The organism is Rhizobium sp. RU36D, assembly GCF_900176345.1.
In the GTDB taxonomy this organism is placed as follows: domain Bacteria; phylum Pseudomonadota; class Alphaproteobacteria; order Rhizobiales; family Rhizobiaceae; genus Allorhizobium.
Genome location: NZ_FWXU01000007.1, coordinates 167,435 through 280,546 on the forward strand (window position 1 = coordinate 167,435; position 113,112 = coordinate 280,546).

The following is a 113,112-nucleotide window of genomic DNA, read 5'->3' on the forward strand; positions in this document are numbered from 1 at the left end:
TAGTCTTCGCATTCGGCCAGCAGCGTTTCCACCTGGCCGTTGAAGAAGTGGTTGGCGCCCGGCACTGTCTTGTGCGTGATCAGGATGCCCTTCTGTGCCTTCAGTTTGTCGACGAGGCCCTGGACATCCTTTTCCGGCGCGACCTTGTCGCTATCGCCGTGGATGATCAGACCCGATGACGGGCAAGGGGCGAGGAACGAGAAGTCGTAGATGTTGGGCTGCGGGGCGATTGACATGAAGCCCTCGATCTCCGGGCGGCGCATCAGGAGCTGCATGCCGATCCACGCGCCGAAAGAGTAGCCGGCGACCCAGCAGCTCTTCGAATCAGGATGAAGGGTCTGCACCCAGTCCAGCGCAGACGCCGCGTCGGACAGCTCACCTGCGCCGTGGTCGAATTCGCCCTGGCTGCGGCCGATGCCGCGGAAATTGAACCTGAGAGTGGTGAAGCCGCGCTTCTGGAACATATAGAACAACTGATAGACGATCTGGTTGTTCATCGTTCCGCCGAACTGCGGATGCGGGTGCAGGATGATGGCGATCGGCGCGCTCTTCTCCTTCGAGGGCTGGTAGCGGCCTTCAAGGCGGCCTGCGGGGCCGTTGAAAATGACTTCGGGCATCGATACTCCGGTCCGGATCTTTTTTCAGTTCCAGTGCATTCAATTCAGCAAGATGACTTGACGTACGAAGTCAGCTTTTCTAAAACGCAGTTTAGAACTATTCGAAACTTTACGGCGTTCCATAAAGCTTGGGACGTGTCATAGGACATGCCAGGCGGAAATTTCAAGGAAAATGCGCCGGGTTTTGTTCCTTTACCCTCAACGTAGCCGAAGACGATGACAAAGCGCATCTATCTCGACTGGAATGCCACGGCTCCGCTGCTTGCAGAAGCGCGGTCGGCGATGCTGTCGATGCTGGATGCGCCGACCAACGCCTCTTCCGTGCATGCGGAGGGTCGGGCGGCACGCATGGCTGTGGAGGGGGCCCGCCGGTCGGTTGCTGCCTTGGTGGGGGCCGAGGCGGCGCATGTGGTGTTTACGAGCGGTGCCACCGAGGCGGCCAACATGGTTTTGACGCCGGCCTTTCGCATGGGACGTGCGCCGCTGGTGGCGAGCCGTCTTTATGTGTCCGCCATAGAGCATCCGGCAGTCAGGCTCGGCGGGCGCTTCCCGGCGGGTTCCGTCAGTGAACTTCCGGTCGAGCAATCCGGTCGACTGGATCTGGCGGTGCTTGAGGCAGCGCTGTCCGCCCATCCGCGCGAGACGGGTCTGCCGCTTGTGGCGGTCATGCTGGTCAATAACGAGACCGGCATTGTTCAACCGGTGGCGGAGGCGGCAGCAATCGTGCATCGCCATGGTGGCCTGCTGGTGGTCGATGCCGTGCAGGCGGCTGGCCGCGTGCCGATCGACATGGCGTCTCTGGATGCTGATTTCCTGTTTCTCTCCGCCCACAAGATCGGGGGTCCGAAGGGGGCAGGCGCGCTGGTGTCTCGCGGCGAGGTGCTGATGCCCGAACCGCTGATCCGCGGCGGTGGTCAGGAAAAGGGGCATCGCGGCGGCACGGAAAACGTGGCCGCGATCGCCGGCTTTGGCGCGGCCGCCCAGGTTGCTCGTGAGCGAATCGATGAACGGACCGCTGCGATTGGCGCGTTGCGCGACCGGTTGGAGCGCGGCATGGCGCAGGTCGCAAAGGATGTCGTGATTTACGGACAGGATGTGCCGCGGGTCTGCAATACCACGTTTTTCAGCCTTCCCGGGCTGAAAGCGGAAACCGGACAGATCGCATTCGATCTGGAGGGTGTCGCAATTTCTGCCGGCGCGGCCTGCTCCTCCGGAAAGGTTGGGCAGAGCCACGTGCTGCGGGCAATGGGGCATGAACCAAGGGTCGGGGGTCTGCGTATTTCTCTCGGAGCTTCCACGACCGAGGCGGACATCGAGAGAGCGCTTGCGGTCTTCGAGCGGGTGGCAGCACGGCGAAAGCCGGCCGGCAAGGCTGCCTGAGACCTAGTAATTAATTGCGGAAAGCCAAATTTCCGCTTGCCAAGAGGGGTGAAAAGCTGCCTCTGGCCACCTAAATAGGGGCGGGTTTCCCGCTTCAAACGTTGACAAGCCGCCGGACCTTGGACCCGGCGAGATTGGAGAACGCCAATGGCTGCCGTACAGGAAACGATCGATCAGGTGCGTCTGATCGATGTAGACCAGTACAAATATGGTTTTGAAACGACGATCGAGGTCGATAAGGCTCCGAAGGGGCTTTCCGAAGAGATCGTGCGGTTTATTTCTGCTAAGAAGAACGAGCCGGACTGGATGCTGCAATGGCGTCTGGACGCTTACAGGCGTTGGCTGACGATGGAAGAGCCCACCTGGGCGCGCGTCGATTATCCCAAGATCGACTTCAACGACATCTACTATTACGCCGCGCCCAAGAGCACGGCCGGACCGACGTCGCTGGACGAGGTCGATCCCGAACTGCTCAAGGTCTATGAGAAGCTCGGCATTCCCTTGAAAGAACAGGAAATGCTGGCGGGCGTGCAGCGTTCGAAGATTGCCGTGGATGCCGTTTTCGATTCGGTCTCTGTCGTGACGACGTTCAAGGAAGAACTGAAGAAGGCCGGCGTGATCTTCATGTCGATCTCCGAGGCCGTGCGCGAGCACCCGGACCTGGTGCAGAAATATCTGGGCTCGGTTGTTCCTGTTACCGACAATTACTATGCCACGCTCAATTGCGCTGTCTTCACGGACGGATCGTTTGTCTTCGTGCCGAAGGGCGTTCGGTGCCCGATGGAACTGTCGACCTATTTCCGCATCAACGAAAAGAACACCGGCCAGTTCGAGCGCACGCTGATCATCGCCGAGGAAGGCGCTTACGTGTCTTATCTCGAAGGCTGCACCGCACCGCAGCGCGACGAGAACCAGCTTCACGCCGCAGTCGTCGAGCTCGTTGCGCTTGATGATGCCGAGATCAAGTATTCCACCGTCCAGAACTGGTATCCGGGCGACAAGGACGGCAAGGGCGGTATCTACAACTTCGTCACCAAGCGTGGCGATTGCCGTGGTGACCGGTCGAAGATTTCCTGGACCCAGGTCGAGACCGGTTCGGCGATCACCTGGAAGTATCCGTCCTGCATCCTGCGCGGTGACGACAGCCGCGGCGAGTTCTACTCGATCGCCGTGTCGAACGGCCACCAGCAGGTGGATAGCGGCACCAAGATGATCCATCTCGGCAAGAACACGTCGAGCCGCATTATCTCCAAGGGTATTTCGGCGGGCTTTTCTCAGAACACCTATCGCGGCCAGGTCTCGATGCATCGCAAGGCGACCAATGCTCGCAACTTCACCAATTGCGACAGCCTTTTGATCGGCGATACCTGCGGCGCTCACACCGTGCCCTATATCGAAGTGAAGAACTCCACCGCCAAAGTCGAGCACGAGGCGACGACGTCGAAGATTTCCGAGGACCAGAAGTTCTACGCGATGCAGCGCGGGATTCCCGAAGAGGAGGCGATTGCGCTCATCGTCAACGGCTTCGTGCGCGACGTTATCCAGGAACTGCCGATGGAATTTGCGGTCGAGGCGCAGAAGCTGATCAATATCTCGCTTGAGGGGTCGGTCGGTTAATCTGGCGCGATTGTCTTGATGGAAGCGGACAGAGGCAAGCAAAAGGAGTGGAACTACCTGAGGGATAGGATGAAACGGCTCTACGACCGTGCCGGATATCTCCTCCTTGCCTTCGGCTTCTTGTTTGTTCTGTTCGTGGCCTTCCACTCGGATGATTGGCTGGTGATGATGTGGCGGGGGCTTTTGATCCTTTTCACAGGCGGGCGAAGCGATCCGGCGGGTTAAATGTCAGAGGTTCTCAGCGTGTCCCGGTTTGATGCCTTCGAATGTGTGCTAGCTGGGATTTTGGGCGTCCGGCCAAGACATGTGGTCAACTGAAGGTTTGAACAGGAATGATTTCACAGTCGGCAAAGCGGAAATTCCTGATTGGCTGGTTTGGCGTCGTGGCCGCAGGCTTTCTTCTGCATGTTGCTGGATTTGAGCTTGGGACATTTTTGCTGGGACTGACGATCTGGGCGCCTATCATCGGATACGTGCTTCTCCACTTTTTGCTTGGGATGTAGTGACAACAGGTCTCGGTCACGAAAATTTGCAATCAAAGCGCCCATAGGCGCTCGATCATCGACAGGCGGCCTTTGAACCGCCCTATGAACAGGAACAAAGACATGCTTGAAATTCGCAATCTGCACGCACGCATCGCCGAGGACGGCACCGAGATCATCAAGGGCCTGAACCTGACCGTGAAGGCGGGGGAAGTGGCTGCTATCATGGGGCCGAACGGGTCTGGCAAGTCGACGCTGTCCTATATTCTCTCGGGTCGCGAAGACTATGAGGTGACCGAGGGTGACATTCTCTATAACGGCGAGAGCATCCTGGAGCTTGATCCGGCCGAGCGCGCCGCCAAGGGCATCTTCCTGGCCTTCCAGTATCCGGTGGAAATCCCCGGTGTCGCGACCATGCAGTTCCTCAAGGTGGCGATGAATTCGCAGCGTAAGGCGCGCGGCGAGGAGGAGCTGAAGACGCCGGATTTCATGCGCCGCGTCAAGGAAGCCGCTGCCGAGCTGAAGATCAACCCTGACATGCTGAAGCGTCCGCTCAATGTCGGCTTCTCGGGTGGCGAGAAGAAGCGTGCCGAAATCCTGCAGATGGCGCTGCTGGAGCCCAAGCTCTGCATCCTCGACGAGACTGATTCGGGTCTCGACATCGACGCCTTGAAGATCGTCGCCGATGGCGTGAATGCGCTGAAGCGTCCTGATCGCGCCACGGTTGTGATCACCCACTACCAGCGCCTGCTCGACTACATCGTGCCGGATACGGTGCATGTTCTCTACAAGGGCCAGATCATCAAGAGCGGCGATAAGGCTCTTGCGCTCGAACTGGAACAGAACGGCTATGCCGATATCACCGGTCAGGCCGCCTGAGGCGTCCGGCAGGAAGGAGTAGCAAGCCATGACATTGCAAGCGGCTAACCGGCTCACCGCAGCCGAGACCCAGCTTATCGAAGCCTATACCCGCGAGATTGGCAGCCTGCCCGGCGACGCCTCCGTGCTCTTGAAGCGTGACGACCTGTTCGATGGGCTGAAGCGCCAGGGCCTGCCGACCCGGCGGGTGGAGAGTTTTCATTATACCGACCTCAAGGCATTGCTGCGTGCTCTGCCGTCAGATCAGGTCGGTGCGATTGGGCAGCCCGTCGCGCCCGTTGTCACCGAAACGAAGGTGCTGTCGGTGCTCCAGGGCGTTGCACAGGATGTCGGCAACCTTCCCGAGGGTGTAAGTGTTTCGCTCTATCGCGATCTGCTGAAAAGCGGTGCCGCGGCCGAAGCCTTGACCGCCCACGGCAATGACGACACGGTTGGCCGGATCAACGGTGCTTTTGTGCGCGATGGTTTCAGCCTTGCGGTTGCCGATGGTGCCGAGGTCGCGGGTCCGATCGAAATCCAATCGGTGCACGCTGCCGGCCATCTGCATCTGCGCTTCCCGGCTTCGTTCGGCAAGGGATCGAAGGCGACCATCATCGAGCGCCATGTCGGCCAGAGCGATGCCGCAGCGCTTGCGACTGTGGTCGCTGACCTGACGCTTGCCGAAGGTGCAGAGATCACCTGGATCATCCTGCAGGGCGAGGGCAATGCCGATAGCCATTTGGGTCAGATCCGGGCCGATCTGGGGCCCGATGCGAAGTTCCGCCTGTTCGTCATCAATGCCGGCGGCAAGCTGGTGCGCCAGGAAGTCCATGTCAAGACGAGCGGCGAGGGCGCTGATTTTACCCTGCGCGGCGTCAACCTACTCGGCGGCGATAGCCATACCGATGTCACCATGACGCTTGGCCACAATGTGCCGAACACGACCTCGACGGAGATCATCCGCAACGTGGTGTTCGACAAGGCCCGTGGCGTGTTCCAGGGCATGATCCGGGTGGCGCCCGATGCCCAGAAGACCGATGCGCGCATGGCCTGCAACACGCTGCTGATGTCCGACGAGGCCGAGTTCTCGGTGAAGCCCGAGCTCGAAATCTTCGCTGATGACGTGCAGTGTGCCCATGGCGCGACCGTCACGGACATCCAGGCGAACCATCTCTACTACCTGATGTCTCGCGGCATTCCGGAAAAGACGGCCCGTGGCCTGCTGATCAACGGCTTCGTCGCCGAGATCGTCGAGGAGCTGGAAGACGAGGCCCTGGTCGAGGCGCTGGAAACCATCATCACGGATTGGCTGGAGCATCATGGCTGACATGATCGGAAATGCAGGCGCTTATGACGTCGAGGCGATCAGGGCGGATTTTCCGATCCTGAGCCGCGAGGTCTATGGCAAGCCGCTGGTCTATCTCGACAACGGGGCCTCGGCGCAGAAGCCAAAGGTCGTGATTGATGCGATCTCCCACGCCTATTCCAACGAATATGCCAATGTGCATCGTGGCCTGCATTTCCTCTCCAATGCCGCAACCGATGCCTATGAGGCGGCGCGCGAAAAGGTGCGCCGGTTCCTCAATGCCGGATCGGTTGACGAGGTGATCTTCACCAAGTCCTCGACCGAGGCGATCAACACGGTTGCTTATGGTTACGGCAGGCAGGAGATCGGCGAGGGTGACGAGATCGTGCTCTCGATCATGGAGCACCATTCCAATATCGTGCCCTGGCATTTCCTGAGGGAGCGCAAGGGCGCCAAGCTGGTCTTCGTGCCTGTCGACGAGGACGGTGCCTTCCACATCGAGGATTTCGAGAAATGCCTGACGGAGCGCACCAAGCTCGTGGCGATCACGCATATGTCCAATGCGCTGGGCACCGTGGTGCCCGTCAAGGAGGTTTGCCGGATCGCCCATGAGCGTGGCATTCCGGTTCTGGTCGATGGGTCGCAAGGGGCCGTGCATATGCCGGTCGATGTGCAGGACATCGATTGCGACTGGTATGCGGTTACCGGTCACAAGCTTTACGGCCCCTCGGGCATCGGCGTTCTCTACGGCAAGATGGATCGTCTGAAGGCCATGCAGCCCTTCATGGGCGGTGGCGAGATGATCATCGAGGTGAGCGAGGATCGCGTCACCTACAACGATCCGCCGCATCGCTTCGAGGCCGGCACGCCGCCGATCGTGCAGGCGATCGGGCTCGGCTATGCGCTGGACTACATGGAAAAGATCGGCCGGGCGGCAATTGCCGCCCATGAGGCCGACCTGACGGCCTATGCGCATGAGCGGCTGACTGCGATCAACTCGCTGAGGATCTTCGGCAATGCGCCGGGCAAGGGCGCGATCTTTTCCTTCGAACTCGCCGGCATCCATGCGCATGATGTGTCGATGCTGATCGATCGGCAGGGCGTCGCGGTTCGTGCGGGAACCCATTGCGCGCAGCCGCTTCTGGCCCGCTTCGGCGTGACCTCCACCTGCCGGGCCTCGTTCGGCATGTATAATACGCGGGCGGAGGTCGACAAGCTTGCCGATGCTCTCGACCACGCGCGCAAATTCTTCGGCTGAGGACACAGTGATGAGCGATACGGAAGACAAAGCCGATGTCCGCAAGGACATCATCAATTCGGCCATCCCGCCGGAAGAACTGGCGCGCCTGTCGGACGACATCGTCGCAGCCCTCAAGACGGTCTACGATCCGGAAATTCCGGCCGATATCTTCGAACTCGGGCTGATCTACAAGATCGATATCGAAGATGACCGAATGGTCAAGATAGACATGACCCTGACCGCCCCGGGTTGCCCGGTGGCCGGCGAAATGCCGGGCTGGGTGGAAAATGCCGTCAGTTCCGTCGAAGGCGTCTCTGGAGTCGAGGTCAAGATGACCTTCGATCCGCCGTGGTCGCCCGACCGCATGTCCGAGGAAGCGCAGGTTGCGCTCGGCTGGTATTGATCGGTTAAGCCTGCACCACTAGATTAATGTCAAATCACCGGTGCTTGGGGGTCAACAAGCAGTCAGAATGCCAATGCTGATTGAGTTTGTCCCGATCCGGTCGAGTTGAGGAGAATGAGATGGGCTTTCAGGTTATGACGCTAAGCGAGGCTGCGGCCCAGCGCGTCAAGACGATCGTGGAGAATTCCGGTCCCGACGCGAAGGGTATACGCGTCGGCATCAAGAAGGGCGGCTGCGCCGGCATGGAATATACGATCGATCTCGTATCCGAGCCGAACCCCAGGGATGACCTGATCCAGCGCGACGGCGCCAGCGTCTGGGTCGATCCGTCGGCCGTTCTCTATCTGCTCGGCACCGAAATGGGCTTTGAGACGACGACGCTGCGGTCCGGCTTTACCTTCCACAATCCCAACCAGACCTCGGCCTGCGGCTGCGGTGAGTCGGTCGAGCTCAAGGCCGCCGATCTTGCGCTGCTGGCTCGGGAGCGCGGGGCCGATGCCGTACGCACCTGAGCGGTACATTCATCGATAACGACAGGGCTCGGAGCGATCCGGGCCTTTTTATGTCTGGCTATGACCGCGCGACCGGTGACGCGCTCCGTTGAAACCGACCAGCACGTTCCGTGGTGAGCGAAACCAGGGCTGCCCGGTGGGCCATGGCCTGGGCATAGTCTTCGAAGGTGGCGAGCGGTACGGGCCGGCCAAAGTGATAGCCCTGGAACTCGTGGCAGCCGATCTCCATCAGGAAATTATGCTGGGCGCTGGTTTCGACGCCTTCGGCCAGCACGACCAGATCCAGTTCGATACCCATCTGCACGATGCTCTTGATCAGCGCGGCGCCTTGGGCACTGGCAAGAGCTTCCTCGACAAAGCTGCGGTCGATCTTCAATTGCCGGATCGGCAGGCTCCTGAGGTAGCTCAGGGAAGAATAGCCGGTGCCGAAATCATCAAGCGCGAACGTGATGCCGGTCGCCCGCAGCACATTCATCCGGGCAACGACCGAGGTCATGCCCGAGACGACCACGCTTTCCGTCAGTTCGAGCTTCAGGCGCGTCGGGTCGATGCCATGGCTATAAACCATCTCCAGGACCGACTGATCGAATTTTTCGACACCGAACTGCACGGCACTGACATTGACGGCCAGCGTCAGCCTGGCGAGCACCGGATCCTTGCTCCATGAAGACAGCGTGCGGCACGCTTCTGCCAGCACCCAGTCGCCCAGCAGCGGCATCAGGCCGCAATCTTCGGCGGCGGTAATGAATTCGCCCGGCGGGATGTAGCCGCGCTGCGGATGCTTCCAGCGCAGTAGTGCCTCGGCGCCGACGACCTGGCCCGCCCGGTTGAGCTGCGGCTGGTAGAAGAGTTCCAGCTCATTGCGGCGTATGGCTCCGCGCAATTGCCGTTCCATGCCCTTATGGCGCTGCAGTTCCCGTTCCATGGCCACCACGCCTCCGCACATCATCAAGACGGCAAGGACGCTGTTGATCCAGGTGCCCATCACCCTGATGTCGTCGGGAATGGGCTCGGCAAAGGAGAAATGCAGGTCGGCACTGGAAAATGTCACGAAGGCAGCAAGGCAGCCCGCTATGACGGCCAGTTGGATGTTTGACTTGCGCCTGAGATAGTTGATGTAGGCGAGGATCGCGAGAACTGGCAAAAACAGATGGGAAACGCGGGGATAGCCGGGGCTGGGCACGTCGAACAGCAGGCAGAAGCCGATGGCGAAGGCCAGCAGCGCCACTTCCGTGCAGACCAGAGCCGCATTCAGGTGACCGGCGCGGATCAGAAGCCAGCTGACGAGGCCAATCGCGGCGAAGACGAGTTCAACCGCCGCCAGCAGCCACCATTGATTGGCGGCAAAGATCGCGCCCCACAACACACCGACAAAGACGACTGCGAGGGCGGCCGCCTTGTAGGCATGGATAAACCGCCGCGATCGCTTGTCGCTGGGTAGGACCTGTTTCGTCGTGGGCTGGGTTGGCGCCAAAAGTCGTCTCACATCGATCGACTGTCTCTAAGGGCAGTCCTTGTTTTTGCAGATGCTAACAAAGCGAATTTAAAAATTCGTCTTTGAACTGGTGAGAATGTCCTAGATTTGCGCGTTTCCCGGGCAAAGCGGGCGCCGTTCCCAGTGCGCGACGTGACCAGAGCTCAATCCCTAACCATCGTCATCAGCACGTCCCACATATCCGCGCCCGTTTCGAACACTGCGGCATTTGCCTTGAAGGTTGTGCTGGTCTCAAGAAGGTCGAACATTTCCTGGCCGAGATCGACCGGGGCTCCCTGGTCCTGAGATACCGATGCGGACACGCCGCCACCTGGCGCGGTCGAGAGATTGACCTGTTGGCGGGCATAGCCAGGGGTCAGGGCATTGGCAACGTTGTTGGCGGTGGCAGCGCTTCGGGTCGCGCCGGCCTGCATGCCCGATACCGCATTGGTCATTGCAATCGAAAGGCTCATTGCAGGCATCTCCGCAGGATCACTGCATGAGCCATACCCCAATCACATTAGCAAAGGCTTGAAAGACAGGGTTGACGGAGTTTTGCGCGCGATGGCGGGGTGTTTCGTAGTGGGACGAGCGGCGGAGCGCCAAAGTACCGGCGTGGTGCGAAGCCTGCCGCAAAACACGCCGCTGTGGTTCAGGCCGCCAAGTCGACGCCCTGATTGGAAGGGAAGGGCCCGCCTCTCGGCGAGCCCCTCGGCCTTCACTCAGCCGCCTCCGCATACTCGCTCATCGGCGGGCAGGTGCAGACGAGGTTGCGGTCGCCATAGACATTGTCGACGCGATTGACCGGGGACCAATACTTGTCCACCCGGAAGGCGCCCGGCGGGTAGCAGGCCTGTTCGCGGCTATAGGGGCGATCCCAATTGCCGACCAAGTCTTCGACCGTATGCGGGGCATTCTTGAGCGGATTGTTGGTCTTGTCCGCGCGGCCCTCCTCGATGGCGCGGGCTTCCTCGCGGATCGCCAGCATGGCCTCGCAGAACCGGTCGATTTCGGCTTTGGTTTCCGATTCGGTCGGCTCGATCATCAAGGTGCCCGCAACCGGCCAGCTCATGGTCGGCGCATGGAAGCCGCAATCGATCAGGCGCTTGGCGACATCGTCCACGGTCACGCCCGCCGAGTCGGCCAGCGGCCGCACATCGATGATGCATTCATGGGCCACGCGTCCGGTGTCGGACTTGTACAGCACCTCATAGGGGCCGGTGAGCCTTGCTGCGATATAGTTGGCGTTGAGGATCGCCACCTTGGTTGCCTGGGTGAGGCCGGCACCACCCATCATCAGGCAATAGGACCAACTAATCGGCAGGATCGAGGCGGAGCCATAGGGTGCCGCAGAGACCGCGCCGGGGCGTCCATCCGTCTCGGGATGACCGGGCAGATAGGGCGCCAGATGGGCCTTCACGCCGATCGGGCCCATGCCCGGACCGCCGCCGCCATGGGGAATGCAGAAGGTCTTGTGCAGGTTAAGATGGGAAACGTCGGAGCCGATATCGCCAGGCCGTGCCAGACCCACCATGGCATTCATGTTGGCGCCGTCGAGATAGACCTGGCCGCCATGCTGGTGGGTGATCTCGCAGATCTCCCGCACCGTCTCCTCGAACACGCCATGCGTCGAGGGATAGGTGATCATGCAGCAGGACAGGTTTTCCCGGTGTTGCTCCGCCTTGGCGCGGAAGTCGTCGAGATCGACGTCGCCGTTGTCGCGGGCTTTCACCGGAACCACCAGCATGCCGGCCATCTGCGCCGAGGCCGGATTGGTGCCATGGGCCGAGGTCGGAATCAGGCAGACATTGCGATGGGCGTCGCCGCGGGCGAGGTGGTAGTTGCGGATGGTCAGTAGACCCGCATATTCACCCTGCGCTCCCGAATTCGGCTGCATCGAGAAGGCATCATAGCCTGTCACGGCGCACAGCTTTTCGGAGAGGTCGTCGATCATTTCCTTGTAGCCCAGCGCCTGGTCTGCCGGAGCGAAAGGATGGATCTCGGAAAATTCCGGCCAGGTGATCGGCAGCATTTCCGCGGTCGCATTGAGTTTCATGGTGCAGGAACCGAGCGGGATCATCGCCCGATCCAGCGCCAGATCGCGATCCGACAGGCGGCGGATATAGCGGGTCATCTCGCTTTCCGCGCGGTTCATGTGGAAGATCGGATGGGTGAGATAGGGGCTCTGCCTCAGGAGATCCTTAGGCAGGCGATAGTCGGGCGTGAAGTCGGCAATTGCAAAAGCCCCACCGAAGGCGCGCCAGACGGCTTCGAGGGCTGCCGGCCGCGTGCGCTCGTCCACCGTGATCCCGATCCGTGAGGTGCCGACCTTGCGCAGATTGACGCCCTCGGCAACGGCTGCCCTGAGGATGAGGCCCTGCATGTGGCCGACATCCACCGTGATGGTGTCGAAGAAGGTGTCGGGCTCGATGGCGTAGCCGAGCTTTTCCAAGCCCTTGGCCAGCAGCACGGCCTTCTGGTGCACCTGCTGGGCGATCGCCTTGATGCCCTCGGGGCCGTGGAATACGGCATACATAGACGCCATGACCGCCAGCAGCACCTGGGCGGTGCAGATGTTGGAGGTCGCCTTTTCGCGGCGGATATGCTGCTCGCGGGTCTGGAGGCTCAGACGATAGGCGCGGTTGCCACGGGCGTCGACCGAGACGCCGACCAAGCGGCCGGGCATGGAGCGCTTATAGGCATCCTTGACCGCCATATAGGCCGCATGCGGGCCGCCATAGCCGACGGGTACGCCGAAGCGCTGGGTGGTGCCGATGGCGATATCGGCGCCCATCTCGCCCGGCGATTTCAAGAGCGCCAGCGCCAGCGGGTCGGCTGCAACCGTTGCAATGGCGCCGGTCTGGTGCAGGCGGGCGATCAGGCCGGTGAAATCCCTTACATGGCCATGGGTGCCGGGATACTGGAAGATGGCACCGAAAACGTCCACCGGATCGAGGTCTGCAAAGGGATCGCCGACGATCACTGTCCAGCCCAGCGGCTCGGCGCGGGTCTGGATCAGGGCGATGGTCTGCGGGTGGCAGTTCTGATCGACGAAGAAAGCCTTGGCCTTGGATTTCGACACGCGCTCGGCCATGGCCATGGCTTCAGCCGCGGCGGTTGCCTCATCAAGAAGCGAGGCGTTGGCGACGTCTAAGCCGGTGAGGTCGCAGACCATTGTCTGGTAGTTCAACAGCGCTTCGAGGCGACCCTGGCTGATCTCGGGCTGGTAGGGCGTATAGGCCGTATACCAGGCCGGGTTTTCCAGGATGGTGCGCTGGATGACCGGCGGCGTGATGGTGCCGTGATAGCCCTGGCCGATCAGCGAGACCATCGGCTTGTTCATGTTGGCCGTCTCGCGCAGCTTGTCGAGCGCCTCACGCTCGGTCATCGGGGCGCTCCAGGTCAGCGGCGCCTTCTGGCGGATCGAGCCGGGAACGGTGGCGTCGATCAGTGCATCCAGCGAGGGAAAGCCGACAACCCCAAGCATCTCGGTCATTTCGGCCGGGGAGGGGCCGATATGCCGGCGATTGGCGAAATCATAGGGCTGGTAATCGGTGAAGGTGAATTCGGTGGGTGTCGTCATCAGGCGATCAGCTCCTTATAGGCCGCTTCATCCAGCAGGCTGTCGGCGTCGCCGGCATTGGCAAGCTTCAGCTTGAAGAACCAGGCCTTGCCCTCGGGGTCCGAATTGACCAGCGAGGGGTCGTCGACGATCGCCTGGTTGACCTCGGTGATCTCACCATCAAGCGGACAATAGACTTCGGATGCTGCCTTGACGGATTCCACCGTGGCCGCATCGTCACCCTTGGAGAAGGTTGAGCCGACTTCGGGCAGTTCGACAAAAACCAGGTCGCCCAGCTGTTCGGCTGCGTGCGTGGTGATCCCCACGGTGGCGACGCCATCCTCAAGCTTCAGCCATTCGTGTTCGGCGGTGTATTTCAGCATGATTTTAGTCCTCTCTGAAGGAAGTTTTGAATTGGTTTGGCTGAGGGAGCACGCGAGCCCCCCCCTCTGGCCTGCCGGCCATCTCCCCCACAGGTGGGGAGATCGGATCGGCGCACCCTTGTCCCCACCAATTGACGCCGACGAAGGGCGAAAGGCCGCAGCCTGCTGATCTCCCCCCTCGTGGGGGAGATGGTCGGCAGACCAGAGGGGGGCTTGGGCTGTCAGCGGCATCATAAAACGTTACCGCTTGTAGGTGGGCTGGATGAAGGGAAGGGCGGTGACGGTGACAGGCAGATATTTGCCGCGCACCTCGGCGAAGATCGCCGTACCGGGACCGGCATATGCGGAGGGTACGTAGCCCATGGCGACGGGTCCGCCGGCGCTGGGGCCGAAGCCGCCGGATGTTACCTCGCCAATCTCGGTTGCGCCTTCGCTATCGGCGAAGAGTTTCGAATGGCCGCGGACGGGCGCCTTGCCTTCCGGCTTCAGACCGACGCGGCGGCGCGTCGTGCCCGCGTCGAGTTCCGGCAGGATGCGAGAAGCGCCGGGAAAGCCGCCTTGACGGGCGCCACCGCTGCGGCGCACCTTCTGGATCGCCCATTCAAGATCGGCCTCGATCGGCGAGGTCGTGGTGTCGATGTCGTTGCCATAGAGGCAGAGGCCTGCTTCCAGACGGAGGGAATCGCGTGCGCCAAGCCCGATCGGCTCGCAATCCGGATGCGCGAGCAGCGCCTTTGCCAGATTCGTCGCCTTGTCGGCCGGCACCGAGATTTCGAAACCGTCCTCGCCGGAATAGCCGGAACGGGAGACGATGCAGGGGCTGTCATGAAGCGAAACCTCACGCACATCCATGAATTTCATCTCGGCAATTTCGGGTGCAAGCTCCGAAAGCACCGCCTGCGAACGCGGCCCCTGAAGCGCCAGCAAAGCCTGGTCCTCGACATAGGTGATGTCGCAGGTTTCCGACAGATGCGCCTGCATATGGGCGATATCGGCGTCCTTGCAGCCGGCATTGACGACGACATAGAGGCGATCACCGAGATTGGTGATCATCAGGTCGTCGAGAATTCCGCCATTGGCGTCCGTGAAGAAGCCGTAGCGCTGGCGCCCAGGCTTCAGGCCGAGAATATCAACTGGCACAAGGCCTTCGAGCGCAAGGGCGGCATCTTCGATCCGGCCAGATTTGGCGCGCAGGATGACCTGGCCCATATGCGAGACATCGAACAGCCCGGCATTCTCGCGGGTGTGAAGGTGCTCCTTCAACACCCCGGCGGGATACTGCACCGGCATGGAGTATCCGGCAAACGGAACCATCTTGGCGCCGAGCGACAGGTGAAGATCGTATAGCGGGGTGGTCTTGAGGTCGGTCTGGTCGTCCAAAGGTGCCTCCGGTCCGGCGCGGTCGCGCCTGCTCAATGGTTGACGCTCCGCGCGTCGGTTCATGAGCCCCCTCTGTCCGTTTGCCTGAGATTGTTATCCCTTCGGCGCACCTCACCTTTCGGCGAGATATCTCTCCAGAGTTTCAGTCGGCACCTTGTGGTCCTTTGGCCTGAGAGTTTCCGGGGCGGTTGCTCCTTCGGCACCGGAGTGAACCGGTTTCTCCCGACAAGGTGGCATCAGCTTTAGCCGCCGGCCCCAAGCTTTGGCAAGGGTGTCACGTCGTTATGAAGCAAATTTTTGTCGCGCGACTGCCAGGCGTGCGCGATAAGGCCTTGTCCTCAGCCTATGGGCTGCGTCCCCTTTCTTATATCCGCCTGCCGTTTGTGATGCCGTGCCGGTTTGTTGCGCCGGATCAAAGACAGGTTCGATCGCTGTGGCAACATGGCGCATATTGTTAGTGGGACTTTGATTTTCGGCAGGAAAGCCGGTACTCAGGTTTCGACTCGGAGGGCCTCATGGCAAAGCGGACGGCAAGAATGGCAACGGTGATGCTGCGCATGATCTGCGCGCTGGCCGTTGTGCTGCTTGCATTTGCCCACAAGCCGCCGGAAACGGTCGCGGCAATCGTGCAGAATGTCACGCTGCAATTGCCCGATGGCAGCTATGCCGATCTTTGCATCGGCGACCACGCCACCGAACATCCGGAAATGGCACGCTATTGCGAAGTCTGCGTGCTTTGCCATTCGATCGCGCTGCCCGGTCCTGATGATCATGCGTGGCTTCTGACGAGCACCGAGGCGGGGGTAGCCGCAACGCTGGTAAAGACCTCTGTTGTGCCAGCCCTCGGCGTCGCTCGGCCGCGCTCGCGGGCGCCGCCTGCAGTCTCCTGATACTCTGACCATCCAATTCCATCCGCTTCACGCCGTTGACGGCATCACGGACGCGCCGCAACGAGCCGCCCGTTCAGGAGAATGACCATGAAGACTATTTTTTCCGCCGCCGCCGCTTTTGCCTGCTTGGGAGCAGGTTCGGCCCATGCCCACGCCACATTTGCCAATACGCCGGTTCAGCCGGAATCGACCGTCGTTGCCGTGCTTCAGGTTCCGCATGGCTGCGATGGGAAAGCGACCACCGAAGTGCAGATGATCCTGCCCGAGGGCTTCATCTCGGCAAAGCCGCAGCCTAAGCCCGGTTGGGAACTGGAGGTCGTGAAGGGCGACTACCAGAAGGCCTATGAGGATCACGGCAAGAAGGTCACCAGCGGGCCCGTCGAGATCCGCTGGAAGAACGGAAATCTTCCTGACGAATTTTATGACACCTTCATCGTTCGGGGCAAGGTTACCGGCGTCGAGCCGGGCGGCGCGCTGCCGTTCAAGGTAACCCAGCTTTGCGGTTCCGATGCCAAGGTTGCCTGGGATGAAATCGCTGGCCCCGGCGTCGATCCGCATTCGCTGAAAGGTCCTGCACCGCTCCTGAAGGTCGCGGGTGGTGACGCCGCCGCCGCCGGACATGACGCTCATGCGGGTCACGATGCCCATGCCGGTCACGGTGCCGGTCATGATGCGCATGCAGGTCACGACATGGACGCCAATGCAGTCGCACCAGCGGGTACAGAGACAGTCAAGCTTGGTGATCTGGAACTGACCGGTGGCTTCACACGGGCCATGCTGCCTGGCCAGCCTGTTGGCGGCGGGTTCATCACCATCAAGAACGCCGGTGGCACGGATGACCGGCTGATCGCTGCGGAATCAAGCGTTGCAGGTGAAGTTGAACTGCACGAAATGGCCGTCGTCAACGACGTTATGAAGATGCGCAAGCTCGCGGACGGCATTCCGGTGCCGTCAGGTCAGACGGTGGAACTGAAGCCCGGCGGTCTGCACCTGATGTTCATGGCCGTAAAGGAGCCCTTCGTCGAGGGCGGCAAGGTCACGGTCAAGCTGACGTTTGAAAAGGCAGGCGCTGTCGACGTCGTGCTGCCCGTGGGCCCGGCCCGGGGCAAATAACGCTTTTTGATTTCTTTCGCCAAACGCCATCGCGCCGGCGCATGCCGGTGCGGTGGTCAGAAGCTCTCGTAGGCCTCAAGCGTTGCCTGCAGCGAGGCGTTTTGCTTCGACTGGTGGCCACCCGTCATGAATTTCAGCGCCGAAGACGTTGAATCGCTCACCGTCGCCGAGATCTGAGCCGTGTAGATGTCTTCGGACGGCGCTTCCTTGTCCACGGACTTGCGCGTTTCCTTCACATGCGTGCTGCGCGACACCTTTGGTGGCGTCTTCATCGCCTCCGCGACATAGGCGGCGGTATGGGCCGATACTGTTACAACCTGTGTCATGTCGTTCACCGTTTTTTCTTATAGGCGTCTATTTTACTCCCCCTGTGTCTCTCCATCTTTGCGAAAAAACCTAAGATTTTATGCACTTCCGCCCTTTGCGGCGCGGCAGATTGGCGCGCGTCTTTGGTCAGGGTTGCCAAGAGGTTAAAATTTGGACAACCTCGGGCCTCTAAGCCAAAAAAAAATTACGGGTTGCCGATGCTGCGGCCCGCGGCAATCGATAATTTGTGGGAGGGGAAGTGTTATGATCGTTCTGGTCGGATATGTCACGATCGAGGGGCAATCGCGAAAGATAGCCGAGTCCGTTGCGGCTGCCGTGGAGAGGACCGGCAATCGCGCCGTGCTGTTCAACGTCATGTCGATGGCGGAATATGCGCTCGAGCGGCCGGAGGCGGCAATCCTCTGCGCGCCGATCCATGGCGGTCGTTATCCCGCTCCCTTTGCCGGCTTTGTCACGCGCGAGCGCGACTTCCTCAACTCCGTGCCGAGCGCCTTTATCTCCGTGTCGCTGTTCATCGCCAGCGAATATGAGGAGGAGCGAGAGGAAGCCCGTCACTTCCCGGATGCGTTGCTGGCCGAAAGCGGCTGGACGCCGCGCCATGTGCATCACGCCGCCGGTGCTCTGCGCTACACCGAGTATGATTTCTTCAAGCGCTGGATGGTGAAGCGGCTGGCCGCACGCGAAGGGGCGCCGACGAACACCGCCAAAGATTTTGAGCTGACGGATTGGGATGCGTTGGAGAGTTTCGTCACCGCTTTTGTTGCGGAGGCCAAGTCCTGATCTGCGCCAAGTCTTTTCATAACGTGGCGCCGATGCCGGTTGTCGCGGCAATAGCCGGAGACGCACAATGCTGAACCTGGTTTTGGTCGGTGTCGGCGGCGCCGTCGGGTCCATCTGCCGCTACCTCGTCGGCATGGGCGCTCTGCGGCTGTTAGGACCGGCATTTCCCTGGGGCACGCTGATCGTCAACCTGTTCGGGTCGTTCCTGATCGGCGTTCTGGTCGAATTGATCGTGGCGCGGTTTGCCGCTTCAAGCGAACTCCGGCTCTTTCTGGTCACCGGCTTCCTGGGCGGCTTCACCACGTTTTCGTCGTTTTCGCTCGATGCATTTGCGCTCTATGAGCGGGGCGAGGTCGTGCCGGCCTTCGCCTATGTTGCGGCGAGCCTGGTGCTGTCGCTTGCCGCCGTCGCAGCCGGTGTCGTTGTAACGCGCTCGATCCTGCAGGCCCTTTGACGGTCTTCCGTCGGGAGAGGGGCGTTTTTGGCTTTCCATCAAGTGTGCAAATGCTCTAAAGCCTCATGCAAAGACGGGCGGCCGGTCACGGCGATCGCGACCCGACAAGAAGGCGAAGGCTAGAATATGGCGGGCATCGAGCACATCACTGTCAACGCGGACGAGGCGGGAATGCGCCTCGATCGCTGGTTCAAGACCCATTATCCGGGGCTTGGCTTCGGGCAGTTGCAGAAACTGCTGCGGTCCGGCCAGGTCAGGGTCGACGGCGGCCGCGTGAAGACGGATGCGCGGGTGCAGCCGGGCCAGGTGGTGCGCGTGCCGCCGCTGGATGTGGATCTCAAGGTCAAGAACGGTCCCATCGGTCAGCATGATCTCAAGCATTCCGAAGACGGCGAGCTACTGTCGCGCATGCTGCTGCATGAAGACGAGAAAGTCTTCGTGCTCAACAAGCCGGCCGGTCTTGCCGTCCAGGGTGGCTCCGGCCTCAATCGCCATATCGACCAGATGCTGGAGGCCTGGACCAGCAAGAAGGGTGAAAAACCGCGGCTGGTGCACCGGCTGGACCGCGATACCTCGGGTGTTCTTGTTGTGGCCCGCACCCGCGGCGCCGCGCAAAAGCTGACGGCAGCGTTTCGCGAGCGCGACACCAAGAAGACCTATTGGGCACTGGTGAAGGGCGTGCCGCGCAAGCGCGAAGACAAGATCTCGACCTGGCTGGTGAAGGAACAGACCATCGATGGCGACCGCATGCGGATCGCCAAGCATGGCGAAGAGGGCGCCGATCACGCCATCTCCTATTACCGGGTGCTTGAAACGGCGGGGCAAAACCTCGCATGGCTTGAGATGGAGCCCTATACCGGGCGTACGCACCAGTTGCGTGTCCATGCGCTGCATCTGGGACATCCGATCCTCGGGGACCCCAAGTATTTCGTTGAAGATCACAATTGGGATTTCCCCGGCGGCATGCAGAAGCGCCTGCATCTCCATGCCCGCCACATCGATATTCCCCACCCCAATGGCGGTCGGCTGAAGGTGACCGCGCCGCTGCCGCCGCACATGGTCCAGAGCTGGAACCTCTTGGGGCTGGACCTGGAGAGCGGCGCCCGCGACGACGACTGACCTTGCCGCGGTCCAGATGACCGCCGGCATTTTCGAAAGCGAACAATCTCATGAAGCTTGTCCTGTTTGATTGCGATGGCACGCTGGTTGACAGCGCGCGGTTGATCCACGAGGTGATGCGGCGCACCTTCGTGCAGTTCGGGCATGCGGAGCCGCAACTGGCGGACACCAAGGCGATCATTGGCCTGACCCTCGACATCGCCATTGCGCGCATGCAGGGCAAGGCCCATGCCGACGACGAGGCCGTGGCGATGATGGGCTACTACAAGTCGATCTTTGCCGAGGTGCGGGCGCTGCCCGGTTATCACGAGCCCCTGTTTGACGGCATTTCCGACCTGATCGGCACGCTGGCCCGCCGAGACGATCTTCTGCTCGGTGCGGTCACCGGCAAGTCACGCCGTGGCCTGAAGATGATCCTTGAGACTCACGGCTTTGCTCCGCATTTCGTCGTTTCGCGCACGGCGGATGACTGCCCGTCCAAACCCCATCCGGCGATGGTCACCGAATGCTGCGACGAGATGGGCATCGATCCGCGCGACACCCTTGTCGTGGGCGATGCCATCTACGATATGATGATGGCAAAATCGGCTGGCGCCACCGCCATCGGCGTGTCCTGGGGGTATGCCTCCACCGCCGACCTTATGGCGTCCGGCGCCGATGCGATCGTCACCCGCGCCGGGGACATCCTTCAACATATCCAGTGAGTTAAGACATGCGCGACCTGTTCGACATCTTCAACATCCAGCAGAGCGACCCGGATCCGGTGCGGCGCGCGCAGTTGCAGATGCATCGGCCGCTGCCCAAACGGTTTTACACCGCAGTCCAGGTCGAGCCGGTCGAGGCTGGCTTTGAAGTGCGGCTCGATGGCAAGACGGTCCGCACCCCGGCGCGCAAGGCGCTTGCGGTGCCGAAGGAGCGGCTTGCACACCTGATTGCCGCGGAATGGGAGGCCCAGGTCGAGGTGATCGATCCCCATTCCATGCCCGTGACCCGTCTGGTCAACACCGCGCTGGACGCGGTTTCGGATCAGGTCGAAGCCGTACTCGAGGATATCGCGCGCTTCTCGCAAAGCGATATGCTGTGCTACCGGGCGGAAGAGCCCGAGGGTCTGGTGGAGCGTCAGGTTCACGGGTGGGATCCGGTGCTGGAATGGGTGGCTGAAACCCATGGCGCGCGATTTTTGCTGGCCGGCGGCATCATTCACCAGGAGCAGCCGGCACAGTCGCTGCAGGCATTTCGCGAGGCATTGCAGGCCTATGCCGAGCCGATCCGGCTGTCGGCCCTGCACACCATTACCACGCTGACCGGCTCGGCAATCCTGGCGCTTGCCGCGGCGGAGGGGAGGTTGTCCCTGGATGAGGCCTGGGCGCTCGCCCATCTCGACGAGGACTGGACCAATGAGCATTGGGGAACGGATGAGGAAGCCGAGGCGAGGCGCGGCAAACGTTTCGTCGACATGCAGGCTGCGATGGCCGTAATCCAGGCGGTCCAGACCTGAATTAACGCTTCGCTAACCATGTTCAAACATCCTGCAGGGCACCGAGAATCATCCCTGTCAGGATCCGTTCCATGCCCTTCCGCTGGCTCCAGGCCGCTTTTGCATTGCTGCTCATCGCTGTCCTGTCTTCCTGCAGCCTGACGGGGCGACAGCCGATCGAACGGCCACTCTATTACGACGTGCGCGATGTCGGTGTGATCGCCGATGCAAGGGTATCGCGGGTGCTGATCGCCGGTGTCGACCGTCGGATTGCCGAGGCGATCGCTGTCACGCGGCGGCCGGTTGCTCTGCCGCGCGTGGTCCTGACCGTTTCGATCCGCGATTACGCGCCGTCGGGTGGATTTGGCGACCGCCGGCCGCGCGCGACCTTCAAGGTCGTGGCGACGTCGGTCGATAACGGCATGGATATCGCGGCCGGCACCTTCACCGTCTACAGCGCCACCGACAACCCCTATATGATCGATGAAAGCCTGGCCGAGGAGGTCAGCGCACGGGTGCGCTTTGCCTTCTCGCTGGCAACCCCGCCTGTGGTGCGCAGAGAACGTCCGCGTCCCTCTTCGACTCGCCTGCAGCCACAGCCAGCGGCCCAGCCGACGACCGCCGAGCCGGTTACGGCTCCAGCCCCGCAGGCACCCGTTCAGCCGACGGAGCCGGCTCCGGCACCGGCGGCTGCACCCAGCGCGCCAGCGGCTGCCCCGGCGGCGCGTCCGATCCCGCCGGTCATTCCGCCCGTGATTCCGCCAGTCGTCCCAGCAGCACCGACGCCGGCTGCGCCGAAGGCTTCTTCCAATACGCCTGAAGCCACCGTTGGGACCAATGTGGAGGAGGGTGCAAAGGGCTCCATCAAGCTCGGTGAGCCCGTCTGCGACCCCAAGGAAGATCCCGAGTGCCAGCAACCGGCGCAGTAACGGTGGCGTGGCGATGAGGTCGATTGACTTCCCCCTGTGGCGGGCCTAATCATCTGGTCATAAGGATGGTTCCTGTCGTCTTGCAAGGGAGGGCGGGAAGCAAAAGGGAATGTGAAAAGGCGGACCCAGACAGGGCGCCTCTATCGCAGCCGACCCCGCGACTGTAGAGCGGCGAGGTATCCCCATCCGATCTGTTGTTTCTGGTGCGACCGGACCGCATGCTGCGGACGGGTATCGGATACGGTAGAGAGGAAAAGCCACTGGCGTGGCATTGTGAGCAACCAGGGCGGACGCCTCCAGATCTACGAATCGTCCGCTCTTTACAATGCCGTGACGCGCCGGGAAGGCGAGGGGACACCGATGGTCCAACCGGACCGAAACCGCGAGCCAGGAGACCTGCCATCCGTGCCGGGCCCCTCGGGAGCCCACGACCTGGGGCATGTTGCCCCGTTGCCAGCACGGAGGTTGTCGTGGCGACAGACAGTATTGGTGGACGAGTCCGGCCACGTGCCGGCATTTCGTGTTTGATGTCCTTCCTGCGCTCCTCCGCGGGGAGGCGCTAGCATGGTTCGACCCTTTCCTTCCCTGATTCTTGGCTTCTGGGTGCTGCTTCTGGCCGCCCTTGCCTTTGCCGTTCTTCCGCTTGTCATGCCAAGGCCGGCACCGCCCGTCTCAGACCCTCCGGATGCTTTGATCGATTCGGCACCTGGGGCAGCGCCTGGGCGCCAGCCGCTGGCAGGCCAATTGGCGGTCCCGGCATCTTCCTTGTTCGCCGATGGCAAGGCTCCGCCCTCTCCAGCAGCCTCTGGTTCTGGAGCGCTGTTTGCCTCTCCGATTCCCCTGACCGGGGTGCGGCCACCCGTGGCTTTTGCCGATCGTCCGGGTGGGCTGTTCGCCGCGCCTGTGGAAGGGCGGTGAAGGCATGTCCAGTCTGATTTCGAGGGCGGTGCTGGTTCTCGGCGGTGCCCGATCCGGCAAGTCCCGCTTTGCCGAGGAGTTGTGCGGCCAGTCCGGGCTTGAGCGCCACTATGTGGCGACCGGCCGCGCCTGGGATGACGAGATGCGCGATCGGATCGCCCAACATCGCCTCGACCGGGGTGATGGCTGGATGACCCATGAGGAGCCGGTGCAACTCGCTGACATCCTGCGGCGGATCGATGCGCCCGACCGGGTCGTGCTGGTGGATTGCCTGACGCTCTGGGTGACGAACCTGATGCTGGACGAGGCGGACATACCGGCGCGCTGCGCCGAGCTGACCGCCTTGCTGCCGACGCTTTCCGCCCGGGTGGTGTTTGTTTCCAATGAAGTCGGTCTTGGGATCGTGCCCGAAAACCGCATGGCGCGGGATTTCCGCGATCATGCCGGGCGACTTCACCAGATGGTCGCAGCTGTTGCGGCCGAAGTCTATTTTGTCGCGGCCGGATTGCCGCTGAAAATGAAGGGTTGAACCATGTTGCAGCAAAAGATTCCGGCAACCGTGATCACGGGTTTCCTCGGCGCCGGCAAGACAACGATCATCCGCAACATGCTGATGAATGCCAATGGCAAGAAGATCGCGCTGATCATCAACGAATTCGGCGATCTCGGCGTGGACGGCGACGTGTTGAAGGGCTGCGGTGCGGAGAATTGCACCGAAGACGACATTATCGAGCTGACCAATGGCTGCATCTGCTGCACGGTTGCCGATGATTTTGTGCCGACGATGCAGAAGCTGCTGGAGCGGGACGTCAAGCCGGACCATATCGTCATTGAAACCTCGGGCCTGGCTTTGCCGCAGCCACTGGTCGCGGCCTTCAACTGGCCCGACATCCGCACCCGCGTGACCGTGGATGGCGTTGTGACCGTGGTGGATAGCGCCGCGGTCGCGGCCGGCCGGTTCGCCGATGACCACGACAAGGTGGATGCGGCACGCGCCGCCGACGAGAGCCTTGATCATGAGAGCCCGATCGAGGAACTGTTTGAGGACCAGCTCACCTGCGCTGACCTGATCGTGCTCAACAAGACCGACCTGCTTGATGCGGAAGGCATCGCTGCCGTGCGTGCCGAGGTCTCCGGCCGGACCGCGCGCAAGCCGGCGCTGGTGGAGGCCAGGAATGGTGAGGTTCCGGCGATCGTCTTGCTCGGTATCGGTGCCGGCACCGAGGACGATATTGCAAACCGCAAGTCGCATCACGAGCTGGAGCACGAGGCGGCCCATGCGGCAGGCGATGATCATGACCATCTGCACCATCACGACCATGACGAATTCGAAAGCTTCGTCCTGAAGCTTGGATCGATTGCCGATCCCGCCGAATTCGTCGAGCGGCTGAAGCCGGTCATCGAGACCCATGACATCCTGCGCCTCAAGGGCTTCATCGATGTGCCCGGCAAGCCGATGCGGCTGGTCATCCAGGCGGTCGGCACCCGCATCGACACCTATTTCGACCGTCCCTGGACCTCGACCGAGAAGCGCGAAACGCGCCTCGTCGTCATCGGCCTGCATGAATGGGATTTCAGCGCCGTCGTCGAGGCCGTGCAGGGCGCCGTGTGAGCGCGGCATGCATCTCCTCCTAGCCCAGAAGGGTTCGATTGCCGACGGCGAGGAGGCGATCGATCTTGGCCAGACACCCGGCGACGTGCTGTTCCTGTCGGCGGCGGATACTGAACTGGCGGCGATTGCCGCTGCCGTGTCCGCGCGGACCGACGGACCGCGCTTCCGGCTGGCCAGCCTGATGAGCCTGAAACACCCGATGTCGGTGGACACCTATGTCGAGCGCAGCGCCCGCCATGCCCGGCTGATCGTGGTGCGGGCGCTGGGAGGCGCCAGCTACTTCCATTATGCACTGGAAGCTTTGCATGCCGCAGCCCGCCGGTCGGGTGCTGGTATCGTGGTCTTGCCGGGCGACGACAAACTGGATCCGGGGCTCGATCGCTTCAACGCATGTTCCAGCGAGGATCGGTCGGCACTCTGGTCCTATCTTGTCGAGGGCGGGGATGCCAATGCGCGGGCCTTTGTCGATTATGCTGCGGCCATGCTGGGCGAGGGCGAGCGACCTGGGCCTGCCGCGCCGCTGCTGAAATCCGGCATCTGGTGGCCCGGCCGCGGGGTTGTCGGTCTTGGAGAATGGCAGGAGCTGGCGCCGCAAAACCGGCCGGTCGCAGCGATCTGCTTCTACCGCGCGCTGGTGCAGAGTGGCGAGATCAGGCCGGTGGAAGCGCTGATCGCGGCGCTTGCCGAGCAGGGCCTCAGCGCCCTGCCGGTCTTCGTCTCGAGCCTCAAGGACTCGGTGTCGGTCGCGACGATCAGGGCGATTTTCGCAGAAGCACCGCCGGCCGTCGTCCTCAACACCACAGGCTTTGCGGTATCGGCCCCTGGCAGTGTCGGCGCCTCGACGGTGCTGGACGAGGGCGGCGCGGTGGTATTGCAGGCACTGTTTTCCAGCTCCAGCCGGGAGGCCTGGGCGAGCTCAGCCCAAGGCCTTTCGGCTCGCGATCTGGCGATGAATGTCGCGCTGCCCGAGGTCGACGGCCGCATCATGACCCGTGCCGTTTCCTTCAAGGCGGCAGCACGTTTTGATGCCCGGGTGGAAACCAATATCGTCAGTCACGATCCCGATTTCGACAGGGCGGCATTCGTAGCACGGCTTGCCGCCAACTGGGCGCGGCTTCGCTCGACGCCCCCGGCTGAGCGTCACGTGGCCCTGATCATGGCCAATTATCCAAACCGCGACGGGCGCCTTGGAAACGGTGTCGGCCTCGATACGCCGGCTGGCACGATGGAAGTGTTGCGGGCGATGCAGGCGGCTGGCTATGACACGGGCAGCCTGCCAACGGACGGCGACGCGCTGATTTCCTATCTCATGGCTGGCCCCACCAATGCCGCCCGAGATGGTCGTGAGATCCGCGAGGTCATTTCCCTACATGATTACATAGAGTTCTTTGAATCTCTTCCTGCTCCTGTGAAGGATGCGGTTTCGTCGAGGTGGGGGGCACCGGAAGGCGATCCGTTTTTCACCGAGGGTGTGTTTGCCTTGCCGATTGCCCGGTTTGGACAGGTGGCGGTCGGCATCCAGCCAGCGCGCGGCTACAATATCGACCCGAAGGAAAGCTATCATTCGCCCGACCTCGTGCCGCCGCATGGCTATCTCGCCTTCTATGCCTATCTCAGGCGGACCTTCGGTGCCCATGCGCTGATCCACATGGGCAAGCACGGCAATCTCGAATGGCTGCCGGGCAAGGCGCTGGCCCTTTCGCCGGCCTGCTTTCCCGAGGCGGTGCTTGGTCCCTTGCCGCATCTCTATCCCTTCATCGTCAACGATCCCGGCGAGGGCACCCAGGCGAAGCGACGGACGTCAGCCGTAATCATCGACCATCTGACGCCGCCGCTGACACGGGCGGAAAGCTATGGACCCCTCAAGGATCTCGAGGCCTTGGTGGACGAGTATTACGAGGCTGCCGGCGGCGATCCCAGGCGCCTCAAGCTGTTGAAAAAGCAGATCCTGGAACTCATCGCCGATATCGGCCTGGACCAGGATGCGGGCATTGCCGCAGGCGAGGCGGAGGACGTGGCACTCCAAAAACTCGACGCCTATCTCTGCGACCTCAAGGAGATGCAGATCCGCGATGGGTTGCATATTTTCGGCCTGGCGCCGGAAGGACGGCTGTTGACGGACCTGACGGTGGCGCTGGCGCGGGTGCCGCGCGGAACGGGTGAGGGCGGCGACCAAAGCCTGCAGCGGGCGATTGCCTGGGATGCGGGACTTTGTGGGGCACGACATTCCGCGCCTGCTTCAGCGACCGGAATACCCCCCTCTGCCTTGCCAGGCATCTCCCCCTCAAGGGGGGAGATCGACCCAGCGATGCCGCCCGCTCAATCGGAAAAGGCTGAGCAAGATCAAGGCGCCAACCCCAAATCGATCTCCCACCTTGAGGGGGAGATGTCCGGCAGGACAGAGGGGGGTACGCCGAAAAGTGACGCTGGCGGCTTAACCCACTTCGACCCGCTCGACTGCAGCATGTCCGCCCATTGGACCGGTCCCCGCCCCGACATCCTGGCCGGCCTCACCGACCAGCCGTGGCGAACCCAAGGTGACACCGTAGAGCGCATCGAACTTCTGGCTTCCGCACTGGTGGCGGGCGAGATCGCCTGTCCTGATCACTGGCATCGGACCAGGACCGTGCTTGAGGAGATCGAATGCCGGTTGAAACCGTCAATCCTGCAATCCGGGCCGGCCGAGATTGCCGGCCTGCTGACGGGGCTCGACGGGCGGTTTGTGGCGCCGGGACCTTCGGGCGCACCGACGCGCGGACGTCCTGACGTGCTGCCGACCGGCCGCAACTTCTATTCCGTCGATAGCCGCTCGGTGCCGACGCCGGCGGCCTATGAGCTCGGCAAAAAATCTGCCGAACTGCTGGTTGCCCGCTATGCCCAGGACAATGGCGAATGGCCGGTTTCCTTCGGCCTCACGGCCTGGGGGACGTCGAACATGCGCACCGGCGGCGATGATATCGCCCAGGCGCTGGCGCTGATCGGCGTTAAGCCGGTCTGGGACATGGCGTCGCGACGCGTGACGGGCTACGAGATCCTTCCGCCAGCGCTGCTGGGCCGACCGCGGGTCGATGTGACACTGCGGATTTCCGGTTTCTTTCGCGACGCCTTTCCCGAGCAGATCGCGCTCTATGACAAGGCGGTCCGGGCTGTGGCCGCGCTTGACGAGGACGAGGCCGACAACCCGATTGCGGCCCGCGTCCGGGCCGAGACCACGTACTTGATGGCCGGCGGGGCCGACGAGACCTCCGCGCGTCGCCGTGCGGGGTATCGGGTCTTCGGTTCCAAGCCGGGTGCCTATGGGGCTGGCCTTCAGGCGCTGATCGATGAAAAAGGCTGGGAGCGTCGGGCCGATCTGGCCGAGGCCTATCTGGTCTGGGGCAGCTACGCCTATGGCGCCGATGTCGAGGGCAAGGCCGAGCGCGGCCTGTTGGAGGAGCGCCTGCGGGGCGTGCAGGCCGTGGTGCAGAACCAGGATAATCGCGAACACGACCTGCTGGACAGCGATGACTATTACCAGTTCGAGGGTGGCATGACGGCCGCCATCGAACACGTCGCCGGGAACAGGCCCCGCGTTTATCACAACGATCATTCTCGCCCGGAGCGGCCCGTCATCCGCTCGCTTGAGGAGGAGATCGGCCGGGTGGTGCGCGCGCGGGTGGTCAATCCCAAGTGGATCGACGGCGTCATGCGCCACGGCTACAAGGGCGCTTTCGAGATCGCGGCGACGGTCGATTACATGTTTGCCTTCTCGGCCACCACGGGTGCGGTGCGCGACCACCATTTCGAGGCCGTGTATCAGGCCTTTGTCCTGGATGATCGGGTGCGCGAGTTCATGGCTGACAAGAATGCGCCTGCTTTGCGGGACCTCGCGGAACGCCTGATCGAGGCGATCGAGCGCGGGCTGTGGACGCCCAAGAGCAATTCGGCCCGGTATGGGCTTGAGGCGCTGGCGCGGGAGGTCGTGTGATATGGCGAGGCTATCAGGTCACTGTCTGTGCGGGAGCGTCCGCTTCACAATATCAGGCGCGGTGCGTGGCGCGCTGCATTGCCATTGCCAAGCGTGCCGCAGGGCGACGTCTTCGCCGTTGACAACCTTCGTGACCGTCGCCCGGTCGGATGCCGAAATATCAGGAGATAGCTATCGGCTGTATGCCTCGTCGCCGGGCGTGAGCCGCGGATTTTGTGGAACTTGCGGTTCGCCGATGTCCTATGTGTCCGACCAACGTCCTGACGAGATTGATTTTTACGTCGCAAGCCTTGACGATGCATCGTCGATCATCATTCGTGAACATGGCTATTGGGGCGAGCGGGTTTCGTGGCTCAACGTGGTCGACGACTTGCCGAAGAATGAAGCATAGGATGGATAGAATGGTCGATATCAGCCTTGTCGATGCGGAAGACGAGGATTTTGCCAAGGGGGTGCTGGACATCCTCGATGCCTCCGCGCGCGATCTGGGCCGTCCCTTCGAGCCCAATACCGTGCAGTTCCGGGCTGGTGATGCCGATGGACATCTTTTCGGCGGGCTGGTCGGGTCTGAGGTTCAGGGCTGGTTCTTCGTCAAGTATCTGGCGGTGACGGCCGAGGTCCGCGGCCAGGGCGTGGGCGCCCGGCTTCTGGCCGCGGCAGAGCAATTGGCAAGGGATCGGGGCTTGGCAGGTGTGTATCTCGACACGTTCGATTTCCAGGCGCCGCGCTTTTACAGTCGCGAGGGCTATGTCGAAATGGGTCGGCTGCCGGCCGCTGGCGGCGCACCGCAGCGCATCTGGTTCGTCAAGGCATTCTAGGAGTTGGAGAGCGTATTATGACCGCGGAAACACTTCCTGACGATGCTGACCTCGTGCGTCACGCCGAGAAGATGGCCAAGAAAAAGGCCGCCCGTGAGAAGATCATGGCCACCAAGACAGGCGAAAAGGGCCTGGTGATCGTCCATACCGGCAAGGGCAAGGGCAAGTCATCGGCCGCCTTCGGCATGATCTTCCGCCATATCGCCCATGGCCGCCAATGCGCCGTCGTGCAATTCATCAAGGGCGCGATGTCGACCGGCGAGCGGGATCTGATCCTCAAGCATTTTTCCGATGTCTGTGCGTTCCACACCATGGGCGAGGGCTTTACCTGGGAAACCCAGGACAAGGCCCGCGACATCGCCATGGCAAAGGCGGCCTGGGAGAAAGCCAAGGAACTTATCCGCGATCCCGCAAACCTCATGGTGCTGCTGGACGAGATCAACATCGCCATTCGCTACGACTATATCGATATTGCGGAGGTCGTGGAGTTTCTCTCCAGCGAGAAGCCCGAGATGACCCATGTGGTGCTGACTGGCCGCAACGCCAAGGAAGAACTGATCGAGATCGCCGATCTGGTCACCGAGATGGAACTGGTGAAGCACCCGTTCCGCTCCGGTATCAAGGCGCAGATCGGCGTCGAGTTTTAAGTTCTGCGAACGACGACTCAGAGGCCGGTCCAGATCCGCAGGGGATTGGAGGGATCGGCCAGCAGCCTCACAGCCATCGCGCAGCAGGAGAGGACCAGCAGCGGCTTGATGATGCGGGCACCGCCGCGCATGGCGAAACGCGAGCCGATCTGCGCACCGAGGAACTGGCCAAGCCCCATGATCAGGCCGATTTTCCAGAGCACCGCGCCGGTGAAGACGAAGACGAGGAAGGCGCCGGCATTCGAGCCGAAGTTCAGCAACTTCGTGTGCGCGGTCGCCTTCAGCATGCCGAAGCCGGCAAGCGAAACGAAGGCCAGCATGAAAAACGATCCCGTGCCTGGGCCGAACACGCCGTCATAGAAGCCAATGAGCGGAACAAATGTGACCCCGAACAGGAATGGTGTCATGCGTCGATGGCTGTCCTGGTCGCTGAGATTTGGCTTCAGCGCGAAATAAAGCGCGATCGACACCAGGAGCACGGGCATGATTGCCCTTAGGACATCGCCGGGCACCATGGCGGCAAATCCCGCGCCGATGATGCCGCCGGCCGCTGCGACGAGCGCCATCGGCAATTGCGCCTTCAGGTCTACATGGCCACGCCGGGCATAGGCAATCGTCGCCGAAGCCGATCCGAACTGCGACTGCAGCTTGTTCGTCCCCAGCGTTTCCAGCGGCGGTATGCCGGCAATCAGCATCGCGGGGAGGGTGATCAGACCGCCGCCGCCGGCAATCGAATCGACGAAGCCGGCAAAGACCGCTGCCAGGAACAGCAGAAACAGGGTGTGAAGCATGATTTCAGGCACGGCAATGACCTTGAATGGTGTGGTGCCTCGGGTTGATCCGGGGGCGCATCGCTATCGCAGAATTGCTTGCGGCCTGAAAGGTCGATTGGCGCCAGTTTCGCCAAATAATCCGCCTCTGATGTTGGTGAGCCCGGCTTTGCGCAGATGGCGGCGAGAATGACGCAAACGGGTTTGACCTGATGCAGGCGACTGGATAAAGCTCTTGCCATGTGCGACGGCGCCTGTTCGACAGGCTGGAAATAGTCCGGTGCGGCCGACCCAAGCAGGGGGCCAATTCCGGAGCTGTCCCAATGGCCATGGAACCGCTTGAGGCGGCTCCGGCGCTTCGTACATGCCGATTTTTGCGAAGCAGGAGGCCCATATGGCGGAAAAACTCGGAATCATGGTCTGCGGACACGGTAGCCGCAATCAGAACGCGGCGCGGGAGTTTGCTGTTATTGCGGAGGCGCTGAAGGCCCGCAATCCCGACATGCCGGTCGAGTATGGCTACCTCGAATTCTGCAACCCCGTCATTGCCGAGGGGCTGGATCGCCTGCGGGCGCAAGGGGTGACGCGCGTTCTCGCCGTGCCGGGCATGCTGTTTGCCGCCGGTCACGCGAAGAACGACATCCCCTCTGTCCTCAATACCTACCAGGCCCAGCATCCCGGCTTCGTGATCAATTATGGCCGCGAACTTGGCATTGATCTGAAGATGATCCGGGCGGCCGGCGATCGAATCCAGGAGGCTGTCGATGCGGTCAATGCCGAGCATGGGTTCGTCGATCGCCACGACACGCTGTTGATGGTGGTCGGGCGTGGCTCGTCCGATCCAGATGCCAATTCCAACGCCACGAAGGTCATGCGCATGCTCTGGGAAGGCATGGGCTTTGGCTGGGGCGAAACCTGCTATTCCGGCGTGACCTTTCCGCTGGTCGAGCCCGGTCTGACCCATGCGGCAAAGCTCGGCTACAAGCGCATCGTCGTTTTCCCGTATTTCCTGTTCACCGGCGTGCTGGTGAAGCGCATCTATTCCTACACGGACGAGGTTGCGGCCCGTCATCCCGAGATCCAGTTCGTCAAGGCGGGTTATCTCAACGATCACCCGCTGGTGCTCGACGCCTTCCAGGACCGCGTGCGCGAGACGCTGGAAGGGCAGGCGGTCATGAACTGCCAGATGTGCAAGTACCGCGAACAGGTGCTGGGTTTCGAGGCGGATATCGGGCGGCCCCAGGAAAGCCATCACCACCATGTCGAGGGGATCGGCGGCGGCTTGGAAAACTGTCCGTGCAAGGGGGATTGCGATGCCTCCTGCCGTGACGAGGATTTCTGTCGCCAGCATGGCCTGCCGTTTACGCCGCTGCATTCCCATGCGGAGCCAAATGCCCTGGAGCCGGTGTTCGATTACGGCGCCTCCGTCACCCTCGGCGGAAAATATGCTCATCTGATGAATGCAGCACCCGATGCCGATCTTCAGGCGGTGATGGATGCGCCGTCGACGGGGAAAGCCCATGGTCACGAGCATGGGCCGGACTGCGGCTGCGGTCACCATCACGATCATGGTCACCATCACCACGACCACGGGCACCACCACGACCATGGGCATGACCGCAATCATGACCACGGGCACCATCACCACGATGACCACGGGCATCATCACGACCATTCGCACGGTCATGCGCATGACCATGCCCATGGTCACGGCCACGGGCACGGGCATGATCATCACCACGCGCCCTATCCCCATGCGGACCATCCGCTGGGACCGAGATCGATGCAGAAGAAGAAGTGATGGCGCTGTTCGACCGCTATCTGATCGTCGACTGGTCCGGGGCCGGTCAACCGGTCACGGGCAAGAACTCGCTCTGGGCGTGCCTCGTCCGGCGCGAGGGCGATGGTCATGCGATCGAGTGGAACGAGAATTTCTCAACGCGCCACGCCTTCATGCAGCGGCTTGCTGCGGTGGTCGGTTCAGCCGTCGCCGAAGGCCATCGTCTGCTTTGTGGCTTCGACTTCGCCTTTGGTTACCCCGAGGGAACCGCCGAGCGGCTGGCGCAGGAGCCCAACTGGCGGTCCCTCTGGCGCAAGATCGCCGACGAAATCGAGGATGCGTCCGACAACCGTAACAACCGCTTCGATCTCGCCTCGCGCTGGAATGCAATTCATTTTTCCGGCGAGCCGCGCTTCTGGGGACGGCCGCATCAGCATGTCTATGCCAATCTCTCCGACAAGAAGCCGCCGGCACCGGCCCAGGCGCCACTTGCCTTTCGCAGATCGGAACAGTTTGCCAAGGGAGCGAAATCCGTCTGGCAATTGAGCTACAACGGCTCCGTGGGCAGCCAGACACTGCTCGGCATTGCCAGGCTGTCGCGCTTTCTGGACGAGAGCGACCACGGGAAAGACGTCGCCGTATGGCCGTTCGAGACCGGCTTTGCTGCGAATTTCGCCAAGCCTGTTGTTTTCGCCGAAATCTATCCGTCGCTGTTCGCTCTGATCGCTCAGGACGAGGTTAGGGACCAGGCGCAGGTCAGGACGGTTGCCGAAGCCTTTGCCCGCTTTGACGCGGACGGGCGGCTTGGCAGGCTACTTGATCGCCCACCGATGCTGTCTGACGCGGAGGTGGCGACATCGCTTTCCGAGGAGGGCTGGGTGCTCGGCATCGGTCACGAAGCCCTAAAGGTGGCCGCCTCTGGCCCCGCCAGCGAAGAGATTGCGTCCGTGAGCGACTATATCCGCGATCCCGCGGAAATCTACCGGCAGTCCTTTGCCACGATCCGGCGAGAAGCGGATTTGTCCCGCTTTTCCAATGGCATGGAAGCCTTGGCTATCAGGCTGATTCATGCTTGCGGCATGATCGATGTGGTCGATGACATTGCTTTTTCCGAGGGGGCCTTCGAGGCGGGTGCGGCAGCCCTTCTGAAAGGAGCGCCTGTCCTCTGCGATGCCGAGATGGTGCGTCACGGGATCATCCGGCGGCTGCTCCCCGATGACAATCCGGTTCTTTGCCTTTTGAACGATGAGCGCGTGCGGCCGCGGGCGGCCGAGATCGGCAATACCAGGTCCGCCGCGCAGGTCGATCTGTGGGACCAGCATCTGGCCGGCGCTGTCGTGGCGATCGGCAATGCGCCGACAGCGCTGTTCCGGCTCCTGGAGCGGGTGGATGCAGGGGCGCCGATGCCGGCGCTTGTGCTCGGTTTTCCCGTCGGTTTCGTCGGCGCCGCCGAAAGCAAGGAGGCTTTGATCTCTAGTCGCAGCGGCATTCCCTATATTGCGGTGCGCGGCCGGCGCGGTGGCTCTGCCATGGCATCGGCGGCCGTCAACGCCATCGCGGGAGGCCTTGGTGCCAATGACTAAGGTGTGGCTGACAGTGATTGGGGTTGGCGACAACGGGCTTGAGAGCCTGACGCCGGAAGCGCAGGCGCTGTTGTGGCAGGCCGAGACCATTGTGCTCGGGGAACGGCTGGAGGGCGTGCTGGCGGGCGGCACGCTGCCGAACCTCAAGCGCGTCCTGAACTGGAGCGCCGGCTTCCGAGATACCCTGCAGGCGCTGTTGAAACTGCGTGGCCAGCCGGTCACGGTCCTTGCCACAGGCGATCCCATGCATTTTGGCATCGGTGCCACCTTGCGTCGCTATGTCGATGCCGAGGAGTTGCGCATCCTGCCAAGCCCATCGGCCTTTTCGCTGGCGGCCGCCCGGTTGGGCTGGCCCTTGCAGCAGGTGGCGCAGATATCACTCCATGGTCGTCCGGTTGAGCATCTCAATCGCCATATCCTGCCGCGGGCGCGCATCATCGCTCTGACGTCGGATCGGGAGACGGCGGGCCAAGTCGCCGAGATGCTGGTTGCCCGGGGTTTTGGCGGCTCGAAACTGGCCATACTTGAACACATGGGCGGTGTGGCCGAGCGACGACTGGACCTGAGCGCCGAGGAGTTCTGCGAGGAACCGCCCGAGATTGCGGATTTCTTTGCGCTGGCGATCGATTGCGCCGGTGGCGGACCGCTGCAGGCGCTGATCCCCGGTCTTCCCGATGATGCCTTCCGGCATGATGGCCAATTGACCAAGCGGGAGGTGAGGGCGGTCACGCTCTCCCTGCTCGCGCCTTTCCCGAATGCCACCCTCTGGGATGTCGGTGCGGGTTGCGGTTCGATCTCCATCGAATGGCTGCGCACGGGCATGGGCACCGAGGCGGTGGCAATCGAGAGCAAGCCGGAACGCGTGGCCATGATCGAGGCGAATGCTGGGAGGCTCGGCGTGCCGGATCTCAGAATCGTCGAGGGATCTGCACCGGATGCCTTGCTCGATCTTGATGATCCCGATGTGATCTTCATCGGCGGCGGTATCACACATGAGGGCGTGTTCGAGGCGTGCTGGACCGCGCTGCAACCTGGGGGACGGTTGGTTGCCAATGCGGTGACCGTTGAGGGAGAAGCGCGGCTTGCCATGCTGCGCCAAGCCCATGGCGGCGAACTCACCCGCATTGCCGTCAGCCGTGCCGCCCCGGTCGGCCGCTATTGCGGCTGGAAGGCGTTGATGCCGGTGACGATCTGGGCCGTGACCAAAGGCGGTGAGACATGAGCGGCAAACTCTACGGGCTGGGTCTCGGGCCCGGTGATCCTGAACTGCTGACCTTGAAGGCGCATCGCATCCTCACATCAGCCCCTGTCATTGCCTATCCGGCGCCTGACACCGGCCCGAGCTTTGCCCGTCGCATCGTGGCGCCCTACCTGCTCGCGAGCCAGATCGAGGTGCCGATCGTCGTGCCGATGCGCATCGAGCGTTTTCCGGCCCAGGACATTTATGATGCGGCCGCGCGCGAGCTGTCGAGCCATCTCGATGCCGGGCGTGATGTCGCTGTTCTCTGCGAGGGCGATCCGTTCTTCTACGGCTCGTTCATGTATCTGTTCGAACGCCTGGCAGAGCGCTATCCGACGGAAGTCGTGCCGGGTGTGTCCTCCGTCATGGCGAGTGCTGCCGCCCTCGGCCGTCCGCTTGCGGCGCGCAATGACGTGCTGTCGGTGGTGCCGGGGCCTCTTGACGATGCGACAATGCGGGCGCGCATCGACGCGGCGCACGCCATTGTCATCATCAAGGTGGGCCGGCATTTTCATCGTCTTCGGGCCTTGATCGATGCCATGGGGCTGACAGCCAAGGCCGCCTATGTCGAACGCGTCAGCCTGGATGAGGAACGGCTGCTGCCGCTGGCTGATGTGCCCGGCGATACCGCGCCCTATTTTTCCCAGATCCTGATCTACAAGGGGTCTGAGAACTGGCACCTCGGGTCATCGGCCAGCGATAGCCGGGAGCCCGGCTGATGACCGGGGAGCCAAGACCCGCTGTGGTGATACTGTCGGAGGCTGCCCGTGAGACCGGCGAACGCATTGCGCGGGCGCTGGGTGGTGAGCTGCATGGGGCAGCCGCGCGGGTCGCGGGCGCCGATGTGTCTTTCACCGAGGCCAAAGCGCATCTCCAATCCCTGTTCCTGGCCGGACGCCCTGTCGTGGCCGTCATGGCCTCGGGCGCGCTGATCCGGATCCTGGCACCCGTTCTTGCCGACAAACACCGGGAGCCGCCGGTGCTTGCGGTGTCTGAGGATGGTTCCTCAGTCGTGCCGCTGCTTGGCGGCCATCACGGTGCCAACGACCTGGCGCGGCAGATTGCCTCTGAACTTGGCGGCCACGCCGCAATCACCACCGCCGGCGACCTGAAGTTCGGCGTGGCACTCGACCAGCCGCCTGCGGGTTATGTGCTCGCCAATCCTGGCAATGCCAAGGCTGTGATGGCAGAGCTTGTGGCGGGTGCGGGGGTGCGGCTGACTCTTGGCGTACCGTGCTCGGATACCCCCCTCTGGCCTGCCGGCCATCTCCCCCTCAAGGGGGGAGATCGGATTGCCGCAGGCGTCTCGACCGTCGCTGTCGGATCTGGGGATGCCGAACGGGACTCCCAGCCGATCTCCCCCCTTGAGGGGGAGATGGCCGGCAGGCCGGAGGGGGGTATGTCCCGCACGACTGGCTCCCGTGAAACCCCAATCGCCGCCTGGCTCCACAATTCAAGACTTCCCTTCGACAAAGAGGCCCGCGTGACGCTGACCGTGACCGATACACAAAAGAAACCTGACGGCCTGGAGCTGGTCTATCACCCCAAGACGCTGGTGCTAGGCATGGGCTGTGAGCGCCATGCGTCGGCTGAAGAAGCGATTGCGCTGGCCGAACAGGCCTTGCAGACGGCCGGATTGGCGCGGGAGAGCCTCGCGGCCGTCGTATCCATCGATCTCAAGGCAGACGAGGCGGCGATCCATGCGGTCGCCCGGCATTTCGGTGTGCCCGCACGCTTCTTCACCGCCGCCCGGCTGGAGCAGGAGGCGCCGCGGCTCAAGAACCCGTCTGACGTGGTTTTTGCAGAGGTTGGCTGCCATGGCGTGGCCGAAGGTGCGGCACTGGCTGCGACCGGCGCGTCTGGCGAGCTCGTCGTTGCCAAGATCAAGTCGAAGGGAGCGACGGCGGCGATTGCCCGTGCAGCCGATCTCGTCGATCCTGACAACATCGGCCGGGCGCGCGGCAAGCTCTTCGTCGTCGGCATCGGGCCGGGCGCCGATCAGTGGCGCTCGCCGGAAGTGTCGCAGATGGTCGCCGCCTCCACCGATCTTGTCGGTTACTCGCTTTATCTAGACCTGCTTGGGCCCCTGGCTGAGGGCAAGGTCCGCCATGATTTCGATCTCGGCAAGGAAGAGGCGCGCGTGGTGCATGCGATGGAACTGGCGGGTGAGGGCAAGGCCGTTTCCCTGGTCTGCTCCGGCGATGCCGGCATCTATGCCATGGCGACCCTGGTGTTCGAACTGTTCGATAAGGGCGGGATCACCGATGCGGCTAGCAGGATAGAGGTGCAGGTCTCGCCGGGAATATCGGCGCTGCAGGCCGCCGCTGCCCGTGTCGGCGCGCCGCTCGGCCATGATTTCTGCACGATTTCGCTCTCCGACCTCCTAACCCCCTGGGAGCATATCCAGCGCCGGGTGAAGGCGGCGGGGGAGGGCGATTTCGTGATCGCCTTCTACAATCCGGTGTCGATGAAGCGTCGCACGCAGCTTGCCTATGCGCGGGACGAACTGGTGAAGCACCGACCGCAGGACACACCTGTTATCCTCGCCACCAATCTCGGTCGCGAGGGGGAACTGGTGCGCGTCGTGCCGCTCGGGGAGTTGAATGTCGATGATGTCGACATGCTGACGGTCGTGGTGGTCGGCTCGTCCGAGAGCCGAACTGTGCGAACCGGCGATGGCAAGACCTGGGTCTACACGCCGCGCGGCTATTCCGGCAAAGCCGGCAGCGGAATGAAGGGAAGCGAAGCATGACCGTCTATTTCATTGGTGCGGGGCCGGGCGCCCCCGATCTCATCACTGTTCGCGGACTGAGGCTGATCGAGCGCTGCCCGGTCTGCCTTTACGCCGGGTCGCTGGTGCCGGAGGAAATCGTCAAGGCGGCTCCGGAAGGTGCCATCGTCAAGGATACGGCGCCGATGCATCTCGATGAGATCGTCGCAGACATTCAAGCGGCCCATGCCCGCGGCGAGGACGTGGCGCGCGTGCATTCGGGCGATCCCTCGATCTATGGCGCCATTGCCGAGCAGATGCGCCGGCTCGACGCGCTTGATATTCCCTATGACGTCGTGCCCGGCGTGCCGGCCTTCGCGGCCACGGCGGCGCGGCTGAAGACAGAACTGACCCTTCCCGAAATCGCCCAGACCGTCATCGTCACCCGCACCGAGATGAAGGCGTCGTCGATGCCGGAGTTCGAGACGCTGGACATCCTGGGCAAGTCCCGCGCGACGCTCGCCATTCACCTTTCGATCCGGAACCTCACCCATATTCGCGACACGCTGACCCCCTATTATGGCGAGGATTGCCCCGTCATCATCGCCTATCGCTCGACCTGGCCGGACGAACTCTTCATCCGCACGACATTGAAGGGCATGGCGGAGGAGGTGCGCAAGGCCAAGATCACCCGCACGGCGCTGATCATGCTCGGCAAGGTTTTTGGGTCGGTCGAGTTTCGCGACAGCGATCTCTATAATGCCGATTTTACCCACGTGCTCAGAAATGCTGGCAAGAAGGCGAAGAAGGCCAAGGCGGCCGGATAGGCGGTTGCGTCCCATGACGCAGGGGCTATTGTGCCTGATGATCGGAGGGGACAGATGAACGACGTTGCGAGCATCCGGGAGGGCGCCTGCCGTTGCGGGCAATTGCGGCTGAAAGCCCATGGCGCACCGCTGATCACCATGGCCTGCCACTGCGAGGGCTGCCGGAAGATGACCGCGAGCGCCTTCTCGCTCAGCGCGCTCTACCCGCAGGATGCCGTGGAGGTCTCCGGCCTGGAGCCCGTGATCGGGGGCATGCATAGCGAGTTGCATCACTATTTCTGTCCCTATTGCCTCAGCTGGGTGTTTACACGCGCCGAGATGATGGGACCCTTCGTCAATGTCAGGGCGACGATGCTTGATGGTGCAGACGATCTGGCGCCGTTCATCGAAACCTGCGTGGCGGAAAAGCTGTCGTGGGTGACGACGCCGGCCGTCCACAGCTTCGAGGTCTTTCCACCGATGGAGCGCTTTCCGGAGCTTATGGCGCAATACGCGACGTCGCGTCAGGCCTGACACGGTGCCTTCGCGGTATTGCCTGCGCCTGTCGTTTCGCGGCTTGAATGGTCCAGTTCGCTGGGATAAGCCGGAGGTCGGCGCGACGGCGCCATCGCGTTTCTCTTAGCACCCTGGCGGCTTCCCATGCACAAAGTCATTTATGATACCGATCCTGGCGTCGACGATGCCATGGCATTGCTCTTTCTGCATCACCATGCAGAGATCGACCTGATCGGCATCACCACCGTTTTCGGCAATGCGCTGATCGAGACGACGACGCGCAATGCGCTGTTCCTGAAGCGGGAATGGAAGATCGATGCGCCTGTCGCGCGGGGTGCGGGGGAAACCTTCATTCCGCACCGCGTTAGCCATGCGCCACCAACCTCGATCCATGGCGATGACGGCCTGGGCAATATCGGCGTGCCGGAGCAGGTTGATGTGCCGCTTGATCCGCGCCCGGCCCATCGCTTCATTGTCGAAGCGATCCGCGCCAATCCGGGCGAGGTGACCCTGGTGGCCGTCGGTCGCATGACGAACCTTGCCAATGCGCTCAAGGAAGACCCCGAGATCGTCAAGCTGGTGAAGCAGGTCGTCATCATGGGCGGTGCGTTCCATACCAGCGGTAATGTCACGCCGGCGGCCGAGGCCAACATCCATGGCGACCCTGAGGCGGCCGACATGGTGTTTACCGCCTCATGGCCCGTCGTGGTGGTCGGCCTCGACGTGACGATGCAGACCGTGATGACCCGCCAAGCGCTGGCCGATATCCGCGACGCGGCCGGCAGCCGCGCCCAGTTGTTGTTCGATCTGTCGCAGTTCTACATCAAATTCTACGAAAGCCGCGTGCCGGATGGCATGGTGATCCATGACAGCTGTGCGGCCGTCTATGTCGTGGCTCCCGAGCTGTTTACGACCCGCAAGGGATCGATCCGCGTTGTGTGCGGCGGCATTGCGGATGGCATGACCGTGCAGAAGCCGGAAGGGCGCGGATTTGGTCCCTCGGATTGGGATGGCCTGCCCTCCCAGACCATCTGCACTGGCATTGACGCCCCCGCTGTTCTGAAGATCATCCACGACACCATCGTCAGTGTTCGAGAAGACTGATGTTCCAATTGAGGTGTAACGGGCCGACACGGTTATCGGCCCGTTAACCATCATCAAAAAATTAGAGATCTATAAAATTCGGTAAGGTCCTATTAAGGCGTAGCCATGTACCCCTGTACCGGGGGTACAACTATAGAGATCTGAAAAACCATGACAATTTCGTGGAAGACTGTACCACCGAGCGAGGCCGTTGAGGCGGTCCGGCGCGTCGTGATCAGTCAAGGCGAGTATTACGTCACGAAAGATCCCAGCGTCATGATCTCGACTGTTCTTGGATCTTGTGTCGCCGCCTGCATCCGCGATCCCAAGGCCGGCGTGGGAGGCATGAACCATTTTGTCCTGCCCACTCCGATGGGACAACGCGCAGAGGCCGGCGACCAATCCCGCTATGGCTGCTTCCTGATGGAGCGGCTGATCGATCAGCTTGTGGCCCGGGGGGCGTCTCCCAAGCGCATGGAAGCCAAGATATTCGGTGGCGCGAGCTCACTGACCTGTCGATCCACCGTGGGGGAGCGAAACATCGAGTTCGCAACCGAATTTCTGACCACCAGGGGCATCACGATAGTCGAGTCCTTCGTCGGTGGGGCCCTGGGCTGCCGGCTGGAATACTGGCCGGTCTCGGGAAAATCGATGGCCACGATCATGAATACCGCAGTTGAGCCGCCGCCGGCGAAATCGGCCTCGGGTCATCGGCGCTGAAGGCATCGCAGCCAGATCCTCCTAACCCATCACCATGTTGCTCCTGATCATATTGAGCGGGGATGCTTGCAGCGCGTCGCCTTTCGCAAGCATGCGCGTAGAAAATCATTCACCCATATGGTTGACTATTGTCGGAACTTTCGATATTCAACCAATAGGGTGAATGAATGGACGACGACGATCTGTCACGTATCTTGAAGGCTGCTGGAGATACGACGCGCCGGCACATCCTGACGCTGCTCGTTCAAGAGGGCGCGTTGAGAGTGACCGCACTCGCCGCACATTTCGACATGTCGCTGAACTCCGTTTCCAAGCATATCAAGGTGCTGGAGGAGGCAGGGCTGGTCACCCGCCGGACTGTGGGGCGCGAGCATTTCATCGCCGCGGAGCTTGAACCACTCAAGCTCACGGAGACCTGGTTCACGCAGCTGAAGTCCATCTGGGAATTGCGCCTGGCGGCGCTCGAACACGTACTCGTGACAGGGGAAAATGAAGATGAGTGAACTGGAACTGACAGTGAGCCGTACCATACCAGCATCGCGCGAGAAGGTCTTCAATGCCTGGCTTTCGCCTGACCTGATGGCGAAGTTCATGCGGCCGCCAAGCGGCGAGAGCGCCGTATCGCGCGTGGCGAACGATCCGGTGAAGGGCGGCCGTTTTTCGATCGTGATGGTCATGCCGGACAAGGAGGTGGCCCATGCCGGAACCTATCTGGCGATCGACCCCCACAGTCATCTGTCGTTCACCTGGGAGTCGCCCTTGTCGCTTGATGATAGCGTCGTGACGATCGATTTCGCAGAGCCGAGAGCTGGCGTGACCGATATCACCCTGAGGCATGTGAAGTTCCGCAGCGAACAGGCCAGGGACGGCCATCGCCGGGGCTGGAGCGCGATCATCGAGAACTGTGCCGGTCTCCTGGAACTGGCTTGACCCTCACGACGGCTGCCGGTTCCGGCAGCCGTCAGCCTGCCCTTTCCACCATGATCACGGGCAGGCCAAGACTTCTGGCTGCGGCGATCTTGCCGTAGCCCGCTGGGCCGCCGGAGTTTCGGCAGACCAGATGGGTAATGGCATGAGCCATGAGGAGGGCGCATTCCTCCTCCTCGTCCGACGGCTTGCCCAGCACCAGTTCGGCGCTGGCGAAGGGTAAGGGGCTGGCCGGCGGATCGATCATGCGGATCACGAAATGGCAATCCGTTCGTCCCGTGAAAGCATCAAGATACTGGCGTCCCAGGGCCAGGAACACCCTCGCGCCCCCTGGCAGCGCCCTCGCGGCCTGCGTCAGATCCTGGACCGACGTCCAGTGGTCATCCCCGCGGGGCTCCCAGCGCGGTCTCTGAAGTGCCTTTAGAGGCACACCAGTGCTATCGCAGGCAAGCTGCGCGTTTTGTGAAATCCGCGAGGCGAACGGGTGCGTCGCGTCAATGACGAGGGATATGTGGTTTTCCAGGAGATAGCGCGCCAGGCCTTCGCTGCCGCCAAAACCGCCGATCCGCACCTCGCCCGGAGGCAGCACGGGCTCGACCGTCCGCCCAGCAAGAGAAGATATGACCTGCTTTCCCTCCGCGATCAGACGGGCCGCCATCGCCGTGGCTTCTGCCGTTCCGCCGAGGATGAGGATTCGCTCGTGGTTCTCACGGGGCATGGGCGATGATCTTTCCCTTGCGGTCCGTGATGATCACGTCGACATCAACAGGCGCGCCGCGCAGCACGGACAGTGCCGTCTGCCGCGCGTTCACGGCGATCTCCGACGCGATGTCGATGGATTCTTCCGTCATGATTTCAAGTACTTCGAGCGCGGTATTGGCATTTTGAATCCGGTCGCGGACGCCAGTGTCCAGCGTTTCGGCGCAAGCCAATGACAGGAAATAGGAATTTTCGATTCGGCTGCGTGACGAATGCAGGTCCATGGCGCCCTGCGCCAGCTTGGTCATCTTGGCGAAGCCGCCGGCAATCGTCAGCCGCGGCACGGGGTGGACGCGCAGATACTTCAAAAGCCCCCCGGCGAAATCGCCCATGTCGAGCAAGGCGCCATCGGGCAGACCGTAAAAGGCTTGGGCAGCTTTTTCGGATGTCGAGCCTGTCGCGCCGAGTACATGGGTGAGGCCTTCAGCCCTGGCCACGTCGATGCCGCGATGAATTGAGTGAATCCAGGCCGAGCAGGAGAAGGGATTGACGATGCCTGTCGTGCCCAGCACCGACAGTCCGCCGACGATGCCGAGACGCGGATTCCAGGTCTGGGTCGCCAGCTGTTGGCCGCCAGGGATCGATATCGTGATCTCGACATCCGGCTCCCGTCCATGCTGTTGGCAGAGCGCCTCGACCTCCGCCGTCATCATGGCGCGGGGCACTGGATTGATCGCCGGTTCGCCTACGCCGATCGGCAGGCCGGCCTTGGTCACCGTGCCCACGCCGTCGCCTGCCACAAAGCGGATGCCGCTGCCGGACGGTAGGAAACGCACCGAGGCGATTACCGTTGCACCATGGGTAACGTCAGGATCATCACCGGCATCCTTGATGATGCCGGCCTCGGCACGGTCTGCCTCAAGGCCCTCGCGGGCGAGCGCAAAGGCCGGTTCCTGGCCGCGCGGCAGGCGGATCGTCACGGGGTCTGGAAAGGTGCCGGTCAAAAGGGCCGTGAGGGCGGCCTTGGTCGCAGCTGTCGCGCAGGCACCGGTTGTCCAGCCGGTGCGCAGCGACGCCGCGTTTTCAGGCACCCTATCGAGGGCGGTTGTCGTTTTGGGCTGGTCTTTTTCTGCGCCGCTCATGGCCCTGTTATAGGCCAGTCCGGCGCGCTGCGGAAGCCGCGCCAACGCCTTCGGCGATTGCAATTCCGCCGTGGGGGGCATAGACAATCGACATGAGTCATCCGATGTTTTCGCAGCTGCCGTCCCTTGAGCCGGGCCATGTCTGGCTTGCCGGTGCTGGTCCCGGAGATCCAGGCCTTTTGACGCTGCTGGCTGCCCGTGCGCTGGGCGAGGCCGATGTGATCGTGCACGACGCCCTGGTCAACGAGGACTGCCTGCGTCTGGCGCGGCTGGATGCCGAGCTGGAATATGCCGGCAAGCGCGGCGGCAAACCGTCTGCCAAACAGCGCGACATCTCCCTGCGCTTGGTGGAATTGGCCCGTGCGGGCAAGCGTGTGCTGCGGCTCAAGGGTGGCGATCCCTTTGTCTTCGGCCGGGGCGGCGAGGAGGCCCTGACGCTGATCGAACACGGCATTCCCTTCCGCATCGTGCCGGGCATCACCGCCGGCATTGGCGGCCTTGCCTATGCCGGTATCCCGGTGACCCATCGGGAGGTCAACCACGCCGTCACCTTCCTGACGGGGCATGATTCCTCGGGCCTGGTGCCCGATCGGATCGACTGGCAGGCCATTGCTCGTGGGTCACCTGTGATCGTCATGTATATGGCGATCAAGCATATGGATCACATCGTGGCCAAGCTGATCGAGGCAGGGCGTAGCGCCGATGAGCCGATGGCCTTTGTCTGCAATGCCGCAACGGCGCAGCAGGTGGTCGTCGAAACCACGCTCGGTGGCGCGGCATCTGCCATGGCGGCCTGCGGCATCGAGCCGCCGGCCATCGTGGTGGTCGGCGAGGTGGTGCGCCTGCGGCCATCGCTCGATTGGCTTGGCGCCCTGGCTGGCCGCAAGCTCGTGCGCGATCCGTTTGCCGATGATCTCCGCAAGGAGACGGCATGAGCGGGCTGATGATCGCAGCGCCCTCGTCGGCTTCGGGCAAGACGACCGTCACGCTCGGGCTGCTCAGGGCTCTCCGGCATGCCGGTCACGCCATCGCGCCGGGAAAGGCAGGGCCCGACTATATCGATCCGGCCTTTCATGCCGCCGCCAGCGGCGAGGTCTGTCTCAACTTCGACCCCTGGGCCATGCGCCGCGAACTGCTGCTTGCCAATGCCCAACTGCATATGTCCGGCGGCAAGGTGCTGGTGATAGAAGCGATGATGGGCCTGTTCGATGGCGCCGCCGATGGCAAGGGCTCTGCTGCGGATCTTGCATCCATCCTTGGCCTGTCCGTGGTGCTGGTCATCGATTGCGCCCGGGCATCCCATTCCATCGCTGCCATCGTCAGCGGGTTTGCCAATTTCCGCGTGGATACGCGCATCGTCGGCGTCATCCTCAATCGTGTCGGCAGCGCGCGACACGAGGCCATGTTGCGCGATGCGCTCATGGCGATCCGCATGCCGGTTTTTGCCGTCATCCGCACAGACAAGGCGCTGACGCTGCCCGAGCGGCATCTGGGCCTTGTCCAGGCGGGGGAACATGGCGAACTCGATGCGTTCATCGAGCGCGCCGCTGCCACCGTTGCCGGCGAATGCGATCTGGATCTTCTGATGCGCACCGCGCGCCATATCCCGGACAGGACGTCAGAGGCCAATATCACAAGGCTTCCGCCCCTGGGCCAGCGCATTGCCGTGGCCCGCGATGTCGCCTTCTCCTTCTCTTACGAGCACATGCTGATGGGATGGCGCCGGCGCGGTGCGGAGATCTCCTTCTTTTCACCGCTTGGCGACGAGGCGCCGGCTGAGGATGCCGATGCGGTCTATCTGCCGGGCGGCTATCCCGAATTGCATGCGGATCGGCTTGCGGCGGCGACGCGGTTCAAGGCCGGCATGCGGCAAGCCGAAGCGCGCGGGGCGCTGATTTTCGGTGAGTGCGGTGGCTACATGACCTTGGGCGAGGGTCTTGTCGATGCCGACGGAAAGCGCCACGAGATGCTGGGCATGCTGCCCGTCGTCACCAGTTTTGCGACGCGCCGCCGCCAGCTTGGTTACCGGCGTGTGACACCCGTCGACGGTTCCGTGTTCGTCGATTCGATGACCGCGCATGAATTTCACTACGCCACCATTGTCTCCGAGGACCTTGGATCGGGTGGTTGCGTCAGGCTGTTCCGGGCCTCAGATGCCCTAGGAGAAGCGCTGGGGGAGGTGGGTCTGAGGCGAGGGCGGGTTGCCGGCTCCTATATCCATCTCATCGACGTGGCCGGCGAGGGCGAATGAGCAATCCCATAGTTCACGGTGGCGGGCTTGCCGCGGCGGCCGCGCGATATGGCGGACGGATCGAGGATTGGCTCGATCTCTCCACGGGTATCAATCCCTGCCCGCCTGACTTGCCGCCCATACCGAGCCGGGCCTGGCATCGATTGCCGGACAAGGAGTTGGAGGCTGATGCGCGGCTTGCGGCGCAGGCATTCTATCGCAGTGGGTCGCGTTTGCCCTTGCCGGTCCCGGGCACCCAGTCCGTAATCCAAATCCTGCCGAGGCTTGTGCCAGCGGATCGGCCGGTTGCCGTCGTGGGACCCACCTACGGCGAATACCAGCGCGTGCTGGCGCTGGCCGGTTTTGAGGTGCGGTCGGTGTCTTCGGTCGGCGAGATCGATGACCGGCATGGACTTGCCGTGGTCGTCAATCCCAACAATCCAGATGGTCGCCGGCATGATCGTGCCGAACTCCTTGCTGCGGCGGAACGGCTCTCGGCGGCCGGTGGCTGGCTCGTGGTGGACGAGGCTTTCGGCGATCTGAAGCCGGCAGCCAGCTTAGCGGGAGATGATGTTGCCAATCTCCTGGTCTTCCGCTCCTTCGGGAAGTTTTTCGGCATGGCGGGGATAAGGCTTGGTTTCGTGATCGCCGCCGAGGATGTGGTCGAGCGGGTAGCCGGGTGGCTGGGGCCATGGGCCGTCTCCGGTCCGGCGCTCTCCTTGGCGGCGCAGTTGTTTCGAAGCGACAGCGCGCCGATCAGCGCCGTGATTGCCGAGCGATCGGGCGCTCTGGCCAGGGTGTTGCAAGGCGCCAATCTTCAGGTCGCGGGTGGGGCCGGCCTGTTCATGCTGGTCGATCATCCAAATGCTGCGACCCTGCATGAGCATCTGTGCCGTGCCCATATCCTGACTCGCCGTTTCGATTATGCACCGACCTGGCTGCGATTCGGCCTCGCGCCGGATGCGGCTGGCGATGGGCGGCTGGCGAATGCGCTCTCCTCCTGGCGCATGGGCGACCAATGATCGCCGAACCGCTGATCCTGATTGTCGCCCTGCTGCTGGACCGGCTGATCGGTGATCCGCCCTGGCTGTGGAACCGCGTTCCGCATCCCGTCGTCCTGTTCGGGACGGCCATCGGCTTCTTGGATCGGCACCTCAACAAACCAAGCCTTTCGAATGCCTCCCGCCGTCTTGCCGGCGTGGCGGCCATCGTCGTGCTTCTCACTCTGAGTTTCCTGATAGGGGACATGCTGAGCGCGCTTTTCCGGCACCTTCACCTCTTGGGATTTGTTGCCGAAATCGTCATCGTCGCCGTGCTTCTGGCGCAAAAGAGCCTGGGAGATCATGTCATGGCGGTGGCGCTGGGGCTGCGTGAGGGCGGTCTTACGGGTGGACGCCAGGCCGTTTCGATGATCGTCGGACGCGATCCGAACACACTGGACGAAAGCGGTGTGTGCCGCGCCGCCATCGAAAGCCTGTCAGAAAACTTCGCAGATGGGGTGGTTGCCCCGGCCTTCTGGTATGCGGTGTTGGGACTGCCGGGTATACTTGCCTACAAGATGCTCAATACTGCCGATTCCATGATCGGCCACAAGTCGGAGAAGTATCTCTATTTCGGCTGGGCCTCGGCGCGTCTCGATGATCTGGCCAATTGGCCGGCTGCCAGACTGTCGGCGGGCCTGATCGCGGTTGCTGCGTGGGGGAGGCTTGGTGCTGCTGCAGGCCGGGCGTCGATGAGCGCGGCCTTGCGTGACAGCGGGCTGCATCGCTCGCCCAATTCGGGCTGGCCGGAGGCTGCGATGGCCGGCGCCATCGATGTGCAGCTGGCCGGCCCGCGCCAATATCGCGGTGAGACGGTCAGCGAATCCATGATGCATGCGCAGGGCAGGGCGCGGGCCGGCGTTGGCGATATAGAGCGCGCCGTGTCGCTGTTTTACGCTGCCTGTTCGGCGCTGACCATTCTTGCTGTCCTATACAGCCTGATGTCGTATTTGCTTTAAAATGTATCAATTCGCGACAGTTGTTTTTACTGTTCCGATTTGAACTCTGTCAGCCTTGCGATTTAGTCTTGTGTAAGCAAAACTCTATTATATTCTCCCTGATCGGGTGCCTTTTTGGCAGTAAAAAAGAGGGGAGAAAATGCGCAAAATTCTTATGGCCGCCTCGGCCTTTCTATGCCTGGCCTTCCAGCCTGTCGTGGCGTCGGCCGGTGATATCGTGGCCCGCATCAATATATCGCAGCAAACCATGACGGTTTCTCAGGATGGTGTGGTGACACATCGCTGGAAGGTCTCCACGGCGCGCAAGGGCTATGTCACGCCCGTCGGCAGCTACAGCGCCAAATGGGCGTCACGGCATCATCGGTCGCGCAAGTATGACAACGCGCCGATGCCCTATGCCATTTTCTTCAAGGGTGGCTATGCCGTTCACGCGACCTTCGATCTGAAGCGGCTCGGTCAACCGGCGTCCCATGGCTGTATTCGGCTGCATCCCGACAATGCGGCGCAATTTTTCGCCATGGCCAACCGCAATGGCCTGAGGAACACCCAGATCGTCATTACGCGCTGAATGAAGCCACCGGCTTCGACACCAAGCAGCGGGCGCTTTCGGGCGCCCGTTTCGTATCAATCGCCGCCGGCGGCGCGGCGCAGGCGCTTGATGTCTGGAATGGTCACATGGCGATTGTTCTCGATGACGATGATGCCTTCCTTGCGCAGCTTCGTCATCTGCCGGCTCACCGTTTCGATCGTCAGTCCGAGGAAATCCGCGATATCGGCCCGTGAAAGCGGCAGGTCGAAGGACTGGGTCGCCTGTTGCTCGGGGTTGATATGGGTCGCGATCAGGTTGAGGAAGCTTGCGACCTTTTCATGGGCGGTCTTCCGACCAAGCGTCAGCATCCAGTCGCGCGCTTCGTCAAGTTCCTTCAGCGATTGATTGTGCAGCTTCCGTTCGAAATCCGGTACCTCGGTGGCGAAGCGGTCGATGATCTGGCGCGGGAAGGTGCAGATTTCCGTCGTTGTCGCCGCTTCCGCCGCGATCGTGCTTTCGCCGAGAAAAGGCCGGCCGAGGAAATCCGGGGCAAATTGCAGGCCGACGATCTGCTGGCGCCCGTCCGACATCATCTTCGACAATTTAACGACACCGCGCAGAATATTCGAGTAGTGCGAGGTTTCCTCGCCCTGGCCGATGACTTCGATGCCCGACTGGATTTCGCGGCGGGAGGAGTGACGATTGAGTTCCACGAGCTGACTGGCCGACAGGGTCGAACAAACACCACCATGGCGCGCATCGCATGACCGGCAGATCGCCGGAGTTTCGCTGTCGCTCGCGGTTTTCTTCTGTGCGTCCATGATGATCTTCTGCTCCGCCATGGCGATGGTCGCATGACCACAGGGCTGGCTTGAGGGTTGGTCGTCGTCCGGGGCTATCCCGTCCAATCTCCAGCCAAAATTACCAGCAAATTGATCGAAGTCAAAGGATTGCGGCGGGTAAGGGCCTATCTCCACACTGCACCTTCGTCTCGATCGGGATTGTGAGAATTTCATGAGCAAGAGCCTTCTGGCCAAATATTCTGGCCCTGTTCCGCGCTACACCAGCTATCCGACCGCGCCGCATTTCCACGAGGGCGTCGGTTGCGGCAATTACGCGCAATGGCTGAAGGCGCTGGGGCCGGGGCAGTCGCTTTCGCTCTATCTGCACATTCCCTATTGTGACCGGCTCTGTTGGTTCTGCGCCTGCCATACCAAGCACACGCTGAGATATGAGCCGATCGCCACCTATCTGGAGGCGCTGCACCGAGAAATCGCCGCGGTCGGTGAGTTGGTCGGCAGTGGTGCGCGCGTCAGCGCCGTGCATTTCGGCGGAGGATCGCCCACCATGCTGCGGCCCGAGGACATGACGGCGCTGATGGCCGCGCTGCGCGCCGCCTTCGATTTCCGGGAGGATGTCGAGATCAGCGTCGAGATGGATCCGAACGACCTGGATGATCCGCGCTATGATGCGCTTGCAGCGGTCGGCATGACGCGGGCCAGCCTCGGTGTGCAGGACTTTCACCCCGATGTGCAGAAGGCGATCAACCGCATCCAGACCTTCGAACAGACCCGCTCGGTTGTTGAGGCTGTTCGTGCACGCGGTGCCCGGTCAGTGAATTGCGACATTCTCTATGGCCTGCCGCATCAGACGGAGGAGACGCTGGCGCGCACGGTGGAACAGATCGTCTCGCTCGATCCCGACCGGGTGGCGCTGTTCGGCTATGCACATGTGCCGTGGATGAAGAAGCATCAGACCATGATTCCGGACGCGTCCTTGCCCGGCATGGAGGCACGTTTCGCGCAGATGAACCTCGCTGCCGACATGCTGGTGGCAGCCGGATATGTTCCCGTCGGTATCGACCATTTCGCCAAGCCGGATGACAGCCTGGCGGTCGCCACGGCTTCCGGGCGGTTGCGGCGGAACTTCCAGGGCTATACCGACGATGCGGCCGATGCCGTCATCGGTCTCGGTGCCTCGTCCATCGGGCAACTGCCGCAGGGCTATGTGCAAAACATCACGGCGACGGCCGATTACCAGCGCATGGCCCACGGACAGGGGCTTGCGGTCACCCGAGGGATTGCCATGACGGAGGAAGACTCCGCCCGTGCGCATGTGATCGAGCGCATCATGTGCGACTTTTCCTTCTCGCTCTGCGAGTTGCGCGCCACCTACCCCTGGATTGCGGAAAGCCTGGTGGAAGAGGCCAAGGCTTTCGCCGAAGCCGACCAGGACGGCCTGTGCATCATCGATGACAAGAGGTTTTCACTGACGCCTGCCGGTCGGCCTTTCGCCCGCACGGTCGCCGCGGTCTTCGACAGCTATCTCGCCAACGGCAAGGGGCGGCACTCCGTGGCAGTCTAGGCGATTGCTGTTTCAGCAACACTGTCACGGCATTTTTCCACAAGTACCATTCTGGCCATTGGCATTCGGGTTCGTTTTGCCTATGTGGGGAACCGAATTGGATTTTTCGTGAGGACTATGAGCGTGACCGCTACATTCGACAAAGTTGCCGACATCATCGCTGAAACGAGCGAAATCGACCGGGCAACGATTACGCCGGAAAGCCATACGATCGACGATCTCGGTATCGACAGCCTCGACTTCCTCGACATCGTGTTCGCGATCGACAAGGAATTCGGCATCAAGATCCCGCTGGAGCAGTGGACCCAGGAAGTCAACGAAGGCAAGGTTTCGACCGAAGAATACTTCGTGCTGAAGAATCTCTGCGCCAAGATCGATGAGCTGAGGGCCGCCAAGGCTTGATGCCTGGCGTCTCGGACCCGGCCAATGCTGCTTGAATACTTCCAGATGATCGACAAGGTGGAGGCGCTCAGCCTGCCCGAGGGCAAGCTTGTGGCGCGCTCCGTCGTGCCGCAGGCAAGCCCTGTCTTTGAAGGTCATTTTCCGGGAATGCCGCTGGTGCCTGGTGTGCTGCTCATCGAGACGATGGCGCAGGCTTCCGGGTTTCTCGTGTTGGCGCACAGCAATTTTGCCGCCATGCCGTTCCTGATGTCGGTCGATGGCGCGAAGATGCGGACCTTTGTCGAGCCGGGCGCCGTTCTCGACATCGAGGCGGTGCTGGAGCATGACGGGTCCGGCTTTGCCGTGACCAAGACGCGCATAACGTCGGCCGGCAAGAAGATCTGCGATGCGCAATTGAAGCTCAGGACTATGCCGTTCAGCGAGGTTCCGCTGGCGGATATCGTTCGAAACCGGGCGGCCGAGGTCGGTCTGACGGACCTGATGGCCCGATCTGCCTGACAGGCGAACCCAAGAGGTTCGAACTCTGATCGCCGTAAAAGCCGCCTCCAATGGCGGTGCGCAAGGCCTCGAAATCAACGGCCGGCCTGCGCCATAGGGGATGTAACATGGACAAGAAGCCGAACGATGTCGTGATAACCGGGGTCGGCATCGTGACCTGTCATGGGACCGGCAAGGCGCCGCATGTGGCGCTTTTGACCGCCAGCTCGCTTTCGCGCCCCCCTGTCGAAACCGAAAAGTTCCAGCCCTACCCACTGCATCCCTTGCCGGAGATCGACTGGAGCGCGCAGATCCCCAAACGCGGCGACCAGCGGCAGATGGAGAACTGGCAACGGCTCGGCGTTTATGCCGCCGGTCTGGCGCTTGACGATGCCGGCCTCAAGGACAATGCCGAGGCCGTCGGGTCGATGGACATGATCGTGGCGGCCGGCGGCGGCGAGCGCGACATCAACGTGGATTCGCTGATCGTCGATGAAGCGCTGAAGCGCAATGATCGCGAGACGCTCCTGAACGAGAAGCTGAGGACCGAACTGCGCCCGACGCTGTTCCTGGCGCAGCTGTCGAACCTGATGGCCGGCAATATCTCGATCGTCCACAAGGTCACAGGCTCTTCGCGCACCTTCATGGGCGAAGAGGCCGCCGGCATTTCTGCCGTTGCCACCGCGTTTGCCCGCATCAAGGCCGGACAATCCACCCACACGCTGGTCGGTGGCGCATTTGTTGCTGAACGCTCTGACATCATCCTGCTGGTCGAAGGCATCAGGGCGCATGCTACGGGGGACTGGAAGCCCTTGTGGTCGCGCAGCTCTGGTGAGGGCGGCGGCATGATGCTTGGCACCGTCGGCGCCTTCCTGATGCTGGAATCGCGCGAGCATGCCGAAGCGCGCGGCGCCCATATCTATGCCGTGCTGGACGATATCATCGGTGATCGTGGTCCGCGAGACGGCCGCTTCGAGGAGCGCCTGGCGGAAATCGGCCGCAGCGTCGCCCCGCAGCCGCCTGCCGACACGGTGATTTTCAGCGGCGCAAGCGGCTTGCATGATCTTTCTGCCCGCGAAAAATCGGTGCTGGAAACCGTGTTTGCTGGCGTGCCGGTGCGGGCCTATGGCGGACAAACGGGCCATGCGCTGGAAGCACAATTCCCGCTTGGCCTGGCGCTTGCGGCTCTGGCTGTCGATGCAGGCGCCACCGTGCCGGCCTTCGATGCGGACCATGAGACACCGGCCAAGGCGCCGGCGCGGCATGCGATCGTGACCACCGTCGGCTATACCCGTGGCGAAGGCATGGCCTTCGTTTCGGCAAATACGTGAGGAGACAGGCGATGACTGAGCAGCGCTTCACGGATCATCTGGGCCGGCCACTGGTGGCGGTCACCGGCATGGGTGTCATCACGTCGTTGGGACAGGGGCTCCAGGATAACTGGAAGGCCCTGACATCGGGCATTTCCGGCATTCATGCGATCAACAGGTTCCCGACGGAGGGGCTTTCGACCAGGATCAGTGGCACGGTGGACTTCATGCCGGTGCCGGCGGAAAACTCGGTCGAGCGGTCCTTTGCCTTTGCGCGCGCGACCACCGAGGAAGCGCTGGCGCAAGCCGGATTGTCGGGCGATTTCAACGGACCGCTGTTTCTCGCCGCTCCCCCGGTCGAACCGGAATGGTCGGATCGTTTTGCGCTTGCCGACCGCGCGCCGCCGGCCACACGGCCGGGCGATGCCTATGAGCGGTTCCTGGCCGCGATGCGCGAGCGGCCGGATCCGGTCTTCATGGAAGCAGCCCAGTTCGGCTCGATCTCCGAGCGCCTGGCCGATACCTTCGGCACCCGTGGCCTGCCGGTGACTTTGTCGACCGCCTGTGCGTCTGGCGCGACCGCCATCCAGCTCGGCGTCGAGGCTATCCGTCAGGGCCGCACGACGAGGGCGCTCACCGTTGCGACCGACGGGTCTGTCAGCGCGGAAGCCTTGATCCGCTTTTCGCTGCTCTCGGCACTCTCGACCCAGAACGATCCGCCGGAAAAGGCATCCAAGCCGTTCAGCAAGGATCGCGATGGTTTCGTCATTGCCGAAGGTGCCGCTACCCTGGTGCTGGAATCCCTGGAAGCGGCGATAGCGCGCGGTGCAAAGGTCCTCGGCATCCTCAAGGGTTGCGGCGAAAAGGCCGACCACTTCCACCGCACTCGGTCCTCGCCGGATGGCGGTCCGGCGATTGCAACCATCCGGGCTGCACTTGCGGATGCGGGCATGGACGAAGGCGGCATCGGCTACATCAATGCCCATGGCACATCGACACCCGAAAACGACAAGATGGAATATGGCGCGATGCTGGCCGTGTTCGGCGAAAGCCTCAAGAGCATCCCGGTCTCGTCCAACAAGTCGATGATCGGGCATACCTTGACGGCAGCCGGTGCGGTGGAAGCGGTATTCTCGTTGCAGACCATGCTGACCGGCACGCTGCCGCCGACCATCAACTACGTCAATCCGGATCCTTCGATCGCGCTCGATGTCGTGCCGAACGTCAAGCGCGATACTCAGGTCTCGGCCGTTCTGTCGAACTCCTTCGGGTTCGGTGGACAAAACGCCAGCCTTGTCATGGCGCGTGAACCGGCGTAACCGGATCACGCGCGTGAACCAGCATAAGCGGTTCGCCACACCACCAATAATCCGAAAACGCCGTCCGGGCGAGGAATAGTCATATGCGCGCTTTGCAACTGGTCGAAGACCGTAAGCTTGAAATCACCGAGCTGCCCGAGCCGGATGCGCCCGGTCCTGGCGAAGTGACGCTGCGCGTCAAGGCCGTCGCGCTCAATCACATCGATGTCTGGGGTTGGCGCGGCATGGCCTTTGCCAAGCGCAAGATGCCGCTGGTCATCGGTGCCGAAGCATCCGGGGTCGTCGAGGCGATCGGTCCGGGCGTGGGCAATATTCTGCCGGGTCAGTTGGCTGCCGTATACGGTGCGCGGACGTGTGGCCTCTGCAAGCCCTGCCGCGAAGGGCGCGACAATCTGTGCGAACATGTCGGCGGCGTTCACGGCTTCCATCTCGATGGATTTGCCCAGGAGAAGATCAATCTTCCCGCTCGCCTGCTCGTGCCGGCCCCTCCGGGTGTCGATGCCGTGGCTGCCGCTTTGGCCCCGGTCACCTTCGGGACCGTCGAGCATATGCTGTTCGACAATGCCAAGCTGGAACCGGGCGAAACGATCCTGGTGCATGCCGGCGGCTCGGGAATCGGCACGGCGGCGATCCAGCTCGCAAAGAAGATCGGCTGCACCGTAATCACGACTGTCGGTTCTGACGACAAGATCGAGCCGGCCAAGGCGCTCGGCGCCGATCACGTCATCAACTACCGCACCGATCGCTTCGAGGGTGTCGTGCGCAAGCTCACCAAGAAGAAGGGCGTCGATGTCGTCTTCGAACATGTTGGCAAGGATACCTGGGCCGGATCCATGCTCTGCATGAAGCGCGGCGGGCGGCTAGTCACCTGCGGCTCGACGTCTGGCGTCTCGACCGACATGAACCTGATGATGCTGTTCCAGCAGCAGTTGCGGTTGATCGGCTCCTTCGGCTGCCGGATGGAAAACATGGCCAATGCCATGCAGAAGATGGCGCGCGGCATCGTTCACCCTGTCATCGATACGGAAGTCACATTCTCAGACATCGATCGTGCGCTGTCGCGCATGGAAGGCCGCCAGGTCTTCGGCAAGATCATCCTGCGCATGGACTGACGCCATTGGAGTTGTTCATCACCCGGATCGTTCTCGCCCTTCGCAAGTTCCAGCAATGGTCCGTGGCGCAGCTCGCTTTCGGGTTCCTGAACCTCCTCAAGATCTTTCCTGCGGATGCAGCGATCAACTTCGCGGATGGGCTGATGCGACGCATCGGCCCGCGCACGCGTCGCCATCGCCTGATGCTCACCAACCTGCGCAATGCCTATCCGGACAAAAGTGATGCCGAGCTTGAGGCCATCGCTTTGGCAAGCTGGGGGCATATGGGGCGGCTCGCCGCCGAATATGTCTTCCTCGATCGCTTGTTCGACTTCGATCCGGCAAAGCCGGGGCAGGGGCGGATCGAGGTCTCGGGCATCCCGATCTTCCTCGACCTGCGCGATAATCCCCGGCCGTTCATCGTCTTCACGGGACATACCGCCAATTTCGAATTGCTGCCTGTCGCCGGCGCGGCATTCGGCCTGATGGTGACGGTGATGTTTCGGCCGCCCAACAATCCCTATATCGCCCGCAAGGTCTATGACTTCAGGGCAGGGCGAATGGGCAAGCTGGTTCCGTCCCATGCCGGTTCATCCTTCGCTTTGGCTCGCCAACTGGAAGCCGGGGGCGGGGTCGGCGTGCTGGTCGACCAGAAGTTCCAGAAGGGCCAGAAGACCACTTTCTTCGACCGCGACGTTCAGACCAATCCGCTGCTGGCCAAGCTCGCCCGGCAATTCGACTGTGAGGTCTACCCCGCCCGTTGCATCCGCCTTCCTGGCAATCGGTTCCGGCTGGAGATCGAGCCAGCGATAGACCTGCCGCGGGATGCAAGTGGCCACCTAGATGTCAAGGCGACAGCGCAAAAGCTCAACGACAAGGTTGAAAGCTGGGTTCGTGAATATCCGGAGCAATGGCTGTGGTATCATGATCGCTGGGACATTAAGCGCAGCCTCTGACCTTTTTTGGATTTCTACATTGTCTGGTGGGCGGATCGCGCCGATTCCGGCTCGTGCGTGTTCGCTGTAGACAGTATTCTCCATGACGCGCCTGGGCGTTATATTCACGCTTTTGCCTGCAAAAGCGCGAGAAATGCTTGCATCGGTTAAAGATATTGAGACGGCCGCCGCTCTGTATTGGCCGCTGCATCCCAAGATGGTGCGGATTGATACCCTAATCTTAGTTGATTGAACATGAAGGCCATTCATGTTAACAGCCGTGTGATGGTCGGAGCAAGGCTACAACACAGTAGTACGGTGCGGCCTGTGTGTAGAAACAGTTGCTGTTTTGCTGCCAAGAGGTCTGGCGCTGTACATGTCTCAGGAATTACATGACGAAATATTGCCGCGGCTTTTTGAAGCGGTTTCGCTGAAAAGCCTGCAATTGCAGCAGGCCATTCGCTCCGGTGATGATCAACTGGTCAGGCTGCTGGACCGGGAGCTTGCCCCGCTGATATCCGAGGTGGTCGAGTACAGGGCCTGCAACAGCCGCGAAATTCACCTGCAATTGCGTTTTGTCAGCAGTCTGATCCGCGAGGATGCTGATGATCGTTCCTGCGTCGTGCGCAACTCGACTATTCTGTCCGTTCTGCTTGATCGATACTTCGGCACCTCGGCGGTATCGGATGTTGCGGGCTTCGGCGTCGGCAATACCTATCAATCCCTCGGTGACGATGGATTGCTGAACGAATCCATTCTGAACGCGCTACCGGACATGGTCGCCGTGGTTACCACGGATTATCGCTACCTCTATTCGAATGCGGCCCATGGCGCTTCGCTGAAATGCTCACCGCTGGAACTGGTCGGACGCCATATCTCCGAATTCATGGAGCAGGGGTTGTTCGAAGACATGGTGCGGGAGCGGCTCGACCGATGCTTCCGTGGCGAATGCGTGGAATATGTCTATCTGCGCCGCGAGGGAGATCGCGGGCTGTTCGTCCGCTGTCGCCTGGCCCCGCTGAAGGGGCATGATGGCCGCGTTGTCGGTGCTGTCTTGACGATGCAGGATTCGGGCGAGTCCCAGAACATGATCGCGGCCTGACCACCCGGCCTTGGCCGACCCTCGCGTTCACCGTGGCGGTGTGTCAAAGGCCGTAAGGCGAGAACGCCAAAGACTTAGGCCAATGCCTGGTCGTCGCCGGGCAGCCGGCTCAGCAGGAATTCCCGTTCGAAGGCGATATGGCGGCGCATGCCCTCGAAAAAGCCCCGGAGCATATAGCCCGTCGCTTCCATGTTGACCCGGGCACCGGAGCCGAGCTTCAGCAAGGCGTCCGTCAGTTCCTCTGCAAAACACTCGTCTTCGCAGTGTTCGAATTTCAGCCGGTCGATGGTTTCAGCGAAATGTCCGCCGGCCGCCGACTGAATCAGCGGAAACAGCACGGTCTCTTCGAAATGATGTACCCCGCGAATCAGGGGCCCCAGGGCCTTGGCGGCATAGATGCATTTCTGCCGGTTTATGCTCGACGGAAGCGAATCGGCGATGTCTTCCAACTCCCCGCACAGCGCCAGTTGCTCCTCATGCGCCTTGCGCAGCCAGGCCAGGGACTGGTGCTGGACGAGGTCCTCGGCCGGTTGCCGGATGGGAGACCCTTTCAGGCTGACCAACTTGTTTTGCATCCACATCCTCCAAGGAACCCGCAAAGCTGAGTACGCGGCCTGCGCAAAGCCATTTGGGTCCGTTTGCGCATGTTTCCCTTGATCAACGTCAGCGACCTTGTGTCGCTGCTGCAATCCTGATTGGGCCCAAGTCTTGGCAGTTCGGCGGATGTCCGCATTGATCTGCATCAAGGAATGCGGACGCCGCAACTGGCATTGATGCAGCATACACCGGGTACATGCCCTGCTGATCGGCAGACATGCCCGTGATGCCATGCAAGCCGTTGGGGGATGCCAACAATGAATTATACCATGGAAACCATGGCAATGGCGGTGCTCGCCTTTGCCGCGCTGCTGGGGGCGGCCTTCGCTCACGACAGCCTCTTTGCCGCTCACATGTGGGTGGCCTTTTTTACGCTCGGCGCCGGCACGCTCGTCATGCTGCGCCGTATCCAGTTCGCGCCCGCCGGCGTCCGTACAGCCGCCCAGACCAAGTCGGAATATTTTGACGAGGTCGTCAAATACGGCGTCATCGCCACCGTTTTCTGGGGTGTCGTCGGCTTCCTGGTCGGCGTGGTGGTTGCGTTGCAACTGGCATTTCCCGATCTCAATATCGAGCCCTACCTGAACTTCGGTCGCCTGCGCCCGCTGCACACCTCGGCGGTCATTTTCGCCTTTGGCGGCAATGCCCTGATCGCGACGTCCTTTTATGTCGTGCAGCGCACCTCGCGTCAGCGCCTGTTCGGCGGATCGCTGGGCTGGTTCGTGTTCTGGGGCTATCAGTTCTTCATCGTCATGGCTGCAACAGGCTATGTGCTGGGGATCACCGCGGGCCGTGAATATGCCGAACCGGAATGGTATGTCGACATCTGGCTGACCGTCGTCTGGGTGGCCTACCTGATCGCCTTCATGGGCACCGTGATGACCCGGAAGGAAAGCCACATCTACGTCGCCAACTGGTTCTACCTGGCTTTCATCGTTACCATTGCCATGCTGCATATCGTCAACAACCTGGCGATGCCGGTGTCGTTCCTCGGTTCGAAGAGCTATTCCGCCTTCTCGGGCGTGCAGGATGCGCTGACTCAGTGGTGGTATGGCCATAACGCCGTGGGCTTCTTCCTGACAGCCGGCTTCCTCGGCATGATGTACTACTTCGTGCCCAAGCAGGCGGGTCGCCCTGTCTATTCCTACCGCTTGTCGATCATCCACTTCTGGGCCCTGATCTTCATGTATATCTGGGCCGGCCCGCACCATCTGCACTATACGGCTCTGCCGGACTGGGCGCAGACGCTTGGCATGGTCTTCTCCATCATGCTGTGGATGCCCTCATGGGGTGGCATGATTAACGGCCTGATGACGCTTTCGGGCGCCTGGGACAAGATCCGTACCGACCCGATCATCCGCATGATGGTCATCGCCATCGCCTTCTATGGCATGTCGACCTTCGAAGGCCCGATGATGTCCATCAAGGCCGTCAACTCGCTCAGCCACTATACCGAATGGACCATCGGTCACGTGCATTCCGGCGCCCTCGGCTGGGTCGGCATGATCAGCTTCGGTGCGATCTACTACCTGACGCCGAAACTGTGGCACCGCAACCGCCTCTACTCGCTGCGCCTGGTCAACTGGCACTTCTGGCTCGCCACCCTCGGCATCGTCGTCTACGCCGCCGTTCTTTGGGTTGCCGGTATCCAGCAGGGTCTGATGTGGCGCGAATACGACGAGCAGGGCTTCCTGGTCTACTCGTTCGCCGAATCGGTCGCCGCCATGTTCCCATACTTCGTGCTGCGTGCACTGGGTGGAGCGCTCTACCTGCTGGGCGGCATCATCATGGCCTACAACGTGCTGATGACCATCCTTGGCTATGAGCGCCAGGAAGCTCCGATCCCGGGCTCTGTTGTCCCCGCTGCCATGCAGCCGGCTGAATGAGAAGGAAGGCTAACAATGTCCATTCTTGATAAACACGTCATATTCGAGAAGAACACGAGCCTGCTCTTCCTCGGTTCGCTGATCGTCGTGACCATCGGTGGCATCGTCGAGATTGCACCGCTGTTCTACCTCGAAAACACCATCGAGAAGGTGGAGGGGATGCGTCCCTATTCGCCTCTCGAACTGGCCGGACGCAACATCTATATCCGTGAGGGTTGCTATGTGTGTCACAGCCAGATGATCCGTCCGTTCCGCGACGAGGTGGAGCGCTACGGCCATTATTCGCTGGCCGCAGAGTCCATGTACGACCACCCGTTCCAGTGGGGTTCCAAGCGTACCGGGCCTGATCTCGCCCGCGTCGGCGACCGCTATTCCAACGAATGGCATGTTCAGCATCTCATGGAACCGCGCGACGTCGTGCCGGAATCGATCATGCCGAGCTACTCCTATCTGAAGGAGACGCCGCTCGAGATCACCGACATCTCGATGGACCTGAAGGCCAACAGGACCGTCGGCGTGCCCTATACGGATGAGATGATCGAAAACGCCAAGGCGGACCTTGCCGCCCAGTCGGATCCCAATGCCGATACCAGCGCGCTGCTTGAGCGTTACCCGAAGGCCAAGGTCGGCAATTTCGATGGCGATCCGACGCGCCTGACGGAAATGGATGCGCTGGTCTCTTACCTGCAGATGCTCGGCACGCTGGTGGACTTCTCCACCTATGACGACGCAACCGGTTATCGCTGAGGAGGGCGCCATGGAAACCTACACCGCCATGCGTCACTTCGCCGACAGTTGGGGCATGCTGGCCATGCTCCTGTTCTTCGTCGGTTCCGTGCTCTTCATATTCAGGCCGGGCGCCAAGAAATTGGCTGACGAGGCCGCAAGCATCCCTCTCAAGGAGGATTGAAAATGGCAGACAAACATATCGACGAGATCAGCGGCGTCGAAACGACTGGGCATGAATGGGACGGGATCCGCGAACTCAACAATCCCATGCCCCGCTGGTGGGTCTATACCTTCTATGCGACGATCGTCTGGGCCATCGGCTACACCATCGCCTATCCGGCCTGGCCGCTGCTGACCGACAGCACCAAGGGCCTGCTCGGCTATTCCAGCCGGGCTGAGGTGGCGCAGGAAATCAGCGCCGCCAAGGCCGATCAGGCCGTCTATCTCGACAAGATCGCCGCCATGCCGCTGGCCGAGATTGCCGCTGATCCGCAGCTGTCGCAGTTTGCCATTGCCGGCGGCGCGGCCGCCTTCAAGGTGAATTGCTCCACATGTCATGGCTCGGGTGCGGCCGGCGGTGCCGGATATCCGAACCTCAACGACGACGACTGGCTGTGGGGCGGTGACCTGGAAGCGATCCACCAGACGATCGCCCACGGCATTCGCTATGACGGCGATCCCGATACCCGCATTTCCGAGATGCCGGCCTATGGCGAGATTCTCGAGCCGGAACAGATCCGGCAGGTGGCCGCCTATGTCGTGAGCCTGACCGGCACGCCGTCCAACGCGGCACTGGTTGAGCCCGGCAAGCAGATCTTCGCGGAGAATTGCGCTGCCTGCCACGGCGAGGATGCCAAGGGTGGACGGGATTTCGGTGCGCCGAACTTGGCAGACGCCATCTGGCTGAAGGTGAGCGACGAAGCGTCGATTGCGGCGCAAGTCGCCCAGCCGAAGCACGGCGCCATGCCCGCTTGGGGAGCGCGCCTGGGTGATACCACCGTCAAGCAGCTGACTCTGTTCGTGCATTCGCTGGGCGGCGGCGAATAATCCCATCGCCTGTTTCAAAAAGATCGGCCCTCGAAGCTTTGCCTCGGGGGCCGATGTCGTTTTGCCCCGCCGTTGGGTCTGCCCTGCGACCAAACGCCCGGTCTTGATATAAGTCAAAGCGACTTTGCAGGGGGCGTGGGACAAGACGAGGGACAGCAAGAGGTTCCAGTCATGAGTCTGCAGGACACCAGCGAAAAATCCGCTCCCGACGAGGTCGAGCGCCTGGAGGCGGAGGCCGTCAATTCGGCCGCCCGCCGTAAACCACTCTACGAAGCCCGCAAGAAGATATTCCCGAAGCGGGCGTCAGGTCGTTTTCGCCAGTTCAAATGGCTTGTCATGGCGATTACGCTCGGCATCTACTATCTGACGCCTTGGCTTCGTTGGGACCGCGGCCCCTACGCACCGGATCAGGCCGTTCTGATCGATCTTGCGCATCGCCGCTTCTATTTCTTCTTCATCGAGATTTGGCCGCAGGAGTTCTTCTTCGTCGCCGGCCTGCTTGTGATGGCCGGTTTTGGACTGTTTCTGGTCACCTCGGCCGTCGGCCGCGCCTGGTGCGGCTATACCTGTCCCCAGACGGTCTGGGTCGATCTTTTTCTGGTGGTCGAGCGCTTTATCGAAGGCGACCGAAATGCGCGGATGAAGCTCGATACCGCGCCGTGGAGCTTTGACAAGCTCTGGAAGCGCGTATCGAAACATGCGATCTGGGTCGCGATCGGTGTTCTGACAGGGGGCGCCTGGATCTTCTATTTCGCCGATGCGCCCGATCTCGCCATGGATTTCATTCACGGCAGGGCCGAGCCCGTCGCCTATATCACGGTCGCGATCCTGACAGCCACGACTTACGTGTTTGGTGGCCTGATGCGGGAGCAGGTCTGCATCTATATGTGCCCCTGGCCGCGCATCCAGGCGGCGATGCTCGACGAGAATTCGCTTGTCGTCACCTATAACGACTGGCGTGGCGAGCCGCGCACCCGTCACGCCAAGAAGGCGATCGCAGCGGGCGGGCCGGTCGGTGACTGCGTCGATTGCAATGCCTGCGTCGCCGTCTGTCCCATGGGCATCGACATCAGGGACGGCCAGCAGCTGGAATGCATCACTTGCGCGCTGTGCATCGACGCCTGCGATGGGGTCATGGATAAGGTGGGCAAGCCGCGCGGTTTGATCGCCTATGCCACGCTTGACGAATACCAATCGAACATGGCGCTGGCGACCAACAACGGATCCTCGCCCATCGTGCCTGCGAACGTCCGCAAGCCGGACGGCAGCTTCAGCGACAAGGTCAGGCATTTCGACTGGCGGATCATCTTCCGGGCGCGCACACTTCTCTACATGGGTGTTTGGAGCGCTGTCGGTATCGGTCTCATCGTGGCGCTTCTCACCCGCGACCGGTTGGAACTCAACGTGTTGCACGACCGCAATCCGCAGTATGTGCTGGAATCGGACGGCTCCATCCGCAACGGCTATTCGCTGCGGGTCCTCAACATGGTGCCGAGGCCGCGCGATATCATCGTGTCGATCGATGGCCTGCCCGATGCGACGATGAAGGTCAACGGCCTGGCCGCGGAGCAGGTCCGCTCCTTCACGATCTCGGCGGCTCCGGATGAAGTGACAACGCTTAAGGTCTTCGTGACGCTGCCGGGCGATCAGGCGGCCTGGCAATCGGAAGAAATCCGCTTCGTCATCAAGGATGCCGGCAGCGACGAACAGGATAGCTACACGGCCGTATTCAATGGCCCGGGGGTGAAGAAATGACTGCTGTGAGGGAAAAGCCAGGCTTTGTATTCACCGGCTGGCACATGCTGGCCGTGATGGTGGCCTTCTTCGGTGTGATCATCAGCGTCAATATGCTGATGGCCTATTACGCGACGTCGACCTGGAGCGGCCTTGTCGTGAAGAACACCTATGTCGCCAGCCAGGAATTCAACGGCAAGGCCGCGGGCATTCGCGCCATGCTGGCCACCGGCATTCGCGGAACGCTGACGGTGGAGAATGGCGAGATCGCCTATGCCCTGACGCTCGAAGATGGCAAGGCCGTGGAGGCCGATGCCGTGACGGCCCATTTCAAGCGGCCTGTCGGCGAGCACCAGGATTTCATCGCACCTCTATTGCCCGCCGCCGATGGCCGATATGCGGCACGTCACGAGGTGCTGCCGGGCGACTGGATCGTCGAGATCATGGCCATGAAGGGTGGCGAGACCATCATGCATGAAGCCAACCGGATATCGGTGCGTGGAGTGGTAAAATGAGCTGCTGTGCTGCGGGAACCGAGAGCGCGCTGGACCTTGAGCGTCTGGACCATGCTCTGCCGACATCGGAAGAGATGCGGCTGTCGAGCCGCGACCTCGGCGAGGGGCTGCGCCAGATCGACCTCAGCGTTCCAGCCGTTCATTGCGGCACCTGCATCACGACGATCGAGCGGGCCTTGCGGCAATTACCCGAGGTCGAGCGGGCGAGGGTCAACCTCTCAACCAAACGCGTCTCCGTCGTCTGGAAGGACAAGGTCGGCGAGGTGGAGACGGATCCGGTGTCGCTCGCGCGTGCGATCGCCGCGACGGGCTACGAATCCCATCTGTTCACTTCGGCGGAGGAGGGGTCGGACGCGCTACGCAACCAGTTGATCCGCGCCGTGGCGGTATCTGGATTTGCGGCCACCAACATCATGCTGTTGTCGGTGTCGATCTGGTCCGGCGCAGATGCCTCGACGCGCGATCTCTTCCACTGGATTTCTGCGCTGATCGCGGCTCCGGCGCTGATCTATGCCGGGCGCTTCTTCTATCAATCCGCATGGAATGCGCTCCGGCACGGCCGCACGAACATGGACGTGCCGATCGCGCTGGCAATCACGCTCTCCTACTTCGTGTCGCTGTGGGAGACGATCCATCACGGCCACCATGCCTGGTTCGACGCGACAGTCTCGCTGCTGTTCTTCCTGCTGATCGGCCGCACGCTCGACCATATCATGCGCGACAGGGCGCGTTCGGCCATCTCGGGCCTGGCACGGCTCAGCCCCCGCGGCGCCATGGTGGTTGGCGCAGATGGTTCGCGCGACTATCGACCCGTCGAGGACATTCGCATCGGCGACCGGGTGGCGGTTTCCGCAGGCGATCGGATCCCCGTCGATGGCCTGGTTGCTTCTGGCGCCAGCGATGTCGATATGTCGATCGTTAACGGGGAGAGTGCGCCCAATGCTGTCTCGACCGGCGAGCGGGTGCAGGCCGGCACGCTCAATCTCACGGGGTCGCTGATCATCGAAGCGACGGCTACCGCGAAAAACTCCTTCCTGGCTGAGATCATCGGGCTGATGGAAGCGGCTGAAGGGGGCAGGGCACGGTACCGGCGTATCGCCGACCGGGCCGCCCAGTATTATTCGCCCGCGGTTCATCTGCTGGCGCTCACATCCTTCATCTTCTGGGGCCTCTACGACGGCGACTGGAAGCATGCCATGCTGGTCGCGATCGCCGTGCTGATCATCACCTGCCCTTGCGCGCTCGGGCTGGCGGTGCCGGTCGTGCAGGTGGTGGCCGCCGGCCGACTTTATCGCAACGGCATCATGGTCAAGGACGGATCGGCCATGGAGCGGCTGGCCGAAATCGACGCGGTGGCCTTCGACAAGACCGGCACGCTGACCCTGGGCCGTCCGCGCCTGGTCGGAGCAGACGAGATCAGCCGCGATGCGATGGCGCTGGGCGCAGGTCTTGCCGCTCATTCGCGCCATCCCCTGTCTCGGGCGCTGTGGTCGTCCGCCAGTGGTCCCGTCAGGCAGTTCGAGGGTGTGCGGGAGATACCGGGCGCCGGCATCGAAGCGGAAACTACCGAGGGTCTCTACAGGCTCGGTAGCCGGCGGTTTGCCGTTACAGAGGCCCGTAACGGCGATCATGCAGATCGCGACGACAGGGCGCTTTCCGAGGTGGTCTTGTCACGCGACGGACAGGAGCTTGCCGCCTTCCGCTTTGAGGATACCTTGCGTCCCGGCGGCGAGGAGGCGATTGCCCGCCTGAAGGCTGAAGGGCTTTCGGTCGGCATATTGTCGGGCGACCGTGCCGGTGTTGTTTCAGCACTGGCCGCACGCCTGCACATGGATCATTGGAAGGCCGAATTGTCACCGCGGGAAAAGGCCGAGTTCTGTGCCTCGGCCCAGGCTGATGGCCACAGGCTGCTGATGGTCGGTGATGGCATCAACGATGCTCCCGCGCTTGCCGCGGCTCATGTCTCGATTGCGCCGGCGACGGCCGCGGATGTCGGACGCCAGGCCGCCGACTTCGTCTTCATGCGGCCGGGCCTGGAGGCCGTACCGCTTGCCATCGAAACATCGCGCCGCGCCGGTCGGCTGATTCGCGAGAATTTCGCGCTTGCCATCGGCTACAACATCATCGCCGTTCCGATCGCGCTTGCGGGGCTTGCAACGCCGCTGATCGCCTCGATTGCGATGTCGACCTCCTCCATCATCGTGGTGGTCAACGCGCTGCGCCTCAACCGTGCCACCAAGGCGGAACGTGCGGCGCTGCGGGCGGCGGCGGTCGAATACCCATCTGCCGGTACGAGGTTAGCCTCATGAATATGTTGATCTTTCTCATTCCGATCGCGCTGCTGCTTGGCGCGCTCGGACTGTTCGCGTTTCTCTGGTCGCTGAAATCCGGGCAATATGAGGACCTGGAAGGCGCGGCCTGGCGGGCGCTCGAGGATGACGACGACAGGCCGGCCGCCTGACGCCGGAAGTCTGTCGCACGCTCACGATTCCGCCTTGCCGCCTGCCCGGTAGAATGCGAGAAAGCCTCCCTAATCGATTTGCATGCGGAGGTCTTTGTCGTGCAGCAGGCTGAAATCGGACTGATCGGTCTTGGGGTCATGGGCTCCAATCTTGCCCTTAACATCGCGGAAAAAGGTAACCGCATCGCGGTCTTCAACCGGACCGTCGCCCGCACCGAGGAGTTTCTCGGTGAGGCTGGCGATCTTGCCGGCCAGGTCATCGGCTGCAAGACGATGGAGGAATTTGTTGCCGCCATCCGCCCGCCGCGGCCGATCATCATCATGATCAAGGCGGGCGATGCGGTGGATCAGCAGATGGCGGCGCTGGCGCCGCTGCTGGCCAAGGGCGACATCATGATCGATGCCGGCAATGCCAATTTCCGCGACACCGTCGCCCGCTTTGACCGCCTCAAGGACACCGGCCTGACCTTCATCGGCATGGGTGTGTCTGGTGGCGAAGAAGGCGCGCGTCACGGACCTTCGATCATGGTCGGCGGTACCGAAGAAAGCTGGAAGCGGGTCGAGAAGGTGCTGACCTCCATCGCCGCCAAGTTCAACGACGAGCCTTGCGTCGCCTGGCTCGGCAATGACGGCGCCGGACATTTCGTCAAGACGATCCATAACGGCATCGAATATGCCGACATGCAGATGATCGCCGAAATCTACGGCATCCTGCGCGATGGTCTCGGCAAGAGCGCAGCCGAAATCGGCTCGATCTTCGGTGACTGGAACAAGGGCCGACTGAACTCCTACCTCATTGAGATCTCCGAAAAGGTGCTCGCGGCAACCGATCCGATTTCCGGCGGTGCCATGGTCGATATGATCCTCGACAAGGCCGGCCAGAAGGGCACCGGCAAATGGTCGGCGATCGAAGCGCAGAACATGGGCGTGCCGGCCACCGCGATCGAAGCGGCCGTTGCTGCGCGCAGCCTTTCCTCGCTCAAGGGCGAGCGCGAGGCTGCTGAGAAGATCTTCGGCAAGCCGGAATACAAGTTCCCGGTCGCCTATGGCGACGACCTGAAGAAGGACCTGGAGCTCGCCTTGTTCGCTGCCAAGATCGGCGCCTATGCGCAAGGTTTCGCTGTCATGGCGGAGGCCTCGCGCGAATATGGCTGGAACCTGCCGATGCCGACGATTGCCCGCATTTGGCGCGCCGGCTGCATCATTCGCTCGCAGTTCCTTGACGAGATCACCACCGCCTTCACCAAGGCGCCTGATGTCGCCAATCTGATCGTCACGCCGGCCTTCGCCGACATGGTCAAGGAATCGCTGCCGGCCCTGCGCCGCGTGGTGGCGGCTTCCGTGTCCGCCGGTCTCCCGGTTCCGGCGCTTACATCGGCACTCACCTACTTCGACGCCTACCGCCAGGGCCGCGGCACCGCCAACCTGATCCAGGCGCAGCGCGACTTCTTCGGCGCCCATGGCTTCGATCGTCTCGACGGCAAGGACTTCCATCACGGCCCGTGGGGCTCGGGTGCGGCGACGTTCTGAGGCACGTCGACAAGCCAGACATGCGACGGCGGCCAAGAGGCCGCCGTTTTCTTTTGCGGCACAAGGCGGGCAATCAGGGTATGGCCAATTGAAATGCTGATTTCGCCATGCAATGAAATACCGTGTCCCGAAACGGAAGGCGGTTTGTTGCATGTTCAAGAAGCTGATGGCGTATACGCATTCGGGAAATACCTTGCTTGGCGACGTTGTTACAACGTCCGCCAGCGAAAAAGGCATGCTCTCGTCTTCGCATTTCGAATGGCGTGTTAAACGTACTCTTGATGGCGGCGACTACCTTATCGGGATCAAGATGAAACCCGACGGTTCCGTCGGAGCAGAAGGCTCGGCCTGGAACTATATCAATTTCGATCTGGAAACAGCCATCAGAATTCGCGACCGTCTCAATGACTGCATTACGACGATTGAACAAGCTCGCGACAAAAAGTAAGCCGGGCGCTTTCCCCGCTATTCCTTTCAAAACAGGATGTTAAGCGTCACTCCGGCCACATCGGCTGGCTGACGCTCTGCAACGCCTCGGGCGGCGCGCCGTCGATGCTGGCGATGACGGCGCTGGCGAGCGAGCGGCCCGCCTGGCGCACGTCTTCAAAGGCTGTGATGATTTCCGGGCGGATCCACTTGAGGATGGGGACCGCCTGCTTGGATACGAGATCAACATCGGTGCCAAGGCGCTTGTCGGCGGCTTCGATGGCGGCGTTGACGGCAATGGCTGCGCTGCTGGATGAGCAGATTATGCCGTCAGGGGCGTCCGGCCCCCGCATCAGGGCCTCCAGGTCATCGCGAATACCGGAAAGCGGCGTGTCGATATTCACCTTTGTCTGCACTTCCTCGGCGCCGAAATCATGGAGCGCTGCCTGAAACCCGTTGCGGGTGTGCAGGTAGTAAGTCAGCGTGCTCGGCGGGTAGAGCAGGGCGATCCGTCGCCGCTTGCGCTCCTTTACCAGACGCTCGACGGCGCCGTAGGCAAAGGCCTCGTTGTCGAAGTCGTGATAGGGATGAATGATCTCGCTATCGGTGCGGCCATGGGTGGCGAACGGCATGTTGTGCTCGCTCAGCAGCCGGATCCTCGGGTCGTTCGGCTCCGTGCGCGAGATGATCACGCCGTCGGCCGAGCCTGTATCGAGAATGTAGCGCACTGGCAGCATGGGGTCCTTGCTGTGGGAGTGCGGCGTGACGACGATGTGATAGGGCGTGCCGCTCAGCACTTCCGAAATGCCGAACACCATCTGGCTGGAGAAACCCATGATCTCCTCGTCGATGGACAGAACCAGCGCGATGACATTGGTCTTGCCGGTCCGCAGACGCACCCCGGCGCGGTTGGGCTGATAGCCGAGTTGGCGTGCCACCATGCGCACGCGCTCCTTGGTGTCGGCGCCGATATCCGGCGCATCCTTCAAGGCGCGTGAAACCGTGGTGATACCGAGGCCTGTCATGAAGGCGATGGTCTTGAGCGTCGGGCGCACGGGTGCCAACCCCGCGGCCGCCTGTGCCGCGCTTCTAGTGTCTTGTACCATGGGGCCCCCGTCGATGCATTGGCCATTCTTATACTGCTTATTGTCAGCGGCTGTAAACGAACGCGTTTTGCCTCGCGCGGCCACCACTAGCGTTAATAACTGTAACGATACAGGTCTATTGTCGAGCGGTTTTTGCAGGCAAAACTTTTGCGCGAATAATCTGCAGTTGTTGGTGCTGCGCGAAAGCCTATCTTCGCATCCGCAAAACTGCGTAACGGAAGGCGTTGTGCTAAAATTGACGAAAATGACCCGCAAATGCTCGGATATACAACGATAATTCGGGTTGGTTGCGTTGCGAGAGATGCAAAATTGATCATTTAATCGACTCCAATATAGCGCTTATCTCAGGTTGAAATTCATCACGAAAGAAAAAATTTTGATGCTGCGGTTGCGTCTTTAAATCGTTTCGAATAGGTTTTTCCGGCAACGTTTCAGTGAGGGAGGAGAACTCATGAATTTTCGTAGCGTAGCGGCAGCTCTCGCCGCCAGCGTAGTATTGCCGTTCACTGCTGCCCAGGCAGCTGATCTCGAAGTCACCCATTGGTGGACCTCGGGTGGTGAAGCCGCCGCCGTGGCCGAACTGGCAAAGGCCTTCGATGCCACCGGCAACAAATGGGTCGACGGCGCTATCGCCGGTTCCGGCGGCACCGCTCGCCCGATCATGATCAGCCGCATCACCGGCGGCGACCCGATGGGTGCCACCCAGTTCAACCACGGCCGTCAGGCTGAGGAACTGGCGCAGTCCGGCCTGATGCGCGATCTCACCGCTCTGGCTGAGAAGGAAAAATGGCGCGAGATCATCAAGCCGGTCAGCCTGCTGGATAGCTGCACGATCGACGGCAAGATCTATTGCGCGCCGGTCAACATCCACTCTTGGCAGTGGCTGTGGCTGTCGAATGGTGCATTTGAGAAGGCCGGCGTTCCGGTTCCGAAGAACTGGGATGAGTTCGTGGCCGCAGGCCCGGCGCTGCAGAAGGCCGGCATTCAGCCGCTCGCCATCGGTGGTCAGCCCTGGCAGGCAAACGGCGCCTTCGGCGTTCTCATGATCGCCATTGCCGGCAAGGACACGTATCTCAAGGTCTTCCAGGACAAGGACGAGGAAGTAGCCGCGGGCCCAGATATCGCCAAGGTCTTCAAGGCTGCCGACGATGCGCGCCGCCTGTCGAAGGGCAGCAACGTGCAGGATTGGAACCAGGCAACCAACCTCGTGATCACCGGCAAGGCCGGCGGTCAGATCATGGGTGACTGGGCGCAGGGCGAATTCCAGCTCGCCGGCCAGGTTGCTGGCAAGGACTATACCTGCCTTCCGGGTCTCGGCGTCAACGAGATCATCACGACGGGTGGCGACGCCTTCTACTTCCCGCTGCTGAAGGACGAAGAAAAGTCCAAGGCGCAGGAAGCCTTGGCATCGACGCTGGTCAACCCGAAGACGCAGGTTGCCTTCAACCTGAAGAAGGGCTCCCTGCCGATCCGCGGCGACGTTGATCTGGCTGCTGCCAACGACTGCATGAAGAAGGGACTTGAGATCCTGGCCAAGGGCAATGTGCTCGTCAGCACCGACCAGCTGATGTCGGCCGATAGCCAGAAGCAGACCGAAGACCTGTTCTCCGAGTTCTTCGCCAACGAGTCGATCACGCCTGAAGCTGCCCAGAAGCGCTTCGCCGAGATCATCGCATCTGCCGACTGATCGCATCTCCGACAACGGACCGGCTTCGCTCAGGTGAAGCCGGTCCTTCACAATCCCGAGCTCTCAGAGGCCGGTCTTCGGTGCTTTTTCGCGCCGCTGGATGGGGAGCCTGGGACGTGAGCGGACAACCGTCTTGTCGGGCGGTGTCTCGCGGATGAATGCGCTTATTCAGGAGGTACAGTCCATGACGGGCCATGCGCGCTCCGGCCGCCCCAACCAGTTGTTTCGCAATCTCAATTCAAAGATTGCCTCGATTCCGATGATCCTGACCGCGGTCGTCATCTTCCTCGGCGGCACGATCTGGACGATCGTCTATTCGTTCACCAATTCCAAGCTTCTGCCGCGCCTGAACTTTGTCGGCTTCGACCAGTATGAGCGCCTTTGGGATGCTCCGCGCTGGGTGATGTCCATCAGCAACCTCGCGATCTACGGCGCCTTGTCGCTGATCTTCAGCCTGCTGATCGGCTTCGTGCTCGCGGCCCTGATGGACCAGAAAATCCGGTTCGAGAACACGTTCCGCACCATCTTTCTCTATCCCTTCGCGCTGTCCTTCATCGTCACCGGGCTCGTGTGGCAATGGGTGCTGAACCCGGATTTCGGCGTGCAGTCCGTGGTCCGGTCGCTTGGTTGGGAAAGCTTCACCTTCAATCCGCTCTATGACCAGCAGATCGTCATCTACGGCATCCTGATCGCAGCGCTGTGGCAGGGAACCGGGCTCGTGATGTGCCTGATGCTCGCCGGCCTGCGCGGTATCGACGAGGATATCTGGAAGGCCGCGCGCGTCGACGGCATCCCGATGTGGAAGACCTATGTGATGATCATCATTCCGATGATGCGCCCGGTCTTCGTCACGACGCTTGTCATCATCGCCAGCGGCATCGTGCGCGTCTACGACCTCGTCGTGGCGCAGACCTCGGGCGGCCCCGGCATCGCCTCGGAAGTCCCGGCAAAATATGTCTACGACTATATGTTCCAGGCCCAGAACCTCGGCCAGGGATTTGCCGCCTCGACCATGATGCTGATCACCGTTGCTATCATCATCGTGCCATGGGCCTATCTCGAATTCGGAGGCAAGAAGCGTGGCTAATCCGGCAAGTCTCAACACCACCGCCGCAGGCTTCGACGCCGTATCCGGCCGGCTTGGCTCCGGTCCGCGTGGCCGCAAGCCGCGGCGCCTGCTGTCTCCCCGCAATATCATCGTCTATGGCGCGCTGACCTTTGCCGCCATCTACTATCTGCTGCCACTCTACGTGATGATCGTCACGTCGCTGAAGGGCATGCCGGAAATTCGCTTGGGCAACATCTTTTCGCCCCCGGTCGAGATCGTGTTCGAGCCCTGGGTGAAGGCCTGGAGCCAGGCGTGCACCGGTTTGAACTGCGATGGCCTGTCGCGCGGCTTCTGGAACTCGGTCCGGATCACCATTCCCTCGACGATCGTGTCGATCGCGATTGCCTCGGTCAATGGCTATGCACTGGCCAACTGGCGGTTCAAGGGCTCCGAAGTCTTCTTCACCATCCTGATCATCGGTGCCTTCATTCCCTACCAGGTCATGATCTATCCGATCGTCATCGTGCTGCGTGAAATGGGCATTTACGGCACGCTTACGGGCCTGATCATCGTGCATACGATCTTCGGCATGCCGATCCTGACGCTGCTGTTCCGCAATTACTTCGTGTCGCTGCCGGAAGAACTGTTCAAGGCGGCTCGCATCGATGGCGCCGGCTTCTGGCAGATCTTCTTCCAGATCATGCTGCCGATGTCGTTGCCGATCTTCGTCGTTGCCATGATCCTGCAGATCACCGGCATCTGGAACGACTTCCTGTTCGGCGTGGTCTTCACCCGGCCGGAATACTATCCGATGACCGTTCAGCTCAACAATATCGTCAATTCGGTGCAGGGCGTGAAGGAATACAACGTCAACATGGCGGCTACGCTGTTGACGGGCCTGGTTCCGCTCATCGTCTACTTCGTCTCAGGACGGCTTTTCGTCCGGGGCATCGCCGCCGGCGCAGTCAAGGGTTAAGTGTCCATGTCCATCAGCGTTTCGATCAAGGATCTGTCGCTCGACTTCGGCGCCGTCAGCGTGCTGAAAAACCTCAATCTCGATATCAAGGACGGGGAGTTCCTCGTCCTGCTCGGCTCGTCCGGCTGCGGCAAGTCGACCTTGCTCAACTGCATCGCCGGCCTGCTGGAGCCGACGGACGGACAGATTTTCATCAAGGACAAGAATGTCACCTGGGAAGAGCCCAAGGACCGCGGCATTGGCATGGTGTTCCAGTCCTATGCGCTTTATCCGCAGATGACGGTGGAAAAGAACCTGTCCTTCGGGTTGCGCGTGGCCAAGACGCCGCCGGAAAAGATCAAGGAGAAGGTGGCGCGTGCCGCCGAAATCCTGCAGATCGAGCCCCTGCTTAAGCGCAAGCCGGCCGAGCTCTCGGGCGGCCAGCGCCAGCGCGTGGCGATTGGGCGTGCCCTTGTGCGGGATGTCGATGTCTTCCTGTTCGACGAGCCGCTCTCCAACCTCGACGCCAAGCTGCGCTCTGAACTGCGCGTCGAGATCAAGCGCCTGCACCATGCGCTGAAGAACACCATGATCTACGTGACGCATGACCAGATCGAGGCGCTGACGCTGGCTGATCGCATCGCCATCATGAAAAGCGGCGTGATCCAGCAGCTCGATGATCCCATGGTGATCTATAACAGGCCCAAGAACCTGTTCGTCGCAGGCTTCATCGGCTCGCCGTCGATGAACTTCCTGCATGGGGAGCTTGCGCTGCGTGACGGAACGCCTGTCTTCGTGACCAATGGCGTGGCATTTTCCCTGGCTGGCTATCGCTCCGAAAAGCCGTTGCTGCCAGGCACGAAAGTAGTGCTGGGCGTCCGACCGGAACATATAGCCGTCGACGAGGATATCGAGCCGGGTGCAGAAATGCATGAGGCGGTTGTCGATATCGAGGAGCCGATGGGCGCAGACAACCTGCTGTGGCTCAAGCATGCCGGACATGTGCTGTCGGTGCGCATTGGCGGTACCCGGCGCTTTTCTCCCGGAAACCAGGTGCGCCTTGGCTTCGACATGTCGGTTGCCTCGCTTTTCGATGCGACGAGCGAGGAGCGCCTCTGATATCAAGAGGCTGAGCCGCCCTGCGCGTCGCGGGGCGGCATGCATGCGCAATGGGATGTTCCGCAATGGCAATAGAGGCCAAATCCACCACCGATCACGATCTCGCCGGCTCCTGGCAATTGTCCAGCAGCGATGGTCAGCACACAGCGCCTATCGCTCTTCCGGGCGATGTGCATTCGGCTCTCGCCGATGCCGGCCTCATTCCGGAACCCTATCGCGGTCGCAATGAGGAACTGGTGCAATGGGTGGCGGAGCGTGACTGGCAGGTTGAGCGCAGCGTCATCATCGACGATCCCGATGGCAATTGGTATCTCGACATCGACTATCTCGATACGGTTGCCATTGTCTTCGTCAACGACATCCCGGTGCTGACGGCCGACAATTGCTTTCGGCGCTACCGTCCCGATGTCGGGCACGCGTTGCAGCCAGGCGAAAACCGCATTCGCATCCTGTTTCATTCCAGCATCGCAGCGGGCGCCGACCGGCAGGCGCGCCAGCCCTTCTACATTCCCTATCATCCGGGAAACTCGCCGATCCCCAATGGCAACATGCTGCGCAAGCCGCAATGCCATTTCGGCTGGGACTGGAACATTGCTCTGGCGCCGCTCGGGCTTTACGGCACGATTGCGCTCAGGCGGCAGGATCCGGCCCGCATCGAGCATCTGGTGACGCATCAGGTCCACAATGCCGATGGAAGCGTCAATCTGCATGTCACATTGACCCTCCATGCGCGCGAACCGTCGGTTTTGCCGGTTCATCTGGAATTCAACGGCGAGCGCGTCCGGTTGGATTGTGGGATCGCCGCGGGCGAGACGCAGATCCGGCATGTCTTCCACGTGGAGAGCGCGCGGCTCTGGTGGCCCGTCGGCAGCGGGGATCAGGCACTGTACGAGCTCAGCGTCGATGTTCCCGGCGATCGGGTGACGCGCCAGATCGGCCTTCGCACCGTCGAATTGCTGACGGACAAGGACGAAGCCGGCAGCCGTTTTGCCTTCCGCATCAACGGGCGGGAAATCTTCTGCCGCGGCGCCAACTGGATTCCGGCCGATGCGCTGTTTTCCCGCACATCAAGGGAAAAGACCGAAGACCTGCTGCAGTCGGCCCGCGATGCCCATATGAACATGATCCGCGTCTGGGGCGGCGGCTTCTATGAACATGACTGGTTCTACGACCTCTGCGACCGGCTGGGCCTGATGGTCTGGCAGGACTTCATGTTCGCCTGCAACCTCTATCCCTGCTCGACAGATTTCCTCGACAATGTCGCAGAAGAGGTTGACTATCAGGTCAAGCGCCTGTCGTCGCATGCCTCGATCGTGCTGTGGTGCGGCGATAACGAATTGGTCGGCGCGCTGACCTGGTTCAAGGAATCCATCGAGAACCGCGACCGCTATCTCGTCGCCTATGACCGGCTCAATCGCACGATCGAAGTGGCCCTGCGCAAGGCCGCGCCGGATGCGCTGTGGTGGCCGTCCAGCCCGGCCTCCGGCTATCTCGATTATGGCGATGCCTGGCATGCCGACGGCTCGGGCGACATGCATTACTGGTCGGTCTGGCACGAGAACAAGAGCTTCGACAATTATCGTTCGGTCAGGCCGCGCTTCTGCTCGGAATTCGGCTTCCAGTCCTACACCTCCCTTCCGGTGATCGAGAGCTTTGCCGAGCCGAAGGACATGAACATTGCCTCACCGGTCATCGAGCTTCACCAGAAGAATGCCGGTGGCAACGAGCGTATTGCCGGCACCATGTTCCGCTATTTCCGTTTTCCGCGGGATTTTGCCAATTTCGTCTATCTGAGCCAGATCCAGCAGGGCCTGGCGATCCGGACGGCGGTGGACTACTGGCGATCGCTGAAGCCTCATTGCATGGGGACGCTGTACTGGCAGCTCAACGACACATGGCCCGTCGCTTCCTGGGCGAGCCTCAATCATGGCGGCAGCTGGAAGGCCTTGCACTACATGGCCCGGCGCTTCTTCCAGCCCGTCAGCGTGGCGGCGATCCCGTCAGAGGATGGGCGGTCGATCAATTTCTCTATGGTCAATGACACGGCGGAGGCCGTCGGCATCGACATGAATCTGTTTGCGGTGACGCTCGAGGGCGAGCGCATTCCGCTGAAAACCGCCTATGGCACCTGCGAGCCGGACCGGGCGGGCACGTTGTTGACCGTCGATGTGGCCGAAGTGCCTGACAATTGCCTCTTGGCCTGGAGCTTCATTGCTTCGAGCGGCATGAGCGGTTCAGGCCATCATGTGCTCGGCACCTACAAGGCGCTGGACCTCAAGCCATCAGGCCTCACCACCACATGGAAATGGCTGGGCGATGGAACCGCCGAAATCACGGTCGAGGCGTCGGGTCTGGCGCTTTTCGTCATGATCGAGAACGACCGTGCCGGACGATATTCCGACAATGCCTTCGACCTTGCAGCCGGCGAGAGCCGCGCGATCATCTTCACCCCGGACGCGCCCATGGCAGCCGCCGACCTTCCGGATTTCCGCATCTACGATCTCTATTCCTGCCAGGCGGTGGGCTAGACAAAACATCAGAACAGGCCGGCCGCCCAGGGCCGGCCATAGGGGGCGACCCCACAAAGGAGGAAAGACATGACGAAACTCGGATTTCAGCTCTACAGCGCGCGCAATTTCCAGCCGTTCTCCGATATTTTTCCGCGGCTGGCGAAGGCCGGCTACACCGAGGTCGAGGGTTATGGCGCACTCTATGCCGCCGTCGATGAAGCCGGCTTGAAGTCGCTGAAGGAGGAGTTTGCGGCCAACGGGCTTTCCATGGCAACCGGCCATTTCGGCTTGGACATGCTGGAAAAGGAACAGGGCAAGGTGCTGGAGATCAGCCGCACCCTCGGCCTTGACGGCATCTATTGCCCCTATCTCATGCCGGACCAGCGTCCCAATGACGCCAAGGGCTGGTTTGCCTTCGGCCAGCGCCTGCAGGAAGCCGGCAAGCCGTATGTCGATGCCGGATTTGACTTCGGCTGGCACAATCACGATTTCGAATTCAAGGCGCTGGAGGATGGCTCCACCCCGCAGGAGCAGATTTTCGCCGGCGGTCCAGAGCTTTCCTGGGAAGCCGACATCGCCTGGGTCATCAGAGGCGGCGCCGATCCCTTCGCCTGGATCGAAAGCTACGGCAAGAAGATCAAGGCCGTGCATGTCAAGGATATCGCTCCGGCCGGCGAGAATGCCGACGAGGATGGCTGGGCCGATGTCGGTCATGGCACCGTGGACTGGAAGGGCCTTGTCGCTGCGCTCAAGCCTTACGGGGTCAAGCACTACGTCGTCGAGCATGACAATCCCAAGGATATCGACCGGCTGATCACGCGCTCGATCGCTTCCTTCAACAGCTACTGACACAAACTTCCAGGACTAGACCATGGCACGCGAACTCGGCGTCGGCATCATCGGATGCGGCAATATCTCGACCACGTATTTTTCTCTCGCCCCCCTTTTCAAGGGACTTAAGGTGCTGGCCTGCACCGATCTCAACATGAATGCCGCGGAACTGCGCGCGGAAGAATTCGGCGTCAAGGCGCAGCCGATCGACGAGCTTCTCGCCAATGACGAGCTCGACATCATCGTCAACCTGACGATCCCGGACGCGCATTTTGCCGTTTCCAAGCAGATCCTCGAAGCCGGCAAGCACGTCTATTCGGAGAAGCCGCTGGTGCTGTCGCTCGAGCAGGGCGAGGAACTGCGTCGCATCGCCCGCGAAAAGGGTCTGTCGGTCGGCTGCGCGCCCGACACCTTCCTCGGCGGTTCGCACCAGCTGGCGCGCGCTTACATCGACAAGGGCGGCATCGGTCGTGTCACCTCGGGCACCTGCCATGTGCTGAGCCCGGGCATGGAGATGTGGCATCCCAACCCCGACTTCTTCTTCCTGCCCGGCGGCGGTCCGGTGCTCGATCTCGGCCCCTATTACATCGCCAACCTGATCAACCTGATCGGCCCGGTGAAGCGTGTGGCCGCGCTGACCTCGATGGCCTCGGAGACCCGCACCATTACCAGCCAGCCGCGCAATGGCGAGGTGATCCCGGTCAAGACGCCGACCAATATCCATGCGCTCTTGGAGTTCCAGAACGGTGCGACGATCACGCTCTCGGCCAGCTGGGATGTCTGGTCGCATCGCCACGCCAATATGGAACTCTACGGTACCGAAGGCTCGCTCTATGTGCCCGACCCGAACTATTTCGGTGGCGTGGTCGAGGCCAGCGGCCGGAACAAGGACATCCAGCCGCTCGAAGCCTGGGAGCATCCCTTCGGGATCAACAATCAGGACACGCCGCATGGACCGCGCGCAAACTATCGCACGGCTGGTCTGGCCGACATGGCTGTGTCCATTCTCGAAGGCCGCGACGCCCGTTGCTCGCTCGATCGCGTGCTGCACGGCGTCGATGTGATGGTATCGATCCTGAAGTCCGGCGAGACCGGAGAGTTCGTGACCCTGTCGACAACCTGCACCCAACCGGCAGCACTCGGCATCGACGAGGCCCGCGCACTCTTGAAGTGAGCGACCAAGTGGCTAAGGTCCGGGCGACCTAGAGCGGGACGATTTTAGGTCGAATCGACCAAAAATCGTCCCGCTCTAGAAACAAATAAGTAGAGCATGATGTCGACCGAAAACCGCATACACTTTTCGGCATCAGGCTCTAGCCGCCCGGATCTCATATCGCAGGAGCAGACCCATGACGTGGCAACCGTCCGACGACCGCTACACCAAAATGAAATACAACCGTGTCGGGCGCAGCGGCCTGAAGCTGCCGGCAATTTCGCTCGGCCTATGGCACAATTTCGGCAACGACACGCCGCATCAGCTGAAGCAGTCGCTGTGCCGTGCGGCCTTCGATCACGGGATCACCCATTTCGATCTCGCCAATAATTACGGCCCGCCCGGTGGCACGGCAGAAACCGCTTTCGGCCAGATCCTGCGCGAGGATTTCGCCGGCTACCGCGATCAGCTGATCATCTCGTCCAAGGCCGGATACGAGATGTGGCCGGGCCCTTACGGCGAATGGGGCAGCCGAAAGTATCTGATCGCGTCCTGCGACCAGAGCCTCAAGCGGATGGGGCTCGACTATGTCGACATCTTCTATTCGCACCGTTTCGATCCCGATACGCCGCTTGAGGAAACCTGCGGCGCGCTTGACCATATCGTGCGGTCGGGCAGGGCGCTTTACGTCGGCATTTCCTCCTATAATTCCAAGCGCACCCGCGAGGCTGCGGCGATCCTGAAAAGCCTGGGCACGCCGGTGCTGATCCACCAGCCGAGCTATTCCATCATCAACCGCTGGATCGAAGAGGATGGTCTCATCGATACGCTCGAAGAACTCGGCATCGGCTCGATCGTCTTCTCGCCGCTGGCGCAGGGCATGCTGACCGCAAAGTATCTGAAGGGCATTCCAGAGGGCAGCCGCGCCACCAAGGGCAAGTCGCTGCGGCAGGAGTTCCTGTCGGACGAGAATATCGAGAACATCAAAGGCCTGAACGCCATCGCCGAGCGGCGCGGCCAGACGCTGGCACAAATGGCGCTCGCCTGGGTGCTCCGCGGTGGGCGCATCACCTCGGCACTGATCGGCGCCTCGCGGCCGGAGCAGATCACCGATTGCGTGAAGGCGCTGGAAAAGCCTGACTTTTCGGCCGAGGAACTGTCCGAGATCGAGCGTTTCGCCGGCGACGGCAACATCAATCTCTGGGCGGCATCGGCCGAACGCAAGGGGCCGGCCAGGAAGTAGGCAAGACGTTTCCTTCGTCATGCTCGGGCTTGACCCGAGCATCCACCGAGGTCGAACGCGGTGCCAAGGTCAGTGGATCCTCGGGTCAAGCCCGAGGATGACGTTGGTGGGTGAGGCCGGCGCTGGCGCAAATCTAAAACAATAAATGCATTTCAGGGGAGGAGACCCGACATGATTAAGAACCCCATCCTGCCGGGCTTCAATCCGGACCCGTCGATCTGCCGCGTGGGCGAGGATTACTACATCGCCACGTCCACGTTCGAATGGTATCCGGGGGTGCAGATCCATCATTCCCGGGACCTCGTGAACTGGACGCTGATCCGCCGGCCCCTGGAGCGCAAGGCGCAGCTCGACATGCGCGGCAATCCCGACAGCTGCGGGATCTGGGCGCCGTGCCTGTCTTATGCTGACGGAAAGTTCTGGCTCGCCTATACCGACGTCAAGCGGCTCGACGGCAATTTCAAGGATGCGCATAACTACATCGTCACGGCAGAGCGCATCGAGGACGAATGGTCCGATCCTATCTACGTCAACTCCTCCGGCTTCGATCCCTCGCTGTTCCATGATGATGACGGCCGCAAGTGGTTCGTCAACATGCAGTGGAACCATCGCTCGGAAAGCTATGGTGGTTCACCGAAACATCCGGCCTTCGACGGTATCCTGCTGCAGGAATGGGATCCGGGCGAGGAAAAGCTCGTGGGGCCGATCAAGAATATCTTTGCCGGCAGCCCGCTTGGGCTGGTCGAGGGGCCACATCTGTTCAAGCGGAACGGCTGGTACTACCTGACCACGGCCGAGGGCGGCACCGGCTACGGCCATGCCGTCACCATGGCGCGGTCGCGGCAGATCGACGGCCCCTATGAGATGCATCCACAGACCCATTTGATCACGTCCAAGGATGACCCGTCGGCACCGCTGCAGCGTGCGGGCCACGGGCAGTATGTCGAAACGCCTGATGGAGAGGTCTATCACACCCATCTCTGCGGCCGGCCCCTGCCGCCGAAGAATCGCTGCACGCTGGGCCGCGAAACCGGCCTGCAGAAATGCGTGTGGAAGGATGACGACTGGCTCTATCTCGCCAGCGGAGGCGTTGTGCCGCAGGTGGATGTCGAGGCCCCCGCGGGAGCCCCTGAACCTCATGTGGCTTCCCCACTGGTGCGCCGCTTCGACGGCAGCACTTTGCCTGACGAATTCCAGTGGCTGAGGACGCCAGAGCCGGAGCGTATCTTCAGCCTTGCAGCGCGTCCCGGCCATCTGCGCCTCTTCGGACGGGAAAGCCTCGGGTCCTGGTTCGAGCAGTCGCTCGTCGCCCGGCGGCAGGAGCATCACCGTTTCCGCGCCGAGACCACGGTTGATTTCACGCCCGATACCTATCAGCAGGCAGCGGGCCTGACCCACTACTACAACCGCCACAAGCTGTATGCGCTCGCCGTTACCCAGCATGAAAAGCTTGGCCGTGTCGTGACGATCCTGAGTTGCCCAGGCGACTGGCCGGATGCGCGCATCATCTTCCCGGCCGGCCACGGCGTCAGCATTCCCGATGGCCCGGTGGATCTGTCGATGGATGTGACCGATAACGACCTGCAATTCTCGTGGAAGCCTGCTGGATCCAACGAATGGCAGCCGATCGGCCCCGTGCTGGACGCCGGCGTCATCTCCGACGAAGGCGGGCGAGGGGAGCACGGCTCGTTCACCGGCGCCTTCACCGGCATGTTCGCGTTCGATACCAGCGGCCGCGGCCGGCCGGCGGATTTTGAAGGGTTCGGGTATTTTCCGAGGTGAGTTGGGAAACTAGGTAGGCGGCTGGAAGATGAAGGTCACTGACACGGACTGGGTCGCGCCGGTGATTTCTTTTCTTTCAGCCAATATGCCTCGCACAACGGTTGGCTGGGATCACGACTTTATGACAGCCTACCAGATTGGATGCGAGGCTCTCGTCGCACTGGGCGAGGCGACCGAGACTATTGAAGGTGCTATTCGCCGTAAGGTTCCGGAGCGCCCTCAAAAACTCCCGCGGTGGGACGACATCTGCATCGCAATTCTCAGTTTGGCCAATCAGCAAAACAAATTATCTTATTGTGTGATGGAAGGATCCAAAGCGCCTCAAGATCGGCATGTTCGGGCTATTGACGCGCCGCCTCCGTCTCCGCCCAATATTCTGCCTGCCCACGGGCTTGGGCCGGCGCGGGCAGGCGAGGAGGTGTTGTCTGTCTTGACAGCCCTTGGGCTGATTGGCGCCGACGGCCATTGGACCGAGCAGGCGGAACTTGTCCTTTGGCGGGATCAACCGCTTGAGTGGAGCATGGATGTCACCTCCGATCACCGTTTTCTTAGAGCGGTGCAGAACGCCTTTGGCGGCATTCCAACCGACTTGCGCAAAAAGATTGATCGGCTGGTTAGTATCACAAAGGAAGATGTCGAAGCGGACATTCGACGTCATGATGCTGGTATCGAAGCAGAAAGGGCGAAGTATGGCCCAGGAGTGCAAATAGCGGCGCCAATGACAACAGAGCGTGCTGAGGAAAGTCTACGCTTCCGGCGCCGCGACCAACTCGATTGGATATTCTTCCGCCGTTGGCGACTGCGCGAGGGATGGCTGACGACTGGACAGGCAGCGCATGCATTGGAGATATTTCACGACCCGCTAGCCACGCAGATGCGGCGAGCCGTTCTCAGTCGACTACACCCGAAGCTCCCATACTTTGCGGAGTAGTACCCTCAAACACCTTCGACAATCCTGATATCGCGGACGGCCCCCTCACCCAGCAGCGCCATGGCCTCCTGATATTCAGGGCTGTCATGGGCGGCGCGGGCCTGGTCGACGCTGTCGAACTCGATCAGCACGGTCCGTTGCTCAAGGCCTGCCTCGTAGGTCAGGGCCGGAAGGCCGCGGGCGAGGATACGTCCGCCCGCTGCCGTTATTGCGGGACCGCTCAGCTTGGCATAGGCGGCGAGCGCGTCCGGATTTGATATCGAACGATAGGTGGCAACCCAGTAGACCTTGGCCATTGCAGTTCCTTTTGTTTCAATTCGCCCGCTAATTTCGGGTGCTACCCCAGCCGCTCCGCATGCCACCTCAAGTGATCGTCCATGAATGTCGATACAAAATAATAGGAGTGGTCATACCGCTCCTGCATCCGGAGCGTCAGTCCGATATCGGTGCCCTTGACGGCTTCCTCGAACAGCCAGGGGCGCAGGCCTTCGTCGAGGAACTGGTCGGCCTTGCCCTGGTCGATGAGGAATTCCGGGAATCGGGCGCCGTCTTTCACCAGTGCGCAGGCATCGTATTGACGCCAGACGGCTTGGTCGCTCCCTAAGTATTTTTCGAAGGCCTGGGAGGTCCATTCGGCGGTCGAGGGTTCGACGATGGGTGCGAAGGCGGAGCAGCTCTTGAAGCGATCGGGGTTTTTAAGCGCGATGGTCATGGCGCCGTGGCCGCCCATGGAATGGCCAAAAATGCCCTGTCTCTCCATATCGACCTTGAAGTGTTGGGAGATCAGATCCGGCAATTCCCGAGTGATGTAGCTATACATCTGGTAGTGTTCGGCCCAGGGCATCTCGGTGGCATCGAGATACATGCCGGCGCCCTTGCCCATCTTCCAGTTGGTCAATTCGTCCGGCACGTCATTGCCGCGCGGGCTTGTGTCGGGGCAGACGATGATGAGGCCGAGTTCGGAGGCCATGCGGCGATACTCGCCCTTTTCCATGACATTGGCATGGGTGCAGGTGAGGCCGGAGAGATACCAGAGCACCGGCCGCTTTTCCTTGATTGCTGCCGGCGGCACGTAGACGGCAAAGGTCATGTCCGTCTTGCAGGTTTCCGAGGCGTGGGAAAATACGCCCTGCATGCCGCCAAACGCGGTGTTCTGGGATAGGATGTTCATCTGCACTCCTTGCATGGGATATCAGCCGGCCAGCGTCACGGCCGCATTGACGACCGCCGCGACCAGCACGGTGTTGAAAAAGAAGGAACCGACGGCATGCAACAAATTCAGCTGCCGCATCGGTGTCGAGGTGATCTGGACATCAGAGGTCTGAGCCGTCATGCCGATCACGAAGGCAAAATAGAGAAAGTCCATGCCACAGGCCTGGCGGCCGCCGGGAAATTCCAGCCCGCCATGGGGCGCGCGCACCGTGCGCATGGTCACATCAGGCCGCCAGTAGAGGTGGGCATAGTGGATCGCGGCCATGGTGTGGATGGTCATCCAGCCTGATATCACCGAGGCAAACAGCAGGATCAGTTCGACTGTCTTCGTTTCTCCGCCGCCGTTCAGCGCCGAGAACAGGGACACGAAGCACACGACGACCGCAAGGGCCGCAACCGCGATGATCACGGCTGCCGGCTCGTCCGCCGTTTCGGCATTCTGCCGCAGGTAGACGGTGGTCAGTTGCGGGATGCGACATGCCATCAGGATGAGATAAATGCAGAAGAATGCGACCGCGGCTGCCTCGAATACCAGGTCTGCGCGCCAGAACGCCGTTCCGGCCGCCGTGGCCAGCGAGACCAGGATGGCGGCGAGGAACGGTCCGTGGCGATGGCCGATCAGACTGTTGAAGCTTTCTTTCATCCGTGATCGGCCGCCAGTTGAAGCATTCAGGAATCGTGTGACTATTTCTTCACACGCCTGCAGAGCCTGTCAAAGGTTTCCAGAAAGGCGGAGCGATCCCGGGGAGAAAAGGCGGCATTGTAGCCCTTGCTTTCGCCGGTTTCCCTGAGATGAGCGCCGAGGTCCCGCATGGCAGTGGCCATGCCGATATTGGCGGTGTCGAAGATTCGGCCGGTTGGGCCGGTCACCAGCGCGCCCGCCGCAACACAGCGACCCGCCAGCGGCACGTCGGCGGTCACCACCACATCGCCTTCGCGGGCCCGTTCCGCGATCCAGTTATCAGCCGCGTCGAAACCATTCGACACGATGACCATCTTCACCATGGGATCGCGGGAGGGCCGCAGGCCCGAATTGGCAACGAAGGTCACCTCCATGGCGTGGCGTTCGGCCACCTTCAGGATTTCGGCCTTCACCGGGCAGGCATCGGCATCGACATAGATCACGCGTTCAGACCTCATAAGCGCTACTTTGCCTCTCGGCATGGACCGCTCTATAGGCAGAACAAGGACCGGCGTCGATGCCATGATCGGTGTCGATCACGCGTTCACTGACGCGTCCAGACCTCGCCGGTCACCTGCTTCGAGCCATTATAGGTCCACACGCCCGCCCAGGTGCCGTCAGCCTGCTCGAAGAACATGGCGATGCCGAAGGTGTCGCCCAGCTTGTAGCCCACTGAGATGCCCGTGTCCTCCGGTGTCGCTGGTCCCATGGTGATATGGTCTTCCAGGAGACGGGCACCAATGCCGGTTCCGACCGATTCACTGCCGCCGATGTTCCAAACCACGGCATAGGTGTCGCCCGTCCGCGTCACGGTTACAGTGCCGGTATAGTCCTTGCCGGAATCCGGGTTCTTGCCGACGAGGGAATAGGCACCCACCGGATCGGCATCCGCCGTAAAGGGCACTGCCACAAGCATGCATGCCGCCAGAACAACTGTCTTGAACATTTGGATCCTCCCTTGAAGACGCGCGTCGTTTCAAAGCAGGGTAGCAGACTTGCGCGGCTTTTAGCCGGGGTCCGGGACCGCCCGAAGCGGCTTATTTTCGGGGGGATTCCCGCAGCATGTCCACATGCGGAATGCCATCTTCAAGATACTCCTCCGAGACCGGGACGAACCCGAGGGCGCGGTAGAAGCGTTCGAGATGGCTCTGAGCGGAGAGCGCGATCGGCCTGCCGGGATACAGCCGTTCTGCTTCCCGGATCGCCTCCTGCATGACCCTGTCGCCCAGCCGTTTGCCGCGATGGGTGGGGGAGACGACGACGCGGCCGATCTTGACGGGTTTTTCAGGCCCCTCGGGTTTGAGGATGCGGGCGGCGGCCAGTAGCGCGCCGTCCGCCAAGAGCCGCAGATGCAGCGCATCCACGTCCTTGCCATCGAGTTCGGGATAGGGGCAGGCCTGTTCGACGACGAAGACGTCGACGCGCAGCTTCATCAGCGCGTAGAGGTCGCGTGAGGGCAGGTCGTCCAAAGCCCGCACATCGATCTGATAGGCGATGCTCGTCATCAGTAGACGACGACGCCGCGGATCGACTCACCCTTGTGCATCAGCTCGAAGCCCTTGTTGATGTCGTCGAGCGGCATGGTGTGGGTGATCATCGGATCGATCTGGATCTTGCCCTGCATGTACCAGTCGACGATCTTCGGAACATCGGTGCGTCCACGCGCGCCGCCAAAGGCGGTGCCCATCCAGTTGCGGCCGGTGACCAGCTGGAAGGGACGCGTCGAGATTTCCTGGCCGGCACCTGCAACACCGATGATGACGGACTTACCCCAGCCGCGATGGGAGGATTCCAGCGCCTGGCGCATGACCTTGGTATTGCCGGTGCAGTCGAAGGTATAGTCCGCGCCGCCGATCAGGTCGCCGTTGCGCTTGGTCATGTTGACGAGATACGGCACGATGTCATCGCCGACTTCCTTCGGGTTGACGAAGTGGGTCATGCCGAATTTCTCTCCCCAGGCCTTACGATCCGGATTGATGTCGACGCCGATGATCATGTCGGCGCCAGCCAGCCGCAGGCCCTGCAGCACGTTCAAGCCGATGCCGCCCAGGCCGAAGACGATCGCGGTGGAGCCGATCTCCACCTTGGCGGTGTTGATGACGGCGCCGATGCCGGTCGTCACGCCGCAGCCGATATAGCATATCTTGTCGAAGGGCGCGTCGGGATTGACCTTGGCGACGGCGATTTCCGGCAGCACCGTATAGTTCGCGAAAGTCGAGCAGCCCATGTAATGGTGGATCTTGTCCTTGCCGATCGAGAATCGGCTCGTGCTATCGGGCATCAGGCCCAGGCCCTGGGTCGAGCGGATCGCGGTGCAGAGATTGGTCTTGCGCGACAGGCAGGAATAGCATTCCCGGCATTCCGGCGTGTAGAGCGGAATGACATGGTCGCCCTTTTTCACAGAGGTCACGCCCGGGCCGACATCCACGACGATACCGGCGCCTTCGTGTCCGAGAATGGCCGGAAACAGGCCTTCGGGATCGGCGCCGGACAGGGTGAAGTCATCGGTATGGCAGATGCCGGTGGCCTTGACTTCGATCAGGACTTCACCGGCCCGTGGGCCATCCAGCTGAACGGTCATCACTTCGAGCGGCTTGCCAGCCTGAACGGCGACGGCGGCGCGTACATCCATGGTGTCTTCTCCCTGATTCTTTCAAGAAATATGGTTTCGGCCGAACCTTTGCACAGTGAGCAAGTCCGGCTCAACCCACAAACGACGCCGGCATTCGCAAACCGGCGTGACCGATCATGGCTCGATCAGGGGCACATGGCGGGCTGCCTCTTTCGGCATCAGGCCCGCCAGCCGGGGATCGTCCACCACTTCCACGAGGGTGGCATAGGGCGTGAAGCCCGAGCGGCAATAGAAGGGCAGTGCTGCCTGCGAGTCATGGGTGCAGGTGTGAACCCAGAACCGCCGGATCGGTCGGCTCCAGGCGATGTCGATCGCCCGGTCCATCATGAACCGACCGGCGCCCTTGCCGATGGCGTCCGCGACCAGCCCGAAAAAGCTCAGTTCGCATTCACCTTCATCGCGGAAGCTGAGTTCCAGCAGGCCGATGGCCCGCTCGCCATCCATAAGGCGGTAGATCTCGACCTTGGGATCTGCCAGGATCGCCGACAGCTTTTCGTCCGCCATCACCAGCCGCGACATCCACATCCAGTCCTGGCCCACGGCGCGGAAGAGTGACCGGTAGTCGGCAAGCGAAGGCGACGTCCATCGCTCAAGGCTTAAGGATGGATCGACAGGCGGCAAAGGCTTGGCGGCCGGCCGGGCCAGCATTTCCAGGCGGGTTTCGACATTGGCAATCTTGCCGGGAGGTACCGGGGAATAGCCTGACTTGAGCGGGGGATTAAGCGTGTCCATGACCGATCTTGAAACGTCCGGCGGTTCCGTTGTCAAGCGCGGCCGGCTGTATGCTCAACCGAATAGCCGGTCGCAGGCGTAGATCACGGCATAGCCATGGATCGAGATCGCCGCGAAAAGTCCGAAGCCGACCAGCAGACGTTCCGCCGGGGTGAGATCAGCCAGTTCATCGCGCGGTCTTGGACCCGCCGATCCTATCAGGCTCATCAGCGTGAAAACGGCCAATGCCGCCATCAGGCCCATGGGCGGCACGCCGATTCGCCAGCCGATCCAGAGAATGACGCCGGTCAACAGCATGCTGGCGGCCATCTGCGAGCCTCGCCCGCGAAACACCTGCCGAAGCACCTGGCCGCCGTCGAATCGGTGCATCGGCAACAGGTTCAGCAGGTTGAAGGCGCCGAGAATCAGCAGGAAGGCCATCAAGGGGCCTGAAATGTCGCCAAAGAGCCGCAAGGCCCGTGCCGACTGGTCGGCCGCGGTCAGCGCCGGAACCAGGAAGGCCGACATGCCGCTTCCCATCAGGGCGCAGGTCGCCACCTCGAACCTGTTGGCATAGGGGCGGCTGCCAATCGCGATCCCGCCCAACAGCGGAATGAACATCAGCCGCACATGGGTATGGCCGAAAGCCCTGTAGGCGGCCATGTGGCCGAATTCATGCAGCAGGATCACGATGGTGAGCAAGGCCGAGATCATCAACCCGCGCTCGCTCAGGCCGAAGAACGGCCACAGCATCAGCGTGGAGAGAATGGCCAGCAGGGTCTGGATCGCCGGATAGGTGAGGGGATGGCGCCTTAAGCTCGGTTGGCCGGCGATGTATCGCGCGAGGCTCGACATCTCGGCCCGCAGGCACATATAGCGATAGATCAACAGGGCGGCACCCCGATAGCGATCCGTCTGGCTGACCGTGACCAAGGCGCCGCCATCCACCGGCCGCACCGCCCGGCATTCGCGAAAATCCTTCCAGTGGCCGATGTCGAGGGCGCTGTCGTCGGTGACCGATGTCTCGATCGAGCGTTCAAGCCTGTCTTCGGCTTCGAACACTTCGGTGCGAAAACCCCGGACCGTCGGGCGTCCATGTCGATCCGGGTGTTTGTAGCTCAGTTCAAGCCTCGACGGATCGCCGCCGGACCATCGGCTTGCCAGCACGTCGCTATTCCATTGTTCGAACCGGGCACCGGGGCCGAGCAGGCTCCATGCCCTCGGGGCATCGGTCGCGATTCGCTTTTGGATCTTGATGGTGCGGTTGCCGAGCGGGGCCGCCATCAGCAGCCAGATCAGGCCAAGATTGACCGCTGACAGCACAAGTGCCGTCATGAGCGTCGTCATCTCATCCTCCCTGCCTCGTGATCCGCCAGGATCTACTCTAGACCTGAGGCCTTAGCCTATCCTTTCGGGAAAGGCTAAAATTCCAGCGATTGCATTACGTTGCTGAAATGCGGGCGCGCTTCTGTTCGCGCCAGAGGATGAACAGGCCCGAGAGAACGATGATCGCAATCCCGATCCATTTGGAAAATGTCGGGAAGTCGCCGAACAGGGCATAGCCGAGGACGGTCGCGGCGATGATCTCGAAATACTGGAACGGCGCCAGCACCGAAAGTGGCGCCATGCGAAACGCCCGGACGACCAGCAGGTGGATATAGCCCGAGATCGAGCCGAGTAGCACCAGCAGGACGAGCCCGAGCCACGAGGTCGGCAGGGATATGGCGAAATCGGCATCGCCGATACCGGCACCTGCCAGGAGAGCCACGCCCATGAACAGCGTGCCGCCGAAGCCGGCCATGGTCTGCATGGTCATCGGGCTGTCGGCATCACCGATGGCGCGGTTGAGGAACATATAGAGCGCAAACAGAAAAGCGCAGGCGATCGGCAGGAGTGAGGTGAGCCCGAAGACCTCCCAACTTGGCTGAATGACGATCATGGCGCCGCCAAAGCCGATGATGATCGCCAGCCATCGCCGCCATCCCACCCGATCCCCGAGAAAGGCGGCCGACATGGCCGTCAGGATGAAGGGTTCGACAAAATAGATGGCGAAGACATCGGCGAGCGGCATGTATTTGACGGCGATGAAAAACATCAGGCTCGCCGCGCCATGCAGAGCGCCCCTCAGCAGGTTGAGTCCGGGACGTCGTGCCTTGATCGCCGAAAGGCCATTCAGTGCCAGGAGAATCGGCAGCGTGCAGGCCAGTTGGAAGAAGAATCGGTAGAAGGTGATCTGACCGGGCGACATGCCCTCATAGACGGCCATGTACTTGGCGATGGCGTCCATCAGCGGCAAGACCAGCATGCAGCCCGCCATCAGCGCCATGCCTGCCGGGATGTTCTGGCCTGCCGGTCCTGGCACCGGAGTAGTCGAGCTCACCTGATCGGATTGCATTATGCGAAGCTCTTTCGTTCCCGGTTTGTTTCGTGATGTTTAGTCCGGCCAAAGCGACATCGCAAGCTGCCAGAGCGCATGGCGGAGAAAAGGGCATAAAAAAACCCGGCCGAAGCCGGGTTGTTTTGGTGCGGTCGAGAAGACTCGAACTTCCACGTCTTGCGACACAGCGACCTCAACGCTGCGCGTCTACCAATTCCGCCACGACCGCATCGTGGTAGCGCCGAATTGCTCCGGCGGGGGTGCATGTAGCAAAAGCCCTCAGACTGCACAAGGCCGCCATGACAGTTTTTTGATAAAAGCTGAGGACACCCCAAATATGCCTTGTGCATATCCGCAATAGCCCGCGGCTTGCGGCCCGAGCGCTTATTTGCCAAACAGGGAAAAACAGGTCTGAGACGATGCAACGCACGGAAATTCAAAGTGAAATGTTTGCGGCGCCGGGAAGTCCGCCCGTGCGCTGGCGCATATCGGAAAATCTCGTGCCCTACGCAGAGGCGGTGGCGGAGATGGAGCGCGAGGTTGCTGCCATTGCCGACGGCACGGCCTCGGAACTCGTCTGGCTGCTGGAGCATCCGCCGCTCTATACCGCCGGCACAAGCGCCCGCCAGGCCGATCTATTGTCACCGGACCGCTTTCCGGTCTTCGCCACCGGACGGGGCGGCGAATACACCTATCACGGGCCCGGACAGCGGGTTGCCTATGTGATGCTGGATCTCAAGCGCCGTCGGCCTGATGTGCGCGCCTTCGTAGCCGCGCTGGAACAGGTTGTCATCGGCACGCTCGACCTGATGAACGTGAAGGGCGAGCGGCGCGAGGATCGGGTTGGTGTGTGGGTGCGGCGACCGGAGCGTCCGCTGCTGCCGGATGGCTCCATGGCGGAGGATAAGGTCGCTGCTCTCGGCATCCGCTTGCGTCGCTGGGTGAGCTTCCACGGGCTGTCGATCAATGTCGACCCCGACCTGGACCATTTTTCCGGCATCGTGCCCTGTGGCATCTCGGCCTATGGCGTCACCAGCCTCGTCGATCTCGGCCTGCCCGTGATGATGAGCGATGTGGATATCCTGTTGCGGCAGGCCTTCGAAAGCGTTTTCGGTGAGACGATCGATGAGGGGCTAAGTGTGCGGCCGGTGGCCCTGTAAGGAGAGATGTGCATGGTCAAGCTGAATGTCAGGACAAGAGAGGTGGGCGCTGTTGCCACGGCCGCGACAAGCGGTTCCGTGACGGTAACTACGCCTACGGGAGGTTCGCTTGATGTGGTCACGCCACCAGCGGCTCCGGGCTTCAGTCCGCTCGACCTGATTTATGCCTCGCTCGCCTCCTGTCTGGTCATCAGCACCAAGATGGCCGCTGTGCGCCAGGGTGTTCAGGATCGGCTCGGCGATGTCAGGGTGCAAGTCACCGGCGAGAAGGCCCATGAAGGACCGTCGCGCATCGAGCGATTCGACATTGTCTTTGATATTTCCGGTGACCTGACGAGCGATGAAAAGCAGGCGCTCATGCACGCGGCAGAGGGAGAGATCTGCACCGTCAGCAACACATTGCAAGGTGCACCGGTGCTCACGGCCCGCCATGTCTGAAACGATTTCTGGCTTTTGCGCTTTAACAACAGTGGCTTATCGCGAAATGCTCAGAAAATGAGTCCGGACTGTTGGGCTACTCTGGCTCCCAGCCGCCATCGGGCCGGAGTCGCAGCCTTGGTGTTGCAAAACATCCGGTGACAAGATCAGGCCAATCCGGATCGGCGTCGGCGAGCGCACCCCGCCAGCGTTGCGATTGCAGCATTGCAGCGCCGACGACAACCGGACGGATGCCCGATGTCTTCAACAGGCTCAGGCCTGCGATGATGGAGGTTCCGCTGGAAATCACGTCATCGACCAGCGCCACGCGCTGATTCTCGATCAGCGGCAGCATGCGCGGATCGATATAGAGCCGCTTTTGTTGCGCCGTTGTGATGGAGGACATCGGCACCGATAATTCGTCCGAATACCAGAATTTTCTGGAGGTACCGAGCGGCACGTAGCGATGATGGCCGAGCTTCTGCGCCACCGCGGCAGCGAGCGTCAGCCCCAAGGTTGGCAGTCCGACGACCACCTCGGGGCGAAAGGGCCGGAGCTTCTCGGCCAGATCGTCGGCGAGAGCATCGAGGACCGCAAAGCTCGCCTGGTTTATGATCAGGGAGGCGAGGGCGTGCTCGCCATCGGCGAGCTTGCGGATCGGCAATCGCAGCTGTCTGCCATTATCAAGGGCTACCGGATAAAAATCCCAGTGCGGCGCATCGAGCTCGAATGTGCCGGGATCGTGAATGTCCTGCCAGAAGTCGTGAGGCTGCATCGTCTTTTGTCCCTTTGGCGGAAAAGCGCGGCTTACCTGCGCAAATTCCACGTGAGCGGTTCATATCGCCCGACAGTCCGTCTATAGCAAGGGAGTGCCCGGCAACGGGCAGAGTTTCACAGCGCGGCCCGTACTGGCCGGCGACGACAAGCGGAAGACCATGCAGATCGCCTACGAGATTGCCTCCGACCTCGAATTTCTCACCGATCTTCGCCGAGACCTGCACCAGCATCCGGAGCTGGGTTTCGAGGAAGAGCGCACCAGCGCCATCGTTGCGAGGCTGCTGGAAGAGGCGGGCATCCCGGTTCATCGCGGGCTCGGCGGCACTGGCGTGGTCGGCACGCTGCAGGTCGGCAATGGCACCCGTGTCATCGGCCTGCGCGCCGACATGGATGCGCTTGCCATGCCGGAGACTGCCGACCGCCCTTATAAATCCCTGGTGCCCGGCAAGATGCATGCCTGCGGCCATGACGGGCACACGGTGCTGTTGTTGGGTGCTGCCCGATATCTGGCCCGGACCCGCAATTTCTCCGGCACCGTGCATTTCATCTTCCAGCCGGCTGAGGAAGGGCGGGGCGGGGCGAAGCGCATGGTAGAGGAGGGGTTGTTCGATCGCTTTCCCTGCGACGCCGTCTACGGGCTTCACAATATGCCGGGCCTCGATCCGGACGAGATCGCGGTGGTCGAGGGGCCGCAGCTGGCGTCGTCCGACAGTTGGTACGTAACGTTTCGCGGCATCGGCACCCATGGCGCCAAGCCGCATCTCGGCAAGGATCCGGTGACCGCCATGGCGACCTTCCTGTCCGCCCTACAAACGATTGTCGGCCGCGTGGTCGATCCGCTGCAGCCGGCCGTCGTCAGCGCCTGCTCGGTCCAGGCCGGCAACCCGCAGGCGCTCAATGTGATCCCCGATTTCGTCGAGATCGGTGGGACCGCCAGGGCCTATACGCCTGAAGTGCGCGACCAGTTGGACACGGAAATCGGCAGACTGGCGCGGGGCACCGCCGAAATGTTCGGCATATCAGCCGATTATCGCTTCGAGCGGCGTATCCCGCCCGTCGTCAACCATGCCGATGCCACCGCGCGAGCGCTTTCCGTGGCGCGCGAGGTGTTTGGCGCCAAGGTGCGCACCGCGTTTCCGCCGTCCACCGCCGGCGATGACTTCGCCTATTTCGGCCAGCAGGCACCGGGCTGCTATGTCTGGCTCGGCAATGGACCGGCCGTCGATGGCGCGCTGCACCACAACACGGCTTACGATTTCAACGACGCTGCAATCGGGCCGGGCGTTACATTCTGGTCGCGGCTTGTGGAGCGGGAACTCAGCGCCGTTTGAGATCGACGCTTTGGCATCAAGCCGGTCCAAGAACAGGACTGGTGAGCACGGTGCCGGTCAGGACATCTGCAATGCCGCGATCGGTCTGGTGCGGCCCGGCATTGCAGGCCAGCGTGGCGCCGAAACAGGCCTTGAACACGAGATAAGGCGGCTGCCAATCGACCACCTTATCCATGGCGGTGCGCAGGTCGCGAAAATCCTGCGCCACCTCGGCAAGCGGTGCCTCCGAGACGAGACCTGAAATCGGCAGCGGCAGCAGGGCCTCGATCTTGCCCTGCGACGCCACGGCCATGCCGCCGCCCGCGGCAATCACCGCATTGGCGGCGACTGCCATGTCGTCGACATTGCCGCCAAAGACCGTGAGGTTGTGGCTGTCATGCGATATCGTCGTGGCAAAGGCGCCTTGCCATTGGCCCCAGCCGGTCAGGAATCCGACCCTTGGCCTGCTGTCAGCCATGCCGTGGCGGTGGGCGACCGCAATCATGGTGGTGCCGTCAGGGGGCACGACGAAGCCGTCACGGATGTCTGCCTCCGTTTCTCCCCATTGGGTGAAACGCGGACGGTCAATGGTGGCGAGCCGCACTCTGGTTCCCTCTGCACGAACACGGAAATCCTCGGCGGTCAGCGGCGCGATCTTCATCGAGTGGCGCAGCTCTGCCGTAGATATGGTTGCGGGTGCCTCCAGCATGCGCGATTGCTCGGCGACCACGACGCCGCTTGCGAGCACCGTTTGCGCCCTGAAGTCGCTCAGGTCATCGAAGATGACGATATCGGCGCGGCGTCCCGCAGCGATAAGGCCGAGGTCTGATCGGCTGAGCCGTTGAGCGGCGTTGAGGGTTGCTGCGCGCAGCGCCCAGACGGGTGGCAGGCCATAGCGCACCAGTCGGCGCACGACGTCGTCTAGGCCGCCGCCGGTCTCGAGGTCGTCGGGAAAGACGTCGTCTGTGCAAAGCGTTACCGTCTGCGGCAGGTGGCCGAGACGATTGAGTTCGGCGACGAAGTCCGGCAGCAGATGATCGTGGGAGCCGCGCAGCTCGATCGTCAGGCCGGCACGCAACTTGGCCATGAGATCCTCGCCCGCCACCAGTTCATGGTCGGAACTGACGCCGGTGGCCATGAAGGCAGCGAGATCGGAGCCCTGCAAACCGCGCGCATGGCCGCAGACCAGCTTGCCCGAGGTTAGACCGGCCTGGACGATGGCACTCATGCGCGGATCGCGGTCGATCACGCCGCGCATATTCATCACCTCGGCTATGCCGCCCACTTCAGGCCAGCCCAGCATATCGGCAATCTTGCCGGCATCGAAGTCTGCGCCGGCAAGCTCCAGTCCCGGTGCCGAGGGCACGCAGGAAGGAGCAAGCAGAATATAGCGAAGCGGCGTGGCGGCAGCAGCCTGGGCTGCGAAACGCACACCCTCGAGCCCATGCACATTACCGAATTCATGTGGGTCCCACACGACCGTCGTCACTCCGCGTGGCAAGACGGCGGCAGCATAGGTGGCAGGCGTCACCATCGAGCTTTCCACATGCATGTGGGTGTCGATCAGGCCTGGGGTCACGAAGCGACCGGTAGCGTCGATGATCTGGGCCGAATCGCCGCGCGCTGCTGGTGCATGCACGCTTGCGATCAGCGACCCGACGATGCCGATATCCGCTGCCCGAAGCTCGCCAGTGACCATGTCGACCAGCGTGCCACCTGTGATGAGATAGTCGAAGGCCGCGTCGCCGCGGGCCGCTGCGACAGCCCGGCTGCGCAGGTCGGCATCATTGATGTCTTGAGGTTCTGCCATGGTCCCATGCCTCACTTGCCCGCCTCCCACGCCAGCGCGTCGAGCACGATTGCCTTCAGAGCTGCCGCATCGCAGTCGGCGGCGAATTCGCCGTTGAACGCCCCATGGGTGGCTCTTGTTTCCACAACCGTGCGGCCGCGGGTCAGGCTGCCCGCCAATTCCATGTCGATGCGGGCCGGTTGAAAGGTCACCAGATCTCCGCGCACAAAGGCGGCGGCTGCTGCCGGATCGTAAAGCGCCATGGCGGGCCGGCCGCGCGAGATGGCGGTGTCGATGAAACCGGCCAGCATATCGGCAATCAGCGCCGCATTCTTTCCACCTGCCCGTCGGATCGGATCGACATCGGCGGGAGATGCCTCGATCTTCCGACAGAAATCCAGGTCCACCATTCGCAGCTTCACCCGATGTGCCAGGACGATCGCCACCGCTTCGGGGTCTGCCAGCGCGTTGAACTCGGCAGATGCCGTGTGATTGCCACGGGTCAGCCCGCCGCCCATCCACATCAGTTCGTCGATGCAGCAGGCAAGGTCGGGGCGGGCGAGCACAATGGCGGCGATGTTGGTGAGCGGCCCGAGCGCCAGGATGCGTCGGGGTTTGCCATTACTCTCCAGCCAGCGACACAGGGCCGGGAAGGCATCGCTGCCTTGGATCGGTGGCATGGCCGGGAGACTTTCGCCCTTGGTCGGGATTCCGGTTTCGCCGAGGATAGCCTGTGCCGTCTCCAGATGCGCCAGCACGGGCTGGTCACGGCCAATATGAAGGGGAAAGCGCCAGCCAAAGGCACTGACGGCCCCCGCCGCGTTGCGTCTCACCTGTTCCATCGGCGTGTTGCCGAAGACAAGCGAGACGCCATCGATCTCCAACCCGGCATGGGCCACGGTCATGATCGCCGCAATGTCATCAAAGCCCATATCCGTATCGATCCAGATACCCATGGCTGTCACCCAAAATGCTGGAGGGAATTCGCCGTCGCCACCGGCATATTGTCCGGCAGTCGACAGCCCTTGTCAGTCCGGATCTGGCACGCGCAGGAGAGATGCGCGTACCAGATCCTGGCCAGCCGACCTGGAAGGTCAGCCAGCCCTTGCCCTGGGAGGCATTCATTATCGACCGTCAGGCCGATTTCGGGAGTTCCGTTGGAAACCCGGGGGTGAGGGAACGAAAGGTGGCCGATCAGGCCCTGTCTCAGTCTCAGGAGGTGATCTGCAATCGCTGGCCCAGGGCGGGCTGTTCGGGGCAGGCGACTCATGGTCCGACGGCCTCCGTCGCGCTACCTGTGCCAATGCTCGGCCGCGCAGCAGCCGATGTCTGGCGGATCAGCAGCGCCATCGGCACTTTTGCGGGTGTTGCAGCCGCCACATTGTGGGTTCGCTTGGTGTCCGCGATGACACGCACCAATGCCTCGATTGCAAGCGCGGCGATGGACGCCATGTCCATTTTCACGGTCGTGAGGCTCGGGGTCACGACCGAGGACCAGATCAGGTCATCGAAGCCAGTGACGCTGACATCCTCGGGCACGCGGATCCCGGCTCGGTTGAGTTCCGTCAATGCCCGTAGCGCATGCAGGTCCGAGACGGCAGCAATGGCGGTGACACCGGCTGCGACCTTGTCCGCCAGTCCGAGCGGGCTGCCATGGCCATGGCGCTTGTCGTGGGTTTCAATCCAGAAGATTTCGGCCTGCGCACCGGCCGGCATCCTGCTTTTCATGCCGCCGATCCGATCGGTCTGCACATTCGAGCTGGGATTGTTGCCGATCAGCAGGAGGTTTTGATGGCCGAGAGTGATGAGGTGATCGATGACCAGTTCGCCGCCCTGCCAGTGGTCGGCCGAAACCGTATTGCCAGGGGTCGATAGGCTGTCGATCACGGCAACGGGGCAGCCGATATCGGCAATGCGCGTGCCGCGCCGCGGAATGATCAGGATACCGTCCACATCGCGTTCGATAAGGCGTGCGATGGCGGCGGTCTGTGTCGCAACGTCATCGCGCGAATCGGCGATCAGCAGACCGTAACCGGCCTGGCTCGCCGCATATTCGATGGCCTGGGCGATCTGGGGAAACAGGGGATGGCTGATGTCGGGGAGAACCAATCCCAGCACTCTCGTGCGACCGGTACGTAGCGCGCGGCCCGCCTGGCTCGGGACATAGCCAAGCTCGGCGGCCTTGGCCCTGACGCGCTCGACAAGCTCCGCCGAGACGCGCCCCTTGCCGGAGAGCGCGTTGGACACGGTCGCCACGGAGACGCCGAGCGCGGAGGCTATGTCGCCGAGATTGGATCCGGGCCGGACGAGGGCCATAATCAAGCCTTTTGCTGATTAAACGATTAATCAGCGTTAAACCCTGGACTTGCCAGAGTCAAATTTTACTCAGGCTGAAATGTCCTGGCCGGACGTCAGCAGCAGGCAATATCTGACCCTGCCGTCAGTCCGCGTCGGGGATGTGGCTATCGACACCTGCCGTGCGGATCCGATTGCGGACTTCAGAGACACCGCGCGTGGCAAGCACGACTTGCTCGATCTGATGCCGTTCGGTCGGCGCATCCACAACACCGTCCAACGTCACGACATGCCCGTCGACATGGACGTCGATACCATCGATCACCACGCCATCGATGCTTTCGATGTGTTCCGTGATATCGGCCTCAAGCTGGTCACTGTTCTCGCGATGATCGGTTTCCGGGAGGACGGGAGAGACAAGGTCGGGCTCGCCGCCATCGGCATCCACGGTCTTGGTCCGGAACCCTGCATTGGCCGCCTCGTCAAAGTTTCCGTCGCCCTCGCCATAGGCGCCGTTGCCGGCGGGACCGGCAGCACCGTCGGCATAGGGCCAGCCGCCATCGATGTTGCGCTCCTCGTAGTCCCGGAAATCTTCTTCGCGGGACAGGTCCTTGCCATCGATTGTTACAGACATCGCGTTCTTCCTTCGCTTGGAGATGTGCAGCAAGAACGCGGCAGACGGGTTTTGGTTCAGCGGGGCAGGCCGTTTGACAGGCCCGTCACCTCTGCTCCTTCTGCCATTTCTTTATCAGCCGCTCCCGCTTCAGCCTGGAGAGGCGCTGCAGCCAGAAAATCCCGTCCAACTGGTCGATTTCGTGCTGCATGCAGATGGCCGGAAAGCCGCTCATGTCGACCTCGTGCGGCATGCCCTCAAGATCCTGGTACGAAAGCCGGATCGCGGCGGGCCGGGTGACGATGTCAACGGCTCCCGGCATGGAGACGCTGCCTTCCTGATGGCTCATCATCTCCGATGACTGGGACAGAATCTGGGGGTTGACGAAATCGCGCCGCCCACCAAGCTCCGGCAGGTCCAGCACGACGAGGCGTAGGAAGTGGCCCACATGGGCGGCCGTTATGCCCACACCCGGTGCCGCACGCATCGCTGCATAGAGCTGATCGGCGAATTCGCGCAGCTTGGGACCGAAATCGGTGACCGGCGCGCAGGTCCTTGTCAGGCCGGGATCGGGATAGCGGAGGATGGTCAATGTCATGGATGGTCCAGGCCTTTTTGCTGCGGCCTTAATAATTCCTGCATTCGGTGGTGGCAACGTGGATGAGGTCGAATCGGCGTCCGGGAGATTCGTTCCCCGGTCCGGTCGCGGGCAATTGGGTAGGGCAAAGGCGGACGTGCTATCCGGTTGTTGACAATAGGTTTTTTGGCGCCATTCTCGCGGCCGGACGGGAATCTCCGCCGCAGATCATAACAAAGCCGGGGGCGGACGATGACGGACACGGGAACGGACTACCGCCAGCGTTCCCAAGTGGACGAGGGAAGCGACGACATCTATTCCGAGGACGGCTCGATCCGCTCGGATTTTCTCGCGCTGGTCGGTGCGGCGATTGCCGACCGCGACGTGCTGTTCCTGCGCCAGCATGTGGCGCGACTGCATGAATCGGAACTCGGCGACCTGATCGAGGCCATCCAGCCCGACCAGCGCATCGGACTGGTGCGGCTGCTGGGAGACGATTTCGACCTGACGGTCTTGACCGAGGTCGATGAAGGCATCCGCCTGCAGATCGTCGAGCAGATGCCGAATTCGCAGATCGCCGCCGCGATCGGCGATCTGGATTCGGACGACGCCGTCTACATTCTTGAAGACCTCGACCAGGAAGACCGGGACGAGATTCTTGCGCAGATGCCCTTCACCGAGCGGGTCCGGCTGAAGCGGGCTCTAGATTATCCGGAAAGCTCGGCCGGCCGGCGCATGCAGACGGAATTCGTTGCCGTGCCGCCGTTCTGGACGGTCGGGCAAACGATCGACTACATGCGCGACGAGGAGGACCTGCCGGAAAGCTTCACGCAGATCTTCGTCATCGATCCGACCTTCAAGCTGCTCGGCGCCGTCGATCTCGACCGCATCCTGCGCACCAAGCGGGGAACCAAGATCGAGACGATCATGCGCGAGACCAATCACCCGATCCCGGCCGAAATGGACCAGGAAGAGGCCGCGCAACTCTTTGAGCAATACGACCTTTTGTCGGCCGCCGTGGTTGACGAGAACGAGCGTCTTGTCGGCGTTCTGACCATCGACGACGTCGTCGACGTGATCCAGGAAGAGGCAGAGGAAGACCTGATGCGCCTCGGCGGCGTCGGCGATGAGGAACTGTCCGATACCATCGCCGAGACCTCCCGCTCGCGCGTGCCGTGGCTTGCGGTCAACCTCTTGACCGCCTTCCTGGCAGCGTCGGTGATTTCCCTGTTCGAGGCGACCATCGAGCAGATCGTCGCGCTTGCCGTGTTGATGCCGATCGTCGCCGGCATGGGCGGCAATGCCGGCTCGCAGACCATGACCGTCACTGTGCGGGCATTGGCGACCCGCAATCTCGACATTCACAATGCCTGGCGCGTGGTGCGCCGCGAGGCCGGGGTCGGCCTGCTCAACGGCATGGTCTTCGGTCTGCTGATCGGCCTTGTTGCTGGGTTCTGGTTCCAGGATCCCAATATCGGCGGGATCATCGCCGCGGCGATGCTGATCAACATGCTGGCTGCGGCGATTGCCGGCATTCTCATTCCGCTGCTGCTCGATCGTGTGGGGGCAGACCCTGCCGTGTCGTCGGCCGTCTTCGTCACCACGGTCACGGATATCACAGGCTTTTTTGCCTTTTTGGGACTGGCGACCTGGTGGTTCCGGATCAGCGCCGGCGGGTAAAATTGACTTTTACGTAATAGTCAATATGATGTCAGTTCCCAATGAATTGGAACCGACGTGAAGAAGCATTATAGCATAACGGAACTGACCCGTGAATTCGGTGTCTCGACGCGGACCCTGCGCTTCTATGAAGACGAGGGACTGCTGCATCCCGAGCGCCGCGGTCGCACCCGTCTCTATCGTGCTGCCGACCGCCGCCTGCTGCAGGAAATCCTGCGTGGTCGCCGCATTGGTTTCACCGTCGCGGAAATCCGCGAAATCGTGCATGTCTACAAGGAACCGCCGGGCGAAATCGGTCAGCTGAAGCTGATGATGAAGAAGATCGATGAGAAGCGCGACGAGCTAAGGCAGAAGCGCAAGGATATCGACGAGACCCTGGCCGAACTCGACAATGCCGAGGAGGCCTGCCTCACCCGCCTGGTTGAGATCGGTGTCGGGACCTGACGGGCTTCCTCGCTCCGAAAATCAGATCCAGCGGCGGGTGCGCTGGCAATAGCGTTCGAAATCGATGCCGAAGCGGGCAAGCAGATGCATTTCCTCGCAGCGGATCGCAAAAACCGTGGTGCAGATTGCGGCGACAAGCGCTGTAACGAAGAACCAGGCATTGCCGGTCAGAAGCCCGAATGCCACCGTCATCAGCGTGTAGCCGAGATAGATGGGATTGCGGGAGAAGCGAAACGGCCCGCCGGTCACGAGGCGGCTGGCGCAGCGATGGGGCATTGCCGTGGTGTGGCTCGCCCAGAGGGTGATGAGCGCCCAGAGATCGAGGCCAACTGCCAGCAGGATGAGCAGGCCGCCTGAAATCCACAAGAGCGGTTCTCCCGCGGTGGAGGGCAGCACGCCGACGAAATGGTCAAGCAGCAAGGCGGAGGCGATGGCGCTGCCGTAAAGCAGCGGTGGCCAGGGGAAGTTCAGCGGCTTCAGGCGATAGGCGTTCATGATCATGTCCTGTCAATGGCTGACTGCTGTACATTCACGCGCGAGTTCCAATATCCTTGCATCTTCGCTCGGTTGTATTGCGCCAGACTGGAGCGGCGTAAACAGGCCTTGCTCCATGAGCTTGTCCAGGGTGCATCCACAAAACCTCGTGCAGATGGGCGCGCTTTCGCCTTGGGTGACGCAACTGGCTTCACAGCTGCTGATGTATCCCGCGACCGGATCGGCCGGCGCCGGCGGCGCGATGAGGCTCGCCAGATAGACCACGCTTATCAGCACCGGCTGATGCAGGAGATAGAAGGCGAGACTGTGGCGGCCGGCGAAGTTCAACAGGCGAGGTCCCGAAGGCAGCCTGGCCAGCGACGGGAGCCATTCCCTTGCGACAGCCAGTTTGCCGGCCGCAATCCCAAACAGTACCGCGGAAATCCAGGGGAGCAGCGGAACGAAATCGTTGGAGCGGGGCGGGGACTGGAACAGGCCGATCCAGGCGAGCCATGACGGATCGAAAAGCTCTGAGCGATAAAACTGTGGAAGTGCAATTGCCCCCAGGGCGACCAGCACCGTTATCGGCGCAGGAACACTGAGGAAGGCCAGGCCGATCAGGCTTCCCAGCGCAATCGCGTGGAGAATGCCGAAGAAGATCCATCCATCGGGCACGAACCAGTAGGTTGCCGCGCTGATGGCAAGAGCCGCTGCCGCGATCATCGCAAACCGGCGGCCAAAGGACTGCCAGCGAATGCCTCTGCCATGGGCCAGAACGAGGCCGAAGCCCGCCAGGAACAGGAAACTGCTGGCGATTGCCCTGGCGTAAAGCCGGAAGAAGCCTTGCGTTGAGGTCCCCGGATCGAGATAACCGAAAAACTCGAGATCCCAGGTGAAGTGGTAGGTGGCCATGGCCACCAGCGCCGCGCCACGGAGGCTGTCCACAATGCCGATGCGCCCCGGGACGGTGATCTTGCTGCCGATGTCGTTCGTCAAGAACGTTCCTGCCTTGATGGTCTTGTTTCCGGGTAGGGCCTCGCCAGATCGTCAAATCGCGGCGTTTTCATGACGGCCAATCCCCAAGGATGGCCTCGCGAGCCTCGGAGAAATACTGCCGGCGCAGCAGGATCACAAAAATGAACACTGATGACGCGATGAAGACATAGGGGCTGATGAACCAGCCGAGATAGCCGATTGACAGGAAAATCGCCCTCAATCCGGCATTGAAATGCTTGGCGGCAATGATGTTCATGCGCACCACCCGTTCCGCTGCCACCTGGGCCTTGTGGGGATGGGCCTGCGATTCGGCCATCATCGGCAAGGCGCCGAAGAGGATCGTGCAGTAGTTGAACAGTCGATAGGACCAGCCGAACTTGAAGAAGGAATAACCGAACAAGATCGTCAGTCCGCAGACCTTCATTTCGAAGGCCGGACGCCCACCCTGGATCGCGATCGGCAGGTCGCGGAATACCGCATCCACCTGTTCGGTGGCGCCCAGAAGTGCGAAGCAGCCGCCGATGGCAAGGATCGAGGTCGAGGCGAAGAAGGCCGTGCCGTTCTGCAGACCCGCAAGGATAGAGGTGTCGATCATCTTCAGGTCGCGGGTAATCGAATTCATGATCCATTCGCGGCGCCGCTCTGCCATCAACTGGGTCAGGCTTCGACGGCCGAAGATGCTGGACTTGGCGGTGACCCAGGCAAAGGCGAACCACATGGCGCCGAACAGCGCGAGAGCAACATAATCGAGGGTGGTCATGTGAGGATTCCCGGGGACGAGTCGGGATATTTAGGCGCCGTGGCCGTCTTCCCGCAAGACTCTTTAATTCGCGGCAAGACCTGTGACGAAAATATGCATTGCTGATATTCGTTAAAGTCGTAACCGGATCGTTAACGCCATGATTTGCATTTGCATTTTCTCCCGGCCGCTTCGAGGTCCACAGGACGCGCCACTTTTCTGCCGTTTTTGCGGTTGCGAACAGGCCGGAGTTTTAATACATGCATGTTACAGAAAGCGTCGGGGGACGGCTTTCGGACACTGACTGACCCAATTGGAGTAAGTATGGAAAACAGCATCCAGAAGTCTTGCTGGGGTGTTACCGTTCGTGCGTTGATCGGATTTGCAGGAATTCTCGCAGTCGCCTACCTCATCGGCAACTTCTGATCCCTATCGGTATTGTCTTCTTGCTGAACAGCGCGGCCGTCCCAGCCGCGCTGTTTTCGTTTCAAGGCTGCGCTACGGCGATGAGCATGTCGCGCCCATGCCAGCCGATGTCGATGCATCGCCTTGTTGCCGCCCTGTGATAGCATAGCCTCTCGGCACGGTTCGGCAGGCAAGGGGTGCGGCGATGTTTCTCTCGGTTTTCGATGTCTTCAAGATCGGCGTCGGTCCGTCCAGCTCCCATACCATGGGGCCAATGACGGCGGCACGCCGGTTCCTTGATCTCATCCTCTCAAACGACTGGCCCCGCCCGGCCGGCGCGCAGGTAACCGCCCTGAAGGCGAGCCTGCACGGATCGCTTGCCTATACCGGCATCGGTCATGGTACCGGCAATGCCGTCATCATAGGCTTGATGGGGGAAGCGCCTGATACCGTCGATCCGGACCGGATGGAGGACATCATCGCGGATGTGGAGCGGACGGGCCGCGTCACGCCGCCAGGACATCCCGGCTATCGGTTCCTGCCGAGGGAAGACCTGGTCTATGACAAGAAGACGCCGCTTCCCGGCCATGCCAATGCGATGCGTCTGTCCGCCTTCGACAAGGACGGACGCCTGCTGTTGACGCAAGTCTATTTCTCCATCGGCGGCGGCTTCGTCGTGACGGAGACAGAGCTTGCAGCGATGCAGAGGAACAAGAAGGCGGCTGCGACCCGCAACGTTCCTTATCCCTTCGCCTCGGCGCGCGAGATGCTCGACATGGCCCGTGCATCGGGCCTCACCATCGCGCAGATGAAGAGGGCAAACGAAGAAGCGGTGATGTCGCGCGACGACCTCGATGCCGGTCTCGATCGCATCTGGGACGCGATGAGCGGCTGTATCGATCGTGGTCTGCGGCAGGACGGTCGCCTGCCGGGCGGGCTGAATGTGCGGCGCCGGGCCAAGTCTATCCATGACAAACTGCAGGAGGAATGGCGCTCCAACCGGCTGAACCCGGTCCTCGCCAATGACTGGCTGTCCGTCTATGCCATGGCGGTGAACGAGGAAAATGCGGCCAGCGGGCGTGTCGTCACCTCGCCGACCAATGGTGCTGCCGGTGTGGTGCCGGCGACGATCCGCTACTACCTGCATTTCCACCCCGAGGCCGACCAGGAGGGGATTCGCGACTATCTTCTGACGGCGGCGGCGATCGGCGGGATCATCAAGCACAATGCCTCGATCTCCGGCGCGGAAGTCGGCTGTCAGGGTGAGGTGGGTTCGGCCTCGGCCATGGCGGCGGCCGGACTCGCGGCCGTGATGGGCGGATCGCCAGAGCAGATCGAAAACGCGGCAGAAATCGCTCTCGAACATCACCTGGGCATGACCTGCGACCCGGTGGCGGGCCTGGTGCAGGTGCCCTGCATCGAACGCAACGCCTTGGGGGCAGTCAAGGCCGTCACCGCGGCTTCGCTGGCGCTGAAGGGCGACGGCGAACATTTCGTGCCGCTGGACGCCTGCATCGAGACGATGCGCCAGACCGGCAACGACATGAACGAGAAATACAAGGAAACATCGCTGGGCGGGCTCGCCGTCAATGTCGTGGAATGTTGACGGCTGCGACGATCCGCGCCTGTGGATGCCGGTGAGGCGAGGGTGCCGCAGGCTTGACGCTGCGGCACAAAACTCTATCACCACCGCATGGCGCTTCATTTGATCAAGCTCTGTGTGGGTGCAGACAGTCTCGATGACCTCAAGGAATGGGTCGCCGAGCGCGCCTTGATGTCGGTCGCGATCGGCAAGCCGCCGCAGTCCGGCCATGTGACCCGCATGGTGCCCAAGCGCATCGACGAACTGCTCGACGGCGGATCGCTCTACTGGATCATCAAGGGCCAAGTGGCCGCCCGCCAGAAACTCCTCGATATCCGGCCCTTCACCGGCGATGACGGCATCACCCGTTGTGAACTGGTGCTCGGCCCGGAGGTGATCGAGACGCAACCGGCGCCCCGCCGGCCATTCCAGGGCTGGCGCTATCTGGATGCCGACTCGGCACCGCGCGACCTCGGCGCATCGGGGGCCGATCTTGAGTCCATGCCCGAAGACCTCAAGCGGGAACTCGCCGAGCTGGGATTGCTGTAAAGCGCCGGCCGCTCAGGGATAGATATCCCGGACGGGCTATGGGCGAGTGCCTTGGGCCGGTGACATCACGCCTGGCGCCGCCGCCGTTCCTCCATGGCAGCGAGGGCCGCTCCGGCCAGCACCAGTGGCAGGGCCGAGATAAAAGCGTAAGATAGCGGCGCCTTGAACAGCAGCAGGTCCGCCAGCACGGGCCAGAGGATAACCAGATACTCGAATGGCGCCAGCAGGGAAGCTTCGGCGTGACGGAAGGCGAGCGTCATGGAGATATGGGCGAGACCGCCGAGCAAGCCTGCCAGGACGAGCAAGAACAAGCCTTCCGCATCCGTCATGACCCAGCCGAATGGCAGCGTCAGGATGCCGCCGATCATCGAGGCGATGACGAAATAGAAGGCGATCGCGCCCGGGCTTTCCGTGCGGCTGAGATTGCGGACCATGATCAGGGCGAAGGCGGTAAGCATGCCCATCAGAAGCCCGAAAATGTAGCCCCACATGCGCACTTCGTCCATGTCGCCATGGCCGACCTCCGGCCAGACCAGCACCATGACCCCGGCCATGCCAACGAGAACGCCGCCAACTCGCCACACCGTGACGCGCTCCGATAAAAGCATCACGCCGGCTACGCTGGTGAAACCGGGGGACAGATAGCTGAGCAAGGTGGCCTCCGCCAGCGGCAGCCGGGCGATCGAGGCAAAGGAGGCGAACATGGCCGCTGCCCCGAGGCTTGATCTCAGTAGATGGCCGAAGGGTCGTTTCGTCGCCAGCCCGCCCGGAAACTCCCCGCGCAGCCACAGGAAGATCACAAGCGGAATAAGGGCAAAGGCCGATCGGAAGAACACGATCTGCCCGACCGGCACATGCTCCGACAACGCCTTGACGCAGATGCCCATGCACGCAAACAGGAATCCGGATAGGATGCGCAGGGCTATTCCGACCCTGGGATTTTCTGTGACTGCCACCACCGAATGCCTTCATTGCTGCCTGAGCCGCGTTCCGCCGGCATAGGCCAGGCGCGCGTCTTCGGCAGAGGCCAATAGGCAGTTTCAGGCACCATCGCAAGCGCGCGACCGGCAAGGTCGGCGAAAAACAGTCGTGGTCCTGGACAAGGCTCCCCGATCAGTGGCGGCCCGCGAAAGCGCCTGGCGTTATTCCCACATGGCGGGAGAAGGCCACATTGAAGGCGCTGGCGGAGGCATAGCCGACGCTCTCGGCGATCTCGGCCAGGGACGCGTCCCTTTGCTGCAGCATCTGCTTGGCGAGCGCCATGCGCCAGCCCGTCACATATTCCATGGGTGCCACGCCCATCTGACGCCGGAAGCGATCGAAGAAACTGGATCGCGACATCGCCGCTGCTTCCGCCAGGCCTTCGACGGTGATCTCGGCTCCCGGCTCCGCGTGGATGCGTCGGATGGCCGGGGCGAGCCTGCCATCCGACAACCCTCGCAACAGCCCAGGTGATGTCGTGTTGCCGCCTGCGCTTCTCAGCGCGTCGATCAGCAGCACCTCCAGAAGCCGGCTCAGGATCATGTCCCGCGCTGCCAGTCCGCCCACGGTTTCGGCATGTATCATCCGCACGAGATCCATGAACCGGTCCTGACCTTGCACATGGATGACATCCGGCAGAAGCGAGACCAGCAATCGCCTGTCGCCCGACTGGAAGGCGCAGTGTCCGACCATGGCCGTCAACTCAACGGGACCGGCCGGATCGCCCAGCCGAAAGACACCCGGGCTCGTTTCCAGCCGTTGCGGCAGCGTTCCCCGCGGTGGCAGTTGAAGGCTGCTCAACGTCAATTGGTGGACGTCCGGCACGAGAACGAAATCGCCAGGACCCAAGGGAACTGGCGCTCGGTCTGGGATGGTGAGCAGACAATGACCGTCCACGACAGCGCAATAAAACGGCGTGCCGAGTTCGCGTCGCTCCACGAGCCATGTTCCACCCGCCGTGACCAGCTTGGCAATGGAGGGAACCGGCTTCAGCAGCGTGACGATTTCGGCCAGTGGATCAGACATGTCAGGACTTTCGCGAAACATAAGCAGACTTCTGATCATAGATCATCCGAAACGCGGCGTCTATCTTCCAGATCGTCAAACAGGAGACCAGATATGCCAAGGATACTGATAACGGGTTGCTCCAGCGGTTTCGGCCATGCCATCGCCAATCGATTTGCCGGCGAGGGCTGGGATGTCGTTGCGACCATGCGTGTACCCCAGCCCGATCTCTTCGCTGGACATGACCGCATTGAGGTGCTGCCACTCGATGTCACGGATGCCGCGAGCATTGCCCATGCCGTGGCGCAGGCCGGGCCGCTTGACGCCCTCTTGAACAATGCGGGTGTCGGCCTGCTCAATGCGCTTGAGGGAACCGACATGGACAAGGCGCGTGACGTTTTCGAAACCAATGTGCTCGGCGCTATCGCCATGGCCAAGGCCGTCATGCCGCAGTTTCGCGCCCGCGGGGCAGGTGTGATCGTCAATGTCAGTTCGAGCGTGACGCTCAGGCCACTGCCGGCGCTCTCCGTCTACACCGCCAGCAAGGCCGCCCTCAACGGCTTCTCGGAAAGCTTCGCCGTGGAAGCCGCCCAGTTTGGAGTGACCGTGCGTCTCGTCCTGCCTGGCTCGGCACCGGCCACCTCGTTCGGCAAGAACGCGGTCGCCCGCATGGGCTTCGATATTCCCGAAGCCTATGCCGATTTCGTTCATGGCTATCTGACAGACCTGCGCAGCTCGCCGCTATCGACCACGCCAGCCGACGTCGCCGATTCCGTCTGGCAGGCGGTGACGCAGCCCGACGCACCGGCTTGGATTGCCGCCGGAGCCGATGCGGAAGCCTGGATGCGGGATGCGATGCCGGTTGGTGGCTGAAGGCTGACCCGCTCCGATCTGCTCGCGCGGACTTCAGACCGCTTCTAGGATCTGCCGTTGCAGTTCCACGGCGCGGGCGTCGGCCAGTTCGCGGCGGGGCCTTTCTAGGTCAATGGAGATGTCCAGTGCGATGAACCCTTCGCGCAGCACAATGACGCGGTCGGCCAGTGCGACGGCCTCGGCGACATCATGCGTGATCAGCAGCGTGGTAAAACCGCGCCTGCGCCAGATGCCGTCCAGGAGCTTGTGCATCTCGATCCGGGTCAGCGCGTCAAGCGCGCCGAAGGGCTCGTCCAGCAGAAGAAGGGATGGCTTGCTGACCAGAGCGCGGGCCAATGCGACGCGCTGTTTCTGGCCGCCTGAAAGCACCGAGGGCCAATCGTTTTCGCGTCCTTCCAGTCCGACATCGCTCAAGGTGGCGAGCGCGTCCTGGCGCCAGTTGTGGCCGCGGGCAATGCCCACATTTTCCACGACCCGCTGCCATGGCACCAGCCGCGCCTCCTGGAACAGCAGGCGCACATGCGGATTGAGGCCTTCAACCGGCTTCTGGTCGACCAGAACCTGTCCCGCGGTCGGTCGGTCCAGTCCGGCGATCAGCCGAAGCAGGGTCGACTTGCCGCCGCCCGACCGGCCAACCACCGCAACGAACTGACCCGGCTTTATGGTCAGATTGAAATGCTTGAGCACCGTGAGGCGGCTGAAGGACTTTTCGACGCCGGCTAGGCTTATCGGCAGGCCGCCGGTGCTTGTCGCCGACGCAGGCGGGCTGTCGATGGATACGGATTGAACGGCTGCCATCACCGCGCCTCCCCGTCGCCCTGGTAGGCCGGATGCCAGGAAAGGACCCGCTTCTCGATGAGGAGCGTGAGACTGTCGGCAGCCTTGCCGAGCAGCGCATAGATGATTATGCCGAGAAGCACGACATCCGTCAGGAAGAATTCGCGCGCATTCATCGTCATGTAGCCGATCCCGCTATTGGCCGAGATCGTTTCGGCGACAATCAAAGTCAGCCACATGAAGCCGAGCGCATAGCGCAGTCCGACCAGGATGGAGGGCAGGGCACCGGGCAGGATGATGCGCGTGACAAGCGCCTTGCGGTCGAGGCCGTAGATCTTGGCCATCTCGATGACCTGCGGATCGACGGTGCGCACACCATGAAAGGTGTTGATATAGATCGGAAAGAAAACGCCGATCGAGACCAGGAAGATCTTGGCGGTTTCATCGATGCCGAACCACAGGATGACGAGCGGGATCAGCGCCAGATGCGGCACGTTGCGCACCATCTGCAGCGTGCTGTCGAGCAGTGTTGCGGCTGGCTTCCAAAGGCCGTTGACGATGCCCAGGGCAAAACCCAGTCCGCCGCCGATGGCAAGGCCGATCAGGGCGCGCTTGGTCGATACCAGCGTGTGATAGATCAGGCTGCCATCCAGAAGCGCAGTCCAGCCGGCAACGGCCACGGTGCTTGGCGCCGGCATCAGCCGGGCGGTGACGAAGCCGCTTCGCGCCGCGATCTCCCAGATCACCAGCAGCCCCACGGGCAAGGCCCATGGCGCGAAGGCCCGCCATAGCGAGAGCCGTAAGGGAGGTGTCGCCACCTCCCTACGCTGGGCATATCCTGTCAGCGCCGTCTCCGCCATCAGGCGCCGCCTTTCCGAACCACATCGGCAATGCTGAGCTTCTTGGGAATGAGGCCGAGGTCAAAGAAGGTGTCGGCAATCGCCTGCTGCTGCTTCATGACCGTTTCGTCGAGCGGCCGCACGCCGTAGGACTGGCGGTCGAGCGCCTTGATCAGCACCGGCTCGGGAATGCCGACGGAGGGAGCCAGTTCTGCCGCGGCCGCAGCGGTATTCGCCTTGGTCCAGACATCGATCTCGCTGTTCGCCTCGATCAGCACGTCAACCGCTTGCGCATGCGCTTCAACAAAGGGCTTTGCGCCGAGATAGAACTGGTGGTTGGGCACGATGCCCTCGCCATTGCGCAGTTCGCGTGCCTCGATCGCCACTTCGGCGGCGGCCTGGAAGGGGTCCCAGATTACCCAGGCATCGACCGCGCCCCGCTCGAAGGCGGCACGACCATCGGCCGGCGGCAGGAACGAGACCTTGATGTCGCTATAGGCAAGCCCCGCTTCCTCAAGTGCCTTCACCAGGAGATAGTGAACGTTGGAGCCCTTGTTGAGCGCGACGGTCTTGCCCTTGAGGTCTGCCACCGATTTGATCGGACTGTCCTTTTGCACCAGAACGGCTTCGCCGCGGGGCGCGGGCGGCTCATGAGCGACATAGACCAGCGGCGCACCAGCGGCCTGAGCGAAAATCGGAGGCGTCTCACCGGTCGAGCCGAAATCGACCGCGCCGACATTCAGCGCTTCCAGAAGCTGAGGTCCGGCCGGGAACTCGGTCCATTGCGCCGTGTAACCGATCTTTTCCAGCTTCTTTTCGAGCAGGCCCTTGCCCTTCAGCAGGACGAGTGTGCCATATTTCTGATAGCCGATGCGGACAACCTTGTCGGCTGCTATTGCGGGCGCACCGCCGATGAGCGGCAGGGCAACGGAGCCCGCCAGCAGTCCCGTGAAATTTCGCCTGGAAATACGCATCAAGAAAGCTCCCGTTTGTTTCTGTTCGCCAGCCGACCTCCGGCAGCACAATCAAAAAATCACATAAAATACGTAGATTTTATAGCAATAATCGACCCCGCCGGGCGGCAGCTGTGGGAAAATTTAACTGCGCTGGCGCGGGTTCGCGTGAAACGGCTTTGCAAACGGGCGCGGCGGATCCCTTTTCCCGCATGTCAGGATGGCTCCGTCCGCGAACGAGACCGCGCTCGAAGGTTTGTGTCAATCGCAAGATAAATTTGGCGCCTTGGCCGCAAACGGGAAATTTTTGTTCTCGTTTTTGATCTTGATGTGATCGCTTTAGTTTTATTTTCCTCTTGCTGCGTGATCCCGGTTGCGAAATCCGGAAAATAATCTACTATTTAAGTAGAAAACATACAGGAGTTCACATGGTCACCTCGTCAGTTGCTTTCGTTTCCAGCAGCCTCATCGCATCTGGCGTCCAGGGTTTCATGTGTTGCTCTTCCATGGATGGTTCCCCGATGGCCAGCAAAAGCGCCATCACCCTTCTGGAAGATCAACATCCCCATGAGAGGCAGGCCCATGCAACGGCAAACAGTTGAATTTGGCGGCATACCTGTTGGTATCGTCGTCCCGCAAAACGACAAGCTGCGTTTCATCGCGGTGAAATTTCACGTCATCGACCTCGACAACCGGCTTTTTGCCAGTGTCACAGAGCTCAAGCGCGCGATCGGCGAGCATCTGATCGAAGCGAAACCCATGGCCGCGTGATGAGCGGTTGCCGCCGCCAGGCGCACGAGCCCGGGCGGCCTGCCGGTGAATGGCTCTAAGACAGATCCGAAGATTGGCCTTGCCGCATCTGGTTTGCAGCCGCGATCTCACCGCTGGGCTGTCGAACAGTGTGATCTGCTCATTTTGAGCATCCTCATTGCATGAGCGGCAGAAGCGTTTTTCCCTGGCGCTCGAGTTCTTCC

Annotated in this window: 114 protein-coding genes, 1 tRNA gene and 2 riboswitches (2 of these 117 only partly in view); of the genes, 76 read left to right on the forward strand and 39 right to left on the reverse strand. The window is 61.8% G+C overall.

The window, feature by feature from the left end; genetic code table 11:
- Positions 1-617, reverse strand: the 5' portion of a protein-coding gene (locus B9A97_RS11265) for an alpha/beta hydrolase (protein ID WP_084365418.1). The gene continues 61 nt to the left of window position 1, outside the view; 617 of the gene's 678 nt are visible here — the first part of the coding sequence; the start codon lies at positions 615-617; its stop codon lies beyond the left edge, outside the window.
- Positions 618-833: 216 nt separating this feature from the next.
- Here B9A97_RS11265 and B9A97_RS11270 point away from each other — a divergent pair, with 216 nt between their 5' ends.
- From B9A97_RS11270 to sufA, 8 genes are all read left to right on the forward strand, one after another.
- Positions 834-1,997: a cysteine desulfurase family protein gene (locus tag B9A97_RS11270; protein ID WP_084365419.1), complete on the forward strand. Its 1,164-nt coding sequence runs from the start codon at positions 834-836 to the stop codon at positions 1,995-1,997.
- A 147-nt stretch (positions 1,998-2,144) separates the two neighbouring features.
- Positions 2,145-3,614, forward strand: coding sequence for a Fe-S cluster assembly protein SufB (sufB, locus tag B9A97_RS11275; RefSeq protein WP_084365420.1), 1,470 nt, complete (start codon positions 2,145-2,147; stop codon positions 3,612-3,614).
- Between the two features lie 69 nt (positions 3,615-3,683).
- Complete coding sequence (locus tag B9A97_RS29775; protein ID WP_179145271.1) at positions 3,684-3,839, forward strand: hypothetical protein; 156 nt, start codon at positions 3,684-3,686, stop codon at positions 3,837-3,839.
- A 380-nt stretch (positions 3,840-4,219) separates the two neighbouring features.
- Entirely contained in the window at positions 4,220-4,975 is a 756-nt protein-coding gene (gene sufC, locus B9A97_RS11285; protein ID WP_084365422.1) for a Fe-S cluster assembly ATPase SufC, read from the forward strand.
- A 28-nt stretch (positions 4,976-5,003) separates the two neighbouring features.
- Positions 5,004-6,281 carry a Fe-S cluster assembly protein SufD gene (gene sufD, locus B9A97_RS11290; protein WP_084365423.1) on the forward strand — a complete coding sequence of 426 codons (1,278 nt, stop codon included), beginning with the start codon at positions 5,004-5,006 and terminating at the stop codon, positions 6,279-6,281.
- Positions 6,274-7,518: a cysteine desulfurase gene (locus tag B9A97_RS11295; RefSeq protein ID WP_084365424.1), complete on the forward strand. Its 1,245-nt coding sequence runs from the start codon at positions 6,274-6,276 to the stop codon at positions 7,516-7,518. Before sufD ends, B9A97_RS11295 begins: the two co-directional genes overlap by 8 nt.
- Before the next feature lie 10 nt (positions 7,519-7,528).
- A complete protein-coding gene (locus tag B9A97_RS11300; RefSeq protein WP_084365425.1) occupies positions 7,529-7,903 on the forward strand; it encodes an SUF system Fe-S cluster assembly protein in 375 nt (124 codons plus the stop codon).
- Positions 7,904-8,022: 119 nt separating this feature from the next.
- The gene (gene sufA / locus B9A97_RS11305) at positions 8,023-8,415 is read left to right on the forward strand and encodes a Fe-S cluster assembly scaffold SufA (protein ID WP_084365426.1); all 393 of its coding nucleotides are present in this window, start codon (positions 8,023-8,025) and stop codon (positions 8,413-8,415) included.
- 58 nt (positions 8,416-8,473) lie between these two features.
- Here sufA and B9A97_RS11310 read toward each other — a convergent pair whose 3' ends face one another.
- From B9A97_RS11310 to gcvT, 5 genes are all read right to left on the reverse strand, one after another.
- Entirely contained in the window at positions 8,474-9,889 is a 1,416-nt protein-coding gene (locus B9A97_RS11310) for a putative bifunctional diguanylate cyclase/phosphodiesterase (RefSeq protein ID WP_084365427.1), read from the reverse strand.
- 164 nt (positions 9,890-10,053) lie between these two features.
- Positions 10,054-10,362 carry a flagellar basal body protein gene (locus B9A97_RS11315; RefSeq protein ID WP_084365428.1) on the reverse strand — a complete coding sequence of 103 codons (309 nt, stop codon included), beginning with the start codon at positions 10,360-10,362 and terminating at the stop codon, positions 10,054-10,056.
- Between the two features lie 245 nt (positions 10,363-10,607).
- A complete protein-coding gene (gcvP, locus tag B9A97_RS11320; RefSeq protein ID WP_084365429.1) occupies positions 10,608-13,472 on the reverse strand; it encodes an aminomethyl-transferring glycine dehydrogenase in 2,865 nt (954 codons plus the stop codon).
- Positions 13,472-13,834 (reverse strand): glycine cleavage system protein GcvH, encoded by a 363-nt coding sequence (gcvH, locus tag B9A97_RS11325; RefSeq protein WP_084365430.1) that lies wholly within the window; start codon positions 13,832-13,834, stop codon positions 13,472-13,474. Before gcvH ends, gcvP begins: the two co-directional genes overlap by 1 nt.
- 240 nt (positions 13,835-14,074) lie before the next feature.
- Positions 14,075-15,214, reverse strand: a complete 1,140-nt coding sequence (gcvT, locus tag B9A97_RS11330) for a glycine cleavage system aminomethyltransferase GcvT (protein WP_084365431.1) — start codon at positions 15,212-15,214, stop codon at positions 14,075-14,077.
- Between the two features lie 147 nt (positions 15,215-15,361).
- Positions 15,362-15,450, reverse strand: a riboswitch (glycine riboswitch).
- Between the two features lie 279 nt (positions 15,451-15,729).
- Here gcvT and B9A97_RS11335 point away from each other — a divergent pair.
- Together B9A97_RS11335 and B9A97_RS11340 are read left to right on the forward strand one after the other, a co-directional pair.
- On the forward strand, positions 15,730-16,104 hold the full coding sequence (locus B9A97_RS11335; RefSeq protein WP_084365432.1) for a hypothetical protein: 375 nt from the start codon (positions 15,730-15,732) through the stop codon (positions 16,102-16,104).
- A gap of 87 nt (positions 16,105-16,191) precedes the next feature.
- Positions 16,192-17,217, forward strand: coding sequence for a DUF1775 domain-containing protein (locus tag B9A97_RS11340; protein WP_084365433.1), 1,026 nt, complete (start codon positions 16,192-16,194; stop codon positions 17,215-17,217).
- Positions 17,218-17,273: 56 nt separating this feature from the next.
- Here the strand turns inward: B9A97_RS11340 and B9A97_RS11345 are convergent, their stop codons facing one another.
- Positions 17,274-17,543, reverse strand: coding sequence for a hypothetical protein (locus tag B9A97_RS11345; protein WP_143530414.1), 270 nt, complete (start codon positions 17,541-17,543; stop codon positions 17,274-17,276).
- 244 nt (positions 17,544-17,787) lie between these two features.
- Between B9A97_RS11345 and B9A97_RS11350 the strand changes: the two genes are divergently transcribed.
- The 13 genes from B9A97_RS11350 to cobO all read left to right on the forward strand — a co-directional run bounded on the left by B9A97_RS11350 (position 17,788) and on the right by cobO (position 30,265).
- Entirely contained in the window at positions 17,788-18,324 is a 537-nt protein-coding gene (locus tag B9A97_RS11350) for a flavodoxin domain-containing protein (protein ID WP_084365435.1), read from the forward strand.
- Between the two features lie 67 nt (positions 18,325-18,391).
- Positions 18,392-18,778 carry a fluoride efflux transporter CrcB gene (gene crcB, locus B9A97_RS11355; RefSeq protein ID WP_084365436.1) on the forward strand — a complete coding sequence of 129 codons (387 nt, stop codon included), beginning with the start codon at positions 18,392-18,394 and terminating at the stop codon, positions 18,776-18,778.
- A gap of 126 nt (positions 18,779-18,904) precedes the next feature.
- Positions 18,905-19,897, forward strand: coding sequence for an RluA family pseudouridine synthase (locus B9A97_RS11360; protein ID WP_084365437.1), 993 nt, complete (start codon positions 18,905-18,907; stop codon positions 19,895-19,897).
- A 50-nt stretch (positions 19,898-19,947) separates the two neighbouring features.
- Positions 19,948-20,601 carry an HAD-IA family hydrolase gene (locus tag B9A97_RS11365; RefSeq protein WP_084365438.1) on the forward strand — a complete coding sequence of 218 codons (654 nt, stop codon included), beginning with the start codon at positions 19,948-19,950 and terminating at the stop codon, positions 20,599-20,601.
- Between the two features lie 8 nt (positions 20,602-20,609).
- Positions 20,610-21,395 carry an ATP12 family chaperone protein gene (locus B9A97_RS11370; protein WP_084365439.1) on the forward strand — a complete coding sequence of 262 codons (786 nt, stop codon included), beginning with the start codon at positions 20,610-20,612 and terminating at the stop codon, positions 21,393-21,395.
- A 71-nt stretch (positions 21,396-21,466) separates the two neighbouring features.
- Positions 21,467-22,303: a hypothetical protein gene (locus tag B9A97_RS11375; RefSeq protein ID WP_084365440.1), complete on the forward strand. Its 837-nt coding sequence runs from the start codon at positions 21,467-21,469 to the stop codon at positions 22,301-22,303.
- 49 nt (positions 22,304-22,352) lie between these two features.
- Positions 22,353-22,722: riboswitch (cobalamin riboswitch) on the forward strand.
- Positions 22,723-22,867: 145 nt separating this feature from the next.
- A complete protein-coding gene (locus B9A97_RS11380; RefSeq protein ID WP_084365441.1) occupies positions 22,868-23,221 on the forward strand; it encodes a hypothetical protein in 354 nt (117 codons plus the stop codon).
- 4 nt (positions 23,222-23,225) lie between these two features.
- Entirely contained in the window at positions 23,226-23,750 is a 525-nt protein-coding gene (cobU, locus tag B9A97_RS11385) for a bifunctional adenosylcobinamide kinase/adenosylcobinamide-phosphate guanylyltransferase (protein ID WP_084365442.1), read from the forward strand.
- A gap of 3 nt (positions 23,751-23,753) precedes the next feature.
- Positions 23,754-24,833 carry a cobalamin biosynthesis protein CobW gene (cobW, locus tag B9A97_RS11390; protein WP_084365443.1) on the forward strand — a complete coding sequence of 360 codons (1,080 nt, stop codon included), beginning with the start codon at positions 23,754-23,756 and terminating at the stop codon, positions 24,831-24,833.
- Positions 24,834-24,840: 7 nt separating this feature from the next.
- The gene (gene cobN, locus B9A97_RS11395; protein WP_084365444.1) at positions 24,841-28,800 is read left to right on the forward strand and encodes a cobaltochelatase subunit CobN; all 3,960 of its coding nucleotides are present in this window, start codon (positions 24,841-24,843) and stop codon (positions 28,798-28,800) included.
- A 1-nt stretch (position 28,801) separates the two neighbouring features.
- Positions 28,802-29,191, forward strand: a complete 390-nt coding sequence (locus tag B9A97_RS11400; protein WP_280164080.1) for a GFA family protein — start codon at positions 28,802-28,804, stop codon at positions 29,189-29,191.
- A gap of 10 nt (positions 29,192-29,201) precedes the next feature.
- A complete protein-coding gene (locus tag B9A97_RS11405; RefSeq protein ID WP_244564188.1) occupies positions 29,202-29,618 on the forward strand; it encodes a GNAT family N-acetyltransferase in 417 nt (138 codons plus the stop codon).
- Between the two features lie 17 nt (positions 29,619-29,635).
- The gene (gene cobO, locus B9A97_RS11410; protein ID WP_084365447.1) at positions 29,636-30,265 is read left to right on the forward strand and encodes a cob(I)yrinic acid a,c-diamide adenosyltransferase; all 630 of its coding nucleotides are present in this window, start codon (positions 29,636-29,638) and stop codon (positions 30,263-30,265) included.
- Positions 30,266-30,282: 17 nt separating this feature from the next.
- On the opposite strand, the gene B9A97_RS11415 is transcribed toward cobO, so the two are convergent.
- Positions 30,283-31,068: a TSUP family transporter gene (locus B9A97_RS11415; protein WP_084365448.1), complete on the reverse strand. Its 786-nt coding sequence runs from the start codon at positions 31,066-31,068 to the stop codon at positions 30,283-30,285.
- 361 nt (positions 31,069-31,429) lie between these two features.
- On the opposite strand from B9A97_RS11415, the gene B9A97_RS11420 reads away from it, so the two are divergent.
- The 11 genes from B9A97_RS11420 to B9A97_RS11470 all read left to right on the forward strand — a co-directional run bounded on the left by B9A97_RS11420 (position 31,430) and on the right by B9A97_RS11470 (position 42,403).
- A complete protein-coding gene (locus B9A97_RS11420) occupies positions 31,430-32,836 on the forward strand; it encodes a sirohydrochlorin chelatase (protein WP_084365544.1) in 1,407 nt (468 codons plus the stop codon).
- Positions 32,837-33,762: 926 nt separating this feature from the next.
- Entirely contained in the window at positions 33,763-34,398 is a 636-nt protein-coding gene (locus B9A97_RS30005) for a precorrin-8X methylmutase (RefSeq protein WP_210189697.1), read from the forward strand.
- A complete protein-coding gene (gene cbiE / locus B9A97_RS11430; protein WP_084365450.1) occupies positions 34,391-35,620 on the forward strand; it encodes a precorrin-6y C5,15-methyltransferase (decarboxylating) subunit CbiE in 1,230 nt (409 codons plus the stop codon). Before B9A97_RS30005 ends, cbiE begins: the two co-directional genes overlap by 8 nt.
- Positions 35,617-36,357 carry a precorrin-2 C(20)-methyltransferase gene (gene cobI / locus B9A97_RS11435; RefSeq protein ID WP_084365451.1) on the forward strand — a complete coding sequence of 247 codons (741 nt, stop codon included), beginning with the start codon at positions 35,617-35,619 and terminating at the stop codon, positions 36,355-36,357. Before cbiE ends, cobI begins: the two co-directional genes overlap by 4 nt.
- Positions 36,357-38,390: a precorrin-3B C(17)-methyltransferase gene (gene cobJ, locus B9A97_RS11440; RefSeq protein ID WP_143530415.1), complete on the forward strand. Its 2,034-nt coding sequence runs from the start codon at positions 36,357-36,359 to the stop codon at positions 38,388-38,390. The genes cobI and cobJ overlap by 1 nt, the downstream gene beginning before the upstream one ends.
- Positions 38,387-39,175 (forward strand): precorrin-4 C(11)-methyltransferase, encoded by a 789-nt coding sequence (gene cobM, locus B9A97_RS11445; RefSeq protein ID WP_084365452.1) that lies wholly within the window; start codon positions 38,387-38,389, stop codon positions 39,173-39,175. Before cobJ ends, cobM begins: the two co-directional genes overlap by 4 nt.
- A 54-nt stretch (positions 39,176-39,229) precedes the next feature.
- Positions 39,230-39,688, forward strand: coding sequence for a GFA family protein (locus B9A97_RS11450; protein ID WP_084365453.1), 459 nt, complete (start codon positions 39,230-39,232; stop codon positions 39,686-39,688).
- Positions 39,689-39,814: 126 nt separating this feature from the next.
- Positions 39,815-40,774, forward strand: a complete 960-nt coding sequence (locus B9A97_RS11455; protein WP_084365454.1) for a nucleoside hydrolase — start codon at positions 39,815-39,817, stop codon at positions 40,772-40,774.
- A 150-nt stretch (positions 40,775-40,924) separates the two neighbouring features.
- The gene (locus tag B9A97_RS11460) at positions 40,925-41,473 is read left to right on the forward strand and encodes a chemotaxis protein CheD (protein ID WP_084365455.1); all 549 of its coding nucleotides are present in this window, start codon (positions 40,925-40,927) and stop codon (positions 41,471-41,473) included.
- 167 nt (positions 41,474-41,640) lie between these two features.
- Entirely contained in the window at positions 41,641-41,976 is a 336-nt protein-coding gene (locus tag B9A97_RS11465; RefSeq protein ID WP_084365456.1) for an ArsR/SmtB family transcription factor, read from the forward strand.
- Positions 41,969-42,403, forward strand: a complete 435-nt coding sequence (locus B9A97_RS11470; protein WP_084365457.1) for an SRPBCC family protein — start codon at positions 41,969-41,971, stop codon at positions 42,401-42,403. The genes B9A97_RS11465 and B9A97_RS11470 overlap by 8 nt, the downstream gene beginning before the upstream one ends.
- Before the next feature lie 31 nt (positions 42,404-42,434).
- On the opposite strand, the gene B9A97_RS11475 is transcribed toward B9A97_RS11470, so the two are convergent.
- Together B9A97_RS11475 and B9A97_RS11480 are read right to left on the reverse strand one after the other, a co-directional pair.
- Entirely contained in the window at positions 42,435-43,118 is a 684-nt protein-coding gene (locus tag B9A97_RS11475) for a cobalt-precorrin-6A reductase (RefSeq protein WP_084365458.1), read from the reverse strand.
- Positions 43,108-44,241, reverse strand: a complete 1,134-nt coding sequence (locus B9A97_RS11480; protein ID WP_084365546.1) for a cobalt-precorrin-5B (C(1))-methyltransferase — start codon at positions 44,239-44,241, stop codon at positions 43,108-43,110. The genes B9A97_RS11475 and B9A97_RS11480 overlap by 11 nt, the downstream gene beginning before the upstream one ends.
- 92 nt (positions 44,242-44,333) lie before the next feature.
- On the opposite strand from B9A97_RS11480, the gene cobA reads away from it, so the two are divergent.
- From cobA to B9A97_RS11505, 5 genes are all read left to right on the forward strand, one after another.
- Positions 44,334-45,176, forward strand: coding sequence for a uroporphyrinogen-III C-methyltransferase (gene cobA / locus B9A97_RS11485; protein WP_084365459.1), 843 nt, complete (start codon positions 44,334-44,336; stop codon positions 45,174-45,176).
- Complete coding sequence (locus B9A97_RS11490) at positions 45,173-46,492, forward strand: cobyrinate a,c-diamide synthase (RefSeq protein ID WP_084365460.1); 1,320 nt, start codon at positions 45,173-45,175, stop codon at positions 46,490-46,492. Before cobA ends, B9A97_RS11490 begins: the two co-directional genes overlap by 4 nt.
- Positions 46,489-47,493 (forward strand): threonine-phosphate decarboxylase CobD, encoded by a 1,005-nt coding sequence (gene cobD / locus B9A97_RS11495; protein WP_084365461.1) that lies wholly within the window; start codon positions 46,489-46,491, stop codon positions 47,491-47,493. Before B9A97_RS11490 ends, cobD begins: the two co-directional genes overlap by 4 nt.
- On the forward strand, positions 47,490-48,470 hold the full coding sequence (gene cbiB, locus B9A97_RS11500) for an adenosylcobinamide-phosphate synthase CbiB (RefSeq protein WP_084365462.1): 981 nt from the start codon (positions 47,490-47,492) through the stop codon (positions 48,468-48,470). Before cobD ends, cbiB begins: the two co-directional genes overlap by 4 nt.
- 139 nt (positions 48,471-48,609) lie before the next feature.
- Positions 48,610-49,038: a L,D-transpeptidase gene (locus B9A97_RS11505; protein WP_084365463.1), complete on the forward strand. Its 429-nt coding sequence runs from the start codon at positions 48,610-48,612 to the stop codon at positions 49,036-49,038.
- Positions 49,039-49,094: 56 nt separating this feature from the next.
- Here the strand turns inward: B9A97_RS11505 and B9A97_RS11510 are convergent, their stop codons facing one another.
- Positions 49,095-49,820 (reverse strand): Crp/Fnr family transcriptional regulator, encoded by a 726-nt coding sequence (locus B9A97_RS11510; protein ID WP_084365547.1) that lies wholly within the window; start codon positions 49,818-49,820, stop codon positions 49,095-49,097.
- A 193-nt stretch (positions 49,821-50,013) separates the two neighbouring features.
- Between B9A97_RS11510 and hemN the strand changes: the two genes are divergently transcribed.
- The 8 genes from hemN to B9A97_RS11550 all read left to right on the forward strand — a co-directional run bounded on the left by hemN (position 50,014) and on the right by B9A97_RS11550 (position 57,999).
- A complete protein-coding gene (gene hemN / locus B9A97_RS11515; RefSeq protein ID WP_084365464.1) occupies positions 50,014-51,363 on the forward strand; it encodes an oxygen-independent coproporphyrinogen III oxidase in 1,350 nt (449 codons plus the stop codon).
- Positions 51,364-51,480: 117 nt separating this feature from the next.
- Positions 51,481-51,765, forward strand: coding sequence for an acyl carrier protein (locus B9A97_RS11520; RefSeq protein WP_143530416.1), 285 nt, complete (start codon positions 51,481-51,483; stop codon positions 51,763-51,765).
- A gap of 24 nt (positions 51,766-51,789) precedes the next feature.
- A complete protein-coding gene (locus B9A97_RS11525) occupies positions 51,790-52,263 on the forward strand; it encodes a 3-hydroxyacyl-ACP dehydratase FabZ family protein (RefSeq protein ID WP_084365465.1) in 474 nt (157 codons plus the stop codon).
- 107 nt (positions 52,264-52,370) lie between these two features.
- A complete protein-coding gene (locus tag B9A97_RS11530; protein WP_084365466.1) occupies positions 52,371-53,573 on the forward strand; it encodes a beta-ketoacyl-ACP synthase in 1,203 nt (400 codons plus the stop codon).
- An 11-nt stretch (positions 53,574-53,584) separates the two neighbouring features.
- Complete coding sequence (locus B9A97_RS11535; RefSeq protein WP_084365467.1) at positions 53,585-54,871, forward strand: beta-ketoacyl-ACP synthase; 1,287 nt, start codon at positions 53,585-53,587, stop codon at positions 54,869-54,871.
- Between the two features lie 83 nt (positions 54,872-54,954).
- Positions 54,955-55,983, forward strand: a complete 1,029-nt coding sequence (locus B9A97_RS11540; RefSeq protein WP_084365468.1) for a zinc-binding dehydrogenase — start codon at positions 54,955-54,957, stop codon at positions 55,981-55,983.
- A 5-nt stretch (positions 55,984-55,988) separates the two neighbouring features.
- Complete coding sequence (locus B9A97_RS11545; RefSeq protein ID WP_084365469.1) at positions 55,989-56,918, forward strand: lipid A biosynthesis lauroyl acyltransferase; 930 nt, start codon at positions 55,989-55,991, stop codon at positions 56,916-56,918.
- A 355-nt stretch (positions 56,919-57,273) separates the two neighbouring features.
- Positions 57,274-57,999, forward strand: coding sequence for a PAS domain-containing protein (locus B9A97_RS11550; protein ID WP_084365470.1), 726 nt, complete (start codon positions 57,274-57,276; stop codon positions 57,997-57,999).
- Positions 58,000-58,073: 74 nt separating this feature from the next.
- Here B9A97_RS11550 and B9A97_RS11555 read toward each other — a convergent pair whose 3' ends face one another.
- Entirely contained in the window at positions 58,074-58,574 is a 501-nt protein-coding gene (locus tag B9A97_RS11555; protein ID WP_084365471.1) for a hemerythrin domain-containing protein, read from the reverse strand.
- A gap of 279 nt (positions 58,575-58,853) precedes the next feature.
- Here B9A97_RS11555 and ccoN point away from each other — a divergent pair, with 279 nt between their 5' ends.
- The 10 genes from ccoN to B9A97_RS11605 all read left to right on the forward strand — a co-directional run bounded on the left by ccoN (position 58,854) and on the right by B9A97_RS11605 (position 68,946).
- Entirely contained in the window at positions 58,854-60,482 is a 1,629-nt protein-coding gene (gene ccoN, locus B9A97_RS11560; RefSeq protein ID WP_084365472.1) for a cytochrome-c oxidase, cbb3-type subunit I, read from the forward strand.
- 15 nt (positions 60,483-60,497) lie between these two features.
- A complete protein-coding gene (ccoO, locus tag B9A97_RS11565) occupies positions 60,498-61,229 on the forward strand; it encodes a cytochrome-c oxidase, cbb3-type subunit II (protein WP_084365473.1) in 732 nt (243 codons plus the stop codon).
- A gap of 10 nt (positions 61,230-61,239) precedes the next feature.
- Positions 61,240-61,392 (forward strand): cbb3-type cytochrome c oxidase subunit 3, encoded by a 153-nt coding sequence (locus B9A97_RS11570; RefSeq protein ID WP_084365474.1) that lies wholly within the window; start codon positions 61,240-61,242, stop codon positions 61,390-61,392.
- Positions 61,393-61,394: 2 nt separating this feature from the next.
- On the forward strand, positions 61,395-62,258 hold the full coding sequence (gene ccoP, locus B9A97_RS11575) for a cytochrome-c oxidase, cbb3-type subunit III (protein ID WP_084365475.1): 864 nt from the start codon (positions 61,395-61,397) through the stop codon (positions 62,256-62,258).
- A gap of 171 nt (positions 62,259-62,429) precedes the next feature.
- Positions 62,430-64,013: a cytochrome c oxidase accessory protein CcoG gene (gene ccoG, locus B9A97_RS11580; RefSeq protein WP_084365476.1), complete on the forward strand. Its 1,584-nt coding sequence runs from the start codon at positions 62,430-62,432 to the stop codon at positions 64,011-64,013.
- Positions 64,010-64,507: a FixH family protein gene (locus B9A97_RS11585; protein ID WP_084365477.1), complete on the forward strand. Its 498-nt coding sequence runs from the start codon at positions 64,010-64,012 to the stop codon at positions 64,505-64,507. Before ccoG ends, B9A97_RS11585 begins: the two co-directional genes overlap by 4 nt.
- Entirely contained in the window at positions 64,504-66,816 is a 2,313-nt protein-coding gene (locus B9A97_RS11590) for a cation-translocating P-type ATPase (RefSeq protein ID WP_084365478.1), read from the forward strand. Before B9A97_RS11585 ends, B9A97_RS11590 begins: the two co-directional genes overlap by 4 nt.
- Positions 66,813-66,968 carry a cbb3-type cytochrome oxidase assembly protein CcoS gene (ccoS, locus tag B9A97_RS11595; protein ID WP_084365479.1) on the forward strand — a complete coding sequence of 52 codons (156 nt, stop codon included), beginning with the start codon at positions 66,813-66,815 and terminating at the stop codon, positions 66,966-66,968. The genes B9A97_RS11590 and ccoS overlap by 4 nt, the downstream gene beginning before the upstream one ends.
- 99 nt (positions 66,969-67,067) lie before the next feature.
- Positions 67,068-68,498, forward strand: a complete 1,431-nt coding sequence (gene gndA / locus B9A97_RS11600) for an NADP-dependent phosphogluconate dehydrogenase (protein ID WP_084365549.1) — start codon at positions 67,068-67,070, stop codon at positions 68,496-68,498.
- A 151-nt stretch (positions 68,499-68,649) separates the two neighbouring features.
- Complete coding sequence (locus B9A97_RS11605; RefSeq protein WP_084365480.1) at positions 68,650-68,946, forward strand: hypothetical protein; 297 nt, start codon at positions 68,650-68,652, stop codon at positions 68,944-68,946.
- 46 nt (positions 68,947-68,992) lie between these two features.
- Here B9A97_RS11605 and B9A97_RS11610 read toward each other — a convergent pair whose 3' ends face one another.
- Positions 68,993-70,030: a LacI family transcriptional regulator gene (locus B9A97_RS11610; protein ID WP_084365481.1), complete on the reverse strand. Its 1,038-nt coding sequence runs from the start codon at positions 70,028-70,030 to the stop codon at positions 68,993-68,995.
- Between the two features lie 451 nt (positions 70,031-70,481).
- Here B9A97_RS11610 and B9A97_RS11615 point away from each other — a divergent pair, with 451 nt between their 5' ends.
- The 10 genes from B9A97_RS11615 (at position 70,482) to B9A97_RS11660 (ending at position 83,289) form a co-directional block, all read left to right on the forward strand.
- Positions 70,482-71,717, forward strand: coding sequence for an ABC transporter substrate-binding protein (locus tag B9A97_RS11615; RefSeq protein ID WP_084365482.1), 1,236 nt, complete (start codon positions 70,482-70,484; stop codon positions 71,715-71,717).
- A gap of 184 nt (positions 71,718-71,901) precedes the next feature.
- Entirely contained in the window at positions 71,902-72,804 is a 903-nt protein-coding gene (locus B9A97_RS11620; protein ID WP_084365483.1) for a carbohydrate ABC transporter permease, read from the forward strand.
- Positions 72,797-73,741, forward strand: coding sequence for a carbohydrate ABC transporter permease (locus tag B9A97_RS11625; RefSeq protein WP_084365484.1), 945 nt, complete (start codon positions 72,797-72,799; stop codon positions 73,739-73,741). Before B9A97_RS11620 ends, B9A97_RS11625 begins: the two co-directional genes overlap by 8 nt.
- Positions 73,742-73,747: 6 nt before the next feature.
- On the forward strand, positions 73,748-74,839 hold the full coding sequence (locus B9A97_RS11630) for an ABC transporter ATP-binding protein (RefSeq protein ID WP_084365550.1): 1,092 nt from the start codon (positions 73,748-73,750) through the stop codon (positions 74,837-74,839).
- A 65-nt stretch (positions 74,840-74,904) separates the two neighbouring features.
- A complete protein-coding gene (locus B9A97_RS11635; RefSeq protein ID WP_084365485.1) occupies positions 74,905-77,367 on the forward strand; it encodes a beta-mannosidase in 2,463 nt (820 codons plus the stop codon).
- A 69-nt stretch (positions 77,368-77,436) separates the two neighbouring features.
- A complete protein-coding gene (locus B9A97_RS11640) occupies positions 77,437-78,198 on the forward strand; it encodes a sugar phosphate isomerase/epimerase family protein (RefSeq protein ID WP_084365486.1) in 762 nt (253 codons plus the stop codon).
- Positions 78,199-78,220: 22 nt separating this feature from the next.
- Complete coding sequence (locus tag B9A97_RS11645) at positions 78,221-79,354, forward strand: Gfo/Idh/MocA family protein (protein ID WP_084365487.1); 1,134 nt, start codon at positions 78,221-78,223, stop codon at positions 79,352-79,354.
- 175 nt (positions 79,355-79,529) lie between these two features.
- Positions 79,530-80,576 (forward strand): L-glyceraldehyde 3-phosphate reductase, encoded by a 1,047-nt coding sequence (gene mgrA / locus B9A97_RS11650; protein ID WP_084365488.1) that lies wholly within the window; start codon positions 79,530-79,532, stop codon positions 80,574-80,576.
- A 171-nt stretch (positions 80,577-80,747) separates the two neighbouring features.
- Complete coding sequence (locus B9A97_RS11655) at positions 80,748-82,358, forward strand: glycoside hydrolase family 43 protein (protein ID WP_084365489.1); 1,611 nt, start codon at positions 80,748-80,750, stop codon at positions 82,356-82,358.
- Between the two features lie 28 nt (positions 82,359-82,386).
- Positions 82,387-83,289: a VHS/ENTH/ANTH domain-containing protein gene (locus B9A97_RS11660; RefSeq protein ID WP_084365490.1), complete on the forward strand. Its 903-nt coding sequence runs from the start codon at positions 82,387-82,389 to the stop codon at positions 83,287-83,289.
- 5 nt (positions 83,290-83,294) lie between these two features.
- On the opposite strand, the gene B9A97_RS11665 is transcribed toward B9A97_RS11660, so the two are convergent.
- The 11 genes from B9A97_RS11665 to B9A97_RS11715 form a co-directional block, all read right to left on the reverse strand.
- Positions 83,295-83,585, reverse strand: coding sequence for a DUF1330 domain-containing protein (locus B9A97_RS11665; protein ID WP_084365491.1), 291 nt, complete (start codon positions 83,583-83,585; stop codon positions 83,295-83,297).
- Positions 83,586-83,626: 41 nt separating this feature from the next.
- The gene (fghA, locus tag B9A97_RS11670) at positions 83,627-84,460 is read right to left on the reverse strand and encodes an S-formylglutathione hydrolase (protein WP_084365492.1); all 834 of its coding nucleotides are present in this window, start codon (positions 84,458-84,460) and stop codon (positions 83,627-83,629) included.
- 21 nt (positions 84,461-84,481) lie between these two features.
- Positions 84,482-85,144: a DUF1345 domain-containing protein gene (locus B9A97_RS11675; RefSeq protein WP_084365493.1), complete on the reverse strand. Its 663-nt coding sequence runs from the start codon at positions 85,142-85,144 to the stop codon at positions 84,482-84,484.
- A gap of 41 nt (positions 85,145-85,185) precedes the next feature.
- Positions 85,186-85,626 (reverse strand): YaiI/YqxD family protein, encoded by a 441-nt coding sequence (locus B9A97_RS11680; protein ID WP_179145274.1) that lies wholly within the window; start codon positions 85,624-85,626, stop codon positions 85,186-85,188.
- 101 nt (positions 85,627-85,727) lie between these two features.
- Positions 85,728-86,129: a hypothetical protein gene (locus B9A97_RS11685; RefSeq protein ID WP_084365495.1), complete on the reverse strand. Its 402-nt coding sequence runs from the start codon at positions 86,127-86,129 to the stop codon at positions 85,728-85,730.
- 91 nt (positions 86,130-86,220) lie between these two features.
- On the reverse strand, positions 86,221-86,688 hold the full coding sequence (locus B9A97_RS11690; protein WP_084365496.1) for a GNAT family N-acetyltransferase: 468 nt from the start codon (positions 86,686-86,688) through the stop codon (positions 86,221-86,223).
- Positions 86,688-87,815: an S-(hydroxymethyl)glutathione dehydrogenase/class III alcohol dehydrogenase gene (locus B9A97_RS11695; RefSeq protein WP_084365497.1), complete on the reverse strand. Its 1,128-nt coding sequence runs from the start codon at positions 87,813-87,815 to the stop codon at positions 86,688-86,690. Before B9A97_RS11695 ends, B9A97_RS11690 begins: the two co-directional genes overlap by 1 nt.
- A gap of 114 nt (positions 87,816-87,929) precedes the next feature.
- Positions 87,930-88,547 (reverse strand): GNAT family N-acetyltransferase, encoded by a 618-nt coding sequence (locus B9A97_RS11700; protein ID WP_084365498.1) that lies wholly within the window; start codon positions 88,545-88,547, stop codon positions 87,930-87,932.
- A 54-nt stretch (positions 88,548-88,601) separates the two neighbouring features.
- Positions 88,602-89,873: a zinc metalloprotease gene (locus B9A97_RS11705; protein ID WP_084365499.1), complete on the reverse strand. Its 1,272-nt coding sequence runs from the start codon at positions 89,871-89,873 to the stop codon at positions 88,602-88,604.
- 94 nt (positions 89,874-89,967) lie between these two features.
- The gene (locus tag B9A97_RS11710; RefSeq protein ID WP_143530424.1) at positions 89,968-90,852 is read right to left on the reverse strand and encodes a DMT family transporter; all 885 of its coding nucleotides are present in this window, start codon (positions 90,850-90,852) and stop codon (positions 89,968-89,970) included.
- Between the two features lie 195 nt (positions 90,853-91,047).
- Positions 91,048-91,132: transfer RNA gene (locus B9A97_RS11715), tRNA-Leu, on the reverse strand.
- 190 nt (positions 91,133-91,322) lie between these two features.
- Between B9A97_RS11715 and lipB the strand changes: the two genes are divergently transcribed.
- Entirely contained in the window at positions 91,323-92,063 is a 741-nt protein-coding gene (lipB, locus tag B9A97_RS11720; RefSeq protein WP_084365501.1) for a lipoyl(octanoyl) transferase LipB, read from the forward strand.
- A 12-nt stretch (positions 92,064-92,075) separates the two neighbouring features.
- Positions 92,076-92,501: an OsmC family protein gene (locus tag B9A97_RS11725; protein ID WP_084365502.1), complete on the forward strand. Its 426-nt coding sequence runs from the start codon at positions 92,076-92,078 to the stop codon at positions 92,499-92,501.
- Positions 92,502-92,577: 76 nt separating this feature from the next.
- On the opposite strand, the gene B9A97_RS11730 is transcribed toward B9A97_RS11725, so the two are convergent.
- Positions 92,578-93,255, reverse strand: a complete 678-nt coding sequence (locus B9A97_RS11730; protein ID WP_084365551.1) for a phosphoribosyltransferase — start codon at positions 93,253-93,255, stop codon at positions 92,578-92,580.
- 160 nt (positions 93,256-93,415) lie between these two features.
- Between B9A97_RS11730 and B9A97_RS11735 the strand changes: the two genes are divergently transcribed.
- The gene (locus B9A97_RS11735) at positions 93,416-94,588 is read left to right on the forward strand and encodes a M20 aminoacylase family protein (RefSeq protein ID WP_084365552.1); all 1,173 of its coding nucleotides are present in this window, start codon (positions 93,416-93,418) and stop codon (positions 94,586-94,588) included.
- Positions 94,589-94,604: 16 nt separating this feature from the next.
- On the opposite strand, the gene B9A97_RS11740 is transcribed toward B9A97_RS11735, so the two are convergent.
- The 5 genes from B9A97_RS11740 to B9A97_RS11760 all read right to left on the reverse strand — a co-directional run bounded on the left by B9A97_RS11740 (position 94,605) and on the right by B9A97_RS11760 (position 99,862).
- Complete coding sequence (locus B9A97_RS11740) at positions 94,605-96,377, reverse strand: adenine deaminase (protein WP_084365503.1); 1,773 nt, start codon at positions 96,375-96,377, stop codon at positions 94,605-94,607.
- 11 nt (positions 96,378-96,388) lie between these two features.
- A complete protein-coding gene (locus B9A97_RS11745; RefSeq protein WP_084365504.1) occupies positions 96,389-97,312 on the reverse strand; it encodes a nucleoside hydrolase in 924 nt (307 codons plus the stop codon).
- 310 nt (positions 97,313-97,622) lie between these two features.
- A complete protein-coding gene (locus tag B9A97_RS11750) occupies positions 97,623-98,672 on the reverse strand; it encodes a LacI family DNA-binding transcriptional regulator (protein ID WP_084365505.1) in 1,050 nt (349 codons plus the stop codon).
- A gap of 124 nt (positions 98,673-98,796) precedes the next feature.
- Positions 98,797-99,285 carry a BON domain-containing protein gene (locus tag B9A97_RS11755; RefSeq protein ID WP_084365506.1) on the reverse strand — a complete coding sequence of 163 codons (489 nt, stop codon included), beginning with the start codon at positions 99,283-99,285 and terminating at the stop codon, positions 98,797-98,799.
- A gap of 85 nt (positions 99,286-99,370) precedes the next feature.
- Positions 99,371-99,862 carry a peptide deformylase gene (locus B9A97_RS11760; RefSeq protein WP_084365507.1) on the reverse strand — a complete coding sequence of 164 codons (492 nt, stop codon included), beginning with the start codon at positions 99,860-99,862 and terminating at the stop codon, positions 99,371-99,373.
- Positions 99,863-100,093: 231 nt separating this feature from the next.
- Here B9A97_RS11760 and mgtE point away from each other — a divergent pair, with 231 nt between their 5' ends.
- Together mgtE and B9A97_RS11770 are read left to right on the forward strand one after the other, a co-directional pair.
- Complete coding sequence (mgtE, locus tag B9A97_RS11765; protein ID WP_084365508.1) at positions 100,094-101,521, forward strand: magnesium transporter; 1,428 nt, start codon at positions 100,094-100,096, stop codon at positions 101,519-101,521.
- Positions 101,522-101,578: 57 nt separating this feature from the next.
- Positions 101,579-101,965: a MerR family transcriptional regulator gene (locus tag B9A97_RS11770; protein ID WP_084365509.1), complete on the forward strand. Its 387-nt coding sequence runs from the start codon at positions 101,579-101,581 to the stop codon at positions 101,963-101,965.
- A gap of 21 nt (positions 101,966-101,986) precedes the next feature.
- Here B9A97_RS11770 and B9A97_RS11775 read toward each other — a convergent pair whose 3' ends face one another.
- The 3 genes from B9A97_RS11775 to B9A97_RS11785 form a co-directional block, all read right to left on the reverse strand.
- The gene (locus B9A97_RS11775; RefSeq protein WP_084365553.1) at positions 101,987-102,460 is read right to left on the reverse strand and encodes a methyltransferase family protein; all 474 of its coding nucleotides are present in this window, start codon (positions 102,458-102,460) and stop codon (positions 101,987-101,989) included.
- 12 nt (positions 102,461-102,472) lie between these two features.
- Positions 102,473-103,435 carry a DUF1624 domain-containing protein gene (locus B9A97_RS11780; RefSeq protein ID WP_244564189.1) on the reverse strand — a complete coding sequence of 321 codons (963 nt, stop codon included), beginning with the start codon at positions 103,433-103,435 and terminating at the stop codon, positions 102,473-102,475.
- Between the two features lie 67 nt (positions 103,436-103,502).
- Positions 103,503-104,195: a DUF599 domain-containing protein gene (locus B9A97_RS11785; RefSeq protein ID WP_084365511.1), complete on the reverse strand. Its 693-nt coding sequence runs from the start codon at positions 104,193-104,195 to the stop codon at positions 103,503-103,505.
- A 589-nt stretch (positions 104,196-104,784) separates the two neighbouring features.
- Here B9A97_RS11785 and B9A97_RS11790 point away from each other — a divergent pair.
- The gene (locus tag B9A97_RS11790; protein WP_084365512.1) at positions 104,785-106,185 is read left to right on the forward strand and encodes an L-serine ammonia-lyase; all 1,401 of its coding nucleotides are present in this window, start codon (positions 104,785-104,787) and stop codon (positions 106,183-106,185) included.
- Positions 106,186-106,272: 87 nt separating this feature from the next.
- The gene (locus B9A97_RS11795) at positions 106,273-106,710 is read left to right on the forward strand and encodes a DUF1489 family protein (RefSeq protein ID WP_084365513.1); all 438 of its coding nucleotides are present in this window, start codon (positions 106,273-106,275) and stop codon (positions 106,708-106,710) included.
- Positions 106,711-106,775: 65 nt separating this feature from the next.
- Here B9A97_RS11795 and B9A97_RS11800 read toward each other — a convergent pair whose 3' ends face one another.
- Positions 106,776-107,666, reverse strand: coding sequence for a DMT family transporter (locus B9A97_RS11800; RefSeq protein ID WP_244564190.1), 891 nt, complete (start codon positions 107,664-107,666; stop codon positions 106,776-106,778).
- A 157-nt stretch (positions 107,667-107,823) separates the two neighbouring features.
- On the reverse strand, positions 107,824-108,717 hold the full coding sequence (locus B9A97_RS11805) for an AraC family transcriptional regulator (RefSeq protein WP_084365554.1): 894 nt from the start codon (positions 108,715-108,717) through the stop codon (positions 107,824-107,826).
- A 93-nt stretch (positions 108,718-108,810) separates the two neighbouring features.
- On the opposite strand from B9A97_RS11805, the gene B9A97_RS11810 reads away from it, so the two are divergent.
- The gene (locus B9A97_RS11810) at positions 108,811-109,569 is read left to right on the forward strand and encodes an SDR family oxidoreductase (protein WP_084365515.1); all 759 of its coding nucleotides are present in this window, start codon (positions 108,811-108,813) and stop codon (positions 109,567-109,569) included.
- Between the two features lie 33 nt (positions 109,570-109,602).
- On the opposite strand, the gene B9A97_RS11815 is transcribed toward B9A97_RS11810, so the two are convergent.
- From B9A97_RS11815 to B9A97_RS11825, 3 genes are read right to left on the reverse strand one after another with little or no spacing between them, the layout of a single operon-like run.
- Positions 109,603-110,367, reverse strand: coding sequence for an ATP-binding cassette domain-containing protein (locus B9A97_RS11815; protein ID WP_084365516.1), 765 nt, complete (start codon positions 110,365-110,367; stop codon positions 109,603-109,605).
- On the reverse strand, positions 110,367-111,206 hold the full coding sequence (locus tag B9A97_RS11820) for an ABC transporter permease subunit (protein WP_084365517.1): 840 nt from the start codon (positions 111,204-111,206) through the stop codon (positions 110,367-110,369). The genes B9A97_RS11815 and B9A97_RS11820 overlap by 1 nt, the downstream gene beginning before the upstream one ends.
- Positions 111,206-112,159 (reverse strand): sulfonate ABC transporter substrate-binding protein, encoded by a 954-nt coding sequence (locus B9A97_RS11825; RefSeq protein ID WP_084365518.1) that lies wholly within the window; start codon positions 112,157-112,159, stop codon positions 111,206-111,208. The genes B9A97_RS11820 and B9A97_RS11825 overlap by 1 nt, the downstream gene beginning before the upstream one ends.
- A 561-nt stretch (positions 112,160-112,720) precedes the next feature.
- On the opposite strand from B9A97_RS11825, the gene B9A97_RS11830 reads away from it, so the two are divergent.
- Entirely contained in the window at positions 112,721-112,909 is a 189-nt protein-coding gene (locus B9A97_RS11830) for a hypothetical protein (protein ID WP_084365519.1), read from the forward strand.
- 154 nt (positions 112,910-113,063) lie between these two features.
- Here B9A97_RS11830 and B9A97_RS11835 read toward each other — a convergent pair whose 3' ends face one another.
- On the reverse strand, positions 113,064-113,112 hold the end of the coding sequence (locus B9A97_RS11835) for an LLM class flavin-dependent oxidoreductase (protein WP_084365520.1). Its footprint extends 1,016 nt past the window's final position; 49 of the gene's 1,065 nt are visible here — the last part of the coding sequence; its start codon lies off the right edge, out of view — the gene reads right to left on this strand; the stop codon is at positions 113,064-113,066.

Bases quoted from the DNA above. Each gene is read 5' to 3' on its own strand.
- B9A97_RS11270 (WP_084365419.1), top strand. From the start codon at position 834: ATGACAAAGCGCATCTATCTCGACTGGAATGCCACGGCTCCGCTGCTT.
- sufB (WP_084365420.1), top strand. From the start codon at position 2,145: ATGGCTGCCGTACAGGAAACGATCGATCAGGTGCGTCTGATCGATGTA.
- B9A97_RS29775 (WP_179145271.1), top strand. From the start codon at position 3,684: ATGAAACGGCTCTACGACCGTGCCGGATATCTCCTCCTTGCCTTCGGC.
- sufC (WP_084365422.1), top strand. From the start codon at position 4,220: ATGCTTGAAATTCGCAATCTGCACGCACGCATCGCCGAGGACGGCACC.
- sufD (WP_084365423.1), top strand. From the start codon at position 5,004: ATGACATTGCAAGCGGCTAACCGGCTCACCGCAGCCGAGACCCAGCTT.
- B9A97_RS11295 (WP_084365424.1), top strand. From the start codon at position 6,274: ATGGCTGACATGATCGGAAATGCAGGCGCTTATGACGTCGAGGCGATC.
- B9A97_RS11300 (WP_084365425.1), top strand. From the start codon at position 7,529: ATGAGCGATACGGAAGACAAAGCCGATGTCCGCAAGGACATCATCAAT.
- sufA (WP_084365426.1), top strand. From the start codon at position 8,023: ATGGGCTTTCAGGTTATGACGCTAAGCGAGGCTGCGGCCCAGCGCGTC.
- B9A97_RS11315 (WP_084365428.1), bottom strand. From the start codon at position 10,362: ATGAGCCTTTCGATTGCAATGACCAATGCGGTATCGGGCATGCAGGCC.
- gcvP (WP_084365429.1), bottom strand. From the start codon at position 13,472: ATGACGACACCCACCGAATTCACCTTCACCGATTACCAGCCCTATGAT.
- gcvH (WP_084365430.1), bottom strand. From the start codon at position 13,834: ATGCTGAAATACACCGCCGAACACGAATGGCTGAAGCTTGAGGATGGC.
- B9A97_RS11335 (WP_084365432.1), top strand. From the start codon at position 15,730: ATGGCAAAGCGGACGGCAAGAATGGCAACGGTGATGCTGCGCATGATC.
- B9A97_RS11340 (WP_084365433.1), top strand. From the start codon at position 16,192: ATGAAGACTATTTTTTCCGCCGCCGCCGCTTTTGCCTGCTTGGGAGCA.
- B9A97_RS11345 (WP_143530414.1), bottom strand. From the start codon at position 17,543: ATGACACAGGTTGTAACAGTATCGGCCCATACCGCCGCCTATGTCGCG.
- B9A97_RS11350 (WP_084365435.1), top strand. From the start codon at position 17,788: ATGATCGTTCTGGTCGGATATGTCACGATCGAGGGGCAATCGCGAAAG.
- crcB (WP_084365436.1), top strand. From the start codon at position 18,392: ATGCTGAACCTGGTTTTGGTCGGTGTCGGCGGCGCCGTCGGGTCCATC.
- B9A97_RS11360 (WP_084365437.1), top strand. From the start codon at position 18,905: ATGGCGGGCATCGAGCACATCACTGTCAACGCGGACGAGGCGGGAATG.
- B9A97_RS11365 (WP_084365438.1), top strand. From the start codon at position 19,948: ATGAAGCTTGTCCTGTTTGATTGCGATGGCACGCTGGTTGACAGCGCG.
- B9A97_RS11370 (WP_084365439.1), top strand. From the start codon at position 20,610: ATGCGCGACCTGTTCGACATCTTCAACATCCAGCAGAGCGACCCGGAT.
- B9A97_RS11375 (WP_084365440.1), top strand. From the start codon at position 21,467: ATGCCCTTCCGCTGGCTCCAGGCCGCTTTTGCATTGCTGCTCATCGCT.
- B9A97_RS11380 (WP_084365441.1), top strand. From the start codon at position 22,868: ATGGTTCGACCCTTTCCTTCCCTGATTCTTGGCTTCTGGGTGCTGCTT.
- cobU (WP_084365442.1), top strand. From the start codon at position 23,226: ATGTCCAGTCTGATTTCGAGGGCGGTGCTGGTTCTCGGCGGTGCCCGA.
- cobW (WP_084365443.1), top strand. From the start codon at position 23,754: ATGTTGCAGCAAAAGATTCCGGCAACCGTGATCACGGGTTTCCTCGGC.
- cobN (WP_084365444.1), top strand. From the start codon at position 24,841: ATGCATCTCCTCCTAGCCCAGAAGGGTTCGATTGCCGACGGCGAGGAG.
- B9A97_RS11400 (WP_280164080.1), top strand. From the start codon at position 28,802: ATGGCGAGGCTATCAGGTCACTGTCTGTGCGGGAGCGTCCGCTTCACA.
- B9A97_RS11405 (WP_244564188.1), top strand. From the start codon at position 29,202: ATGGTCGATATCAGCCTTGTCGATGCGGAAGACGAGGATTTTGCCAAG.
- cobO (WP_084365447.1), top strand. From the start codon at position 29,636: ATGACCGCGGAAACACTTCCTGACGATGCTGACCTCGTGCGTCACGCC.
- B9A97_RS11420 (WP_084365544.1), top strand. From the start codon at position 31,430: ATGGCGGAAAAACTCGGAATCATGGTCTGCGGACACGGTAGCCGCAAT.
- cbiE (WP_084365450.1), top strand. From the start codon at position 34,391: ATGACTAAGGTGTGGCTGACAGTGATTGGGGTTGGCGACAACGGGCTT.
- cobI (WP_084365451.1), top strand. From the start codon at position 35,617: ATGAGCGGCAAACTCTACGGGCTGGGTCTCGGGCCCGGTGATCCTGAA.
- cobJ (WP_143530415.1), top strand. From the start codon at position 36,357: ATGACCGGGGAGCCAAGACCCGCTGTGGTGATACTGTCGGAGGCTGCC.
- cobM (WP_084365452.1), top strand. From the start codon at position 38,387: ATGACCGTCTATTTCATTGGTGCGGGGCCGGGCGCCCCCGATCTCATC.
- B9A97_RS11450 (WP_084365453.1), top strand. From the start codon at position 39,230: ATGAACGACGTTGCGAGCATCCGGGAGGGCGCCTGCCGTTGCGGGCAA.
- B9A97_RS11455 (WP_084365454.1), top strand. From the start codon at position 39,815: ATGCACAAAGTCATTTATGATACCGATCCTGGCGTCGACGATGCCATG.
- B9A97_RS11460 (WP_084365455.1), top strand. From the start codon at position 40,925: ATGACAATTTCGTGGAAGACTGTACCACCGAGCGAGGCCGTTGAGGCG.
- B9A97_RS11465 (WP_084365456.1), top strand. From the start codon at position 41,641: ATGGACGACGACGATCTGTCACGTATCTTGAAGGCTGCTGGAGATACG.
- B9A97_RS11470 (WP_084365457.1), top strand. From the start codon at position 41,969: ATGAGTGAACTGGAACTGACAGTGAGCCGTACCATACCAGCATCGCGC.
- B9A97_RS11475 (WP_084365458.1), bottom strand. From the start codon at position 43,118: ATGCCCCGTGAGAACCACGAGCGAATCCTCATCCTCGGCGGAACGGCA.
- B9A97_RS11480 (WP_084365546.1), bottom strand. From the start codon at position 44,241: ATGAGCGGCGCAGAAAAAGACCAGCCCAAAACGACAACCGCCCTCGAT.
- cobA (WP_084365459.1), top strand. From the start codon at position 44,334: ATGAGTCATCCGATGTTTTCGCAGCTGCCGTCCCTTGAGCCGGGCCAT.
- B9A97_RS11490 (WP_084365460.1), top strand. From the start codon at position 45,173: ATGAGCGGGCTGATGATCGCAGCGCCCTCGTCGGCTTCGGGCAAGACG.
- cobD (WP_084365461.1), top strand. From the start codon at position 46,489: ATGAGCAATCCCATAGTTCACGGTGGCGGGCTTGCCGCGGCGGCCGCG.
- cbiB (WP_084365462.1), top strand. From the start codon at position 47,490: ATGATCGCCGAACCGCTGATCCTGATTGTCGCCCTGCTGCTGGACCGG.
- B9A97_RS11505 (WP_084365463.1), top strand. From the start codon at position 48,610: ATGCGCAAAATTCTTATGGCCGCCTCGGCCTTTCTATGCCTGGCCTTC.
- B9A97_RS11510 (WP_084365547.1), bottom strand. From the start codon at position 49,820: ATGGACGCACAGAAGAAAACCGCGAGCGACAGCGAAACTCCGGCGATC.
- hemN (WP_084365464.1), top strand. From the start codon at position 50,014: ATGAGCAAGAGCCTTCTGGCCAAATATTCTGGCCCTGTTCCGCGCTAC.
- B9A97_RS11520 (WP_143530416.1), top strand. From the start codon at position 51,481: ATGAGCGTGACCGCTACATTCGACAAAGTTGCCGACATCATCGCTGAA.
- B9A97_RS11525 (WP_084365465.1), top strand. From the start codon at position 51,790: ATGCTGCTTGAATACTTCCAGATGATCGACAAGGTGGAGGCGCTCAGC.
- B9A97_RS11530 (WP_084365466.1), top strand. From the start codon at position 52,371: ATGGACAAGAAGCCGAACGATGTCGTGATAACCGGGGTCGGCATCGTG.
- B9A97_RS11535 (WP_084365467.1), top strand. From the start codon at position 53,585: ATGACTGAGCAGCGCTTCACGGATCATCTGGGCCGGCCACTGGTGGCG.
- B9A97_RS11540 (WP_084365468.1), top strand. From the start codon at position 54,955: ATGCGCGCTTTGCAACTGGTCGAAGACCGTAAGCTTGAAATCACCGAG.
- B9A97_RS11550 (WP_084365470.1), top strand. From the start codon at position 57,274: ATGTCTCAGGAATTACATGACGAAATATTGCCGCGGCTTTTTGAAGCG.
- B9A97_RS11555 (WP_084365471.1), bottom strand. From the start codon at position 58,574: ATGCAAAACAAGTTGGTCAGCCTGAAAGGGTCTCCCATCCGGCAACCG.
- ccoN (WP_084365472.1), top strand. From the start codon at position 58,854: ATGAATTATACCATGGAAACCATGGCAATGGCGGTGCTCGCCTTTGCC.
- ccoO (WP_084365473.1), top strand. From the start codon at position 60,498: ATGTCCATTCTTGATAAACACGTCATATTCGAGAAGAACACGAGCCTG.
- B9A97_RS11570 (WP_084365474.1), top strand. From the start codon at position 61,240: ATGGAAACCTACACCGCCATGCGTCACTTCGCCGACAGTTGGGGCATG.
- ccoP (WP_084365475.1), top strand. From the start codon at position 61,395: ATGGCAGACAAACATATCGACGAGATCAGCGGCGTCGAAACGACTGGG.
- ccoG (WP_084365476.1), top strand. From the start codon at position 62,430: ATGAGTCTGCAGGACACCAGCGAAAAATCCGCTCCCGACGAGGTCGAG.
- B9A97_RS11585 (WP_084365477.1), top strand. From the start codon at position 64,010: ATGACTGCTGTGAGGGAAAAGCCAGGCTTTGTATTCACCGGCTGGCAC.
- B9A97_RS11590 (WP_084365478.1), top strand. From the start codon at position 64,504: ATGAGCTGCTGTGCTGCGGGAACCGAGAGCGCGCTGGACCTTGAGCGT.
- ccoS (WP_084365479.1), top strand. From the start codon at position 66,813: ATGAATATGTTGATCTTTCTCATTCCGATCGCGCTGCTGCTTGGCGCG.
- B9A97_RS11605 (WP_084365480.1), top strand. From the start codon at position 68,650: ATGTTCAAGAAGCTGATGGCGTATACGCATTCGGGAAATACCTTGCTT.
- B9A97_RS11610 (WP_084365481.1), bottom strand. From the start codon at position 70,030: ATGGTACAAGACACTAGAAGCGCGGCACAGGCGGCCGCGGGGTTGGCA.
- B9A97_RS11615 (WP_084365482.1), top strand. From the start codon at position 70,482: ATGAATTTTCGTAGCGTAGCGGCAGCTCTCGCCGCCAGCGTAGTATTG.
- B9A97_RS11620 (WP_084365483.1), top strand. From the start codon at position 71,902: ATGACGGGCCATGCGCGCTCCGGCCGCCCCAACCAGTTGTTTCGCAAT.
- B9A97_RS11630 (WP_084365550.1), top strand. From the start codon at position 73,748: ATGTCCATCAGCGTTTCGATCAAGGATCTGTCGCTCGACTTCGGCGCC.
- B9A97_RS11635 (WP_084365485.1), top strand. From the start codon at position 74,905: ATGGCAATAGAGGCCAAATCCACCACCGATCACGATCTCGCCGGCTCC.
- B9A97_RS11640 (WP_084365486.1), top strand. From the start codon at position 77,437: ATGACGAAACTCGGATTTCAGCTCTACAGCGCGCGCAATTTCCAGCCG.
- B9A97_RS11645 (WP_084365487.1), top strand. From the start codon at position 78,221: ATGGCACGCGAACTCGGCGTCGGCATCATCGGATGCGGCAATATCTCG.
- mgrA (WP_084365488.1), top strand. From the start codon at position 79,530: ATGACGTGGCAACCGTCCGACGACCGCTACACCAAAATGAAATACAAC.
- B9A97_RS11655 (WP_084365489.1), top strand. From the start codon at position 80,748: ATGATTAAGAACCCCATCCTGCCGGGCTTCAATCCGGACCCGTCGATC.
- B9A97_RS11660 (WP_084365490.1), top strand. From the start codon at position 82,387: ATGAAGGTCACTGACACGGACTGGGTCGCGCCGGTGATTTCTTTTCTT.
- B9A97_RS11665 (WP_084365491.1), bottom strand. From the start codon at position 83,585: ATGGCCAAGGTCTACTGGGTTGCCACCTATCGTTCGATATCAAATCCG.
- fghA (WP_084365492.1), bottom strand. From the start codon at position 84,460: ATGAACATCCTATCCCAGAACACCGCGTTTGGCGGCATGCAGGGCGTA.
- B9A97_RS11675 (WP_084365493.1), bottom strand. From the start codon at position 85,144: ATGAAAGAAAGCTTCAACAGTCTGATCGGCCATCGCCACGGACCGTTC.
- B9A97_RS11685 (WP_084365495.1), bottom strand. From the start codon at position 86,129: ATGTTCAAGACAGTTGTTCTGGCGGCATGCATGCTTGTGGCAGTGCCC.
- B9A97_RS11690 (WP_084365496.1), bottom strand. From the start codon at position 86,688: ATGACGAGCATCGCCTATCAGATCGATGTGCGGGCTTTGGACGACCTG.
- B9A97_RS11695 (WP_084365497.1), bottom strand. From the start codon at position 87,815: ATGGATGTACGCGCCGCCGTCGCCGTTCAGGCTGGCAAGCCGCTCGAA.
- B9A97_RS11700 (WP_084365498.1), bottom strand. From the start codon at position 88,547: ATGGACACGCTTAATCCCCCGCTCAAGTCAGGCTATTCCCCGGTACCT.
- B9A97_RS11705 (WP_084365499.1), bottom strand. From the start codon at position 89,873: ATGACGACGCTCATGACGGCACTTGTGCTGTCAGCGGTCAATCTTGGC.
- B9A97_RS11710 (WP_143530424.1), bottom strand. From the start codon at position 90,852: ATGGCGCTGATGGCGGGCTGCATGCTGGTCTTGCCGCTGATGGACGCC.
- lipB (WP_084365501.1), top strand. From the start codon at position 91,323: ATGCAACGCACGGAAATTCAAAGTGAAATGTTTGCGGCGCCGGGAAGT.
- B9A97_RS11725 (WP_084365502.1), top strand. From the start codon at position 92,076: ATGGTCAAGCTGAATGTCAGGACAAGAGAGGTGGGCGCTGTTGCCACG.
- B9A97_RS11730 (WP_084365551.1), bottom strand. From the start codon at position 93,255: ATGCAGCCTCACGACTTCTGGCAGGACATTCACGATCCCGGCACATTC.
- B9A97_RS11735 (WP_084365552.1), top strand. From the start codon at position 93,416: ATGCAGATCGCCTACGAGATTGCCTCCGACCTCGAATTTCTCACCGAT.
- B9A97_RS11740 (WP_084365503.1), bottom strand. From the start codon at position 96,377: ATGGCAGAACCTCAAGACATCAATGATGCCGACCTGCGCAGCCGGGCT.
- B9A97_RS11745 (WP_084365504.1), bottom strand. From the start codon at position 97,312: ATGGGTATCTGGATCGATACGGATATGGGCTTTGATGACATTGCGGCG.
- B9A97_RS11750 (WP_084365505.1), bottom strand. From the start codon at position 98,672: ATGGCCCTCGTCCGGCCCGGATCCAATCTCGGCGACATAGCCTCCGCG.
- B9A97_RS11755 (WP_084365506.1), bottom strand. From the start codon at position 99,285: ATGTCTGTAACAATCGATGGCAAGGACCTGTCCCGCGAAGAAGATTTC.
- B9A97_RS11760 (WP_084365507.1), bottom strand. From the start codon at position 99,862: ATGACATTGACCATCCTCCGCTATCCCGATCCCGGCCTGACAAGGACC.
- mgtE (WP_084365508.1), top strand. From the start codon at position 100,094: ATGACGGACACGGGAACGGACTACCGCCAGCGTTCCCAAGTGGACGAG.
- B9A97_RS11775 (WP_084365553.1), bottom strand. From the start codon at position 102,460: ATGAACGCCTATCGCCTGAAGCCGCTGAACTTCCCCTGGCCACCGCTG.
- B9A97_RS11785 (WP_084365511.1), bottom strand. From the start codon at position 104,195: ATGACCACCCTCGATTATGTTGCTCTCGCGCTGTTCGGCGCCATGTGG.
- B9A97_RS11790 (WP_084365512.1), top strand. From the start codon at position 104,785: ATGTTTCTCTCGGTTTTCGATGTCTTCAAGATCGGCGTCGGTCCGTCC.
- B9A97_RS11795 (WP_084365513.1), top strand. From the start codon at position 106,273: ATGGCGCTTCATTTGATCAAGCTCTGTGTGGGTGCAGACAGTCTCGAT.
- B9A97_RS11805 (WP_084365554.1), bottom strand. From the start codon at position 108,717: ATGTCTGATCCACTGGCCGAAATCGTCACGCTGCTGAAGCCGGTTCCC.
- B9A97_RS11810 (WP_084365515.1), top strand. From the start codon at position 108,811: ATGCCAAGGATACTGATAACGGGTTGCTCCAGCGGTTTCGGCCATGCC.
- B9A97_RS11815 (WP_084365516.1), bottom strand. From the start codon at position 110,367: ATGGCAGCCGTTCAATCCGTATCCATCGACAGCCCGCCTGCGTCGGCG.
- B9A97_RS11820 (WP_084365517.1), bottom strand. From the start codon at position 111,206: ATGGCGGAGACGGCGCTGACAGGATATGCCCAGCGTAGGGAGGTGGCG.
- B9A97_RS11825 (WP_084365518.1), bottom strand. From the start codon at position 112,159: ATGCGTATTTCCAGGCGAAATTTCACGGGACTGCTGGCGGGCTCCGTT.
- B9A97_RS11830 (WP_084365519.1), top strand. From the start codon at position 112,721: ATGCAACGGCAAACAGTTGAATTTGGCGGCATACCTGTTGGTATCGTC.